At 65.0% G+C, this 115,343-nt stretch carries 96 protein-coding genes, 1 tRNA gene and 1 pseudogene (1 of these 98 running past the window's edge); 52 read left to right on the plus strand and 46 right to left on the minus strand.

The features are described from left to right. The 6 genes from I6F37_RS28395 to I6F37_RS28420 all read left to right on the plus strand — a co-directional run. On the plus strand, window positions 1-275 hold a 275-nt coding region (locus I6F37_RS28395), incomplete at its 5' end, for a response regulator (RefSeq protein WP_225153317.1). Window positions 276-307: 32 nt separating this feature from the next. Continuing rightward, a complete protein-coding gene (locus tag I6F37_RS28400; RefSeq protein WP_225153319.1) occupies window positions 308-781 on the plus strand; it encodes a chemotaxis protein CheW in 474 nt (157 codons plus the stop codon). 31 nt (window positions 782-812) lie between these two features. Then, entirely contained in the window at window positions 813-1,199 is a 387-nt protein-coding gene (locus tag I6F37_RS28405; RefSeq protein WP_036015905.1) for a response regulator, read from the plus strand. A gap of 61 nt (window positions 1,200-1,260) precedes the next feature. Further along, a complete protein-coding gene (locus tag I6F37_RS28410; protein ID WP_225153322.1) occupies window positions 1,261-2,139 on the plus strand; it encodes a protein-glutamate O-methyltransferase CheR in 879 nt (292 codons plus the stop codon). A 2-nt stretch (window positions 2,140-2,141) separates the two neighbouring features. Beyond that, window positions 2,142-2,459, plus strand: a complete 318-nt coding sequence (locus I6F37_RS28415) for a hypothetical protein (protein WP_036015908.1) — start codon at window positions 2,142-2,144, stop codon at window positions 2,457-2,459. A gap of 141 nt (window positions 2,460-2,600) precedes the next feature. Next, on the plus strand, window positions 2,601-3,104 hold the full coding sequence (locus tag I6F37_RS28420) for a response regulator (RefSeq protein ID WP_225153324.1): 504 nt from the start codon (window positions 2,601-2,603) through the stop codon (window positions 3,102-3,104). A gap of 21 nt (window positions 3,105-3,125) precedes the next feature. On the opposite strand, the gene I6F37_RS28425 is transcribed toward I6F37_RS28420, so the two are convergent. Next, window positions 3,126-3,428, minus strand: a complete 303-nt coding sequence (locus I6F37_RS28425) for a hypothetical protein (protein WP_036015912.1) — start codon at window positions 3,426-3,428, stop codon at window positions 3,126-3,128. Window positions 3,429-3,577: 149 nt separating this feature from the next. Between I6F37_RS28425 and I6F37_RS28430 the strand changes: the two genes are divergently transcribed. Beyond that, window positions 3,578-4,213 carry a response regulator transcription factor gene (locus I6F37_RS28430; protein ID WP_026202588.1) on the plus strand — a complete coding sequence of 212 codons (636 nt, stop codon included), beginning with the start codon at window positions 3,578-3,580 and terminating at the stop codon, window positions 4,211-4,213. A 175-nt stretch (window positions 4,214-4,388) separates the two neighbouring features. On the opposite strand, the gene I6F37_RS28435 is transcribed toward I6F37_RS28430, so the two are convergent. Together I6F37_RS28435 and I6F37_RS28440 are read right to left on the minus strand one after the other, a co-directional pair. Beyond that, window positions 4,389-7,994, minus strand: coding sequence for a PAS domain S-box protein (locus tag I6F37_RS28435; RefSeq protein ID WP_225153326.1), 3,606 nt, complete (start codon window positions 7,992-7,994; stop codon window positions 4,389-4,391). Next, on the minus strand, window positions 7,972-8,391 hold the full coding sequence (locus I6F37_RS28440) for a response regulator (protein ID WP_036015915.1): 420 nt from the start codon (window positions 8,389-8,391) through the stop codon (window positions 7,972-7,974). The genes I6F37_RS28435 and I6F37_RS28440 overlap by 23 nt, the downstream gene beginning before the upstream one ends. Before the next feature lie 384 nt (window positions 8,392-8,775). Between I6F37_RS28440 and I6F37_RS28445 the strand changes: the two genes are divergently transcribed. The 3 genes from I6F37_RS28445 (at window position 8,776) to I6F37_RS28455 (ending at window position 13,792) form a co-directional block, all read left to right on the plus strand. Then, entirely contained in the window at window positions 8,776-10,956 is a 2,181-nt protein-coding gene (locus I6F37_RS28445; RefSeq protein ID WP_225153328.1) for a methyl-accepting chemotaxis protein, read from the plus strand. A 260-nt stretch (window positions 10,957-11,216) separates the two neighbouring features. Then, window positions 11,217-12,950 (plus strand): L-arabinonate dehydratase, encoded by a 1,734-nt coding sequence (araD, locus tag I6F37_RS28450; RefSeq protein WP_225153465.1) that lies wholly within the window; start codon window positions 11,217-11,219, stop codon window positions 12,948-12,950. Between the two features lie 122 nt (window positions 12,951-13,072). Then, window positions 13,073-13,792 (plus strand): ribonuclease activity regulator RraA, encoded by a 720-nt coding sequence (locus I6F37_RS28455; protein ID WP_036044907.1) that lies wholly within the window; start codon window positions 13,073-13,075, stop codon window positions 13,790-13,792. Window positions 13,793-13,889: 97 nt separating this feature from the next. On the opposite strand, the gene I6F37_RS28460 is transcribed toward I6F37_RS28455, so the two are convergent. Beyond that, window positions 13,890-15,989, minus strand: coding sequence for a S9 family peptidase (locus tag I6F37_RS28460; protein ID WP_225153330.1), 2,100 nt, complete (start codon window positions 15,987-15,989; stop codon window positions 13,890-13,892). A gap of 312 nt (window positions 15,990-16,301) precedes the next feature. Here I6F37_RS28460 and I6F37_RS28465 point away from each other — a divergent pair, with 312 nt between their 5' ends. Together I6F37_RS28465 and I6F37_RS28470 are read left to right on the plus strand one after the other, a co-directional pair. Continuing rightward, window positions 16,302-17,738, plus strand: a complete 1,437-nt coding sequence (locus tag I6F37_RS28465; RefSeq protein WP_036015919.1) for an MBOAT family protein — start codon at window positions 16,302-16,304, stop codon at window positions 17,736-17,738. Next, a complete protein-coding gene (locus I6F37_RS28470; protein WP_036015922.1) occupies window positions 17,738-18,844 on the plus strand; it encodes a hypothetical protein in 1,107 nt (368 codons plus the stop codon). The genes I6F37_RS28465 and I6F37_RS28470 overlap by 1 nt, the downstream gene beginning before the upstream one ends. Window positions 18,845-19,012: 168 nt before the next feature. Here the strand turns inward: I6F37_RS28470 and I6F37_RS28475 are convergent, their stop codons facing one another. From I6F37_RS28475 to I6F37_RS28485, 3 genes are all read right to left on the minus strand, one after another. Next, window positions 19,013-20,200, minus strand: a complete 1,188-nt coding sequence (locus tag I6F37_RS28475) for an alanine--glyoxylate aminotransferase family protein (RefSeq protein WP_036015923.1) — start codon at window positions 20,198-20,200, stop codon at window positions 19,013-19,015. Between the two features lie 102 nt (window positions 20,201-20,302). Continuing rightward, window positions 20,303-21,028, minus strand: a complete 726-nt coding sequence (locus tag I6F37_RS28480; RefSeq protein ID WP_036015924.1) for a thermonuclease family protein — start codon at window positions 21,026-21,028, stop codon at window positions 20,303-20,305. A 216-nt stretch (window positions 21,029-21,244) separates the two neighbouring features. Then, window positions 21,245-22,972, minus strand: a complete 1,728-nt coding sequence (locus I6F37_RS28485) for a hypothetical protein (RefSeq protein WP_225153467.1) — start codon at window positions 22,970-22,972, stop codon at window positions 21,245-21,247. A gap of 420 nt (window positions 22,973-23,392) precedes the next feature. On the opposite strand from I6F37_RS28485, the gene I6F37_RS28490 reads away from it, so the two are divergent. Continuing rightward, window positions 23,393-24,241 (plus strand): caspase family protein, encoded by an 849-nt coding sequence (locus I6F37_RS28490; protein ID WP_036015927.1) that lies wholly within the window; start codon window positions 23,393-23,395, stop codon window positions 24,239-24,241. A 117-nt stretch (window positions 24,242-24,358) separates the two neighbouring features. On the opposite strand, the gene I6F37_RS28495 is transcribed toward I6F37_RS28490, so the two are convergent. From I6F37_RS28495 to I6F37_RS45590, 4 genes are all read right to left on the minus strand, one after another. After that, the gene (locus I6F37_RS28495; protein WP_036015950.1) at window positions 24,359-25,252 is read right to left on the minus strand and encodes an efflux RND transporter periplasmic adaptor subunit; all 894 of its coding nucleotides are present in this window, start codon (window positions 25,250-25,252) and stop codon (window positions 24,359-24,361) included. Window positions 25,253-25,465: 213 nt separating this feature from the next. Then, a complete protein-coding gene (locus tag I6F37_RS28500; protein ID WP_167361671.1) occupies window positions 25,466-25,636 on the minus strand; it encodes a hypothetical protein in 171 nt (56 codons plus the stop codon). 68 nt (window positions 25,637-25,704) lie between these two features. Continuing rightward, complete coding sequence (locus I6F37_RS28505) at window positions 25,705-26,730, minus strand: beta-propeller fold lactonase family protein (protein WP_225153332.1); 1,026 nt, start codon at window positions 26,728-26,730, stop codon at window positions 25,705-25,707. Between the two features lie 243 nt (window positions 26,731-26,973). Then, complete coding sequence (locus I6F37_RS45590; RefSeq protein ID WP_260345447.1) at window positions 26,974-27,105, minus strand: hypothetical protein; 132 nt, start codon at window positions 27,103-27,105, stop codon at window positions 26,974-26,976. A gap of 148 nt (window positions 27,106-27,253) precedes the next feature. Here I6F37_RS45590 and I6F37_RS28510 point away from each other — a divergent pair, with 148 nt between their 5' ends. From I6F37_RS28510 to I6F37_RS28520, 3 genes are all read left to right on the plus strand, one after another. Then, window positions 27,254-27,430: a hypothetical protein gene (locus I6F37_RS28510; RefSeq protein WP_156447317.1), complete on the plus strand. Its 177-nt coding sequence runs from the start codon at window positions 27,254-27,256 to the stop codon at window positions 27,428-27,430. 100 nt (window positions 27,431-27,530) lie between these two features. Further along, a complete protein-coding gene (locus tag I6F37_RS45595) occupies window positions 27,531-27,653 on the plus strand; it encodes a hypothetical protein (RefSeq protein ID WP_260345449.1) in 123 nt (40 codons plus the stop codon). Window positions 27,654-27,973: 320 nt separating this feature from the next. After that, entirely contained in the window at window positions 27,974-30,154 is a 2,181-nt protein-coding gene (locus I6F37_RS28520; RefSeq protein ID WP_036015932.1) for a PAS domain S-box protein, read from the plus strand. Here the strand turns inward: I6F37_RS28520 and I6F37_RS28525 are convergent. From I6F37_RS28525 to I6F37_RS28535, 3 genes are all read right to left on the minus strand, one after another. Then, window positions 30,129-33,593 (minus strand): AAA family ATPase, encoded by a 3,465-nt coding sequence (locus I6F37_RS28525; protein ID WP_225143606.1) that lies wholly within the window; start codon window positions 33,591-33,593, stop codon window positions 30,129-30,131. The genes I6F37_RS28520 and I6F37_RS28525 overlap by 26 nt on opposite strands. A gap of 314 nt (window positions 33,594-33,907) precedes the next feature. Then, window positions 33,908-36,571, minus strand: coding sequence for an EAL domain-containing protein (locus I6F37_RS28530; RefSeq protein WP_225143608.1), 2,664 nt, complete (start codon window positions 36,569-36,571; stop codon window positions 33,908-33,910). 138 nt (window positions 36,572-36,709) lie between these two features. After that, window positions 36,710-37,402 (minus strand): hypothetical protein, encoded by a 693-nt coding sequence (locus I6F37_RS28535; protein WP_225143610.1) that lies wholly within the window; start codon window positions 37,400-37,402, stop codon window positions 36,710-36,712. 180 nt (window positions 37,403-37,582) lie between these two features. Here I6F37_RS28535 and I6F37_RS28540 point away from each other — a divergent pair, with 180 nt between their 5' ends. From I6F37_RS28540 to I6F37_RS28550, 3 genes are all read left to right on the plus strand, one after another. After that, complete coding sequence (locus tag I6F37_RS28540) at window positions 37,583-38,656, plus strand: LysM peptidoglycan-binding domain-containing protein (protein WP_225143612.1); 1,074 nt, start codon at window positions 37,583-37,585, stop codon at window positions 38,654-38,656. A gap of 176 nt (window positions 38,657-38,832) precedes the next feature. After that, window positions 38,833-40,125: a Spy/CpxP family protein refolding chaperone gene (locus I6F37_RS28545; RefSeq protein ID WP_225114579.1), complete on the plus strand. Its 1,293-nt coding sequence runs from the start codon at window positions 38,833-38,835 to the stop codon at window positions 40,123-40,125. A 74-nt stretch (window positions 40,126-40,199) separates the two neighbouring features. Next, entirely contained in the window at window positions 40,200-40,436 is a 237-nt protein-coding gene (locus tag I6F37_RS28550; protein WP_036015962.1) for an AbrB/MazE/SpoVT family DNA-binding domain-containing protein, read from the plus strand. A gap of 143 nt (window positions 40,437-40,579) precedes the next feature. Here the strand turns inward: I6F37_RS28550 and I6F37_RS28555 are convergent, their stop codons facing one another. From I6F37_RS28555 to I6F37_RS28565, 3 genes are all read right to left on the minus strand, one after another. Further along, window positions 40,580-41,446 carry a hypothetical protein gene (locus I6F37_RS28555; protein WP_036015956.1) on the minus strand — a complete coding sequence of 289 codons (867 nt, stop codon included), beginning with the start codon at window positions 41,444-41,446 and terminating at the stop codon, window positions 40,580-40,582. 218 nt (window positions 41,447-41,664) lie between these two features. Next, window positions 41,665-44,112 carry an adenylate/guanylate cyclase domain-containing protein gene (locus tag I6F37_RS28560; protein WP_225132175.1) on the minus strand — a complete coding sequence of 816 codons (2,448 nt, stop codon included), beginning with the start codon at window positions 44,110-44,112 and terminating at the stop codon, window positions 41,665-41,667. Between the two features lie 192 nt (window positions 44,113-44,304). Next, complete coding sequence (locus tag I6F37_RS28565; protein WP_225143614.1) at window positions 44,305-46,365, minus strand: AsmA family protein; 2,061 nt, start codon at window positions 46,363-46,365, stop codon at window positions 44,305-44,307. A gap of 250 nt (window positions 46,366-46,615) precedes the next feature. Between I6F37_RS28565 and I6F37_RS28570 the strand changes: the two genes are divergently transcribed. Further along, entirely contained in the window at window positions 46,616-47,290 is a 675-nt protein-coding gene (locus I6F37_RS28570) for a Crp/Fnr family transcriptional regulator (protein WP_036044931.1), read from the plus strand. Window positions 47,291-47,301: 11 nt separating this feature from the next. On the opposite strand, the gene I6F37_RS28575 is transcribed toward I6F37_RS28570, so the two are convergent. From I6F37_RS28575 to I6F37_RS28595, 5 genes are all read right to left on the minus strand, one after another. Next, a complete protein-coding gene (locus I6F37_RS28575) occupies window positions 47,302-47,541 on the minus strand; it encodes a DUF433 domain-containing protein (RefSeq protein WP_225153334.1) in 240 nt (79 codons plus the stop codon). A gap of 61 nt (window positions 47,542-47,602) precedes the next feature. Continuing rightward, window positions 47,603-50,749, minus strand: a complete 3,147-nt coding sequence (locus I6F37_RS28580) for an efflux RND transporter permease subunit (protein WP_036015972.1) — start codon at window positions 50,747-50,749, stop codon at window positions 47,603-47,605. Further along, window positions 50,749-51,678: an efflux RND transporter periplasmic adaptor subunit gene (locus I6F37_RS28585; RefSeq protein ID WP_036015974.1), complete on the minus strand. Its 930-nt coding sequence runs from the start codon at window positions 51,676-51,678 to the stop codon at window positions 50,749-50,751. Before I6F37_RS28585 ends, I6F37_RS28580 begins: the two co-directional genes overlap by 1 nt. A 158-nt stretch (window positions 51,679-51,836) precedes the next feature. Further along, complete coding sequence (locus I6F37_RS28590) at window positions 51,837-52,508, minus strand: OmpA family protein (RefSeq protein ID WP_036015976.1); 672 nt, start codon at window positions 52,506-52,508, stop codon at window positions 51,837-51,839. Between the two features lie 147 nt (window positions 52,509-52,655). After that, window positions 52,656-54,224: a caspase family protein gene (locus I6F37_RS28595; RefSeq protein ID WP_225143616.1), complete on the minus strand. Its 1,569-nt coding sequence runs from the start codon at window positions 54,222-54,224 to the stop codon at window positions 52,656-52,658. Window positions 54,225-54,570: 346 nt separating this feature from the next. On the opposite strand from I6F37_RS28595, the gene I6F37_RS28600 reads away from it, so the two are divergent. Next, a complete protein-coding gene (locus I6F37_RS28600) occupies window positions 54,571-55,377 on the plus strand; it encodes an N-acyl homoserine lactonase family protein (RefSeq protein ID WP_036015983.1) in 807 nt (268 codons plus the stop codon). Between the two features lie 120 nt (window positions 55,378-55,497). Here the strand turns inward: I6F37_RS28600 and I6F37_RS28605 are convergent. The 3 genes and pseudogenes from I6F37_RS28605 to I6F37_RS28615 form a co-directional block, all read right to left on the minus strand. Continuing rightward, window positions 55,498-55,662 (minus strand): annotated as a pseudogene (locus I6F37_RS28605) (MarR family transcriptional regulator); the annotation flags it as partial. Between the two features lie 37 nt (window positions 55,663-55,699). Then, the gene (locus I6F37_RS28610) at window positions 55,700-56,419 is read right to left on the minus strand and encodes a class I SAM-dependent methyltransferase (protein WP_225153336.1); all 720 of its coding nucleotides are present in this window, start codon (window positions 56,417-56,419) and stop codon (window positions 55,700-55,702) included. A gap of 88 nt (window positions 56,420-56,507) precedes the next feature. Next, the gene (locus I6F37_RS28615; RefSeq protein ID WP_225113702.1) at window positions 56,508-57,050 is read right to left on the minus strand and encodes a MarR family winged helix-turn-helix transcriptional regulator; all 543 of its coding nucleotides are present in this window, start codon (window positions 57,048-57,050) and stop codon (window positions 56,508-56,510) included. Window positions 57,051-57,161: 111 nt separating this feature from the next. On the opposite strand from I6F37_RS28615, the gene I6F37_RS28620 reads away from it, so the two are divergent. The 5 genes from I6F37_RS28620 (at window position 57,162) to fahA (ending at window position 62,786) form a co-directional block, all read left to right on the plus strand. Further along, entirely contained in the window at window positions 57,162-58,820 is a 1,659-nt protein-coding gene (locus I6F37_RS28620; RefSeq protein ID WP_051057220.1) for an FAD-dependent oxidoreductase, read from the plus strand. A gap of 8 nt (window positions 58,821-58,828) precedes the next feature. Further along, a complete protein-coding gene (locus I6F37_RS28625) occupies window positions 58,829-59,053 on the plus strand; it encodes a DUF2783 domain-containing protein (RefSeq protein ID WP_018646238.1) in 225 nt (74 codons plus the stop codon). Window positions 59,054-59,071: 18 nt separating this feature from the next. Beyond that, window positions 59,072-60,028: an MBL fold metallo-hydrolase gene (locus tag I6F37_RS28630; protein ID WP_036016109.1), complete on the plus strand. Its 957-nt coding sequence runs from the start codon at window positions 59,072-59,074 to the stop codon at window positions 60,026-60,028. Between the two features lie 2 nt (window positions 60,029-60,030). Then, window positions 60,031-61,377 (plus strand): homogentisate 1,2-dioxygenase, encoded by a 1,347-nt coding sequence (gene hmgA / locus I6F37_RS28635; RefSeq protein ID WP_036016113.1) that lies wholly within the window; start codon window positions 60,031-60,033, stop codon window positions 61,375-61,377. Between the two features lie 140 nt (window positions 61,378-61,517). Beyond that, entirely contained in the window at window positions 61,518-62,786 is a 1,269-nt protein-coding gene (gene fahA, locus I6F37_RS28640; protein ID WP_225153338.1) for a fumarylacetoacetase, read from the plus strand. Between the two features lie 9 nt (window positions 62,787-62,795). Here the strand turns inward: fahA and I6F37_RS28645 are convergent, their stop codons facing one another. Both I6F37_RS28645 and I6F37_RS28650 read right to left on the minus strand, forming a co-directional pair. Further along, window positions 62,796-63,107 carry a DUF1272 domain-containing protein gene (locus I6F37_RS28645; RefSeq protein ID WP_225153339.1) on the minus strand — a complete coding sequence of 104 codons (312 nt, stop codon included), beginning with the start codon at window positions 63,105-63,107 and terminating at the stop codon, window positions 62,796-62,798. Between the two features lie 74 nt (window positions 63,108-63,181). Then, complete coding sequence (locus I6F37_RS28650) at window positions 63,182-63,661, minus strand: Lrp/AsnC family transcriptional regulator (protein WP_036016121.1); 480 nt, start codon at window positions 63,659-63,661, stop codon at window positions 63,182-63,184. A 121-nt stretch (window positions 63,662-63,782) separates the two neighbouring features. Between I6F37_RS28650 and hppD the strand changes: the two genes are divergently transcribed. Next, window positions 63,783-64,901 carry a 4-hydroxyphenylpyruvate dioxygenase gene (hppD, locus tag I6F37_RS28655; protein WP_225153342.1) on the plus strand — a complete coding sequence of 373 codons (1,119 nt, stop codon included), beginning with the start codon at window positions 63,783-63,785 and terminating at the stop codon, window positions 64,899-64,901. Between the two features lie 171 nt (window positions 64,902-65,072). Here the strand turns inward: hppD and I6F37_RS28660 are convergent, their stop codons facing one another. From I6F37_RS28660 to I6F37_RS28675, 4 genes are all read right to left on the minus strand, one after another. Next, the gene (locus I6F37_RS28660; protein WP_225143290.1) at window positions 65,073-66,185 is read right to left on the minus strand and encodes a CaiB/BaiF CoA-transferase family protein; all 1,113 of its coding nucleotides are present in this window, start codon (window positions 66,183-66,185) and stop codon (window positions 65,073-65,075) included. A 208-nt stretch (window positions 66,186-66,393) separates the two neighbouring features. Then, entirely contained in the window at window positions 66,394-67,194 is an 801-nt protein-coding gene (locus tag I6F37_RS28665; RefSeq protein WP_225153344.1) for a xanthine dehydrogenase family protein subunit M, read from the minus strand. Window positions 67,195-67,207: 13 nt separating this feature from the next. After that, window positions 67,208-69,550 carry a xanthine dehydrogenase family protein molybdopterin-binding subunit gene (locus I6F37_RS28670; RefSeq protein ID WP_225153346.1) on the minus strand — a complete coding sequence of 781 codons (2,343 nt, stop codon included), beginning with the start codon at window positions 69,548-69,550 and terminating at the stop codon, window positions 67,208-67,210. Window positions 69,551-69,632: 82 nt separating this feature from the next. Continuing rightward, window positions 69,633-70,118 carry a (2Fe-2S)-binding protein gene (locus I6F37_RS28675; RefSeq protein ID WP_036016131.1) on the minus strand — a complete coding sequence of 162 codons (486 nt, stop codon included), beginning with the start codon at window positions 70,116-70,118 and terminating at the stop codon, window positions 69,633-69,635. Between the two features lie 714 nt (window positions 70,119-70,832). Between I6F37_RS28675 and I6F37_RS28680 the strand changes: the two genes are divergently transcribed. From I6F37_RS28680 to I6F37_RS28700, 5 genes are all read left to right on the plus strand, one after another. After that, the gene (locus tag I6F37_RS28680; RefSeq protein WP_057030258.1) at window positions 70,833-71,282 is read left to right on the plus strand and encodes a carbon monoxide dehydrogenase subunit G; all 450 of its coding nucleotides are present in this window, start codon (window positions 70,833-70,835) and stop codon (window positions 71,280-71,282) included. A 249-nt stretch (window positions 71,283-71,531) separates the two neighbouring features. Further along, complete coding sequence (locus tag I6F37_RS28685; protein ID WP_063824126.1) at window positions 71,532-73,247, plus strand: PQQ-dependent methanol/ethanol family dehydrogenase; 1,716 nt, start codon at window positions 71,532-71,534, stop codon at window positions 73,245-73,247. A gap of 167 nt (window positions 73,248-73,414) precedes the next feature. Next, complete coding sequence (locus tag I6F37_RS28690; protein ID WP_225153348.1) at window positions 73,415-74,611, plus strand: transporter substrate-binding domain-containing protein; 1,197 nt, start codon at window positions 73,415-73,417, stop codon at window positions 74,609-74,611. A 153-nt stretch (window positions 74,612-74,764) separates the two neighbouring features. Then, window positions 74,765-75,457: a response regulator transcription factor gene (locus tag I6F37_RS28695; protein WP_225143332.1), complete on the plus strand. Its 693-nt coding sequence runs from the start codon at window positions 74,765-74,767 to the stop codon at window positions 75,455-75,457. A gap of 115 nt (window positions 75,458-75,572) precedes the next feature. Beyond that, the gene (locus tag I6F37_RS28700) at window positions 75,573-76,274 is read left to right on the plus strand and encodes a response regulator transcription factor (RefSeq protein WP_050996263.1); all 702 of its coding nucleotides are present in this window, start codon (window positions 75,573-75,575) and stop codon (window positions 76,272-76,274) included. 36 nt (window positions 76,275-76,310) lie between these two features. Here I6F37_RS28700 and I6F37_RS28705 read toward each other — a convergent pair whose 3' ends face one another. Further along, window positions 76,311-76,988 (minus strand): VOC family protein, encoded by a 678-nt coding sequence (locus I6F37_RS28705; protein ID WP_225153350.1) that lies wholly within the window; start codon window positions 76,986-76,988, stop codon window positions 76,311-76,313. Between the two features lie 149 nt (window positions 76,989-77,137). On the opposite strand from I6F37_RS28705, the gene I6F37_RS28710 reads away from it, so the two are divergent. Next, on the plus strand, window positions 77,138-77,653 hold the full coding sequence (locus I6F37_RS28710) for a MarR family winged helix-turn-helix transcriptional regulator (RefSeq protein ID WP_225153352.1): 516 nt from the start codon (window positions 77,138-77,140) through the stop codon (window positions 77,651-77,653). A gap of 102 nt (window positions 77,654-77,755) precedes the next feature. On the opposite strand, the gene I6F37_RS28715 is transcribed toward I6F37_RS28710, so the two are convergent. Both I6F37_RS28715 and I6F37_RS28720 read right to left on the minus strand, forming a co-directional pair. After that, window positions 77,756-79,111, minus strand: coding sequence for a hybrid sensor histidine kinase/response regulator (locus tag I6F37_RS28715; protein WP_225153468.1), 1,356 nt, complete (start codon window positions 79,109-79,111; stop codon window positions 77,756-77,758). Window positions 79,112-79,116: 5 nt separating this feature from the next. Beyond that, the gene (locus I6F37_RS28720; RefSeq protein ID WP_057030254.1) at window positions 79,117-80,283 is read right to left on the minus strand and encodes an FIST N-terminal domain-containing protein; all 1,167 of its coding nucleotides are present in this window, start codon (window positions 80,281-80,283) and stop codon (window positions 79,117-79,119) included. A 205-nt stretch (window positions 80,284-80,488) separates the two neighbouring features. Here I6F37_RS28720 and I6F37_RS28725 point away from each other — a divergent pair, with 205 nt between their 5' ends. Both I6F37_RS28725 and I6F37_RS28730 read left to right on the plus strand, forming a co-directional pair. Further along, entirely contained in the window at window positions 80,489-82,528 is a 2,040-nt protein-coding gene (locus I6F37_RS28725; protein WP_225153353.1) for a methyl-accepting chemotaxis protein, read from the plus strand. A 158-nt stretch (window positions 82,529-82,686) separates the two neighbouring features. After that, window positions 82,687-84,735 carry a methyl-accepting chemotaxis protein gene (locus I6F37_RS28730; protein ID WP_225153355.1) on the plus strand — a complete coding sequence of 683 codons (2,049 nt, stop codon included), beginning with the start codon at window positions 82,687-82,689 and terminating at the stop codon, window positions 84,733-84,735. 83 nt (window positions 84,736-84,818) lie between these two features. Here the strand turns inward: I6F37_RS28730 and I6F37_RS28735 are convergent, their stop codons facing one another. Beyond that, window positions 84,819-85,199: a DUF3175 domain-containing protein gene (locus tag I6F37_RS28735; RefSeq protein ID WP_225153357.1), complete on the minus strand. Its 381-nt coding sequence runs from the start codon at window positions 85,197-85,199 to the stop codon at window positions 84,819-84,821. Window positions 85,200-85,381: 182 nt separating this feature from the next. Here I6F37_RS28735 and I6F37_RS28740 point away from each other — a divergent pair, with 182 nt between their 5' ends. The 3 genes from I6F37_RS28740 to I6F37_RS28750 all read left to right on the plus strand — a co-directional run bounded on the left by I6F37_RS28740 (window position 85,382) and on the right by I6F37_RS28750 (window position 89,401). After that, window positions 85,382-86,869, plus strand: a complete 1,488-nt coding sequence (locus tag I6F37_RS28740; RefSeq protein ID WP_036016046.1) for an MFS transporter — start codon at window positions 85,382-85,384, stop codon at window positions 86,867-86,869. A 4-nt stretch (window positions 86,870-86,873) separates the two neighbouring features. Next, window positions 86,874-87,695, plus strand: a complete 822-nt coding sequence (otsB, locus tag I6F37_RS28745; RefSeq protein WP_036016048.1) for a trehalose-phosphatase — start codon at window positions 86,874-86,876, stop codon at window positions 87,693-87,695. A gap of 242 nt (window positions 87,696-87,937) precedes the next feature. Further along, the gene (locus I6F37_RS28750; protein WP_036016051.1) at window positions 87,938-89,401 is read left to right on the plus strand and encodes a trehalose-6-phosphate synthase; all 1,464 of its coding nucleotides are present in this window, start codon (window positions 87,938-87,940) and stop codon (window positions 89,399-89,401) included. A 237-nt stretch (window positions 89,402-89,638) separates the two neighbouring features. Here the strand turns inward: I6F37_RS28750 and I6F37_RS28755 are convergent, their stop codons facing one another. Next, entirely contained in the window at window positions 89,639-89,980 is a 342-nt protein-coding gene (locus I6F37_RS28755; protein ID WP_225153359.1) for a hypothetical protein, read from the minus strand. Window positions 89,981-90,173: 193 nt separating this feature from the next. Here I6F37_RS28755 and I6F37_RS28760 point away from each other — a divergent pair. Beyond that, a tRNA-Ser gene (locus tag I6F37_RS28760) sits at window positions 90,174-90,263 on the plus strand. Between the two features lie 24 nt (window positions 90,264-90,287). Here I6F37_RS28760 and I6F37_RS28765 read toward each other — a convergent pair. After that, window positions 90,288-91,334: an SMI1/KNR4 family protein gene (locus tag I6F37_RS28765; RefSeq protein WP_225153361.1), complete on the minus strand. Its 1,047-nt coding sequence runs from the start codon at window positions 91,332-91,334 to the stop codon at window positions 90,288-90,290. A gap of 245 nt (window positions 91,335-91,579) precedes the next feature. Between I6F37_RS28765 and atzF the strand changes: the two genes are divergently transcribed. Continuing rightward, on the plus strand, window positions 91,580-92,962 hold the full coding sequence (gene atzF, locus I6F37_RS28770) for an allophanate hydrolase (protein ID WP_225153363.1): 1,383 nt from the start codon (window positions 91,580-91,582) through the stop codon (window positions 92,960-92,962). On the opposite strand, the gene I6F37_RS28775 is transcribed toward atzF, so the two are convergent. From I6F37_RS28775 to I6F37_RS28800, 6 genes are all read right to left on the minus strand, one after another. After that, window positions 92,959-93,648 (minus strand): Crp/Fnr family transcriptional regulator, encoded by a 690-nt coding sequence (locus tag I6F37_RS28775; RefSeq protein ID WP_225153365.1) that lies wholly within the window; start codon window positions 93,646-93,648, stop codon window positions 92,959-92,961. The genes atzF and I6F37_RS28775 overlap by 4 nt on opposite strands. 104 nt (window positions 93,649-93,752) lie before the next feature. Then, window positions 93,753-94,628: an ABC transporter ATP-binding protein gene (locus I6F37_RS28780; RefSeq protein WP_225153367.1), complete on the minus strand. Its 876-nt coding sequence runs from the start codon at window positions 94,626-94,628 to the stop codon at window positions 93,753-93,755. After that, complete coding sequence (locus I6F37_RS28785) at window positions 94,616-95,278, minus strand: ABC transporter permease (protein WP_225131560.1); 663 nt, start codon at window positions 95,276-95,278, stop codon at window positions 94,616-94,618. Before I6F37_RS28785 ends, I6F37_RS28780 begins: the two co-directional genes overlap by 13 nt. A gap of 107 nt (window positions 95,279-95,385) precedes the next feature. Further along, window positions 95,386-96,384 carry an ABC transporter substrate-binding protein gene (locus I6F37_RS28790; RefSeq protein WP_225148647.1) on the minus strand — a complete coding sequence of 333 codons (999 nt, stop codon included), beginning with the start codon at window positions 96,382-96,384 and terminating at the stop codon, window positions 95,386-95,388. A 235-nt stretch (window positions 96,385-96,619) separates the two neighbouring features. Further along, window positions 96,620-97,579, minus strand: a complete 960-nt coding sequence (locus I6F37_RS28795; protein WP_225153369.1) for a fatty acid desaturase — start codon at window positions 97,577-97,579, stop codon at window positions 96,620-96,622. A 275-nt stretch (window positions 97,580-97,854) separates the two neighbouring features. Beyond that, window positions 97,855-98,808 carry a LysR family transcriptional regulator gene (locus tag I6F37_RS28800; RefSeq protein WP_109141763.1) on the minus strand — a complete coding sequence of 318 codons (954 nt, stop codon included), beginning with the start codon at window positions 98,806-98,808 and terminating at the stop codon, window positions 97,855-97,857. A gap of 98 nt (window positions 98,809-98,906) precedes the next feature. Here I6F37_RS28800 and I6F37_RS28805 point away from each other — a divergent pair, with 98 nt between their 5' ends. The 7 genes from I6F37_RS28805 (at window position 98,907) to recQ (ending at window position 108,333) form a co-directional block, all read left to right on the plus strand. Continuing rightward, window positions 98,907-100,088, plus strand: a complete 1,182-nt coding sequence (locus I6F37_RS28805; protein WP_225153371.1) for an MFS transporter — start codon at window positions 98,907-98,909, stop codon at window positions 100,086-100,088. Between the two features lie 10 nt (window positions 100,089-100,098). Beyond that, window positions 100,099-101,133: an aldo/keto reductase gene (locus I6F37_RS28810; protein ID WP_225153373.1), complete on the plus strand. Its 1,035-nt coding sequence runs from the start codon at window positions 100,099-100,101 to the stop codon at window positions 101,131-101,133. A gap of 123 nt (window positions 101,134-101,256) precedes the next feature. Further along, entirely contained in the window at window positions 101,257-102,816 is a 1,560-nt protein-coding gene (locus tag I6F37_RS28815; protein WP_225153375.1) for an amidase family protein, read from the plus strand. A 247-nt stretch (window positions 102,817-103,063) separates the two neighbouring features. Next, complete coding sequence (locus I6F37_RS28820; protein WP_036016088.1) at window positions 103,064-104,365, plus strand: O-acetylhomoserine aminocarboxypropyltransferase/cysteine synthase family protein; 1,302 nt, start codon at window positions 103,064-103,066, stop codon at window positions 104,363-104,365. A 12-nt stretch (window positions 104,366-104,377) separates the two neighbouring features. Further along, entirely contained in the window at window positions 104,378-105,376 is a 999-nt protein-coding gene (locus tag I6F37_RS28825) for a homoserine O-succinyltransferase (protein WP_225153377.1), read from the plus strand. Window positions 105,377-105,482: 106 nt separating this feature from the next. Continuing rightward, window positions 105,483-106,226 (plus strand): polysaccharide deacetylase family protein, encoded by a 744-nt coding sequence (locus tag I6F37_RS28830; RefSeq protein ID WP_036016102.1) that lies wholly within the window; start codon window positions 105,483-105,485, stop codon window positions 106,224-106,226. Between the two features lie 241 nt (window positions 106,227-106,467). After that, the gene (gene recQ, locus I6F37_RS28835) at window positions 106,468-108,333 is read left to right on the plus strand and encodes a DNA helicase RecQ (protein ID WP_036016105.1); all 1,866 of its coding nucleotides are present in this window, start codon (window positions 106,468-106,470) and stop codon (window positions 108,331-108,333) included. Between the two features lie 203 nt (window positions 108,334-108,536). Here the strand turns inward: recQ and I6F37_RS28840 are convergent, their stop codons facing one another. After that, entirely contained in the window at window positions 108,537-109,553 is a 1,017-nt protein-coding gene (locus I6F37_RS28840) for a 1-aminocyclopropane-1-carboxylate deaminase (RefSeq protein ID WP_036014767.1), read from the minus strand. A 158-nt stretch (window positions 109,554-109,711) separates the two neighbouring features. Here I6F37_RS28840 and I6F37_RS28845 point away from each other — a divergent pair, with 158 nt between their 5' ends. From I6F37_RS28845 to I6F37_RS28855, 3 genes are all read left to right on the plus strand, one after another. Then, window positions 109,712-110,176, plus strand: a complete 465-nt coding sequence (locus I6F37_RS28845) for an Lrp/AsnC family transcriptional regulator (protein ID WP_036014765.1) — start codon at window positions 109,712-109,714, stop codon at window positions 110,174-110,176. A 44-nt stretch (window positions 110,177-110,220) separates the two neighbouring features. After that, complete coding sequence (locus I6F37_RS28850; RefSeq protein ID WP_036014763.1) at window positions 110,221-111,384, plus strand: PLP-dependent cysteine synthase family protein; 1,164 nt, start codon at window positions 110,221-110,223, stop codon at window positions 111,382-111,384. Between the two features lie 109 nt (window positions 111,385-111,493). Further along, complete coding sequence (locus tag I6F37_RS28855) at window positions 111,494-112,054, plus strand: carboxymuconolactone decarboxylase family protein (protein WP_036014759.1); 561 nt, start codon at window positions 111,494-111,496, stop codon at window positions 112,052-112,054. On the opposite strand, the gene I6F37_RS28860 is transcribed toward I6F37_RS28855, so the two are convergent. Continuing rightward, window positions 112,051-112,914, minus strand: a complete 864-nt coding sequence (locus I6F37_RS28860; protein WP_249795376.1) for a hypothetical protein — start codon at window positions 112,912-112,914, stop codon at window positions 112,051-112,053. The two genes, I6F37_RS28855 and I6F37_RS28860, sit on opposite strands and share 4 nt — an antisense overlap. Before the next feature lie 210 nt (window positions 112,915-113,124). Between I6F37_RS28860 and I6F37_RS28865 the strand changes: the two genes are divergently transcribed. Further along, window positions 113,125-113,373, plus strand: a complete 249-nt coding sequence (locus tag I6F37_RS28865) for a hypothetical protein (RefSeq protein ID WP_036014770.1) — start codon at window positions 113,125-113,127, stop codon at window positions 113,371-113,373. Window positions 113,374-113,382: 9 nt separating this feature from the next. On the opposite strand, the gene I6F37_RS28870 is transcribed toward I6F37_RS28865, so the two are convergent. After that, entirely contained in the window at window positions 113,383-114,318 is a 936-nt protein-coding gene (locus tag I6F37_RS28870) for an alpha/beta hydrolase (protein ID WP_225153381.1), read from the minus strand. A gap of 220 nt (window positions 114,319-114,538) precedes the next feature. On the opposite strand from I6F37_RS28870, the gene I6F37_RS28875 reads away from it, so the two are divergent. Beyond that, window positions 114,539-115,343 carry the 5' portion of a branched-chain amino acid aminotransferase gene (locus tag I6F37_RS28875; RefSeq protein WP_036026190.1) on the plus strand. It continues 83 nt past the right edge of the window, so 805 of the gene's 888 nt are visible here — the first part of the coding sequence; it begins with the start codon at window positions 114,539-114,541; its stop codon lies off the right edge, out of view.

A 115,343-nucleotide genomic window follows, 5' to 3' on the forward strand; every position in this document is an offset into this window, starting at 1 on the left:
CCCAAAGCTTCGACGTGATCCTGACCGACATCGAGATGCCCGATATGAACGGGTTCGAGTTCGCGGAAGTCGTCCGCTCCGACAACAACCTCGCTGCGACGCCGATCATCGGCCTGTCGGCGCTGGTATCGCCGGCGGCGATCGAGCGCGGCCGTCAGGCCGGCTTCCACGATTACGTCGCCAAGTTCGACCGTCCCGGCCTGATTGCGGCGCTGAAGGAGCAGACCGCGGGCGCCGCCGGCGCCTCCGAGCTGAGCCGGGCGGCCGCGGCTTAAACCTTGAGCGGCATGGACCAGGAGACACTGAAATGAGCAAGAAGACCCAGTCCAGCGAAGGCGCCATGGTCGAGTACGTCACCGCGATGATCGGCGGCCAGCTGTTCGGCCTGCCGATCTCCCGCGTCCAGGACGTGTTCATGCCCGAGCGCGTCACCCGCGTGCCGCTGGCCTCGCGTGAGATCGCCGGCGTTTTGAACCTGCGCGGCCGCATCGTCACCGTGGTCGACATGCGCTCGCGCCTCGGCCTGCCCAAGGACGAGGACGGCAAGACCGCGATGGCGGTCGGCGTCGACCTGCGCGGCGAATCCTATGGCCTCCTGATCGACCAGATCGGCGAGGTGCTGCGCCTGCCCGAGGACGGTAAGGAAGAAAACCCCGTCAACCTCGACCCCCGCATGGCCAAGCTCGCCGGCGGCGTCCACCGCCTCGACGGACAGCTCATGGTCGTCCTCGACGTCGACCGCGTCCTCGAGCTCGAAACCAAGACGCAAATTGCCGCCTGAGCCAACGAAACATCGAAGCCGGAGAACAGAAATGAAGACGTGTTTGGTGGTCGATGATTCCAGCGTGGTGCGCAAGATCGCGCGCCGGATCCTGGAAGGTCTGGAGTTCGAGGTCACCGAGGCCGAGGACGGCTCGAAGGCGCTCGAGATCTGCCAGCGGCAGCTGCCCGACGCGGTGCTGCTCGACTGGAACATGCCGGTCATGGACGGCTTCGAGTTCATGGGCCACATGCGCCGCCTGCCAGGCGGCGACCAGCCGAAAGTGGTGTTCTGCACCACCGAGAACAACGTGGCTCACATCGCTCAGGCGCTCAGCGGCGGTGCCAACGAGTACATCATGAAGCCCTTCGACAAAGACATCATCGCCGACAAGTTCGCTGAAGTTGGTTTGATCCCGGTCGGACAAGTCATGGTCTGAGTGTGTCAGGCCCAAAGCGCTTGGGCCAGAGTGTTCCAGTACAGCTTTCGAGAGGCCATCCGTGACCCCGACCGAGTATGAGTATCTGCGTAAGTTTCTGAAGGATAATTCCGGTCTCGACCTGTCCACAGACAAGCAATATCTGATCGAAAGCCGCCTGCTGCCGCTCGCCCGCAAGGCGGGGCTGTCCGGCATCGCCGAGCTCGTGCAGAAGCTGCAAGGCGGTTCGCGCCAGCTGATCACCGACGTGGTCGAGGCCATGACCACCAACGAGACTTTCTTCTTCCGCGACAAGGTCCCGTTCGATCATTTCCGCGACCACATCATGCCGGAGGTCATCAAGGCGCGTGCGGCCAAGCGCAGCGTGCGCATCTGGTGTGCCGCGGGCTCGACCGGGCAGGAGCCCTATTCGCTGGCGATGTGCCTGAAGGAGATGGGCGCAGCCCTCACCGGCTGGCGCGTCGAGATCATCGCGACCGACCTGTCGCAAGAGGTGCTGGAGAAGGCCAAGGCCGGCGTCTACAGCCAGTTCGAGGTGCAGCGCGGCCTGCCGATCCAGATGCTGGTGAAATATTTCAAGCAGACCGGCGAGACCTGGCAGATCAATCCCGAATTGCGGGCGATGATCCAGCACCGCCAGCTCAACCTGCTGCACGATTTCGCCCAGCTCGGCACCTTCGACGTCATCTTCTGCCGCAACGTGCTGATCTATTTCGATCAGGATACCAAAATCAATATCTTCAACCGCCTGGCGCGCCAGATCGAGCCCGACGGCTTCCTGGTGCTCGGCGCCGCCGAGACCGTGGTTGGACTGACCGACACGTTCCGGCCGATTCCGGAGCGGCGCGGCCTCTACAAGCCGAATGATCCGCGCGCGGCCGCGGCCAAGCCGGTTCTCGCCGGTGCGGCGCCGCGCATGGCGGCGATGGCGGGACGATAATCATGGCCGAGGATGGCAAGGGCGCGGAGCGTGTGACCTTCAGCCGCGGCTATGATGTCTGCATCATGGCGATCGACGGCACATGGCGGCGCGACTGCAAGCTCAACGCGATCTCCGACACCGACGCGGTTCTCACGGTGGAGGGCTCGATCCAGGGCTTGAACCTGAAGGAGTTCTTCCTGCTGCTGTCGTCCACGGGTCTCGCCTATCGTCGCTGCGAGCTGGTCCGTGTCAACGGCGCCGAAATGGACATCCAGTTCCTGCGCGGCAAGAACCGGAAGAAGCGCGGTGCGGCCGGTGGCCACGACGCCGCGGCCTGATCTCGCCGCCGCCGTCGCTGCGCTTTCCCGCACTTTGCTTCACATTTGCTGAACGTTTCCGAGTCAATTGCTCGCGGCAGCTTTACGCGGCTTCAGCGCGAGCCGTGTATCCATTGACGCTCTCAATCCCAGGATACGGCAATGCCCAGAAGTTCTCTTTCCCCGATCTCGTCAAACCTGCCCGACGGCGCCGAGCGGCGTGCACTTCAGCTCCTGGTGGTCGATGACGACGCCACGCAGCGCCGCCTGATCACTGTCGCGGCCAGGCAGGCGGGCCACGAGGTCACTGTGGCGCCATCGGTGGCGGACGCGATCGAGAAGCTGCGCGCCGCGCGCTTCGACTGCGTGACGCTCGATCTCGTGCTCGAGGATGGCGACGGCGTCGACGTGCTGCGCGAGATGGCGAGCGCGAAGTTTGCAGGCTCCGTGATCGTCATCAGCGGCATGGACGGCAAGCGCCGCAGTGCCGCCCGCAGCTTCGCCCGTTCGGTCGGCATCGAGCTCCAGAGCCTGCCGAAGCCGCTGGATCTCGCGGCGCTGCGCATCAGCCTCGCCAATCTCGGCAAGACCGCGATGGGCCTGCCGGCGATTCACACCTGGGGTGGTGTCGCCACCGACGCGATCGTGGAACGGCACCGCGCCTGAGCTTGCGGAGCCGCCATACGGTCAGACGCGGCTTCCGGCCGCGTTGCCGGATTCCGATAGACATTGCAGGGCGTGGCCGAGGCCCGCCCGGCAGACATTGAGGGCCGCGCTCGCGCTAGCGTAGCGGGGCGTGACGTCGTCGAGCAAGACGACATCTGCGGAACCTTCCGGATCGCTGCCGTGTTCTTGATCCATGGCTGCGGCGATCCGGCGCATGCTGGTCTCGATCTGTGCGATCAGTAAACGAAGGTCCGCCGCAATCAGCTCACGGCTCTCGACTTCGGACGTTGCGACAGGAGGCGGCGTGTCGGCCAAATTTAGCATGGATATTCTCCGTCCAATGCAATTAGGCGCCATGCCGCTACTTGTGCGTTAAGTCCATGTCCCGTACAAATACGGGTGGGCCGAATCCGCGCCGAGCGCCATAACGAATGGCGCGGACGCGAGTCCTTCATGCCAACCGGATGTGGCACATGGCCGAACAAAGCTCTCGCGGTGAAATCTTCGTGGTCGATGACGACCCTGCCGTTCGCGACACCTTGTCGATGGTGTTGAAGGCGGCGGGCTATGAAGTGATCTGTTTTGCGGACGGTGCAGCGCTGCTCTCCGTCGCGCGAAACCGCACGCCGGCTGCAATCCTGCTCGACGTGAATATTCCCGGGAAGTCGGGTCTCGACATCCTGAAGGAGTTGCACGGCGAGGATTATCCTGCGCCGATCTTCATGATCTCCGGGCAGGGCGACATCGCGATGGCGGTGGGCGCGATCAAGAGCGGCGCGCTCGACTTCATCGAGAAGCCGTTCCGCGGCAGCGAGATCGTCGGCCGTCTCGACGAGGCGATCGGTGCCTATGCACGCAGGCAGGCGGAGAACGCGTCGCCGAAATTCGGCTCGCTGCATTTCCCCGGCCGCGAGCCGCTGACGCGCAGGGAGCGCGAGGTGTTGGAGCAGTTCGCCTCCGGCGCCTCCAACAAGGAGGCTGGCCGCACGCTCGGCATCAGTCCGCGCACCATCGAGGACCACCGTGCCAACATCATGAAGAAGCTCGGCGCGCGCAATGCCGCCGACCTGATCCGCATCGTGATGACCGCGGCCCAGCGCGCGTCGTAACATGGTCTCGTGCCACGGCTCAGCAGCGCATCATGCAATGATGCGTTGCTGAGCCGGGTCCATCTCTCCTCACCGACGGTTTCGTAGCCCGGATGGAGCGCAAGCGTAATCCGGGATTTCGCGCGCCGCACGATTGTTCCCGGATTGCGCTGCGCTCCATCCGGGCTACGGGCCTTCACCCGCTCAACGCCTTGCGGATGATCCGCGCCAGATCCGATTTGCGATAGGGCTTGGCCAACAACACCACGCCGGCATCCAGCCGGCCGTGATGGATGATCGCGTTCTCGGTATAGCCTGACGTGTAGACCACCTTGAGATCCGGGCGCGTCTTCATCAGCTCGTCCGCAAGCTGCCGTCCGTTCATCTTGCCTGGCATGATGACGTCGGTGAACAGAAGGTCGAACGGCTTGCCGGCCGCGACGATCGCGAGCGCCTCCGCGGCGTTCGCGGCCTGCAACGTGACGTAACCCAGCGAATGCAACTGCGCCAGGACGTAGTCGCGCACCAGCCGGTCGTCCTCGACCACCAGGATCGTCTCGTGTCCGCCCTCGATCGTCGCCGGCGTCACGCCCTCGCCGACCGCCGTCGGCGTCTTGCCGGGCGGCAGATACATCTTGATCGTGGTGCCGTGCCCCTCCTCGCTGTAGATCTTGATGTGACCTGCGGACTGCTTGATGAAGCCGTAGACCATCGAAAGCCCGAGTCCGGTGCCCTTGCCGGGTCCCTTCGAGGTGAAGAAGGGATCGAACACCCGGGGCAGCATGTGCGCAGGGATTCCGGTGCCGGTGTCGCTCACGGCGATCAGCACGTAGTGCCCCGGCGGTACGTCGTTGGCGCTGGCATAGACCTCGTCGAGATAGGCGGCGCCAGTCTCCACGATCAGCTTGCCGCCGCCGGGCATGGCGTCGCGCGCATTGAGCGCGAGGTTGAGGATCGCGGTGGTGAGCTGGTTGGGATCGACGATGGCGACGCAATTCTCGTCCTCGAACACCGATTCGATCTGGATCTGCTCGCCGAGCGTCGGACGCAATAACTTTGCGGTGTCGACGATCAGCGAGTTGATGTCGATCTCGCGCGGCTGGAGCGGCTGCTTGCGCGCGAAGGCGAGCAGGTGCTGGGTCAGGTCGGCGCCGCGCGCGGCGGCCTCGTCGATCATCTTGGTGATCGCCGCGAGCTGCGGCTCCTTGGCGACCGCCTCCGCCAGAATTTCGATCGTCCCGGTGATGACGGTGAGAATGTTGTTGAAGTCATGCGCCACGCCGCCGGTCAGCTGGCCGACGGCCTCCATCTTCTCGGCATGGCGGATGCGCTCCTCGGCGGCGATCTTGTCGGTGAGGTCGCGGTAGAAGACGTTGAACAGCAGGCCCTCGCGCCGCTTCAGCGCGGTGACGCTCAACTCGGCCTTGAATTCCTTGCCGTCGCGCCGGCAGCACATCAGCTCGCGGCGGCGGTTCAGCGTCCGGCCACCCTCGTCTTCGAGGAAGCGTTTAAGGCCGGCTCGGACCCGGCCACGTTCGCTCTCGGCGACAATGAGGTCGATCGTGCTCTTGCCGAGCACCTCGTCGCGGCGCCAGCCGAACAGCTGTTCCGCCTGCGAGTTCCAGTTCAGGATGCTTCCGGTCTCGTCGGTCTGGACGAAGGCGTCGAGCGAGGTCTCGACGATGTTGCGGGCGAGCCGCTCGCTCTCGAGCAGCGATTCCTGCGCGAGCCGCGCTTCCGTCATGTCGCGCCCGACGAAGAAGAAGCGCTTGGCGCGCTCGGACCAACTGCCGAGCCAGGACAGCCAGACCTCGTGCCCGTTCTTGTGGTAGCAGCGGGTGTCGGCCAGCCTGACGCGCTCGCCGTGTCGCATCGCCCGCATCTCGGCACGGGACTGCTCCAGGTGATCGGGATGGATGAAGTCGGCGCCGCTGCGGCCGATCATCTCGTCCGGCCGATAGCCGAGAATGGTCTCGCTGCTCGGGCTGATCTGCGCGACATGACCCCGCGCGTCCATGACCATGATCAGATCCTGCGACGTCTCGAAGATCTGACGCCGCTCCTCGAGTTGGTGCTGCAGCGCCCGCTCGGCGCGCCGCGCCTCGGTCAGGCTGCGCGCGCTTCCGGACGCGCCGATGATCTCGCCCGACGGTCCCTTGATCGGCGACAGGCCGAGCGAAATCTCGACCGGCGTGCCGTCCTTGCGCAGGCGGACCGTCTCGAAGCGTTCGATCGGCTCGCCCCGCGCGATCCGCCGCAGATAGTCCTTGCCCTGTTCGCGGCGGTCGGACGGGACGATGATCGAGGTGGGCTTGCCGATCGCCTCCTCCGCCGTATAGCCGTAAAGGCGTTCGGCGGCCGGATTCCAGCCGGTGATGATGGCATCGAGCGTCTGCATGACGATCGCATCGTCGGACGATTCCACCGCGGCACTGAACAGGTTCTCGCGCGCCGCGTGATGGCTCCGCGCGGCCTCGGTGCGGCGATGCTCCTCGATCTCGCGTTCGAGCGCGGCCGTTTTCGCGCGCATCTCCTCCACCATCCGCGCAAAGGCCCGGGCCAGCACGCCGGTCTCGCCGCTAGCATCGACGGGGATCTCCGCGGGACGTCCGCTGCCGATGGCCTGCACCGCCTCCGTCAGACGCCCGATCGGGCGGGTCAACGAGCGCGCCAGCAGCACCGCGAGCGCAGCCGCGGCGAGAACAGCCAGCACGCCGACGAGCAGGGACGTTTTTTGAATGGCGGCCGGCACGCGGCCGAACACGGACGGGGGAACAGTCGCGACGATGGCGACCCATTCCTTGCCCGCAAGCGATATCGGCACGAATGCCGCGCCGCTCGTCCGGCCCGCCTCGTCGGTCGTGACCCGCGTGGCCACGTCCGACGTGCCGGCCAGTTCTGACAAGAACGGAAGGTCTTTGCGCCAATCGGTCGGATGGCCCCGCGATGACCCGAACTCCCGCGTCCGGTCCGGATGGACGAGATAGTCGCCGCGCGCATTCACGACGTAGATATCTCCGCCCGAGGTTGTCGCCGCGCGGACCCGCTCGAGTGCCGGGCGCATGTCGATATTGGCCACGATGATGCCGAACGGCTTGTCGTCGGCCGTGAACAGCGGCATCGCCACGCGCAAAGTCGGCGCGTGAGGCGCCGTCGTTCCCCCCTGACGGGTCGCGAGCTCGATGGGAGACACATAGATCTCGCCGGGCCCGAGCCGTATGGTTTCCTGGAAGTAGGCGCGGCCACTCTTGCGCTCCAATTCGCTGTCCGGAGCGATCCGGGCTGCTCCGTTGGGACCCGAACGATCGACGTGGACCAGCTCGCGCTGGTCGTCGTCGACGCCGATGATCCTGAACTGCCCGTAGATGGGCTTGGCGTCGATCTCGGCCGCGAGCCGCGCCGCGATACGCTCGCGCCAGGTCTGCTGCGAGACGCCGTCCGCAGGATCGATCCCGCCGCCGGCATGAGCCCGGATCAGGCCGTTGATTGCCGCTGCGGCGCGATAGCCGACCAGATCGCCGCGTACGCCGGCAACGTAGGATTCAAGATTGGTTGCAAGCAGGCGGGATTGGGCTTCGACCCGCTCCAGCACCCGCGGAATGACGGCCTGTGTGGTGTTGCGATAGCCCAACCATCCGACTGCGGCCACGGTGACCGCAACCAGCAGGATCATCGCGAGGGCCAGCCGCGTGGCCAGCGTCGTTGCTGCTCGCATGGGGAGTTTCGCCGGACCTGCCGCAGCGCTGCGCCATTTTTGGCTTGCAGCAGAGGCGTTCTTGTCATCGGCGGCCGGAGCGGACATCGGACCCCTCTGGCGCGTCGGCCTTCAGGCAATCTGCGACCACGGCAAGCAGTGCATCGGGCCGGAACGGCTTTTGCAGGCTGGCCACGGCGCCGAGCTTGGTCGCCATCTTCAGGAAGTCCGGCTCCGCATAGGCATCCGGCGTGATCGAACGGCCGGAGATGACGACGATCGGAACGGCTGGGGCCAGCATCCGAATGTGACGCATCGTCTCCAGTCCGTCCATACCGGGCATGAAGATGTCGAGAAACAGCAGGTCGAACCGGCTGGCCTCGAACAGCGCCAGCCCCTTGCGGCCATCCTCGGCGACCGTCACGTGATGACCAGCCCGTTCCAGCAGCAGCCGGATGGTGAACTGGACGGCCGGATCGTCATCCACGATCAGGATGTTGGCCACGCCTAAAATCCTCCGGCCGCATTGGGCGTTCCAGCGGCCCCAAATCAAAGCAACAAATGCGAAATTGTTGCGCGGATTCTGGCCGCGCTGCAAGCACCTCGCGTTTGCCGCGAATGCCTTCCTGGCGTGGCGACAGACGAGGCGCTGTGGCCGGTACGCACGCTTGCGTGCATATGCGATCCGGTCCGAACGCAATAAGTCGTTTCAAAGACAGGAGATATTCTTCTCGCCGTAGTTGTACGGAACCCGATCTTCACCGCGAATTAAAGAGGGCGAACTACTATCTCCGCGAGTTCCATCTTGGTACCTCGCGTATTTCAATTTCGGCATTCCTTTACCCGACGAAGCCGGTTCCCCCAACCGGCCACCAGCTCGAGATCTCTCATGTTCAAATCGATCGCGAACACCGGAATTCGCACCCGGCTGCTCGGCGGCTTCGCGTTGATCTGCGGCCTGCTCGCAGCGACCGTCATCTACACCGTCGCCGCCGTGTCGGACATTTCGTCGCGGATCAGGACAGTCGTGGATCAACGCGCGCCGGTCGCGATCGCGAGCACGGAGCTCGTCGGCAATCTCTATTCCACGCTTTCGACGCTGCGCGGCTATCTGCTGACTGGCGATGCGCAGGGCAAGCGCGACCGGGCCGCGGTCTGGGCCGAGCTGGATCGCACGGCCGCTGCAGTCGACCGCATGGCAGAGGGCTTTTCCAGCCCCCAGAACAAGACCAATTGGAGCGAGGCCAGAACGTTGATGGCGGAATTCCGCAAGGCCCAGGACAAGGCCGAAGCGGCCGCCTTCACGCCTTCGGCCTATCCGGCGAGCGAATTGCTGGCGAAGGAAGCCGCGCCGCTGATCTCGGCCATGTTCGCCGAGATCACCGGCATGATCGACGAGGAAGAGGCGCTGGAGGCGACGCCGCCGCGCAAGCGCCTGCTCAAGACGTTTGCCGATGTGCGTGGCAATCTTGCCGCCGCGGGATCTCAATTGCGCCTGTACGTTGCCTCGGGCGAGGCGGCCGATCGTGACAAGTTCGAAAAGCCGCTGGCGACCTTCAGGGCCGCGCTTGCGTCGGTCGGTACCCAGACCGATCTGCTCACCGCACGGCAGGCGACCGCTTATCGGGCCATCGTCAAGGCGAACGAGGCTTTCACCCCGCTGCCGCAGAAGATATTCGCCATCCGCCAGACGCCGCAATGGAATATGCCCGTTTTCATCCTGTCGACCGAGGCCGCGCCGCGCGCCGCCCAGATCCTCGACCTGCTCGACGGTCGCAAGGACGCCGATGGCAAGCGCTCGGGCGGTCTCAAGAGCGATCAACAGTCGAAGCTCGCCGACGACGCCCGCAGCGTGGCCGACGCGGTCGAAAGATTGCTCCTGCTGCAATGGATCCTGCTCGCCGCGGCACTTGCTCTTGGAGCGACGATTGCGATCCTGGTTGCGCGCTCCATCACCCGGCCGATCATCGAGCTGGTGAGCGATTCCGCGCGCCTGTCCGGTGGCGACACCAGCGTCGAATTCAGGACGGCCGAGCGCGGCGACGAGATCGGCGTGGTGTCGCAGGCGGTGGCCAAATTCCGCGACAATGTGATTGCCCAGCAACGGGCGGCGGCGTCCCTCGCGCGCGAGGCGGAGGCACGCGAAGCGGCCAACCGCAACATGGAGGGAGCGGTCGAGGAATTTCGCGCGACCTCGCGCGACCTGCTCGCGCTGGTCGGCGAGAATGCGGGCACCATGCGGCAGACCGCAGAGAGCCTCAGCGGCATCGCCAATCATGCGACGAGCCAGGCCGCGTCCGCAGCGACCACCTCCGAACAGACCGCGGGCAACGTCCAGACCGTCGCCGCGGCGGCCGAGCAGCTCGCGGGCTCCATCGTCGAGATCGGCCGCCAGATCGAGCTGTCAAACACGACCGTGCGCTCCGCGGGCGAGGTGACCGCGCGTTCGGAGAGTGAGATCGAAGGGCTCGCGCACGCCGCACAGAGCATCAGCTCGGTGGTCGACCTGATCCAGGCGATCGCGGCCCAGACCAACCTCCTGGCGCTCAACGCCACCATCGAGGCCGCGCGCGCCGGCGAGGCCGGTCGCGGCTTTGCCGTGGTGGCGTCCGAGGTCAAGGCGCTGGCCGAACAGACCCGCAAGGCGACGCAGGAGATCGCGCAGCACATTGTCGCGATCCAGAACGCGACCGGCAGCGCAGTTGCCTCCGTCAAGGAGGTCGCAACCGCCATGCGCCGGATCGACGAGGTGACCGCGGCGATCGCAAGCGCCGTGGAAGAGCAGGGGGCCGCCACGCGCGAGATCTCGCAGAACGTTCAGATGGCGGCGTCGGGGACACAGACGTTGGCGACCAGCATCGGCACCGTTTCCGGCGCCATCGCGAAAACCAATCGCTCGGCCGACGAGGTGATGGGTGCCGCGAACCACGTCGCGGGGGCGGCCGAACGCCTCGCCGCCGAGGTCCAGGCCTTCTTCGTCAGGCTGCGCACCGGTCCGATCGACCGCCGCAAGAGCGGCGATGCCGATTACCACGGGCCGGAACGGTGCAGCGGCCGCAACGCGGCCTAAAACGGAATGGCTCCGGCTAATTCGATCGTCGCGGGAGCGGCGTAGGCCGCCTTCCGCACCCGGGTGAGGACAGATGTAGCCGGCGCAGCCGGTCGATCTACCCGCTGCGGCTGCACGCCAGCGCCCAAAGCTCCCCTTGCCCTCCTCGGCATACCTGCAGTCTTCACAGGCCTCTTGACCGAGATCATCATCCGGCTCTTTGTCGAGCCCTGATCTTCCGCGTGATCGAGCGGAATACCATCCAGAAATGGGGCCCCATCATGAAGAAGAAAACGCCCGACCAGCTCCGCAGCGCGCGTTGGTTCGCGCCCGACGATCTGCGCTCGTTCGGCCATCGCTCCCGCGCCATGCAGATGGGTTATGCGCCGGAGGAGTGGAAGGACCGCCCGATCATTGCGATCCTCAACACCTGGTCGGACGCGCAGCCCTGTCACATGCACTTCAAGTCGCGCGTCGAGGACGTCAAGCGCGGCATCCTGATGGCGGGGGGCCTGCCGCTGGAGCTGCCGGCGCTGTCGCTCTCGGAATCGCTGCTCAAGCCCACCACCATGCTCTACCGCAACCTGCTGGCGATGGACGCCGAGGAGCTGCTCCGCAGCCATCCCGTCGACGGCGTGGTGCTGATGGGCGGCTGCGACAAGACCACGCCGGCGCTGCTCCTGGGAGCAACCTCGATGAACATTCCGGCGATCTATCTGCCGGCAGGACCGATGCTGCGCGGCAATTGGAAGGGCAAGACGCTGGGTTCCGGCTCCGACGGCTGGAAATATTGGGACGAGCGCCGCGCCGGAAAGATCTCCGACAAGGACTGGCTCGACATCGAGGCCGGCATCGCCCGCAGCTACGGCACCTGCATGACCATGGGCACCGCCTCGACCATGACCGCCATTGCGGAAGCGATCGGCATGACGCTGCCGGGCGCTTCCTCGATTCCCGCTGCCGATGCCAACCATATCCGCATGGCCAGCGAATGCGGCCGCCGCATCGTCGAGATGGTGTGGGAGGATCTGACGCCGAAGGTGATCCAGACCCGCAAAGCGTTCGAGAATGCCATTGCGGTCGCGATGGCGATGGGCTGCTCCACCAACGCCATCATCCATCTGATCGCGCAGGCCCGCCGCGCCGGCCAGGACATCGGCCTCGACGATTTCGAGACGGCCAGCCGCAAGGTGCCCGTCATCGCCAACGTCCGCCCGAGCGGCGATGCGTACCTGATGGAGGACTTCTTCTACGCCGGCGGCCTGCCGGCGTTGATGTGCCAGATCAAGCCGCATCTGCATCTCGATTGCGTCACGGTCACAGGCAAGACGCTGGCTGAGAACATCGAGGGGGCCGAGGTCTACAATGCCGACGTGATTCGCGGCATCGACAATCCCATCTACAAGGAGGGCGCGCTCGCCGTGCTCAAGGGCAATCTCGCGCCGGACGGCTGCGTCATAAAACCCTCCGCCTGCGCGCCGCGCTTTCTCAAGCACACCGGCCCCGCGCTGGTATTCGACGATTATCCCTCGATGAAGAAGGCGGTCGACGATCCCGATCTCGACGTCACCGAGGATCACATCCTCATCCTGCGCAATGCGGGGCCGCAGGGCGGACCGGGCATGCCGGAATGGGGCATGCTGCCGATCCCGACAAAACTCGTGAAGCAGGGCGTGCGCGACATGGTGCGCATCTCGGATGCGCGCATGAGCGGCACCAGCTACGGCGCCTGCATCCTGCACGTCTCGCCGGAATCCTATATCGGTGGCCCGCTGGCGCTGGTGCAGAACGGCGACCGCATCACGCTCGATGTCGCTGCGCGCACCATCAATCTCGATGTGAGCGAGGCCGAGCTCGCAAAACGCCGCGCCGCCTGGAAGCAGCCCGCGCGGCGCTTCGAGCGCGGCTATGGCTGGATGTTCACCAAGCACATCAAGCAGGCCAATGACGGCTGCGACTTCGACTTCCTGGAGACCGATTTCGGCGCGCCGATCGGCGAGCCGTCCATCTACTAGCACCTGTCATTCCGGGACATCGCGAAGCGATGGGCCGGAATCCATAACCACGATAGGGAGTATGGATTCCGGGCTCGCGCCAAGTGGCGCGCCCCGGAATGACGAACGAGAGAGAGCACGACATGACCAAACTTTCCGAAGCCACCCGCACAAAACTCAAATCCGTCTCCACCGCCACCGTCGCGACCGCCTTGTTCAAGCGCGGCCTGCGCATCCAGATGATCCAGGACGTCCGCCCCTTGAGCCCGGACCAGCCGACCATGGTCGGCGAGGCCTTCACGCTGCGCTACATGCCGGCGCGCGAGGATCTCAACACTATCGACGTTTTCAGGGACCGCTCCCATCCGCAGCGCAAGGCGGTCGAGGATTGCCCGCCGGGCGCGGTGCTGGTGATGGACAGCCGCAAGGATGCGCGCGCGGCTTCGGCCGGCGCGATCCTGGTGACGCGGCTGATGAAGCGCGGCGTCGCCGGCGTCGTCACCGACGGCGGCTTTCGCGACTCCGCCGAGATCGCAAGGCTCGGCTTTCCCGCCTTCCACCACCGTCCCTCGGCGCCGACCAATTTGACGCTGCATCAGGCGATCGAGATCAACGTGCCGATCGGCTGCGGCGATGCGCCGGTGTTTCCCGGCGACGTCATCCTTGGCGACGCCGACGGCGTCATCGTGATCCCCGCGCATTTGGCAGACGAGATCGCCAACGAGACCTTCGAGATGACCGCGTTCGAGGATTTCGTCACCGAGGAAGTCGGCAAGGGCCGCGGCATCTTCGGTCTCTATCCCGCCACCGATCCGCGGACGCTCACCGATTTCGCGGAATGGCGCAAGAAGAACGGGAGGTAGCGCTCTCGTAGCCTGGATGGAGCGGAGCGTAATCCGGGAACAGTGTTGATCTCTGCGCGAATCCCGGATTGCGCTCCGCTCCATCCGGGGTACGACGTCACGCCTCCGCCATCCCCGCTGCCCACAGCGCGAACGCGTACACGATCGCGACTTCGTCGAGCCGGTCGAAGCGGCCCGAGGCGCCGCCGTGGCCGGCGCCCATGTTGGTGCGGAGCAGGACCGGGCCGCCCCCACGCATGGTGGCGCGCAGGCGCGCGATCCATTTGGCGGGCTCCCAGTAAGTGACCCGGGAATCAGTAAGCCCGCCCATCGCCAGGATCGCCGGATAGTCCTTTGCCGCGACGTTGTCGTAAGGCGAATACGACAGGATGGTGCGGAAATCCTTCTCGTTCTCGATCGGGTTGCCCCATTCCGGCCATTCCGGCGGCGTCAGCGGCAGCGTGTCATCGAGCATGGTGTTGAGCACGTCGACGAACGGCACCTCCGCGACGATGCCGGCGAACAATTCGCCGGCGCGGTTGGCGACCGCACCCATCAGCATGCCGCCGGCCGAGCCGCCATGGCCGACGATGCGCTTGGCGCTGGTGTATTTCGCATCGATCAGCGCGCGGGCGCTGGCGGCGAAATCGTCGAACGAGTTGGTCTTCTTCTCGCGCTTGCCGTCGAGATACCAGCCCCAGCCCTTGTCGGCGCCGCCGCGGATATGGGCGATCGCGTAAACAAAGCCGCGATCGACCAGCGACAGGCGGTTGGCGCTGAACGAGGCCGGCATGGCCATGCCGTAGGAGCCGTAGCCGTAGAGCAACAGCGGCGCTGCGCCGTCGAGCTTCAGTCCGCGGCGATAGAGGATCGAGACCGGCACCTCGGCGCCGTCATACGATTTCGCCATGATGCGGGTCGTGACGTAGTCGGCCGGGTCATGGCCTGACGGAATCTCCTGCCGCTTGCGCAAGACGCGCGTGCGCTTGACCATGTCGTAGTCGTAGACTTCCGACGGCGTCGTCATCGACGAATAGGAAAAGCGCAGTGTCGTCGTGTCGAATTCGTAGGAGCCCATCGTATCGAGCGAGTAGGCGGCCTCGTCGAAGGCGATGGCATGCTCCTCGTTTGATGCAAGATCGCGGATCACGACCGACGGCAGCGCATTGGCGCGCTCCAGCCGCACCAGATGGCCGGCATAGAGATCGAGGTCGATGATGTAGATGCCGGGCCGATACGGGATCAGGTCGCGCCAGTTCTTGCGCTCGGGCGCGTGAAGCGGTGCGGTGACGATCTTGAAGTCGACGGCATCGTCGGCATTGGTGAGGATGAAAAGTTCGTCGCCGCGGTCGGCGAGCGAATATTGCACGCCCTCCTCGCGCGTAGCGACCAGGCGCGGCGGCGCCTCGGGATTGGCGAGATCGATCAGCCGCTGCTCGCTAGTCTCGTGATCGCCGCCGGCGATGACGCAGAAGCGGCCGCTGGTGCTTTCATGCAGGTGGGTGAACCAGCCGGCATCCTGCTCCTCATAGACCAGCGTGTCGTCGGCTTGCTTGGTGCCGAGCTTGTGCCGCCAAACCTGCATCGGGCGGTGATTGTCGTCGAGCTTCACATAGAAGAAGCTCTTGCAGTCCGCAGACCAGACCACGCCGCCGTCGGTCTCCTCGACGAGATCGTCGAGGTCTTTTCCCGTCGTCCAGTCGCGGACACGGATCGAAAAATATTCCGAGCCCTTGGTGTCGGCGCTCCAGGCCTGCAGCTTGTGATCGTAGGAGTGGCGGCTGCCGCCGAACTTGAAATATTGGTGGTCCTTGGCGAGCGCGTCGCCATCGAGCACGATCTGGCCGTCGCCGCCGTCGCGCGGCATGCGGCCGAACAGCTCGTGCTGCCCGCCCTCGCGAAACCTGCGGAAATAGGCGAACGGCCCATCCGGTGACGGGACGCTGGAATCGTCCTCCTTGATCCGCCCGCGCATCTCGCGCACCAGCGTCTTCTGCAGGCCCGAGGTGTGGCCGAGCAGGCTCTCGGTGTAGGCGTTCTCCTCGTCGAGATATTTGCGGATGTCAGGATCGAGCACGGCGGGATCGCGCAGCACCTCCTGCCAGTTCGCGTCCTTCAGCCAGGCATAATCGTCAGTCACGGTAATGTCGTGCCGCGTGAAGGAATGCAGCCGGCGCGGGGCGACGGGGGGCTTCGAAGGCGTCTTGGCTTGGGTCACTCGGTCCTCGTTCAAATACGTGTCGCGGCCTCCTTCACCTCTCCCCGCCTGCGGGGAGAGGTCGGAATTTGCGACAGCAAATTCCGGGTGAGGGGGTACAGGTCTCGCTATGGTCTCATCTGTGGAGAGAGCCCCTCACCCCGACCCTCTCCCCGTGAGAACGGGGAGAGGGAGAAGAAAAAGCGGCTCGCCGTGTTCCACCTTATATCGTTCCGATTCCGCGGATTGCCAGCACGACCGCCCATGCTGCCGGGTTGTTGATCGGCCCCTTGTGTGCTTTGAGGGGCAATATCCCGCCGCCGGTCCAGCCCGATGCTGTTCAATTCCTATGCGTTCATCCTGCTGTTCCTGCCGGTCGTGCTCGCCGGCTATTTCCGGCTCGGCCGGCGCAGCAATCTGGCTCCGGTGGTCTGGCTGGCGCTGGCTTCGATCACCTTCTACGCGATCGGCAGCTGGCAGTTCGTCGCCCTTCTGCTGCTCTCGATCGCCTTCAACTACGGCGTCGGCCATCTTCTCATCGTGGCGGAGCTCACGCACTCGCAACGAAAGGCCGCACTCGCGCTCGGCGTCGTCGGCGATCTTCTCATGCTCGGCATCTTCAAATATGCCGGCTTCGTCGCGGAGAACGTCAACGCGCTGCTCGGCACGGATGTCGCGCTCCACATCCTGCTGCCGGTCGGCATCTCCTTCTACACCTTCACCCAGATCGCGTTTCTGGTCGACGCTTATCGCGGCCAGGTCGCGGCCTATGCGCTGCCGCATTACGCGCTGTTCGTGACGTACTTCCCGCATCTGATCGCGGGGCCCATCCTCCATCACAAGGACATGATCCCGCAATTCGAGCACGAGGAGACCAAGCGCCCGGACGGGCATCTCATGTTGTGCGGAATCATCATCTTCGCGATCGGCCTGTTCAAGAAGACCTGCCTCGCCGACGGCATCCAGCCGCTGGTCGCGCTCGCCTTCGAGGCGCGCTCGCCGAGCTTCGACCAGGCCTGGCTCGGCGCACTCGCCTACACCTTCCAGCTCTATTTCGACTTCTCCGGCTATTCCGACATGGCGATCGGCATCTCGCTGATGTTCGGCATCTTCCTGCCCGTCAATTTCAACTCGCCCTACAAGGCCACCAGCATCGTCGAGTTCTGGCGGCGCTGGCACATGACGCTGTCGCAATTCCTGCGCGACTATCTCTACATCCCGCTTGGCGGCAACCGCCGCGGCCGCGTGCTCCGTTACGTCAATCTGCTGATCACGATGCTGCTCGGCGGTCTCTGGCACGGCGCGGCCTGGACTTTTGTCATTTGGGGCGCGCTGCATGGCGCCTATCTCTGCGTCAATCATGCCTTCAATGCCTTGGTGCCGAACGGTCCGCCGCTGATTGCACGCCCAGCTCGCATCGCCGGCGCCGTGCTGACCTTCCTCGCTGTCGTCATCGCCTGGGTGTTCTTCCGTGCCGAGAGCGTCGCCTGGGCATTGCGGGTGCTCCACGCCATGGCTGCCCCTTCGAACCTCGTGCTCGGCCGCGAGGAGATCGCGGCCCTGGTGCAAGTCGCGATCTATGCGGCGCTGGTGTGGCTGGCGCCGAACACACAAGCGCTGATGGAATACGACCACGGCAACCGCGAGGTCGGCGAGGCCTTGCGGGCAGGGCGCATGCGGCCGCTGGTGCTCTATGCGGCCTCGCTGCTGCTCGCCTTCGGCTTCCTGGGCATCCAGAGCCACAGCGAATTCATCTATTTCCGGTTCTGATGCAGGGCGCGTTCACCCATCTCAGGCGTCTTCTGCTGGCGAGCGCGGCCTGCGTGCTTGGCGCCGCAGCGCTCACCTTCATCGTCGATCCCCTGCAGCTGTTCCGCCCCTCGCGCCTGGTCCCGGCCTTCTACTCGGAGGACACGCGCGTGCAGAATGTCGGGCTGATCAGCAGCCAGCCGTTCGACACCGCCTTCATGGGCACCTCACTCGCAATCCATTTTCGCCAGAGCGACATCGACCGCGCGCTTCGTGTCCGCTCGCTGAAGCTGGCGATGACCGGCTCCAACTCGCGTCAGCAGGCCTTCGTGCTGGAGCAGGCGATCGACCGCGGCGCAAGGCGCGTGATCTGGGAAATGGACGATTTCATCTTCATCGATGCCGCGGACATCGAGACCGACCCTTATTTGTCCGTCGATCTTTATCGCCGAACCGCCAAGGGCATCGCCTCCTATCTGTTCAGCGCGGCGATGGCGAAGGAATCGGTGTTCGCGCTGCTGCGATCCGTCCCGCTGCTGCGGGAGCCGCTGACCCGGGCGTCGCCTTATCTGCCGGTCAAGTTTGCGTTGTCAGACGTCGACGACATCTACGCCCTGCCGCGGGATTTCGACGTCGCGCGAGACTACAACGCCAGAAAGACGCTCGCCGCCTTCACCTACATCACTGATCCCGTGCGCCGTCGCTTCCTCGGCGAAGGCTACAGCTACGAAGCCATGGTCCGGCATTTCGAGCACGACGCCGTCGGCCTGATCGCGCGCCACCCCGACGTGACCTTCGACATCTACCTCCCGCCCTATTCGATCCTGCAATTCGTCGCGATGCGCGATGCCTCGCCCGAAACTCTGAAGATCGTCACCGATCTCACGGCACACATTGCGCGGCGATTGACGCAACTGCCCAACGTCCGCCTGCACGATTTCCGCGCGATCAAGGCCGTCACGCACGATCTTAACAATTACAGCGACGTCATCCACCATTCGCCGGTGATCGATGCGAAGGTGCTGAGATGGCTTGCGAGCGGGGAGCACCGCGTCGACCCGAAAGCGCCGCTCGCGTCGCTGAATGAGCTGAAGGCGCAGGTGGAGGCGTATCGGGTGGAGCGCTGATCTTCCCCTCTCCCCTTGTGGGAGAGGGTGGCTCGCCGCGCAGCGGCGAGACGGGTGAGGGGTTCTATCCGCGAGTCCTGGCAGTCGGGAATCGCGGATAGAACCCCTCATCCGGCGCTTCGCGCCACCTTCTCCCACAAGGGGAGAAGGAAGAGGCGCGCGCGCGACTTACACCGCCACCTCTTCCCCGAGATACGCGACCGCCGCCTCCAGCCCGCCCTTGCCGTGCGGGATCTTCAGCGCGTTCAGCCCGACCTCAATCACCCCGAGCGTGCCGAGCAGCATCGGCGCATTGACATGGCCCATATGGGCGATGCGGAAGGCTTGGCCGGAGAGATCGCCGATGCCGGTGCCGAGCACGACGCCGCACTTGTCTTTGCAATAGCGTTGCAGCACCGCCGGATCGTGGCCGTTGCTCATCGTCACCGTGGTCACGGTATTGGAGCGCTCGCTGGCTTCGGCCACGTTGAAGCCGAGCACCTGGCCCTCCGACCAGACCGAGACCGCACGGCGGGCGGCTTCGCCGAGCAGGCTGTGGCGGCGGAAGGCGTTCTCGAGCCCTTCCTCGTGCAGCATGTCGATCGCCTTGCGCAACGCGAACAGCAGATGCACCGGCGCGGTGCCGGCATATTTACGATAATTTTCGGTGCCCTCGCGCTCGCTCCAGCTCCAATAGGGCGTCGACATATTGGCCTTCTTGTGCACCTCGAGCGCGCGCGCATTGGCGGCGACGAAGCCGAGGCCGGGCGGCGTCATCAGGCCCTTCTGCGAGCCGGACATCGCGACGTCGATCCCCCATTTGTCCATCTCGAACGGCATGCAGCCGAGCGAGGCGACGGTATCGACCATGTAGAGTGCGGGATGGCCGCTCGCCTTGATCGCCTTGCCGATCGCCTCGATGTCGTTCTGCACGCCGGAGGCCGTGTCGACCTGGACCACGACGACGGCCTTGATGCTGTGCTCCTTGTCGCGGCGCAGGCGTTCCTCGACCTCGTGCGGCCGCACCGCGCGGCGCCAATCGCCCTTGAGCACCTCGACCTCGGCGCCCATCAGCGCCGCCGCGTTGCCCCACCCGATCGCAAAACGTCCGCTCTCCAGCACCAGCACCTTGTCACCGCGCGACAGGACGTTGCTCAGCGCCGCTTCCCAGGCGCCGTGACCGTTGGCGATGTAGATGTAGGACTTGCCCTTGGTCGCGAACAGCTTGGAGATGTCGCTGAGCAGGCTCTCGGTGAGATCCAGCATCTCCTGGGAGTAGATGTCGATCGCCGGACGGTGCATCGCCCGCAGCACCTCGTCGGGCATCGTGGTGGGCCCGGGGATGGCCAGAAACTCCCGGCCCGCGCGAACGGTCATTGCTGTCGGTCCTTATTGCCTGAGAACAGGATGGTGGGTCGCTGAATCATGCTTTTACGTGCCGGCGCGTCCCGAGAAAAGCGCGCAAAATGCAGGGCTGGGTTATCGCTTCGTCTCCCGGCAACCGGCCGCTTCGGCCTCCTCGACCGAGCAGAACCAGCGGGTGCCCTTGCTGATCTTCATCCTGATCTGCGTGTACCAGCGGCTGGTCGGCTGGTGAAAGATGCACTCCCCGGAGCTGTTGACGTTGCCCTTGATGGTGCAGTCCGGCGACGGCGCGACCGGCCCCGAGGCCGAAGCGAGCAGCACCGCGTGCGCGCCGTCAGGCGGCTTGGTCGCGCCGAGGATCGCGGTCTTCTTGTTGCGGACGCGCCAGTCCCACGGCGCGATGAAGGCGCCCTGCCACATCCCTGCCTTGGCCTCCCGCGCGGCCTTTTCATCGGCTTCATAGTCGCGGGACATGTGGGCGTAGGCCAGCGCCCAGCCGTTGCGCACCAGCCATTTCTGGATGTCCTCGCCGCCGACCTCGCAGCGCGCCACGGTGCGCCCGCGCCGGTCGACCGATCTCGGGCGGCAGACCCAAGTCTTGCCTTCGGCGTATCTGGCGAGCTCATCGCGGGCCGCGACGCCGCAAGTCCAGCGCTCGGACTTGGTGTTAAGGCAGAGCTGGTCGATTGCAGGCGCGTCGATGCCGCCGAGCCGGATCCGCGTGGTGCCGATCACCACCGCATCGCCAGCGCGGACCTTTGCCGTGCCGGTGATCTCGGCGGCATCCGCCAGCGAAGGGATGGCGAACAAAGACAGCGCAATCAGGACCTTTCGCAACATGCCCGTCCAGTTGTGATGAAAATCTCGATAGACGGCGCAATTGTGGTCGGCTTTTGGCCGCGCGGCCAGCGCATGCCGAACAGATAGGCTTTCAACTTCCTGTCATTTTGCGACGGTCTCGTAGGGTGGGTTAGCCGAAGGCGTAACCCACCACTGTTCGTATCCGCGGAGGTCAGATGGTGGATTACGCTTCGCTAATCCACCCTACGAGACCCCTCACCCTCGCGCCATCGCCCGCTTCGCCACCGCCAGCCCCATCAGCACGAACGCCGAGGTCACCTCCGGGCCACCGACCAGGATCCGCGTCGGCGTCTTCATCTTGTTCCATTCATAGGCGCGGAACGGGCCGCGGCGGCCGCCTTCACCGAGCCCGGCGACGATCACGTTCAGCGCCGGTGCGAAGGCGCGCGGGTCGGCGCCGAGATGGCCGAGCGCGATCAGTGCCAGCGCGGCGTCGAACACGTTCATCTCGGCCGCCATCAGCTCGCCCTTGACGTAGGACAGCACGCGATGGCGGATGAAATCGAAATCGCCGGCGGGATCGATCGCGGCCTGCGCCGCCAGCGGCAGCGCCAGGAAGGCGGCATAGCAGCGGCCGAAATAGGCGCTGTAGAGCTCCGGCAGATAATAGATGTGCGAGCGCGGATTGGCGAAGGCGCCGCTGCCGGCCAGCCGCTTCTGAAAGCCGATGATCCGGTGCAATGTTGCAAGCCGCGACGGCGTCTCCAGTACCTTCCAGCGCTCAAGGTTGCGGAAGCTTACCTCGAGAATGTCGAGATTGAGCGTCGGATCGAGATCGTTGCCGTAAGGGCGCTCGCCCTTGAGATTGTCGATCCAGGTCGCAACCCCGCCCTCATAGTCGATATTGTCGTTGAGCGGCACGGTCACGCGCGGTTCGTTGACGCCGGCGCGCACCTGATAGCCCGCATAGAAGTCCAGGAGCGGCTGGTCGATGATCGCGTCGGTACAGCCGGCCTGCGTCGCCGCGGAGATCGAGCAGGCCGTGGTGTCGCAATCCGGCACGTAGATGCCGAAACCGAGGTCCTGCTTGATCTGCGCGAAGTAACGGGAGAAGCGCGGATGCGGCGCCGGCGCCAGTGCGGTGACGACGTTGAAGCGCGCGCCGCCCAAGCCCTCGACCTCCTCGCGACTGATGTTGACGCAGAAATCGACCATGTCGGCGATCGCGCGCTCCGCCGCGACCTTGTCGGCCGGGGAGGCGAGCCCGGTCTCGACGAAGCCGAGCAGGGCCTCGATGAAGAACGCGTCGTAATAGGCCGAGCGGTGGCGGATCTGCACCGGCTCCCACATCGGCTCGGCAATGCCTTTCCAGGGCGGATTGACCACGGCGCGCGCGGGCGAGCGCGCGATGAAGACGCGGGCGAGGTTGAACAGCAGCGAGGAATTCTTGTAGCCGCGCGCGTTGAGGCCCGTGAGCGCCATGATCAGCTCGCGGCCGCGGACATCAGGATCGCCGATCAGGTTGAAGGCGGCGTAGGTCGGCAGGAAGCCGTTGCGGCGGTACGAGCCGAGCAGATGCTGCGCGCAATCGCGGATCACGCCGTCGATCTGCGCGTTCTGGGGCATGGCGGCGGTGAACGGCACCGGCGGCGGCTTGGGGTGGTCGAGCGCGATGCTGTCGACGAGATCGGCGATCGGCTGCCCGACCGCCGCCCAGTCGGGCTCGGCCTCGTCGCGGGCCCGGGTGAGTGCCGCGCGCAGCCGCGTCAGCATCCCCTCGTCGCGCAGCTCGGGCAGGCCGGCGCGGCGGAGCAGGATCCGCAGCGCGGGATTGCCGAGCGCGGTCCTGTAGAATTTGGCGAGATGCGGATCGCCGCTGGCCGTATCCGACAATACGGGATCGCAGACGTCGTAAAGCGAGGGGCCGTCCTTCGGCGCCGTCAGCGCCCGGCAGGCGGCGCCGGCAAAATAATGAAAGCTCATGAAATACCTGGTCGCGGGGGCCTTGGTCGGGGACATCAGGCACGCTGCCATCTGCGCGCCACCCCCTGCAAGTCGTTGAAAAAGCTACCCGGATTCGCGGGAAAAACAAATGTGATGGACGTCACGGAAAAGCCGGCACGAAGGCTGCATGATCGCTCTCCGGAAGGCTACGGGGAAGCCGCAAATGCGGCAATTTGGATCGGAGAATTATCAAGTATATTCAGACACTTAGTTCAAATTTTGAGCAATCTATTGCCCCAGGGCCTATATCCGGTTAAGGGTTTGTTTGGTGCGGCGCCGCAAATTGCGCGCAATTCGGGGTCACATCCCCGGCCAATCCCTCAAACCTAAAGCCGCTATCGCGCTACTCAAACAGTGTGCGCGCGCTTGGTAGGTCTTTGGCACAGGAAACGAAGCGAGATGAATCTAAAGCAGCTCGACCTTTCCAGACGTACGATCGCCCTCGCCGCGGCCCTCATCGGCACGGTGTCGCTGGTGATCGGCGCCCATGCTGCTCTCAACATGCGTGCGATCGATGCCGCCAAGGCGGTCTCGACCGATCAGATCACCGGTTCGATCGGCCAGAGCTCGCGCCTGGCGCTCGTCATCGGCAATGGACATTACCCCGACGCCAGCGCGCCGCTGACGCAGTCGATCAACGACGCCCGTGCGCTGTCCTCGTCCCTGCGCAAGAACGGCTTCGACGTCGACATGGTGGAAGATGCGACCCGCGACGACATGGTCCGCGCCGTGAGCCGCCTGAAGTCGCGGATCACCCGCGACAGCGTCGTCATGCTGTTCTTCGGCGGCTACGGCGTGCAGGCCGGCCGCGAGAGCTACATGCTGCCGGTCGATGCCGTGATCTGGAAGGAAAAGGACGTCCGCCGCCAAGGCGTGTCGATCGAGGGCGTGCTCGAGATGATGAAGGAGCAGGGCGCCAAGGCGAAGCTCGTCGTGGTCGACGCCTCCCGCCGCAATCCCTACGAGCGCCGCTTCCGCTCCTACAGCCACGGTCTCGCGCCGATCAGCGCGTCCGACAATGCGCTCATCCTCACCTCCGCCTCGCCCGGCAAGGTCGTCGACGACGGCAAGGGCGAGCACAGCGTGCTGGTCAGCGAGTTCCTCAACAACCTCAGCAAGCCCGGCAGCGCCGAGAGCGTCTTCAACAAGACCCGCCTCGCCATCTCCCGCGCCAGCGAAGGCGACCAGGTCCCGACCGTATCGTCGTCGCTGCTCGAAGACGTCCGTTTCGGCGAAGCCGGCGGTTAGTTCGCGGCTCTTGTAGGGTGGATTAGCCGAAGGCGTAATCCACCGCTTCTCTCGCGTCAGCTTGGAAAGCAAAGAGGTGGGTTACGCCTTCGGCTAACCCACCCTACGACGTTGCTCCTACTTCGCCGCTTCCGCGCTCGCCATCACGGGACGCACCGGATCGCCTTCGCGCAGCAAGGCACCGGCGCGGGCGACGACGACGTCGCCCTCGCTGAGGCCGTCGCGGACCTCGATATTGCCGCCGGACATCAAGCCGACCTCGACACGCTTGGTCTCGACGCGGTTGCGGCGGATCACCTGCACCACGGTGCCGGCGGACGAATATTGCACGGCGGTCAGCGGCACCGCCACGTTGCAGCTCTGCCCGGTCTTGATCAGCGCGCGCCCGCTCCCATTCAGCAGCAGCCGCTTCTGCGAGGAGATGCCGATGTAGACCATGCCCTGCTGGATGTTCGGCTCGACGGTCGGTCCGATGCGGCGCACCTTGCCGCTGATGTCGCCGCCACCTGGGATCCGCACGGTGGCCTGCTGATTGACCGCGAGCTTGCGCACATCGGTGGTGGCCACGAGGCCGACGAGGTCGTACTCGCTGCGCGCCACGATCGTGAACAGCGCCTCGCCCTTGGCCGAGGCGAAGTTGCCGATCTGCGCGGTCGAGGTCGCGATCACCCCCGCCACGGGCGCGGTGACCTGAAGCGTGCCGCCTTCGGGCAGCGCCAGCCGGGCCAGCACCTGGCCGGCGGTGGTGGTGTCGCCGGCTTCCGCCAGCACGTCCGTGACCTTCAGGCCGGGCCGCTCGGGCCGCACCGAGGTTTCCTCACGCGCGATGATCGTGCCGGTGGCTTCGACGACGTCGGAGAAGCAGGATTTCGCGACCTTCAGCACCGTGACCGCCGGCCCCTTCGGCGCGTCGTCATCGGCGGCACCGGCCGGATGGGGGCTGAGGACGAGCAGGCCGGCGACGGCTGCGGGGCACAGGTTTCGAACAACGGCGCGGGGCAAATGACGCATCGGAAATTCCAATTGGGTAAATTCCACTTGGGCTATGCCTCCAATTGATAGCAGATGGCCGCCGCCCGCACTACGGCCGCGTCGTCCCGAAACAGGACGCCGTGCCGCCGCCGGCAGTCGCGGCAAGCAAGTCTTTGACAAGCAAGTCTTTGATGAGTCGCGGGATTGGAGAACAGGTTCGCTCCGAAGAGCTCGAGTCGCGCGCGGCGGGCGTCAGCGGCGCCGCTCACCCACCGGCTTGCCGCTGGCCCGCTCGATCAGATGCAGCCGCGTGCAGGCCGGACACGACACCGACACGTGCGTGCGATCGCTCGGCTCGTCGGTAAGCCGATGCTGCACGTTCAGGCCCGTCTGGGGGCATTTGAAGACAATCTGCCGGTCCATGACCGAGATATGACGCCAAGCCGGGCCTCGCGAAATTACGGATGTTTACGTAGGTCGGCGATGGCTCCTCACGGCAGTTTCAGGAACTCGACCCAGTTCGGTTTCTTGCCGGTGGGGTAGGATTTCAGCTTGGTCAGCGCGCCGCTGCCCTGGTCGATGGCATGAACCGTCATGCTGTCGGAGAGCTCGCCGACCGCGGCGAGATAGCGGCCGCTTGGATCGACCTGAAAGCCGCGCGGTTGCTTCTCGGTCGGCACGCTGCCGATCGTGGTCAGCTTGCCGCTCGAGCCATCGACCCTGTAGGCGGTGAGCGTGCTGGTGGTGCGCTCGGAAGCGTAGAGGAAGCGGCCGTCCGGCGTGATGTGGATGTCGGCCGCCCAAGGTTTTCCCGAAAACCCTTCCGGCAGCGCGGTGGTGCGCTGGATCTCGTCCCACGCGCCGCTCCTGGCTTCATAAGTGAAGGCCGCGACATCGCCGTTCAGCTCGTGGAGGAGATAGACGAACTTGCCGCCGGGGTGAAACACGAAGTGCCGCGGCCCCGATTTCTCCGGCACCTTGTGCACCGGCGGATCGCTCGGCGTCAGGGTGCCGGTCGTGGCATCGAATGCGAAGGCCAGCACCTGATCGGAGCCGAGATTGGTCGCGAATGCGAAGCGGTTGTCGGGCGATGGCAGGAAGGCGTGGGCGTTCAGCCCGGTCGGGATCACCTGCTTGGGCTCGCCGGCAACGCCGTTGCCAAGCAGCGGATTCAGCGCGACCTTGTTGCCGCCATAGGAGGCGCTGAACAGGTACTTGCCGCTGCGGTCGATGGCGATATGGGCCATGCTGTCCGCGAGCGGTCCGTTGCCGAGATGGCTGAGCTCGCCCCTCCTGGGATCGATCGCAAAGCTCACCGCGAGAGTGGGCTGCGAGCGGATGCCGGCGATCAGCGTACGGTGGTCGGGCGTGATCGCGAGCGGTGTCGAGGAGCCCGGCTTTTCGACGCCCTTGAAGGCGGCCGTCTGCACGAGCGTCATCTCGCCGCTCTCGCTCATCTTGAACACGCTGATGTCGTTGCTGTCGGCATTGCCGACATAGGCGAAGGTTTCGGCCATACCGGCACGGACTCCAGAAATGAGGGCAAGCGAAGCGAACAGGGCGGCGGCGATCGCAGCGCGTGGCGCGCGCGATGCGATGCGTCGGATCGGTCTCGACATCGGTCTCGACATGGGCTCCTCCTGAAAGCTGGCTCGCGGTATTATCGTTTTTGCCGCGAGCATAGCGGGCGGAGCGACGCCGCACCAAAATCCAATGGGGATCGATCGATGCCGAAATCGCATCGGTCGCGGGATGCCGGGTCAGCGCGCCGCTGCGGTTCGGGAGGGCAGACGCAACCCGGACGGCTGGTCCGGCGGCCCGAGCATAGTCCACACGGTGATCGCGACCAGGGCGGAGGTCATGAGGGTCCAGAGGATGAGTCGTTTTCGCATCAGGCCAATCCATCGGTGCAAGCCGCGAGGCCAAGGGCCGCGTCAGCGATCCTGCACTGCAAAGAGCGGCGGTTCTATGAGGCCGTTCACAGGGCGAAAACGGCCGATGCTGTCGCGAACCAATGCGCTGCGAACGCATTGAACCGACATGTCCCGCGCAAACGATCTCGAAGGCAAGCCCGACATGGGCGGCAAGCATGGCGGTCAAGCCGGCCAGCCCAAGCTTCCGCCGCGCCCGCACGAGGGCGAGCGCGATGCGGATGTCGTGGCAAAGCGCCACACCGGCCAAACCGATCGGGCGGCGCCGCCGACCAAACCAAAATAGTACCTTGCCGCCGCCCTCGCGGCAGGCCCCCGCGCCGGGAACGGCGGCATCGCTCTGCCGTTAGCTCGGGGCGTGAGAGAGGGAAAAGGGAGGCTGGCTCGTGTTTTGGATCTGTTGGAACACCGCGTGGTCGCTGATCATCAGCGGCATCATGGTCGCCACCATCGTCAGCCACCCCGACGCCGAATTCGCCGAAGTGCGGGCGGCCCGACAATCGATGTGAGCTTCTCTTACCGTTTCATGCACGCGCGCGTCACAGCGCCGGCGAAAAGCCGACCGAGGGGCGCGTGATGCAATGTCGACTAGGGCCCGTCGGCCGGAGTTCCCGACCGTCTCAGCGAGGCGATAACCGCGAGCTCCGAGGCTTGATCCCTATCTTCCCCTCGGGGGAGGCCCGACTGTCGAAGCGCCGCTCGCGGACGCTTTAACCGCACTCGGCGCCGCCAGGTCTCAACCAGCGGTTGGCGACCTTGGAACGCTCCAGGCTTCCATGCGTTCAAGCTCATTGCGTAGGCGCCCGCCTGCGGCACGTCGGGGCTATGTATGTCGAATGTCGAGGAATTTCCGCTCTCTGCCCGCAAGCTGACCGAGTTCGAGGCCCTGGTAGCGGCGGCTCCGGGTGCGCTCGAGGCCATTCCGGGCGCGGTCTATGTCTGCGATAGCGAAGGCGGGCTCGTGACCTACAACCGCGAAGCCGCGGAATTGTGGGGCAGAACTCCAGAGCTTGGTTCCGTCGAGAAGTTCTGCGGGTCGCATCGTCTCTACAGGATGGACGGCACCGTGCTTCCGCATTCGGAGTGCCCCATGGCCAATGCGGTCCGGCTCGGTCTTCCCACGCGCAACACGGAGGTCACCATCGAACAGCCGAACGGCTCGCGGATCACAGCGCTCGTCAACATCCGTCCCCTGCGCGATCATGCCGGCCGCATCCAGGGCGCAATCAATTGCTTTCAGGACGTTTCAGATCGCAAGAAGATCGAGGAAGAGGTTCGTGCAAAGACCAAGGATCTCGAGGACTTCTTCGAGAACAGTGCGGTCGGGCTCCATATCGTGGGTGGCGACGGCATCATTCGCAGGGCCAATCAGGCCGAGCTCGATCTGCTGGGCTACAGCGCCGAAGAGTATATCGGTCACCATGTGGCCGAATTTCACGCGGACGCCCCCGTCATCGGCGACATTCTCCACCGACTGTCCTGCGGCGAAAGGCTGGACCGTTATCCTGCCCGCCTGCGCGCGAAGGACGGCTCGATCAAGCACGTACTGATCACCTCCAACAGTCGTGTCGAGGACGGCAAGTTCGTCAGCACGCGCTGCTTTACAGCTGATGTCACCGGGCTGCGCGTGGCCGAGCTGGCGCGCGAGGCGAGCGAGACTCGCCTCGCTGCAACCTACCAAGCGGCCAAGGTCGGCATCGCCGAGGCCGATGAACATGGGCGGCTGCTCCGGGTCAACGATTATCTGAGCGAGATCACCGGGAGATCCCGTGAGGAGCTGCTGGGGATGAGCTTTTCCGACTATACTCATCCCGACGATTGCGCCGCGGATCTTGCCCTCTATGAGCAACAGGTCCGTGGCGAGATTCCAAGCTACACCTGCCGCAAGCGCGCCCTGCGCCCCGACGGCAGCGTGCGTTATCTCGAGATCTTCAGCTCTTCGGTCACGGACAGCGCGGGACGCTTCCGCTACGGCGTTCGCGTCAGTCACGACGTCACGGAAGCCAAGCGATTGCAGGATCGGATTCGCGAGAGCGAGCAGCATATGCGCGATCTGCTCGAGGCGCTGCCCGCCGCACTCTACACCACCGACGCAAACGGCCGCATCACCTTCTACAACAAGACCGCCGTCGAGATGGCCGGGCGCACGCCGCTGCCCGGCGACGAATGGTGCGTGACCTGGAAGCTCTATTGGCCCGACGGCACGCCTCTGCCGCACGACCAATGTCCGATGGCGATCGCGCTCCGGGAGGGTCGGCCCGTGCGTGGAGTGGAGGCTGTCGCGGAGCGACCGGACGGCACGCGCGTGCCGTTCATTCCCTATCCGACGCCGCTATTCGATTCGGGGGGCAGGCTGATCGGTGCAGTCAACATGCTGGTCGACATCACCGAACGCAAGCGCGCGGAAATGGCGCAAACCCTCCTGATTGATGAGCTCAATCATCGCGTCAAGAATACCCTGGCGATGGTGCAATCGCTCGCCGGCCAGACCGCGCGCCATACCAGCAGTCTGGACGACTTCAATCGAACCTTCGAGGGCCGGTTGCTGGCGCTCTCTCGTGCGCATGATCTCTTGACCGAGCGCAAGTGGCAGGACGCTCCGCTCCAGCGGCTCGTCGAGGACATCACGGCGGCTGTTGCGGAGGATGGCCGGATCAGGATGGAAGGTCCACCCGTCGCGCTCAATGCGCGCTCGGCGCTCAGCTTTACGATGGTTCTCAACGAGCTCCTGACCAACGCGACGAAGTACGGTGCCTTGTCGGCGCCGGATGGGACGCTCTTGATGCGATGGAGCCTGCGGAATGCCGGGCACGGCACCATTCTCGATTATGAATGGGTGGAATCCGGCGGCCCGAAAGTCACGCCGCCCATGCGCCGCGGCTTCGGCACGCGGCTGATGGAGCGCTGTGTCGAGGCGGACCTCGGCGGCGAGTTCGATCTCGCCTTCGAACCGGGCGGCGTGCGCTGTCGCATGTCGATGCCGGTCACGGGCACTGTCGGATCGAATTGATTCGCGCGATCCATGGCTGATCTCTGGATGACAGCATATCGAGCTCGTTTGCGAGCGCGATGGCTTCTTTCACGTCCGGCGTGACGAGCCCTTCACGGAGCCTGCCGACAACAGGCACAAGCAGGTCCATCGCCTGCTCAAGCTTGTCGGAATCTCGCCAGAGGCGGGCCAGGCTGACGGCTGTCCGCAGCTCCCACGAGCGGGCATTCTGTCCGCGCGCGACTTCCAGCGACTGCACGAACAATTCCTCGGAGTCGGCCGCTGGTCCGGCATGGGCCCGGATGAACTCCCCTTGCAGGCGGTAGATCTCCGCCAGATAGAAGTGATCGCCCGTCCTCTTCGCGACCGTCAAGGCACCATCGAGCGCGCGCAAGGCCGCTTCCGACAGACCGGCCCTCGCATAGCCTTGCGCGAGGAGGCATCTGAACCAGCAACTGGCGAGCCAGGAATTCTGCGCCTCGTAACCCTCGACGCCCGTGCGCATTTCGCTCAGACCTGCATCCATGTCCCCGAGCTCGGTCAGCGCCCATCCATGCAGAATGGTGGCCTGTTGCTTCCAATGCAGAAAGCCGTGTTGCGATGAAATGGTCATCGCGCGGCTGGCATAATCTCTGGTGCCCGTGACGTCGCGCAGATGCTGACAAAGGTATGCGCCAAACACTTGCGCGAATGCCAGCGTAAAAGGATGGCGCATTTGCTCGGCATCGGAAATCGCCTGCTCGCTGTGCTGCCGCGCGGTGTCGGGCTGCCCCAGGAACCATAGCAGGTATCCGAGGTACGACATCGACATGACGCCTGGATTGAGGAGCCTTTCCGCCGAACCGCGATGCAGAACCGGATCATCGAGTTCGATGGAGCGACGAAGATGATGTTGCGCCGCCAGAAACCGCCCGCGGTAAAGCATGGTCGCCGCGATCGACCTGTGGGCCTCCACGAGGTACAGGGTCTGCTTCGACAGCAACTCGCTCGGACGTTCCCGTTTGGCGAATTTCAGGAGTGCGGCACTCAGACCGTGCGCCTTGGTCAGGTCAGCCCGAATGAAGTGGTGCATCCAAAGGCCTCTTATCGCCGCTAGCACCTTGTCTTCATCATCGAGCTGCCGTCCGAGCTCGAGGCCTCGGGCAAAATTGTCTTCCACCTCCTGTGTGCCGTAACCTTTGGCAGCGATCAGCGCGTTACCCAGCGCAATGCGAAGCTCCAGCTCCATTTCATCGCGGTCGGGCATCTCGGGACTGCCGAGGACGACCGCTAGGCCACGGCGCAGGTGGCCGATCGCTTCCAAATAGGCTCCCAACCTTGCGGCGTGCCTGCCGGCCTTGATCCAGGAAGCTGCAGCCGGCTGGCTTTGATCGGATTCGGTCAGATGATAGGCGAGAAGCTCCGGCTCGCGCTCGGTCTTTTCCGGATAGTTCTGACTCAGCACCGACGCGATCCGCGCGTGGAGCCGTCTCCTCTCGCTGCGCAACAGGCTCGCATGCGCTGCATCCTGGATCATCACGTGCTTGAACGAGTAGAGCGCATCCGGCGGATGGCCCAGCCGGACGATCAGCCCTGCCTCCTCCAGGCGATCGAGCGCCGCCTCGATCTGGTCGGCTGGTACGGAGGCGACAGCGTTCAGCATCTCGTAGGAGAACTGCCGGCCGATGGTGGCTCCGATCTGTGCGACCCTCTTGAACGGGCCCAGCCGATCCAGACGCGCCATCAGCGAATCCATCAGAGTCGCCGGGATTGCCAGCGGTCGCCACGAACCGGAGAGCACATAATTTCCCCGTTCCTCGGTCAGAAGGTCGCTTTCGAGAACGGCTTTGGTCAGCTCCTCGACGAACAGCGGCACGCCATCGGTCTTGACGATGATGTCCTCGACGACTTCCTTCGGCATTTTGCGGCTGCCGGCAACCCGCTCGACCAAGGTCGTCCGCTGCTGCCGGCTCAGCCTGTTCAGCACCAGCGTCGTGATGTGAGAGTGAGCGCTCCAGCTCGGCTTGAATTCGGAACGGCAAGTGATGACGACGAGAATGGGCGTGTACTGGACCCGCTCCACCAGCAGATCGATGACCTCCCGGGATGTCGGATCGATCCAATGGGCGTCCTCGAAGGCGATCACCAGCGGCTGATCGTGCGCGAGGCCCAGGAGATGATTGATGAGGGCGGAGACGATGGCGTCCTTTTGCTGCTGCGGCGACAGATCGAGCGGAGGATAGCGACCTCCGGTCGGGATCGACAGCAGCGCCGCAAAGAGCGGCGTCATCTGCTCGATGTCGCCATGCGCGGCCGCAACGGTCCGCTCGAGACTCGACAGAGACGAGGCCGAAGCATCGTCGCGGTCGAGGCCCAGGGCAAATTTGAGCTGCTCGATGAAGGGATGGAACGCCGTCGAGCTGTAGTAGGGCGAACACTGGAACGAGACATGCCCGTGCCGATCCCCCGCAATCCGCACGAAGATTTCCTGGACGATGCGCGACTTGCCAATGCCCGGCTCCCCGAACAGCACCACGACTTGGCCGTCGCCCGCCTTGGCCTGCTCCCAGCGGCCGAGCAGAACCGTGATCTCGTCGTCGCGATTGACGAGTGGCGTCAGCCGGGAGCCGATGGCTGCGGCAAAGCGGGTCTCCACGCGCGACGGCCGCACCACATGCCACGCCTGTGTTCTTCCGGCTATGCCCTTGAGTGCATGGACCCCGAGATTGCGATAGTCGAACTTTCCCTTCAACAGCGACTGCGTCGACGACGAGATGACCACCCCGTTCGGCGGCGCCAGGCCCTGCAATCGCGCCGCCAGATTGACGGTCTCGCCGACCGCGGAATCGCGCTCCTCGGTCCCCTGGCCGACCAAGTCGCCCACGACCACCAGTCCCGTCGCGATGCCGATCCGGACGGCGGGCGCTTGGTTGAGCGCACTCAGCGGCTCGATCGCAGGCGCGGTCGACAATGTCCGCACGATCTCGAGACCAGCCCGCACCGCTCGCTCGGCATCGTCCTCATGCGCCTTCGGGTAGCCGAAATAGACCAGGATGCCGTCGCCGACGAAGCGGGCGGCAAATCCTTCATAGTGTTTGACCACACCCACGCAGGTTTCGCGAAAGCTCGCGATCATGTCACGCACGTCCTCGGGATCGAACTGTGCGGAGAGCGCGGTGGAATCGACCATGTCGCAGAACATCGTGGTGAGCTGGCGACGTTCCGCAACGATTGCCGTAGCGGGCAATGTGTGGCCCGCGGCTGGCGCGGCCATTCCGGAAAGGGACGCCGTTGCACGCTGAAGCCGCTTGCGGTCTCCGAGCGGCAGTCCAATCTGTGCCAGATCCGGTTCGGTCAGGTGGGGCAGGATGTCGAGATCGATGCGATGGCGGACGAAGAGGTCCGTGTATTGGCTGAGCCCAACGCTTTCAAGCCAGTGTCTCAGACGCTCCGTCCCCGTCCTCGACTCATCATTCGGCATGCGGAAATCCCTGGTTCAAATTGCGCTGAGCGGCTCCAAAATGCCTGTGGTTTGCGCTTGGATGGGGACTCGATGCGGCTCTTCGTTGCGGCGGCCAATGGAGGCAAACCATCGGTATTTTGAGCGTTTCTTGCCCGCGTCTCGAAAATGAGGCGGATCGGCGGCTCACCATTTCGACGAGCCAGGTGCGCAGAATTCAATGAATTGATAGCTGTCGGTCGCTGATTGTCAAATCGCCGCACGACTTCGAACCGAACACTCAGCGGCGCCGCTTTCCTCGCAGCGGACATCCGGGCCAGACGTGGCGTCGCCGGCTAGGCCGCGACCGCCTGCGCCGCCAGCAGCTGCTTCAGCTTCGTCGCCGGTACCGCCGGGCTGAACAGCCAGCCCTGCATCTGGCTGCAGCCGAGCTGGCGCAGCACCTCGGCTTGCGCTTCGGTCTCGACGCCTTCGGCGGTGGTCGCCATATGGCGCGCGGCGGCCATGCGCACCACGGCCTGCACGATCGGCGAGGAGTCCTCGGACTGACCGATGTCGCTGATGAAGCTGCGGTCGATCTTGATCTTGTCGAACGGGAAGCGGTGCAGATAGCTGAGCGAGGAATAGCCGGTGCCGAAATCGTCGAGCGCGATGCGCACGCCGAGCTCGCGCAGCTGCTGCAGGATCGCCAGCGCCTCCTCGTCGTCGCGGATCAGCACCGTCTCGGTGATCTCGAGCTCGAGCCGGCCCGGCGCGAGCCCGGACTCCGCGAGGGCGGCGGCGACCTTGAGCGCCAGCGTGCGCGAGCGGAACTGGACCGGCGACACGTTGACCGCGATGTGAATCCGTCCCGGCCACGAGGCAGCCTCGACGCAGGCCTGCTTCAGCACCCATTCGCCGATCTCGCCGATCAGGCCGGTGTCTTCGGCGACCGGGATGAACTCCGCCGGCGAAACCATGCCGCGCTCGGGATGGCGCCAGCGCAGCAAGGCCTCGCAGCCGGTGACGACATTGGCGGTGAGGTCGACCAGCGGCTGGTAGTGCACCTCGAATTCGCCGCGCGCGAGCGCCTGGCGCAGATCGAGTTCGAGCTGGCGGCGCTGGCGCGCCTTGGCGTCGTATTCGGGCACGAACAGGCGGAAGGTGCGGCGGCCTTCCGACTTCGCCGCATACATCGCCAGATCGGCGCGCTTGAGCAGATCGTCGAGATTGTCGCCGTGATCGGGCGCGACGGCGATGCCGATGCTGGCATCGGTCGGAACCTCGTGCCCCCTGCAATCCACCGGTGCGCGCAACGCCTTGAGGATGGTTTCCGCCAGTGCCGTCAGCTCGGCCGGATCGGAGGTGCCGGCCTTGACGATGGCGAATTCGTCGCCGCCCAGCCGCGCGACCATGTCGTTGCCGCTGACGCAGGCGCGCAGGCGGTTCGCCACCTGGCGCAGCAGTTCGTCGCCGACCTCGTGTCCGAGCGAATCGTTGACGCCCTTGAACTCGTCGACGTCGATATAGAGGATCGCGAATGGCTTGCCTTGCGCGAGCTCGGCGACGCGGCGTTCCAGATGCCCGCGCAGCAGCACGCGGTTGGGCAGATCGGTGAGGGCGTCGTAATGCGCCAGATGGGCGATGCGCTCGTCGGCGCGGATACGCTCGGTGACGTCGTCATGGGTGGCGAGCCAGCCGCCGGCAGCGGCCGGCTGGTTCTTGATCTCGATCAGGCGGCCGTCGGCGGTTTCGACGATCGCGCTCTTGGTGCGGCCGACATTGCTCAGGATGTCGTCGCAATAGGCATCGATGTCGCCCTCGAACGAGCCGGTGTCCCGGCGGTGCCGGATCACGTCGCGGAAGTGGACGCCGGGCTTCACCACGGCGACCGAGAGCCCATACATCTCGATGTAGCGGCGGTTGCAGACGATCAGCCGCTCGTCCTGATCGAACATCAACAGGCCCTGCGTCATCGTGTTCATCGCGATGTCGAGCCGCTGCTTCTCGAGCGACAGGCGGTGCGTCACCTGGCGGAAGATCAGAAACAGCGTGAGCACCAACAGGCCGATCGACAGCGCGGCAATGGTGACGAAGAATTTCGTCTGCGTGCGCCAGGTCGCCAGCGTCGCATCGAGCGACTTGGTCGCGACCACGACCAGCGGCTCGCCGGTGAGCAGGCGCGAGGCGACGATGCGGTCCTTGCCGTCGATCGGGCTTGCGAGCTGGGTGGTGACGAAGGTGCGCTCGAACACCGCCATTTGCTCCGGCGTGCCGGTGCGGAAGTTCTGCCCGATCATCGCTTCGACGTGTGGAATGCGGGCGAGCAGCTGGCCGTTCTGGTGGTGCATCGCGATCGAGGAATCCTCGCCGAGCCCGGTCGAGGCGAAGAAGGATTCGAGCTGCTCGGGCGTGATCGCGCGCGAGACCAGCCCGAGGAATTCGCCGTGCGGGCCGGAGATGCGCCGCGCGAACACGATCGCCGGTCCGTTGCCGAACCGGCCGGGCACGACCTCCACCTCCTCCTGTGCGGCCGGATCGTCCTTGAGACGGTTGAAATAGCCGCGATCGGCGATCGAGATATCGGCGACCGGCCATTGCCGCGACGAGTTGATCAGCACGCCCCTGGAATCGAACACATTGGCGCCGGCGACGTCGGACCAGCCGCTGGCTTTCGCGCGCAGCACCTCATGCACGGCGAGCGTGCCCATCTCGCTGCGGAAGATTTCGGCGGACTGGATGCCGTGGCTCTCGAGCTCGGCGATGATGCTCTTCTGCAGCACCGCAAAGTCCTCGAACTGCCGGTCGAAATGCCGGGCGAGCATGCGGACGGCGTTTTCAAGGCTGTCGCGACCGCTCTCGATGGCATTCTGCCGGAAACGGTCGACCGTGAGCGCGGTGCCGATGGCGGTCGCAAGCATCAGCACGAAGCCGCCGGCGATCAGCCACGTCAGCGGCGCTCCGCGCCAACGGCGGAGCAACGCGCGCGTTCGCGCGGTCCATCGGATCGATGCGCCCATCCAGCCCTCCCGTGGGACGCAAGATGCAGCAAAACCGACAAGACCCGGTTACCATTGACGGTTAGGAAAATATGAATCGGAATGGAATCAGAGGGTTGGTTCCATCGTACAGGAGACCGCGGCGAGACCGCAGGACCTTCAGCGCCTGATTTTCCACTTCAAGGCTTCCGCGTTGCCCTTGGCGAACATCTTCGGCACATCGAATTTGCCGGTCGCGAGGTCATAGCGGCATTTCCAATCCGCAAGGCCCTTCACCGCGACGTTCTTCGGATGCTTGTCCGTCTCGCCCGACAGCGAGATCAGGAGATAGCGGTTGTTGGTCCAGTCGACGCCGAGCCAGCGATACGCATCTTCGGTGCCCTTCACCAGATTCGCCGTGATGTGATAGTCGAGCTTCATGCTCTTGGTGTCGGGCCGGCTGCGGAAGTAGGCCCAGGCCAGATCGCCGAGCGACGTCTTGGTCGCGTTGACGAAGCTGCCGTTCTCGAAATGATAGAGGAAGAGGTCCTGCTCGCCCGAGCCGGTCTTCTGCATCCGCACCAGCCATTGCGAGTCGGCCGTGAAACGGAAGCCGGCCGGATAGCCTTGCTCGGGCTTCAACTCGCGCATCTCCCCGCCGCGTCGCGCCCAGACCTGCCACTTGATGTCGAAATCCTCGTCCTCCTTCATATACTGCTCGAGCCTGGTGGCGCCGTCGGGCGAGGTGAAGGCGAGATCGGCATCGTCGGAAAGCGTGAAGCCGGGCGGCGGGCCGGAGGCGGCCAAAGCGGGTGCAGCGGCCAGCGTCAGAGCAACCGCTAGGGATCCCGCGGCACGGGAGAATACGGTCACGGGAGGAATTCCCTTGAAGAATGCCGCCAGGCGGCCTTGATACTTGGACACCCGCGTGGTCGCGCCGGTTCATCCCGCGCGCCTGGACGGAAGCATAATCCTATCGACAGTCTTGCTGCGGCAGCCAAATCGGCGCACCTTGCCGGCCTCGGCTGATTTGCCACCCAAGGTCCTTTTCAAATGATCACCGCCTCCAAGGCCTTCATTGCCTTCTGTCTGCTCGCGCTGGTCGGCACCGCGCTGGTGATCGGCCCGACCGAGCTGCGCCGCCTGCTGCCTGATGGGACGAAGGTCACCGTCGCCGCCAAGCCGGAGGCCAAGGTCGAACCCCAGGTCGGAGCCAAGGTCGAGCCCAAGCTTGAAGCCAAGGTCGAGCCCAAGGTGGAGTTCAAGCCTGAGTCCAAGCCTGAATCCAAGCCAGAGCTGAAGCCGGAACAGCCGAAGCTCGTCGACAGCGCGCCGCCTGCACCCGAGCCGAAGGCGGGCGCGCTGGCCGAGACCCAGAAGCAGGTGGCCGCGCTCGGTGACCTCGTGCCGGTCAAGCCGCCGGCGCCGGCTGCAGATGCCGGCCCCCGTTTCGACGTCGCCCGCATCGACGATCACGGCGAGGCGGCGGTGATTGCCGGCCGCGCCACGCCGGGTGCGCGGGTCGAGCTGCTGCGCGACGGCAAGCCGCTCGACAGCGTGGTCGCCGACGCCTCGGGCCAATTCGTGATGACCCCGCCGCAGCTGCCGGCCGGCTCATATGACCTGACGCTCCGCGCCAGGGCGCCGGACGGCACGGTCACCGAATCCGGCCGGACCATGCCGGTCACAATCGCCGCGGCGGCGCCGACGCCCGTGCGCATGCCGCCGGTTGCGAAGCAGGAGGCCAAGCCGGCCGAGAAGCCCGACGACAAATCGGATGTCGTCGCCGCGCTGCCGTCGGCCTCGCCGCGGCTGGCGTCGGTGCCCGACAGGCAAGCGGCCCGGCCGAAACTGATCGGAGCACCGAAACCCAAGGCCTTCGCGCAGGCGCCGAGGGCCACCGTGGTTGCATCGGCCTCGCCGGCGGAGGCGCTCACCGCCGCGCCGGCCGAGGCCGGCGGCAGCCGGATCATCGCCCGCGGCGACAGCCTGTGGGCGCTCAGCCGGCTCGCTTACGGCGACGGTTCCCGCTACGCCGTGATCTTCAACGCCAACCGCGACAAGATCCAAAACCCCAATCTAATCTATCCCGGCCAGACCTTCGTGATGCCGCAAAAGGCGGAGTGACACGGCACAGCCGGCGCGTTGCGACGCATTGTCCTGTGTCTCTCTGGAACATTCGGTTCCCTCGCGCGTCTTCGTGATGCGACGCATTGCGCACTTGGCGCGGGAGGGAGGGCCAAGACGTGGCCGAACAAGACGTGGCCAAACCAGTCGTCAGGTCAAAAATCCTCTCGGGGCGCATGGGACTGGCGCTGGCTGGCGCGGTCCTGGTGGTTGCAACAGTGCTGCTGCCTGACAGAGCCGAGGCGCAGTTCGGCTTGCGCGGCGGTCCGGTCGGGGTTGCGCGCTTCGCCGTCGGCCACGTGATCGGCCTGTCGCGCCTGCGCCATTCCCGCATGGCGGTGCGCGGCGGCCGCTACCGGTCAGCTGCGCTGAGGTCGCAGGACCCGCGCGGGGCCGACCGCAGCCAGCTGTCGAACCCTTACGTGATGCGTGCGGCCCTCACGGCGCAGGCTGCGCTGGCGGGCTGGCAAGGCGGCCGCCGCCCGCAGGGCTGGTGGCGTCATCCCGATGGCAGCTATGGCTGGGTCGGCCCGGTGTTCTGGCCGTTCGCCCATGACGATCTCACCAATGCGATCGTCTTCGGCGATACCACCAGCCTCTCGCTCTACGGCTACGGCGATATCTATGCCGCGCTGTTCACGCCCTATGCCGCCACCGAGCTTGCCGCCTACACCGTGCCGCAAGGCCGTCGCGCGCGAAAAGTCCCGACCGCGGAGACGCTGTGCGAGGCCAGCGACACCGGCGGCCTGCCGGTCGAGCGCATCGCGAGCGCCGTTGCACCGAACGAAGCTCAGCGCACCGCGCTCGACGAGCTCTCATCCGCCTGGAATGCGGCGCGCGACACCATCCGCACCGCCTGCCCGGCGCAAACCCCTGCGAATGCGGCGGAGCGCCTCGGCCTGATGCGCGAGCGTGTCGAGGCCATGATCAAGGCCATCGACACCATGGAAGCGCCGTTGTCGAAATTCGTCGGCCTGCTCAATGACGACCAGAAAGCCCGGCTCAACGCCTTAGCCAATGAGCGTCGCGCCGCGCTGGCGTCCTACCAGTCCAAAAACGCTGACAAGAACGCGGGCAAGGACGCATCCAAGGACGCACAGGCGGCCAAGGCCTGCCAGGCGGACTACGATCCTATTTCCGACGAGAACGCGCAGCGCCAATACGAGCAACTGCTCCAGCAGCAATGGCCCGCCGCCGAAATCGCGGCCACGCTCCACCTCGACGAGGTCGCCCGCGCCCGCTTCGAGGTGCTGCAGGACACCACGCTCCGCACCATGCAGACGCTCAGCGCCTGTCCGACAGAACCCGCTGCAACGGCGCAGGCCCGCCTCGCCGCCGTGAAGGCGCGGCTGCAGACCATGCTGCAAGCCGTCGGCGCCATCGCCGACGCGCTCGACGATTTCCAGGCCGATCTCAGCGACGAGCAAAAGGCCGGATTCGAGGCGATCGGGCCAAAGCGAGGGGCGTGAGGGGACGCCAGCTTGGAATGCCATCATATCTCCCTATGATATGCAGATAGGGATGCACATCACGGAGGGTGCTGGTGCTGGTTTCCAAATGGGGCAACAGCCTCGCAGTGCGCCTGCCCAAAGCGCTAGTTGATGAACTCGGCCTCAAGGAGGGCGACGAAATCGATATCGTGGCCACTCGCAAAGGCGCGATCGAAATCGAGACCAAGGCGGAGCAGCGTCGGCGTGCGATCGAGAACATGGAGGCGCGCAATTGGGCGGCCTTGCCCGCCGGCTACAAATTCGATCGGGACGAGGCGAACGAGCGGTGATCGCGTTCTTTGACAGCGGTGATTCTGGGACCTTCAGCGCGGCCGCAGCATCGGCGGGCTCACCATCGTCAATCCGTTCCTCGGCATGGCTCCGTGAACGCTCGCATCATCGCAAAGTCCGGATCCTTGCGCGGCTTCCATGATCACCCGCACGCCCAGTCGAACTTCATGTCCTTGAAGTCGAGCTGCGCGTTGCCGCCGCCGAAATTGTAGCCGCCGAAATATTCCTCGAACTCGATATAGAACGGGCTCATCTCCGGCACGGCCTGGCAGGGCCGCATGGTGCCGCCTAGGTGGTTGTGGGCGTGATCCTTGGCCCAGTCGTGCAGGCGGAAATTGTCGCGGCCCGGCTTGCCGCCGACATAGTAGTAATATGGCTGATAGCCGGTCGGCGGATTTTCGCGCACGTGCTCATCCTGCGGGCCCTTGCCGGCGTTGGGATCATCAGCGCGCGGCGACAGCGCGATCGCGCGCGTCTCGCTGAGATCGGCACGCGGCGGGGCTGCAAACATCTTCTTGGCGTAGCTAGGTGCGGCCTCGAAGAAGGCGCTGGCACCGCCGACATCGAGCCAGCGCGGCCGCTCCACCGTTGCCAGCGCAAGCGGCGCCGGCGGCGCGGCGAACGCGCCGTCATATTCGGCCTTCGTCAAGAGCAGCGCGGCATAGGCGTAGTCGAGAATGTCGGTCATGCGCGACAGGCGCGGATGCGACGGCCGCGCCAGCACCGCCTCGCGAATCTCGGGATCGTCGGGCGCGCCGCCGTCATTGTGATCGGGCGCCGTGGCGAAGAACGACAACGCGACGATGTCCGCGCCATGCACCCGGTAATCCTCCGGCAGCTTTAGCGTGAAGCCGTGCATCAAGGGATAGCCGGTGACGGGATCGAGCGGCCATTGCTCGGATGCAATGCCCGGCGGCAGCCCAAACACCCAGCCCTGATCACGCGCGCGATCCGCGGGCCGGTCCAGCATCTGCAAATCATAGGCACGCGAAGGCAGGGCAAGCGTCACGAATCGTCTCCCACGAAGTCCGCCTCGCCGTTGAGGCGATGGTTGGTCGCGGGGAGGAGGGATGTGGTTCGTGAGAGGGAGCTGGGATGCTGCCAATCTGCCGGTGTTTTGCCCGACGTGTCAAATTGCGCGGCACGCGGCCGAGGCCTGCCGTAAGTCATTGATCCCAAAGCCCCTGCCTACTGTGCATGGGGTTGTTTTCGCAGTTTTGTTTGCGGCTACCCCCTTCGCCGCACCGCCGCCGCATCCACCACGTTCTCCACCTCCTCGCGCCAGCTCAGGATCTCCATCGCCAGCACGGGGTGATTGAAGCCCTTGAGCTGGAGATCGTCGAGGGCGCGGGCTTCGACGAAAGGCTCGACCATGCCGTAGACGCGGCGGCTGACCACGATCTGGTTGGGCTTGGCTTCGCTGCAGAGGCGGGAGGCGAGGTTGGTGACGCTGCCGATCGCGGCATATTCCAGCCGCTGCTCGAAGCCGACCTGGCCGAGCGTGGCATAGCCGAGCGCGACGCCGATGCCGAAGCCGAGGCTATGACCGCGGTTGCGCCAGCGCTCGGTCAGGGGGCCGATCGTGTCGCGCATCTCCACCGCCATCTTCACAGCGCGCTTGGTGTGGTCCTCGAACTGGATGGGGGCATTGAACAGGATCATCACGCCGTCGCCGGCATATTTGTCCAGCGTGCCCTCGTACTTGAAGATCAGCTGGCCGAGTGCGGCGTGATATTCGCGCAGCACGTTCATCGCCTCTTCCGGCTCGGTCGCTTCCGTGAACGCGGTGAAGCCGCGCAGGTCGCAGAACACCACCGTGACCTCGCGGCGCTGGCTGGTCAGCAGCCCCTCGGGGCTGTCGGAGGAGGCGATCAGCTGCGCCACCTGCGGCGCCAGGAAACGCTCGAGCTTGCGGATGCGCTCGATCTCGCCGAGCTGGGTCCGGACGCGCTCCTCCAGCGACTTGTTCCAGTCCTTGAGCTGCTCGGTCTGCTCGCGGAGCTTGTCGGCTTGCGCGCGCACGGTCGTGTTCGCCGCCTCCAGCGCGTGGCTCTTGTGGTCGACCTCGGTAAACAGCTGCGCATTGCGCATCGCCAGCACGGCCTGGTTGGCGAAGGTGCGCATCAGGCCGATGATGCTGGGCGCGAACGCCCCGGTGGCGCGGCGCAGCACCACGAGCGAGCCCAGCGTGCCCTGCTGGTCGATCAGCGGCACCACCAGCACCGAGTTGAAGCCGGCCGCGAGCGCGGCCTCGCGCAGCGGCTGCTCGGCGGCATCGCCAAGCTCGGCCAGCGCGATCGGCGCGCCGCTGTCGGCGGCATCGCTCAGGATGTTGCCGCCTTGGGCGATGGTGACATGCGCGCCCTCGGCGGATTTGTCGATGCCGTTGGCCTCGACCAGGTTGAAGCGGCGCGCTTCGGCGTCGAAGCCGTAGATCAGCACCGCGTCGGCACGGGTGATCTCGATGGCGCGGGCGGCGATGGTTGCAAGCACCGCGTTGAGATCGAGCGAGGAGGCCACCGCGCGGCCGACCTCCTCCAGCACCTTGAGCTCGTGGATCGACTGCGCGAGATCGCGGGTGCGCTCCTCGACCTTGCTCTCCAGGTTCGAATAGGTCTCCTGGATCTGGTCGGCCATGCGGTTGAACTGCCCGGCGAGGTCTTCCAGCTCGTCGGAGGTGTGCACGTCGATGCGGTGGCTGAAATCGCCTTCGCCGAGCTTATGCGCACCGTCGCGCAGCGCCGTGATCGGGATGATCATGCGGCGGGCGAGCAGCGTGCCGGCGAGGATCGCGACCATCAGGCCCATGCCGATCAGAAGCGCGATGCGCACCAGCTGGTCGCGGATCGGCATCAGGGCCTGCGTGGTCGGCTGCTCGAACAGCACGCTCCAGCCGAGCTTCGGCACGATGCTCGCGGCGCTCATCACCGCATGGCCGTTGAAGTCGGTGCCCGACGTCTCGGCTTCGTGGCCGGGCGCGATCGCGGCCGCCACCTGCGGCAGTTTGGAGAGGTCCTTGCCGATCTCGGGCCCTTTCGATGACGTCGCCAGCACCCGGCCGCGCGGATCGACGACATAGGCGAAGGCGGCCTTGCCTACTTGCGCGTCGGACAGGAAGTCGGAGAGGAAACCGAGGTCGATCTCGGCCACGGTGACGCCGGCATTGAAGCCGGAATGCGCCACCGAGATCGACATCAACGGCGTCCGGTCGGCGAACCAGGCCGGCGCGTAGGTGACGCCGCGGGCGACGGCGTCGGTGAAGCGCACGTCGCGGGAGAGGTCGGCATTGCCGCCGGTCGTGGTCGATTGCCTGGAGACGCGCAGCACCTCGCGGCCGTCGCCGTTGAGCTGGAACAGCTGGTTGACGACGGAAACCTGATGCAGCAGCGACGCATAGTCGGCGCGGCGCTTCTCCAGCGTGTCCTGGCTCGCGCGCGTCACCCAGCTGATCTGGCGGTCGAGCTCCGAAATCGCCTGCTCGATGCGCCGGGCGGCCGCCTGCGCCTTGTCCTCCAGGCCGTCGGTCAGCTGTGTCCGCGTCGCGCGGTAGGAGATCCAGGTCTCCATCGCCCCGTTGACGGCGAGGACGAACACGACGAGGCCGACGAGAGAGACGACGTATTTGGCGAACAGGCCCTCGCGCAGAGATCGTGTCTTGTCGTTCGCTCCTGCCATCCCGATCCTCTCGCGCCGCCACGGACGCTGCGCGCTATGGGCCGTACAGGCCCTTCCAAGCCGTTCTAGCACAATTTGGACCGAAGGGCCGTCGCGCGGCCGGGGACCGGCCGGTGTGGTTACCCCCTGTGGCCTCCTGGGCAGGTGGACGGGCGGCGATGGTCGCAGCCCGATCTGTTCGAAGGAGGGAGCTTAGCGGTTGAAGAGCTGCCGCAGCACGTCGTTCATTGGCTGACTGTCCTGCTGCGCGGCCGGCGGATCCTCCAGGGCGGGGGCCGCAGGGGAGGCCTGCGGCGCCGGCGTCGAGGGCGTTGCCGGCAGGCTGCGGTTGCGCCCGGTGCCGGTGCCAGTGCCGCTCCCCGCGCCGCTGGAGAGACCATGCTGGATCAGATTGCCGATCGCCTCCCCGAGCGGGCCGCCAAGCAGATTGTTCTGCCCCGGTTGCTGGCCTTGCGGATTGGCATTGCCGCCCGGCGCGACGGTGCCACCAAGGCCGAGGCTGCCCAGGATGTTGCCGAGCCCGGCGCCGTCAGGGCCGAACAGGCCCTTGCCCATCTCGCGCAGCTTGGCATAGGCGGCGTCGGGATTGTCCAGCATGCCGGCCATGTCGGGATAGATCCGCGGCTGCGACCAGGAGCCCTGGATCATCACGGGAATGCCGAAGCCGACCGGCTCGGAGGTGCGGCCCTGGCCTTCGGTCGTCATCACGAGCTTCGGCTCGACGCGAAAGCCCATCATCTTGGTGTCGAGCGCGATGGTGCCGGCGCCGGTGACGCGCACCAGCGGCCCGATCAGGTTGAGATCGGTCGTCACCGCCTGACCCTTGTCGATGCGGAAGGAGGCCGAGAGCTGCGACAGATCCGTGCTCTGCTCCTGGCTCGGGTCCTGGTTTCCGTTTTGGTTTCCATTCTGGTTTCCTTGCCAGCCGGAGAGCGTGCTCGTCGTCAGCGAGCGGATCATCTGCGCGACATTGATGCCGCGGATCGCGCCGTCCTGGAAATTGACGAAGGCCGTCCCTTGCATGTTCGCCATCAGCGCGCGCTGGCTGTTGCCGGCGCTGCGCAGGGCGAGTTTGGCCTGCAGCTTGCCGTCGATGCGATCGAACTCGGCAAGGCTCTGGAGCAGCGGCAGCGCGCGCACGCCGACGAGGTCGGAATGCATGGCAAAGCTCGGCGCGCCGGTCGTCGCGTCCAGGATCACCTCGCCCGAGACCTGGCCGCCATAGGCGCCGAGATTGGCCGTGCCGGCCTTCAGCACGCCGCCGGCGAGCTTGGCGTCGAGCGCCAGCGGCGCGATGCGCGCATCGCCGATCACCGCCTCGTTGGCGGAGATCCGCACTTGCGCATCGACATAGTTGAGCCCCGAGACGTCGATCGGCGCATTGCTCCAGGGCTGCCCGGACACGCCTTCCGGCGATTTCGCCAGCGGCATGGCGAGCCGATGGAAGTCGAGATCGACCTTGACCAGCGGCTTGCTCGCGATGTCGACGGAAGCCCAGCCATTGAAGGCGCCATCGCCGAGCCTGCCGTTCACGCCGTTGATCATCACGACATTGCCGCTCAGCCGCATCTCGGCCTGGCCGGTGAGCTGGGACTTCAGCACGCTGGGCATATCGATAGCGAAATCCACATGAAACGCCGGCCGTTCGGCCGGCGAGGCCGCCTTGATGTCGAACTTGGTCGGGTGATCGCCGACGCGCGCGGTGCCGGTGATGTTGACCTTGCGGTCGCGGTCCAGGGTCGCGTCGGCGTTGATGGCGCTGATGCGGCCCTCGACACGGTCGCGCAGGCGCGAGAATGCCACCTCGCCGTCGGTGATCTTGATGCGGTCGATGGTGGCGCCTTTGGTGTCTAGCGCGAGCGGCTTCGCAGGCGCGGCCGCATTCGGCAGGCGTTCGCGCAGCAGCGGCTGGTAGAGCACGGGACGGGTGACGACGAGCTCGCTGATCTCGGGCCTGCCGGACCACACGCTCGCGAGCGACATGTCGGCCTGCACGCGATCGATCGTCAGGCGCGTGATGCCGCTGCGGTCCTTGGGGTCGGCCAGCGTGAGGTCGTTCAGCGTGACGTTCAGCGTCGGCCATAGGCTGATCTTGGTGGTGCCGTCGATCGACAGCCGATAGCCGGTCGCACTCTCGAGGCGCGAGGCGATCGTCGAGGTCAGGAAGCCCGAGGGGATCCCGACCACGAGCAGAAGTGCGATCACGACGATGACGGCGGCCAAAGCCCCGCCGACGAATTTCAATGCTCTCATGTCGACTTTCCAGCAACGGACAATCCGCGCCGAACCCGGCCGATCACCCGTCCTTTGCGCCCGGAGTTTATCCCCGGACGGGAAGCGGCTCCAAGCGCGCAAAAATAGTCAGGGGGTGCTGCAAAGTTATGTGACTTATGACACACTTCTCTGGCGCTGTTTTACGCGATCCTGAGGTTGATGGTTTCAAGCGATTTGCCAAGACGATTTGCCAAGAGACGATGACCAGCACGTTCACAAGGACATTGACATGAGCAAGCAGGCCGAATTTGCGGTCATCCTGAAGATGAACCCGATGTTCGCCGATCTCGGCGCAGACGAGCTCCAGCGGCTGTCCAATCTCTGCCACACCCAGCATTTGGCCAGCGGCGAGGTGCTGTTCCAGAAGGGCGATCCCGGCAATGCGCTGTTCGGCGTGCGCCGCGGCCAGGTCCGCATCGAGACCGGCGCCGCCGACGGCAGCCGGCTGACGCTGAACTTCATGGGGCCGGGCGACCTGTTCGGCGAGGTCGCGGTGCTGGACGGCCAGAACCGGACGGCGGACGCGACCGCGGGCGAGGCCAGCGAATTGTTCGTGCTGCGGCGCGAAGACTTCCTCGGCTTCCTCGAGCGCGAGCCCAAGGTCGCGATCAAAATCATCGCGCTGCTGTGCCAGCGCATCCGCTGGCAGAGCGAGCGCATGGAAGAATCCATGCTGCAGCCGCTGCCGGTGCGGCTGGCGCGGCGGCTCTGCGCGCTCGCCGCCGATTTCGGTTCCGAGGTCCACATCTCGCAGGAGCAACTCGGCGTCTTCGTCGGCGCCGCCCGCGAAAGCGTAAACCGCCAGCTCCAGGCCTGGCGCAAGGAAGCGATCCTCGATCTCCAGCGCGGCCGGATCCTGCTGCGGAACATGACCAAGCTGACCGCGATCGCGCGGAACGAGTAGGGCGAGCAGTTTCACTCTTGCTCGGCGGGTGGAGACAGATCGACGGCTAGATCCTCGGCGAGGAACGCCGCGTATCGCAGTGCCTCATCGATGTCCTCGCGCTCGAGATACCGATATTCATTGAGGACCGATTCGCGCGTCTCGCCGGCCGCCAGCAGGCTGAGCAGCCGCGCAACCGGAAAACGCAGCCCGCGAATGCAAGCTTTGCCAGTGCAGACGGCAGGGTCCATCGTGATGCGCGCGAAGGCCATGCCATAGGCTAGCGGGCGCAAACGACTTGCGCCACCGTGGGCTTCCAAGCTGGCGTGGACCCTACTCCGCCGCGGGTCGTGCGATGCTCGTCGCCGCCGGCCTGGCTTCCGCCGGCGCAGCCCCATGATGGTCCGTCTCCGCATCCTCGCTGTGCACGATCAGCCGCTTGGCGAAGCGCCAGATCAGGGCGCCGAAATCGTCCATCACCATGAACATCGCGGGCACGAACACCAGCGACAGGAGGGTCGAGAAGATCAGGCCGCCGATCACCGCGAGCGCCATCGGCGAGCGGAATTCGCCGCCGGCACCGACGGCCAGGGCGCTCGGCATCATGCCCGCGGCCATGGCGATCGTGGTCATCACGATCGGACGGGCGCGCTTCATGCCGGCATCGATCATGGCCTCCTCGCGCGGCGTGCCGGCCTTGATGGACTCGATGGCGAATTCCACCAGCATGATCGCGTTCTTGGTGACGATGCCCATCAGCATCAGGATGCCGATCCACACCGGCGTGGTGAGCTGCTTGCCGGTGACGAGCAGGGCCGCGATCGCGCCGCCGATCGAGAGCGGCAGCGAGAACAGGATGGTGATCGGCTGCAGGAAGGTGCCGAACAGCAGCACCAGCACCGCATAGACCATCATCAGCCCCGCCGTGATGGCGGTCGCAAAACCCTCGGACAATTCGTTCAGGCTTTCGGCGTCACCCGAGGGCGAGACCTTCACGCCCTTCGGCAGGGTCTTCATGACCGGCAGGTCGTAGATCTTCTTGGTGGCATCGCCGAGCGCGGCGGAGCCGACGAGGTCGGCGGCAACGGTCGCCTGCCGTTCGCGATCGTAGCGGCCGATGCTGGTCGGACCCTGGTCGAGCTTGACGTCGGCGATGACCGAAAGCGGCACGCCGCCCTTCTCGCCGCGCTCGCCGAGCGGCACGCGGAGCTGCTCCAGCGTCTTCAGATCGCCGCGGGCGGCGTCCTCGAGCTGCACGCGGATCGGCACGAGGCGGTCGCCCACGTCGAACTTGGCGAGTGCCGGTCCGACGTCGCCGATGGTGGCGACACGGATGGTCTGCGACAGGCTTTCGGTGGAGACGCCGAGCCGTGCGGCGAGATCGGCGCGCGGCTCGATGCGCAGTTCGGGGCGCTCCAGCGAAGTTTCCGAGATGACGTTGGCGATGGTGGGAATGCGCTTCATCTGCGTCGCAAGCTCGCTCGCGACGTTGTTGACGATGTTGGGGTCGACGCCGGTCACCACCAGCGAGATCGCGCGCAGGCCGTTCTCGTCCAGGAACCAGAAGCGGATATCGGGAACGTTCTCCAGCTCCTGGCTGATGGAGAATTCGAGCTCGCGCTGGGTGATGTCGCGGCTGTCCTTGGGCGTGTAATTGATGATCAGGGCGGCGCGGCGCACCTCCTGGGTGCCCGGCGGGACGCGGCCGCCGTCGACGAAGATGCTCTTGACCTCGGGCCGCTTGCGTAGGCGCGCGACGATGTCCTCGGTGACCTTCTCGGTGTAGGCGAGCTGGGTACCCGGCGGCAGCTCGAGCGCAAGCAGCGAGCGCGCGCTGTCCTGGGCCGGCAGGAAGCCCTGCGGCAGCAGCGTGATGCTCCAGATCGAGGCGGCGAAGACGCCGAGCCCGATCAGCACCGTGATGAAATAGTGCTTCACCGACCAGGCCACGATGCGATGATAGGAGCGCAGGATGGGACCGGGCGGCGGCTCCTCGTGCGTACTGTGCTTGAGGAAATAGGCGGCCAGCACCGGCGTGACGAAGCGCGCGGCGAGCAGCGAGAAGAACACCTGCACCGAGACGGTGATGCCGAACTGCTTGAAGAACTGTCCGGCAATGCCGGACATGAAGCTCGCAGGCGCGAAGATGGCGATGATGGTCAGCGAGATCGCGATGACGGCGAGGCCGATCTCGTCGGCGGCCTCGAGCGCGGCCCGGTAGGGCGACTTGCCCATGTTCATGTGCCGGACGATATTCTCGATCTCGACGATGGCATCGTCGACAAGAATGCCGGTCGAGAGCGTGATGGCGAGGAAGCTGACGAGGTTCAGCGAGAAGCCGAGCAGGTCCATCGCCCAGAACGCCGGGAAGATCGACAGCGGCAGCGAGATCGCGGCGATGATGGTGGCGCGCAGGTCGCGCAGGAACAAGAGCACGATGATCACGGCGAGGATCGCGCCTTCGAACAGGGTCGAGATCGCCGCGTGGTAATTGCCGTTGGTGTATTCGACCGAGGTGTCGATCACCTTCAGGTCGACGTCGGGATAGGCGGCTTTCAGCGCGTCGATGCGCTTCTGCACGGCCTCGGCGACCTTCACGTCGCTGGCGCCCTTGGAGCGCTTGATGCCGAGCGCGACCACCGGCTCGCCGTTGAAGCGGGCGAAGGTGCGGCGGTCGGCGATGGTGTCGGTGACGGTGCCGAGATCGTCGAGCCGGACCTCGCCGCCGCCGAACAGCGGGATCATGGTGCCGGCGAGATCGCCAAGCGTCTTGGCGCCGGCGAGCGTGCGGATCGCCTGGTCGTTCTTGCCGATCTCGGCGCGGCCGCCGGCGACGTCGACATTGGTGCCGCGCAGGCTCTGGCTGACATTGACCGCGGTCAGGCCCATCGCCTGCAGGCGATCGGGATCCAGCGAGACCAGGATCTCGCGCTCGACGCCGCCGATGCGCTCGACCTGGGCGACGCCGCGCACGCCCTGCAGCGCGCGCTTGACCACGTCGTCGACGAAATAGGAGAGCTGCTCCGGCGTCTTGCCGGGCGAGATCGCGGCATAGGTCACGATCGGCAGGCCGATGACGTCGACGCGCTGGATCAGCGGCTCGGTGACGTTCTGCGGCAGGTTGGAGCGCACGCGCGTCACCGCGTCCTTGACGTCGTTGAGCGCGCGGTCGGTGTTGGTCTCGAGCGCGAACTGGATCGTGGTGACCGACAGGCCGTCGGTGATCGACGAGGTGATGTGCCTGACGCCCTCGACGCCGGAGACCGCGTCTTCAACCGTCTTGGTGACCTGAGATTCGAGCTCGGCCGGCGCTGCGCCGAACTGCGATACCGCCACCGAGATCACGGGGATGTCGGCCGAGGGCAGCCGTGTGATCGCGAGCTTGGTGAAGGACACCCAGCCGAGGACCAGCAGGATGATCGAGAAGACGACCGACGGGAGCGGATTGCGGATCGACCATGCCGAGATATTGAGAGCCATCAGCGTACCCGCGTGCGATCGAGTTCATCGGCGAACATGGTCTTGATCTGGTCGCCGTCATGGAGCGAAGAGCCGGCGTCGGCCACGACGATTTCGCCGACCTGCAGCCCTTCCAGGATTTCCGTCGCGCTGTCGGACGACAATCCGACCCGCACCTTGCGTGTCTCGACGACATTGCCCTTGACGACCTGCACCGTGAGGTGATCGATCGCGGTCTTCGGGATCGAGACGCCGCAGCTTCGCTTGGCGTCGATCGAGGCGCGAGCGAACACGCCGACCTTGAGCGAGGGGTTGTTGGCGACGCTGATGCGGACCCGCCCGAGTTGCGTGGCGCGGTCGATCTCGGGTGCAACCAGCCGGACCCGCCCGATCAGGTCGGGCGCATCGTCGCGGCTGATCCGCACGGTGGCGCCGGAGGTGAGCTTGGACATGTGCACCGCCGGGACCTGGGCGTCGAGCTCGATCTCGTTGTTGACGGCGATGCGGAACATCGGACCGGCCTGCGGCGAGGCCGGCGCGCCGACGATGGTGCGGACTTCGGTGACAAGGCCCGGCGCGGGGGCTTTCAGCGAGATCGGGCCTTGCGGGCCGGGCCGCTGCGGCTGGCCCGGAATCTGCGGCGGTGCGGTCAGGCGCGCTAGCTCCTGATTGTCGGCGACGATCGTGCCCTCGGTGACCAGGAGGTCGGTGACCCTGGAGCCTTCCTGATCGGCAACGACCACCGCCTCGCGGCGCGGTACGAAGAAGCCGGTCACCCGCACCAGATCGGAGAAGCAGGCATTGGTTGACTTCGTCACGATGACGAGCGCTTCGCTTTGCGTCTCCTTCGGCTCGGGACGCTTGCGATGCTCGAACAGATAATAGCCGATGCCGAGCGCGGCGACGAACAGCACGGTTCCGGCCGGCTTGAGGTATTCAGTCAAATTCATCGCCGGATCATCCTGACCTGGCTCACGGCCATCCGCGCGAGGCCCAAACGGAGCGCTTTTCTGACATGAAGCGGCGTCCCGCAAGGCTGCGGGACGCGCTTTGGAAACGAGACCTTACACGACATCACGACTTGTCACTGGCAATGGATTCGTCGTGCTCACTTCGATGCGGTGGTCTTGTTTTCCATGTTGACGACCTGCACGCGCCGGTTGGCCTCCGCCAGCGGCTGGTTCGGGTCCTTGAGCTTGCTCTTGCCGTAGCCGACGGTGACGAGATCGGTCGCGGAGATGCTGTACTTCTCGACCAGGTAGCGCTTGATCGAATCGGCGCGACGCTCCGAGAGGTCCTGGTTGTAGGCTTCGCCGCCGGCGGCGTCGGTATGACCGGCGACCACGAAGGTCGAGCCCTTCAGGTCCGGGCTGGTCAAGGCGCGGCCGAGCGCCTGCACCGAGGGCAGCGACTTGGCGCTGATATTGGCGGAGTTGTAGTCGAACGTGATCTCGAGATCGATGTTCGGCTTGTCCTTGGCGGCCAAGGCGATTTCCTCGCGCTCGGTCGACGACAGCGAACGCGTCGAGCGGCCGCGCACCGACTGGATCAGCTTGGAGTCGGTCGCGCTCGGTGCAGGGGCGGTCTGCGGGCCGATCGAGAGGCCGCGCGTCAAGGGCTTCTTCGGCGCCGGCGCCAGCGCGCGGACGATCTCGTCCTCGGTGACGTTCTTGCTGTTGCCGTCATCGCCCGCATATGCAGCCGAGGTCGGCAGTGACAGCGCGGCGCCGACGGTGATGATGGACAGAATCGCGGTAAGCCAATTTGCAGCCGATCTCATTCCCAGTCCCTCCTGCGCAGCCAGCTCACGTGCTCTCAAAATTCAAGCAACACGCCCCCGAAAAGGCCTGTTGCGGCATCCGCCCATTGGTCTTCCCAGGGCTGTTCAAGGTTCGAGCCTTGGACGGGGGCCCAACTCAAACAAATACTAGCGCACTCCGTAGCTTGCGAATTCCTGAACGATGTTCGGATCCATCGCCTTGGCATTGGCGATGTCCAGCGCCCCCTCCTGGGCCGAGCCGTTGCGTTGCTTGGCAAGGCCGCGTCCGTAGAGCGAGGACGTCAGGCGCGGGTTGATCTTCAGGGCCGCGTCGAAATCGGCGATCGCATTCTTCACCGCGCCTGACTTCAGATTGACGAGCCCGCGGCTGTCCAGTGCATCGACGAAGTTCGGCCGCAGCCGCAGCGCCTCGTTGCAATCCTTCAGCGCGGCCTGGAGGTCGCCGACCACGGTGCGGGTCCAGCAGCGGTTGTTGAGGGCCTCGACGTCCTTCGAATTGATCCGGAGGGTGTCGTCGAAATCCTTGATGGCGAGGCTGTAGGCGCCCTTGCTGGCATAAACCTGGCCGCGGCGGTACAGCGCGTTCACGTCGTCAGGGTTGGCGGCAATCTTGGCAGTCAGGCTCTTGATCGTGGGATCGTCAGCCAGGGCGGCAGCGCTCGGCCCACCGTCCGTGCTCGGCGCAGGAACGGGATCAACCGGCTTCACCGGCGGTGGCGGCGGCGGCAGGGCGGCCTCGATCTGCGGCCTCGGGGTGGGAGCAGGCGCGGGCGCCGGTGCCGGCGCCGCGACTGGAGCCGCAGGTGGCGGAGGCGCAGGAGCGGGAGCCGCAGCCGCGCTGTCGGCCGGCTTCGGCGGCGGTGGTGGTGTCGGCGGTGCGGGAGGGGCGGCCGGCGGGTTGTTGGCGACGACGGCCGGCGCAGCGGGAGGCGCGGGCGGCGGCGTTGCCGGACGCGATCCGCCGGCGCCCGGAATGAACGAGAAATCTTCGGCCAATGACGAGGAAATCCACGGCACCTGCTCGCCGCGCGAGGCGCGGGTGACGCCCATCTTGGTGCGGTTCAGCGTCTCCTCGGCCATCAGGTCGGGAACGCGGATTTCCTTCAGCAGCTCCTGGACGAACAGGCTGCGGTCGCCGCCGGCGTCCGAGACCACCGAGGCCAGCGCCGCCGAGTACATCACCAGCGTGCCGTTCGGGGCGATCACCGGGGTCAGGCCCGCTGAGAAGCTGCGGAACCGGCGCTCGAACGGGTTGCGCCTGGACGCATCGACCAGCGCGATCTTGACGCCGGCGCCGCGGGTGTTGAGCTCGCCGAGGACCGTCTCGAGGCTGAAACCATCGCGGCGCACGTCGGACTCGGTCCAGATCTGCGCATCCACCGGCAGCAGGTAGCTCTGGCGCGCGGACTGGATGCCGAAACCCGAGAAGAACACCAGCGCGACCGAGCCCGGCTTGATCTTGCCGTAGAGCTTGTCGAAGGCGCGGCGCATGGCGTCGCCGGTCAGATTCTCGCCGAGTTCGACCGAAAAGCCGTCGCGCTTGAGCTCGTCGGCGACGGCGCGCGCATCGTTGATCGGTTCCTTCAGCGGGGCATCCGCATCCGGATATTTGGCGTTGCCGATGACCAGCGCAAAACGGTCGCCGGCCGCAAGCGAGGGGGCCGTCGGGACGAGCGAGATCAGCAAGGGCAGAAGAAAAAAGAAGCGAATTTTCATAATCAGCGCGGTCCAGCCAAAAGGCGCCGTTCCAGCTTGCGCCGCGGCGACCTTAACTTACGCTTACCTCATTATCAAACCGGGGACGGAGGGCGTCAACCGCTTGGAGATTCGACCTTATCCCGATGATGGACCGCAGCGGATGGGCATGCCGCGAGAGGAATGGATGGTGTTGTCATGACGGTCCTCGGTACCTCGATGCTGTCGGCGGACCTTAGCGCAGCCAGGGCGGGTGAAGACGTGATCGATCTCACATTGCAGCCTCGCCTCCGGGTTTGACCTTTCCTGCCGGTGGTGGCTTGGTGTGCGCGATCGTCCAAGATCCAACTCTAAAAAAAGCGAGCCCATGGGAAACGTCTACGAGATCTACGCCCTGCGCTATGCGACGATGTCGCCGCGCACCCCCCACATGAACTTCCTCCTGCCCGACCCGCATGACAGCGCGGCGCAGGACCTCGATTATTTCGTCTGGCTGATTCGAGGGCACGGCCGCGACATTCTGGTCGATACCGGCTTCAACGCCGAGGAGGCGAGCGCGCGGGCGCGCAAGCTCACGCTCAATCCCGTCGATGCGCTAGAGCGTTTCGGCGTCGCGGCGTCAGCCATTCGTGACGTCATCGTGACACATCTGCATTACGACCATGCCGGCAATCTCGACCGCTTTCCCAACGCGCGCTTCCATCTGCAGGAGCGCGAGATGGCCTACGCGACCGGACGCTGCATGTGCAACGGCCTGCTGCGCCACCCGTTCTCGGTCGAGCATGTCACGCTGATGGTGCGCCACGTCTATGGCGAGCGCGTCACCTTCTATTCCGGCGATGGCGAGGTTGCTCCCGGCGTGACCGTGCACCGCGTCGGCGGCCATTCCGACGGCTTGCAGGTGGTGAAGGTCGAGACCGCGCGCGGCGCCGTGGTGCTGGCCTCAGATGCCGCGCATTATTACGCCAATCTGCAGCGCAAGAGCCCGTTCCCGATCGTTTATAATGTCGGCGACATGGCGCAAGGCTGGGACACGATCGAGCGCCTCGCCGGTCATCCCGACAGGTTCATCCCCGGCCACGATCCGATCGTGACGGAGATCTATCCGCGCGCCAGCGATGAGGTCGATGCCTGGGCGCTGCATCTGCCGCCGTCGCGGTCGTTTGTAAAGTGACACCGTAGCGTCATTCCGGGGCGCGCGAAGCGCGAACCCGGAATCCATCTGTCGACGCAGCTGATGTCGCGATGGATTCCGGGCTCACCGCTGCGCGGCGCCCCGGAATGACAGCGGTGGCTAATACGCCTGCTTCGCATCCGCCTCTTTGCTGGTCTGGATCAGATCGAGACTCTGCTCGATCTTGCCGAGCAGGGCCGAGAGCTGCTTGCGCTCCTGCGCCGAGAGGCAGGCGAGGATCTCGTCCTCTCGCCGCAGCAATTGCGGGAACAGCTCCTCGTAGAGTTCGTCGGATGGGTTGAGACGGGAGGCGGGCGCGATGTCAACGAGCACCGGCAGGATCCCCGCAAGCAACGATATCGTGGGGAGATTTTCGAGCCGCTAGCTCCGGAGGAGAGAATACCGCCAGGTATCCTCCGCCCCCTGCGAGCTTATATGTGGCGATCTCGCGATAGTCGACGGCGGTCAACTCGCAGCGCAAGAGCTCAATTGGCGTGCCATGCTTCGACGTCGGAAGCTCAAGATCGACAATTCCGACCCGCGCACCTTGCTTCAAGGCGGACGCAAGATTGTAGAGAAAGGCATAGGGTTGGGCTATCTCGTGATACATATGCACAAGGATTGCGGCGTCCAGCGAGGAAGCGGGCAGACGCGGGTCGTGTGGTTCGCCGAGCGCGAATTGCACGTTTGTCAACTTAAGAAGTTTTGTTCGCCTGGCGAGTTCGACGAGGTAATTCCGCGTGACGTCCTGGGCAACGACAGAGCCGGCGGATCCGACGAGGTGCGAGAGCCTGACCGTGTGGTAGCCACTGCCTGCTCCAATGTCGCCGACAGTCATCCCTGGTTTCAGTTCAAGAGCGCGTGCGATTTGACCGGCCTCATTCAGGGCGTCGCGGCGCTCTTCGGCGGAGCGGCGCGGGCTGACGATCCGTGCGACAGGACGCTGCGGTGAGGGAAACTCGTTTGCCGCGACTCCAGGGGGAGCCAGATAACCTATGTCAGCGGCGTATGCGCGAGTTGCGGCAAACGCCACAAGGAGCATCGCTATATACCTCGCTGCCGTCACGGTCCTACCAAGCTTTCTCAACCGGGCTCCCAAAAGCTGACGTCTGCGCCTTATGGGGGGCGCCCTAATACGCCTGCTTCGCATCCGCCTCTTCGCTGGTCTGGATCAGATCGAGGCTCTGCTCGATCTTGCCGAGCAGGGCCGAGAGCTGCTTGCGCTCCTGCGCCGAGAGGCAGGCGAGGATCTCGTCCTCTCGCCGCAGCAATTGCGGGAACAGCTCCTCGTAGAGCGCGCGGCCCTTTTTCGTCAGTTGCAGGCGGAATTCGCGGCGGTCGGCTTCGTTCTCGACCCGCTCGATCAGGCCGTCGCTGAGCAGCGCCGTCACTGCGCGGCTGATGGTGGATTTGTGCGTGCGGGTGCATTGCGAAATGTATTGCGCGCTGCAGGCATCATTGCGGAAGCCGAGCGTGGCGATGACGCGCCAGGCCGGAATGTCGAGGCCGTTGCGTTCCTGATACTCGACCGACAGCGCGGAACTGACCTCCGCTGCGAGCCGGTTGAGGCGGAACGGCACGAACTTGAACAGATCGAGCCGCAGCTTTGGCCGCGCCGACGCCTCGTCGGCCGCGCGCGCTTTGAGCGCGATGTCGCTGGATGTCCTCGCCAAGGAGAGCGCCTCCGAATTCCAGTTGACGGCCGGCCGGCTCCGGTCCAAAATAGTTGCACGTGAGACTATCTAACAGATCGATCCTGTCCTGACCAGAGCCGAGGTTCGTGTATGGCGCCGGCCAATACCCCTCACGCCAAAACCCTGAACGCCAAGACCGCTCAAGCCAAGACCCAGTTCGGCTACCGCCGTCACCCCGATCAGGACCGCCCCGGCTCGAGCCCCGCGGCGCATCCGGTCGTGATCGTCGGCGCGGGCCCGGTCGGGTTGTCGCTGGCGATCGATCTTGCCCAGCGCGGCCAGCGCGTCGTGCTGCTCGATGACGCCGACCGCATCGGCGAGGGCTCGCGCGCGATCTGCTTCTCGAAACGCTCGCTGGAATATTGGGACCGGCTCGGCGTCGGCGACCGCATGGTCGAGAAGGGCGTGGTGTGGAGTGTGGGGCGGATCTTCCATGGCGAGTCGCAGCTCTACCAGTTCAATCTCCTGCCCGAAGACGGTCACAAGCGGCCGGCCTTCATCAATCTCCAGCAATATTACGCCGAGGCCTATCTGGTTGATCGCATCAACGAGCTGCCAGAGATCGACCTGCGCTGGCGCAACAAGGTGACAGCGCTCGAGCAGCGCAACGAATCCGCGCTGCTGACGATCGAGACGCCCGAGGGCGCCTACCGCCTGAATGCGCGCTATGTCGTCGCCTGCGACGGCGCGCGCTCCTCGCTGCGGCAGATGGTCGGGGCGGAATTCGCCGGCCAGGTCTTCGAGGATCAATTCCTGATCGCCGACGTCAAGATGACCGCGGAATTTCCGACCGAGCGCTGGTTCTGGTTCGATCCGCCGTTCCATGCCGGGCGTTCGGCGCTGCTGCACCGGCAGCCCGACGATGTCTGGCGCATCGATCTCCAGCTCAATCGCTATGCCGATCCGGTCCTCGAGAAGAAGCCGGAAAACGTGCGGCCGCGGATCGCGCGCATGCTCGGCCATGACAAGTTCGAGTTCGAGTGGATTTCGCTCTACAAATTCCAGTGCCGGCGGATGGACCGCTTCATCCATGGCCGCGTCATTTTTGCCGGCGATTCCGCGCACCAGGTCTCGCCCTTCGGTGCGCGTGGCGCGAACTCGGGACTCGAAGACGCGGAGAATCTGTCTTGGAAGCTCGACCGCGTGCTGCGCGGCAAATCGCCTGCGAGCCTGCTGGAGAGCTACCATCTCGAGCGCAGCATGGCGGCCGACGAGAACATCCGCGAATCCACCCGCTCGACCGACTTCATGGCACCGAACTCGCATCAGGAGGCGCGGTTGCGCAAGGCGGTGCTGTCGCTGGCCAAGGAGACCGAATTCGGCAAGCGCATGGTCAATGGCGGTCGGCTGTCGGTGCCGTGCAGCTACGATACGCCGCTGTCCTCGCTTGACGCGGATACGTGGCGCGGTGGACCCCCGCCCGGCGGTTCGATGCTCGACGCGCCCGCCGCAACGTCCGCCGGCGAGCCGATCTATCTGACGGATGCCTTCCGCAAGGGTGGAACGGATTTCACTTTGCTGTCGTTCAGCAATGGCGCGCCGATCGATGCGCCTGATGGTATCAAGGGCATCCGCATTGGCGCCGACGGTGAATTTACCGATCCCTCGGGCCTAGTCGCAAAGCGCTACGGCGCCGTGCCGGGTGCCGCCTATCTGCTGAGGCCCGACGGTTATGTCGCGGCGCGCTTCCGTCATCCGACGCGTTCGGCGATCGCGGCGGCGCTGGCGCGAGCCGAAGGTTTGTATTGAGGTTCCGCATGCCGCTCTCCACCAGTTCGAACTTCGCACGCCCCGACGATGCCTTCCGCGCCATCGTCGAGGCGCATCGCGGCCTGACCGAGGAGCAGAGCGCCGATTTCGACGCGGCGCTGGTTCTGATCCTCGCCAACCATATCGGCGACATCGACGTGCTGCGCGAGGCGATCGGACTGGCCAGGCGCCGCATGATCGACGGCCAGCAGCAACAACAGCAGCAACAATAACCTGGTAAGGACGAATTGATGGCGAAAAACTTCGCATCCACCGGCGATCTCGCCGAGAAGAAGATCACCTTCTCCGAGATCGGCACCGATCTCTATGCCTTCACCGCCGAGGGCGATCCCAACACCGGCGTGATCGTCGGCGACGATGGCTGCCTCGTGTTCGACGCGCAGGCGACGCCGGCCATGGCGAACAAGGTGATCGAGCGGGTCCGCACGGTGACCGACAAGCCGATCAAATATGTCGTGCTGTCGCATTATCACGCCGTGCGCGTGCTGGGCGCCTCCGCCTATCACGCCCAAGGTATCGTCGCCTCGCAGGAGACTCATCGGCTGATTGCGGAGCGCGGCCAGCAGGATTGGGATTCCGAGTACGGCCGCTTTCCGCGCCTGTTCCAGGATGCGCAGAGCATTCCCGGCCTGACCTGGCCGACGCTGACCTTCGAAGGCGAGATGACGATCTATCTCGGCAAGCGCGAGGTGCGCCTGATGCAGCTCGGCGCCGGCCACACCTCGGGCGACATCGTCGGCTGGGTGCCGGATGCGGAGGTGATGTTCTCGGGCGACCTCATCGAGTATCACTCGGCCTGCTATTGCGGCGATGCGCATTTGCGAGAATGGCCGATGACGCTGAACGAGATCCGCAACTTCAATCCGAAGGCGATCGCGCCGGGCCGCGGCGATGCGCTGAAGGGCACCGCCACGGTGCGCGAGGCCATCGCGATGACGCGCGACTTCGTCACCTCGCTCTATGGCGCGGCCGAAATCTCGGTCGCCAGGGGCCGCAGCTTAAAGGAATCGATGGCGGCGACGCGCGAGGTGATGGATCCGAAATTCTCGAGCTTTGCCATTTACGAGCACTGCCTGCCGTTCAACGTCTCGCGCGCCTACGACGAAGCATCCGGTATCGACGACCCCGTGATCTGGACCGACAAGCGCGACCAGGAAATGTGGGCCGCTTTGCAAGGAGGAGGATAGTCATGAACATCAATACCTCGCCTGATCAGATCATCCGCAGCTCGGCCCAGGTGACGCCGGGCTACATGTCCGGCTTCGGCAACTCTTTCGAGACCGAGGCGCTGCCGGGCGCGCTGCCGATCGGGCGCAACTCGCCGCAGCGCTGCGCCTACGGACTCTATGCCGAGCAGCTCTCGGGCTCGCCCTTCACCGCGCCGCGCGGCAGCAATGAGCGCTCCTGGCTCTACCGCATCCGCCCCTCAGTGAAGCATTCCGGCCGCTTCGAGAAGGTCGACGCCGGGCTGTGGCGTTCGGCGCCGTGCCATGAATACGACCTGCCGATCGCGCAGCTGCGCTGGGATCCGACGCCGCTGCCGAAGGAGGAGGTCACCTTCATTCAGGGCGTGCAGACCATGACGACGGCGGGGGATGTGAATACGCAGGCCGGCATGGCCGCGCATGTCTACCTCATCACCAAGTCGATGGTGGATCAGCATTTCTACGATGCCGACGGCGAGCTGATGTTCGTGCTGCAGCAGGGCAATCTGCGCCTTGTCACCGAGTTCGGCCGTATCGATGCCGAGCCTGGCGAGATCGTGGTGATCCCGCGCGGCGTCAAGTTCCGCGTCGAGATTCCGAACGGCCCGGCGCGCGGCTATCTCTGCGAAAATTATGGCGGCGCCTTCACGCTGCCGGAGCGCGGGCCGATTGGCGCCAATTGCCTCGCCAATGCGCGTGACTTCCTGACGCCGGTGGCAAACTACGAGGACAAGGACACGCCGACCGAGCTCTACGTGAAATGGGGCGGCTCGCTGTTCAAGACCACGTTGCCGCATTCGCCGATCGACGTCGTGGCCTGGCACGGCAATTACGCGCCGTACAAGTATGATCTGCGTACCTTCTCTCCCGTCGGCGCGATCGGCTTCGACCATCCCGATCCCTCGATCTTCACGGTGTTGACCTCGCCGTCGGAGACGGCGGGCACCGCGAATATCGACTTCGTGATCTTCCCGGAGCGCTGGATGGTCGCGGAAAATACCTTCCGGCCGCCCTGGTATCACATGAACATCATGAGCGAGTTCATGGGCCTGATCTACGGCGTCTACGACGCCAAGCCGCAGGGCTTCGTCCCCGGCGGCATCTCGCTGCACAATTGCATGCTGCCGCACGGCCCCGACCGCGACGCCTTCGAGCACGCCAGCAACGGCGAATTGAAGCCGGTGAAGCTGACCGGCACCATGGCCTTCATGTTCGAGACCCGCTACCCGCAGCGCGTCACCGCGCATGCGGCGAACGCCGCCACGCTCCAGGCCGATTACGCGGATTGTTGGAAGGGGTTGGAGAAGCGGTTCGATCCGGGCAAGCCGTAGTTACTTGGTCATTCCGGGATGCGCCGAAGGCGCAGGCCCGGAATCCATAACCACGATTGTGAATATGGATTCCGGGCTCGCGCTCCGCGCGCCCCGGAATGACGGCGGAGAAACTGTGAATAAACATTCGGCAGGAACCAATGCCCCACCCCAACGACCCCAGCCTCCGCTCCTTCATCGCCGTCGATCCGGGCTCGGACTTCCCGATCCAAAATCTGCCCTATGGCGTGTTCTCGACCAAGGATGGCCGTGCCCCGCGCCTCGGCGTAGCGATCGGCGACTACGTGCTCGATCTCTGGGAGCTCGAGCAAGATGGCCTGATCAGTGCGGGCGATCCGGGCACATTTGCAGGAGGACTGAACGCCCTGATGCATCTGGGTCCAAAGGTTTGGTCGAAAACCCGCGCGCGCATCAGCGAGCTCTTGCGGCACGACAATCCGGAGCTGCGCGATAACGAGCAGTTGCGCTCGCGCGCTTTCGTTCTCATGCGCGACGCGAAGCTCCACCTGCCCTTCGCCGTCTCCGGCTACACCGATTTCTATTCCTCGAAAGAGCACGCCACCAATGTCGGCGTGATGTTCCGCGGCAAGGACAATGCGCTGCAGCCGAACTGGCTGCACATGCCGATCGCCTATAACGGCCGCGCCTCCACAGTGGTCGTCTCCGGCACCAGGGTGAAGCGGCCGCGCGGGCAGCTGAAGCCGCCGAATGTGGAGCTGCCGAGCTTTGCGCCGTGCAAGCGGCTCGATTTCGAGCTGGAGATGGGTGTCGTGATCGGCCAGCCGTCGCCGATGGGCGGGATGATCACCGAGAGCCAGGCCGAGGAGATGATCTTTGGCTTCGTGCTGCTCAACGACTGGAGCGCGCGCGACATCCAGCAATGGGAGTATGTGCCGCTCGGTCCGTTCCTGGCCAAGGCGTTTGCGACCTCGATCAGCCCCTGGGTGGTGACGCGCGAGGCGCTGGAGCCGTTCCGCCTGAACGGGCCCGAGCAGCAGCCGGTCCCGCTCGATTATCTCAAGCAGACCAAGCCGCAGAATTACGATGTCGCGCTCGACGTCTCCTTGCACGCCGCCGGCGCCAATGCGCCCGCCAGCATCAGCCGCACCAACTTCAAATACATGTATTGGTCCTCGGTGCAGCAATTGATGCACCACGCCTCCTCGGGCTGCGCCATGAATGTCGGCGATCTCTTAGGCTCCGGCACCATCTCCGGTCCTGAGAAGAACCAGCGCGGCAGCCTGCTCGAGATCAGCTGGAACGGCACCGAGCCGGTCGAGCTGCCCGGCGGCGCCAGGCGCTCGTTCCTGGAGGACGGCGACAGCCTCGTGATGCGCGGCTGGTGCCAGGGCAACGGCTACCGCGTCGGCTTCGGCGAGGTCGAGGGAACGATCGTGGCGGCGGAGTAGCGGGCCAAATCACCGGCTCTCCGGCGGCACGTCGCGCACCCGCGCACAATGCGCCGCGACGTCCTCGACGCTGTACTTCAGATGCACCCGCTTGTCGGACGGCGCCTGCCTGGCCGTGCATACGCCCGGCCGCCATTCCTGCGCCGGCCTGATCGGGCGCGGGGCGAAGCCGCCGCCGCAGTTCGGGCAGACATTGAACAGCTTGGTCTCGACGCAGTCCGCGCAGAACGTGCATTCATAGGAGCAGATCCGCGCATTGGTCGCGTCGGGCGGCAGGTCGCAATCGCAATATTCGCAATTCGGTCGCAGCTGGAGCGCCATGTTGAACCTCCGCAACTAGAGCTGCGATCATCGCAGATCGCGTTGCCAGCGCGAATGCCATAGTTCCCTCGATTTCAGCCGGGCTTGATCTCCTTCAGCGGCAGCTTCGAGCTCTCCTTCAGCCTATCAAGCACGATCGAGGAGCGCACATGCGCCACGCTCTGGTGCGGCATCAGCACGTCGTTGACGAGGTTGGACAGGCCCTTGAGATCGCGCAGCACGGCTTTGAGCACATAGTCGGCATCGCCCGTCAGCGAATACGCCTCTTGGATCTCGTCGATCCGGTTCACCAGCGCGCGAAAACGCTTGGAATTGTCCGGCGAATGCGTCGCGAGCCCGACCTGGATGAAGGCGATCACGCCGAAGCCGAGCGCCTCGCTGGAGAGGTCGGCGTGGTAGCCCGCGATCACCTTCTCCTCCTCCAGCCGCATCCGCCGCCGCGAGCATTGCGAGGCTGACAGGCCCGCGAGCTCGGCGAGCTCCTGGTTGGTGAGGCGGCCATCGTCCTGGAGCGCGCCGAGAATCCTGAGGTCGAAGGCATCCACCGAAATCATGCGCATTCTGCCCATTTGATGCACGGATCGTGCATATAATAGCCAATCAGCGGCCCGTTTGCACGCTCCTTGCGCGCCCCATGAAGGATAGTTCCTGGCAGCAGCCATTCGGGAGAACACCATGGGACCGTTTCCGCACGATGCACCACCGGCCACGATCACTGCCGACAATCCGATGGGCACCGACGGCTTCGAGTTCGTCGAATACGCGCATCCCAATCCGCAAGAGCTGCACGCTTTGTTCAAGCTGATGGGCTACGCCCCGGTCGCGCGCCACAGAACCAAGAAGATCACGGTCTATCGCCAGGGCGATATCAACTATCTCGTCAACGAGGAGCACGGCACTCACGGTTATGAGTTCGTCGCCGCCCACGGCCCCTGTGCGCCATCGATGGCGTTCCGCGTCGTCGACGCCAAGGCAGCCTATGACCGCGCGATTGCGCTCGGCGCCGAGCCGGCCGATGTGTCATCGGCGCAGAAGACGCTCGACGTGCCCGCGATCAAGGGCATCGGCGGCAGTCTGCTTTATCTCGTCGATCGCTATGGTGCCCAAGGCTCGGCCTACGATGCCGAGTTCGAATGGCTGGGCGCGCGCGATCCCAAGCCGCATGGCGCCGGCCTGTTCTATCTCGACCATCTCACCCACAACGTCCATCGCGGCCGCATGAATGTCTGGGCCGGGTTCTACGAGAAGCTGTTCAACTTCCGCCAGATCCGCTTCTTCGACATCGAGGGCCGCGCCTCCGGCCTGTTCTCGCGCGCGCTGACCAGCCCCGACGGCAAGATCCGCATTCCGATCAACGAGGACGCCGGCGAGTCCGGCCAGATCGAGGAATATCTGCAGACCTATCGCGGCGAAGGCATCCAGCACATCGCCTGCGGCTGCCGCGACATCTACCGCACCATCGAAGGCCTGCGTGAGGCCGGCCTGCCCTTCATGCCGTCGCCGCCCGACACCTATTTCGAGAAGATCGATACGCGTCTGCCCAAGCACGGCGAGGACGTCGCGCGGCTCAAGAAGAACGGTATCCTGATCGACGGCGAGGGCGTGGTCGATGGCGGCCAGACCAAGGTGCTGCTGCAGATATTCTCGGCCAACGCGATCGGCCCGATTTTCTTCGAGTTCATCCAGCGCAAGGGCGACGACGGCTTTGGCGAGGGCAATTTCAAGGCCCTGTTCGAATCGATCGAGGAGGATCAGATCCGCCGCGGCGTGTTGAAGGTGGGGGACGCGGCGTAGGCTGCGGCCGTCACGCACACTGCTGTAGGGTGGGCAAAGCGAAGCGTGCCCACGTCCTGCCCAATTGATGCGAAGAGGTGGGCACGGCGCTTCGCGCCTTTGCCCACCCTACGCGACTGTGGTTATGGATCCCGGGCTCGCGCTCCGCGCGCCCCGGAGTGACCGCGGAAATTACTTCGGCGCCTGCCACGCCTTCATCACCGCCCCGATCTCCGCCGCCTCCGGCTCGCGCGCGGCCGAGGGCGTGCGCGAGAACCGCGGCGCCGGGGCCGGCTGTTTCACGCCGTGACGCTCGATGAAGACGTTGCGGGCGACCATGTGCGGATGCTGTGTCGCCTCAGACATGGTCAGCACGGGCGCGAAGCAAATGTCAGTGCCTTCCATGATCTTGCACCAGTCCTCGCGCGTCTTGCTCTTGAACACGGCCTTCAGCTTCTCCTTCAGCGCTGGCCAGGCCTTGCGGTCCATCTGCGCGTCGAAATCGGCGTCGGTGAGGCCGGCGTGCTCGCGCAGCAGCGCGTAGAATTGCGGCTCGATCGAGCCGATCGAGACGAAGTGCCCGCAGGCGCATTCGTAGACGCCGTAGAAATGCGCGCCGCCGTCGAGGAAGTTCTGGTTGCGCTCCTCGGTCCAGCGTCCCATCGTGGTCATGTCGAAGAAGAACGACATCAGCGAGGCCGCGCCGTCGCACATCGCCGCGTCCACCACTTGGCCTTTGCCCGACTTCTGCGCTTCCAGAAGTGCTGCGAGCACGCCGACGACGAGATAGAGTGCACCGCCGCCGAAATCGCCGACCAAATTGAGGGGCGGCACCGGCGCTTCCTCAGTGCCGATCGCGGCGAGCGCGCCGGTGATGGAGATGTAATTGATGTCGTGGCCGGCGGCGTTGGCGAGCGGGCCTTCCTGGCCCCAACCGGTCATGCGGCCATAGACCAGCTTCGGGTTGCGTGCGAGCACGACGTCCGGCCCGAGGCCGAGCCGCTCCATCACACCGGGGCGAAAACCCTCGACCAGCGCGTCCGCGCTCGCGAGCAGATCCAATACTTGCGCGATCGCCGCCTTGTCCTTGAGGTCGAGCTCGATCACCTTGCGGCCGCGCCCGGCCACCGACTTCATGCTCTTCTTCGCGCCGACGCGGTCGAGCGTGACGACGTCGGCGCCCATGTCGGCCAGCATCATGCAGGCGAACGGACCGGGCCCGATGCCGGCGAATTCGACGATGCGGAAGCCCGAGAGCGGGCCGGAAGCGCGGACGGAGGAGGTGGGGGCGGGTTTGTCGAGCACGTTGTTGTTTCCTCGGGTCGCGGACGGATGCCGGCGATCGGCAATCGCCTCTGACGTTTCTTCTGTTGAGCGAGTTAATCGGCCGATTAACTTTTCTCGCCTTCACGCCAGCGAGGCAAGCGGTTTTGATGCCGCATGGCCAAAATAAAACGGCGCGCACCGAAGTGCGCGCCGCGGAAAATTTGCGTGCAGACGCTAAGTCGAACTGTCAGCGCGCAGCAGCGACCGCGCGTTGTGCCATCACCTTGATCAGATTGGCGCGATATTCCGCCGTGCCGTGGATGTCGGCCAGCAATCCGTTCGCCGAGATGCTGACGCTGTCGATCGCCGATGGCGACCAGTTCGCCTTCAGCGCCGCCTCGATCGGGCCCACCCGCATCACGCCGGTTTGCGAGGCGCCGGTGGCGGCGACCCGAACCTCGCCCGACTTGGCCTGCGCCACGAACACGCCGGTCAGCGCGAAGCGCGAGGCCGGATGCCGCATCTTCTCGTAGCCCGCCTTTGCCGGCACCGGGAATGACACGGCGGTGATGATCTCGCCGTCTTCGAGCGCCGTCGTGAACAGGCCCTGGAAGAAATCATCCGCCGCAATCGACCGCTTGTTGGTCTTCACGGTGGCGCCGAGCGCGAGCAGCGCCGCCGGGAAATCCGCGGCCGGATCGTTGTTGGCGATCGAGCCGCCGATCGTGCCGCGGTAGCGCACGGCGGGGTCGCCGAGCACGGAGGTGAGGTAGGCGATTGCAGGAATCGCCTGCTTCACGTCGGCATTCGTCATGATGTCGTAATAGGTCGTCGCAGCCTTGATGGTCAGCGTGTCGCCTGACAGCTCGACGCCCTGCAGCTCCTTGATCCTGCCGAGGTCGATGACGTCGGAGGGACCTGCGAGGCGCTGCTTCATGACCGGCAGCAGCGTCTGACCGCCGGCGAGGAACTTCGACTCGCTACCCTTGGCGAACAGGCTGGCGGCCTCGTCGACCGAGGAGGCGCGATGATAGGTGGTCTGGTACATCTTCGGTCCTCCCTTAAGCCGCGTGGATCGTGCGCCACACCCTGTCAGGGGTTGCGGGCATTTCCAGGTTGTTCTTGCCGATCGCATCCGTGATCGCGTTGATCACGGCCGCCGATGCGCCGATCGCGCCGGCCTCACCGCAGCCCTTGATGCCCAAGGGATTGCCCGGGCACAGCGTCGTGGTGTGGGACAGGTTGAACGACGGCACGTCGTCGGCGCGCGGCATGGCGTAATCCATGAACGAGGCCGTGACCGGCTGGCCGTTGGCATCATAGATCGCATGCTCGAGCAAGGCCTGCCCGATGCCCTGCACGAGGCCACCATGGACCTGGCCCTCGACGATCATCGGGTTGATCAGCCGGCCGAAATCGTCCGCCGCGACGAAGTTGACGAAGGAGGTCTTGCCGGTGCCGGGATCGACCTCGAGCTCGCAGATATAGGCGCCGGCCGGGAAGGTGAAGTTGGTCGGGTCGTAGAAGGCGCTCTCCTTCAGGCCCGGCTCCATCCCGTCAGGCAGATTGTGCGCCGTATAGGCCGCGAGCGCGACCATCGGCAGGGCGATCGCCTTGTCGGTGCCCGTCACCTTGAACTCGCCGTTCTCGATGACGATGTCGGCCTCCGACGCCTCCAGCGCATGCGCGGCGATCTTCTTGGCCTTGGATTCCATCTTCTCCATCGCCTTCAGGATCGCGGTGAGGCCGACGGCCGCCGAGCGCGAGCCGTAGGTGCCCATGCCGAACTGCACCTTGTCGGTGTCGCCATGGACGATCGAGACCTGGCTGATCGGAACGCCCAGGCGCTCAGCGACGAGCTGGCAGAACGTGGTCTCGTGACCCTGGCCGTGGCTGTGCGAACCGGTGAGGATCTCGATGGTGCCGACCGGATTGACGCGCACCTCGGCCGATTCCCAGAGGCCGACGCCGGCGCCCAGGCTGCCGACCGCCTTCGACGGCGCGATGCCGCAGGCCTCGATGTAGCAGGACACGCCGATGCCGCGCAGCTTGCCGTCGGCCTTCGCCTTGGCCTTGCGGGCATGGAAGCCGGCATAGTCGATCGCCTTCATCGCCGCATCGAGGGATGCGTTGAAGTCGCCGGTGTCGTAGGCCATGATCACGGGCGTCTGGTGCGGGAACCGGGTGATGAAGTTGGTCCGCCGCAGCTGGGCCGGATCGACGTTCAGCTGCCGCGCCGCCGTCTCCATCAACCGTTCGATCAGATAGCTCGCCTCCGGCCGGCCCGCGCCGCGATAGGCGTCGACCGGCGTGGTGTTGGTGTAGACCCCGATCACCTCGGCATGGATCGCCGGGATGTTGTACTGGCCCGACAGCAGCGTCGCATAGAGATAGGTCGGCACCGAGGACGAGAACAGCGACATGTAGGCGCCGAAATTGGCGTAGGTCTTCACCTTGAGGCCGATGATCTTGTTGTTGGCGTCGAAGGCCATCTCGGCATGGGTGATGTGATCGCGGCCATGCGCGTCGGTGAGGAAGGCTTCGGTGCGGTCGCCGGTCCACTTGACGGGACGGCCGACTTTCTTCGAGGCCCACAGCGCCACCATCTCCTCGGGATAGATGAAGATCTTGGAGCCGAAGCCGCCGCCGACGTCGGGCGCGATCACGCGCAGCTTGTGCTCGGGGGCGATGTTGTAGAACGCCGAGAGCACGAGACGGGCGACGTGCGGGTTCTGCGACGTCGTATAGAGGGTGAAGTGCTCCTCCGCGGTGTCGTAATCGGCGATCGCCGCGCGCGGCTCCATCGCATTCGGCGCGAGGCGGTTGTTGGTGACGTCGAGCTTCACCACATTGGCGGCTTTCGAGAAGGCGGCATTCACCGCGCCCTCGTCGCCGATCACCCAATCATAGACCTGGTTGCCGGGCGCCTCAGGATGAAGCTGCGGCGCGCCGGGCTTGATGGCGGCGTGCATGTCGGCGACCGCGGGGAGCTCCTCGTAGTCGACCACGACGGCTTCCGCCGCGTCGCGCGCGAGATTCTTGCTGTCGGCGATCACGACGGCAATTGCCTGTCCGACGAAGCGCACCGTCTCCGGCGCCATCGCCGGCCATGCGCCCATCTTCATCGGGCTGCCGTCCTTGGAGGTGATGGCCCATCCGCAGATCAGGTTGCCGACCTTATCGTCGACCAGCTCCTGTCCGGTGAGCACCGCGACCACGCCCGGCATCTTCAGCGCCGCGGACGAGTCGATCTTCTTGACCTTGGCGTGCGCGTGCGGGCTGCGGATGAAATAGGCATGGGTCATACCCGTCAATTTGATGTCGTCGACGTAACGGCCCTTGCCGGTAATGAAACGCTTGTCTTCCTTGCGCACGACGCGTGCGCCGATGCCTTCAACACCCATCTGGTCCTCCCGACCGGAAATTTCCTTGATCGCGCCGTCCATCGACGGCTGCGACGGTTGTTCTTGTTTCGAGGCGCGCCGCTTACTCGGCCGCCTGCGAGACCTTCATGCGGCCGGCGGCGTCCAGCACCGCCTTGACGATGTTGTGATAGCCGGTGCAGCGACAGATATTGCCTTCGAGCTCGGTGCGGACGGTCGCCTCGTCGAGCTGTCCACCATGGCGGTGCACGATGTCGATCGCCGACATGATCATGCCCGGCGTGCAATAGCCGCACTGCAGGCCATGATTGTCGCGGAAGGCGGCCTGCATCGGGTGCAGTTCGTCGCCCTTGGCGATGCCCTCGATCGTGGTGACGCTGGCGCCATCGGCCTGCCCCGCCAGCATGGTGCAGGATTTCACCGCGCGGCCGTCCATGTGCACGACGCAGGCGCCGCACTGGCTGGTGTCGCAGCCGACATGGGTCCCGGTCAGGTTGAGGTGATCGCGCAGGAGCTGGACCAGCAGCGTGCGGTCCTCGACATCGACAGCAACGGCCTTGCCGTTGACCGTCAGTTTGACTGTAGACACTTGAAGTCCTCCCAAAGTTATTTTGATTGGTTCTAATTAGAGACAGCGCAAACGAAACTTTGCAACTGGGTTTTTGCTGACCGCGGTCATGGAAGGGTCATCGTGATGACGGTCGCCGATCTGCGATTCGGCCACGACGTCTCGTGCCGCCGCCATAACGTGCTGCGACATTGTGGGAGACACACGGAAAGTCGCAGCTAGCATCTGCGATGGCGTGCTCGCTGCCGCCGCAATAGGCGCGTGAGCTGGTCGCGCGTGCCGTGGTCATCTCGCCGCTTGCCCTGGACCTAGGCCCGGTCGTGCGTCGCTCCTCCCTTTAATGCCGTGCTCGTTGCGCGAATAGGAGCATGCGCCCCCGCCTTTGTAATCGCGATCTTGGTAGTAGGACGAGACGACTTAAGCCATTGATTTTGCTTACGGCAATGCAGCGAAGTGCCGCCGTCGAGCCGCGTGGGTTAGGACGCCCCGCGTGTTGCGCTTCCAACAACCCACTGCGTCATTCCGGGGCCCGAGCGGAGCGAGGGAGCCCGGAATCCATCGGGCCGCAGAGTCCGCGGGGAAGTGGATTCCGGGTTCGCGCCAACAGGCGCGCCCCGGAATGACATCGCGTGAATGAGAGGTCCGGAAAGCAGGACTACTACTTCCTGGCGATAGATCGCAGCCGCCCGTCCCCCTAGTCGAGCTGTACAGGCAGCGGCAACAAGGGTGGAAGCGATGCAGATGAACGACAGTCAGCGGATCCCGGCGTCGAAGGCAAAGGTCTGGGCCGCGCTCAACGATCCCGAAATTCTCAGGCGCTGCATTCCCGGCTGCCAATCGCTCGAGATGGCATCGCCGACCGAGATGACGGCGACCGTGGTGCTGAAGGTGGGGCCGGTGAAGGCGACGTTCAGCGGCAAGGTGACGCTGACCGATATCGATGCGCCCAACGGCTATCGCATCGTCGGCGAGGGCGCCGGCGGCGTCGCCGGCTTTGCCAAGGGCGGCGCGAAGGTCAGGCTGGAAGAAGAAGCCCCTGACGTCACCATCCTGCACTACGAGGCCGATGCGCAGATCGGCGGCAAGCTCGCACAGCTCGGCTCGCGATTGATCGACTCGACGTCGCGAAAACTCGCCGCGAGCTTCTTCGAAAATCTCGCCGGCGTGGTAGCGCCATCATCGTGATTGATGCGCGATGCCGCCTTCATTCGAACGCGCATTTCAAGCTGCAAAACAAGGGCAGGACGCAAGGCGCGACAACAAGATGAGCGGCGAAAGCCGCCGATGATTTGCACTACTACCTTCCGCCTATACTAAGCGCGAAACGGCGATGCTGTAATTTCGAACGATGGCTCGCAGGCGAACTGCGCATCACGAGCGCAGTGCGCTCAGGCGCCCAACGAGGCGTGCACAACAACATCGCGGAGGGAATACATGACCTTTGGAACGAAGGGCTTCTTGGCCGGCATCTCCATGATTGCGATGCTCGCCGCCGTTACACCGGGCGTTCGCGCCAACGACTCGGTGCTCAACGCGCAATCCGATTCGAATCAATGGGCCGTTGCCGGCCACGATTACGGCAACACGCGCTTCAGCCCGCTCAAGCAGATCAACACCGAGAACGCCGGGAAGCTGACGCTCGCTTACTCCTTCTCGCTGGCGTCGTTGCGTTCGAACGAATCCTCGCCGATCGTCATCGGCAACACGCTGTACGTTTCGAGCTCGTGGGGTCCGAAATACGTCTATGCGCTCGATGCGGCGACGGGGCAGCGCAAATGGACCTGGGAGCCCGATATTCCCGAGGACGTGCTGCAATACGCCTGCTGCGACGTGAACAGCCGCGGCGTCTCCTACGCCGACGGCAAGATCTTCGTCGGCCGCCTCGACGGCAAGCTGACCGCGCTCGATGCCGCGACCGGCAAGTCGCTGTGGACGGCGAAGGTGGTCGACTACAAGCAGGGCTCGGTCATCACCTCGCCGCCGCTCGTCGTGCGCGACAAGGTCATCACCGGTTTCGGCGGCGGCGAATACGGCGTGCGCGGCGCGCTGCTGGCCTTCGACATCAACACCGGCAAGCAGGTGTGGCAGACCTACACCGTTCCTTCGCCGGACGAGCCCGGCGGCGATTCCTGGAAGGGCGACTCCGCCCAGCATGGCGGCGGCGCGGCCTGGCTGGTCGGCTCCTACGATCCGAAGACCGACACGGTCTATTGGGGCACCAGCAATCCCGCCCCGTGGAACACGGCGGTGCGTTCGACCGGCGACGGCAATTTCGGCAAGCTAACCAACCTCTACACGGCCTCGACGCTCGCGCTCGATCCCAACACCGGCAAGATCAAGTGGCACATCCAGACCACGCCGGCCGACGCCTGGGACTATGACGGCGTCAACGAAGCCGTGCTCGCGGATCTCAAGATCGGCGGCAGCACCGTTCCGACGCTGATGAAGGCCGACCGCAACGGCTTCTTCTTCGTCGCCAACCGCGAGACCGGCAAGGTGCTGTCGGCGGAGAAATACGTGTTCTCCAACTGGGCCAAGAAGTGGGACGTCGCCACGATGCGCGCGGTCGAGGATCCCGACAAGCGTCCGGGGCCGGGCCATCCCGCCAAGGACATCTGCCCGAACCTGATCGGCGGCAAGAACTGGCAGCCGATGTCGTTCAACCCGCAGACCGGCCTGGTCTACATCCCGTCCAACAACGTCTGCATGGACTGGTCGGTCAGCGACGTCACTTACAAGCGCGGCGTGTTCTATCTCGGCGCCGAATTCCCGACCAAGGAAGGCCCCGGCGGCTTCCTCGGCGAGCTCGTCGCCTGGGATCCGGTCGCGCAGAAGAAGGTCTGGTCGATCAAGGAAGACCTGCCCTTCAACGGCGGCACGCTGACCACCGGCGGCGGCCTCGTGTTTGCCGGCAACATCCATGGCGACTTCCGTGCCATCGATGCGAAGTCCGGCAAGGTGCTGTGGAGCAAGAATCTCGGCTCCGGCATCGGCGCAGGTCCGGTGACCTATCAGGTCGACGGCAAGCAATATGTCGCCATCGTCGTCGGCCGCACCGCTGCGCTGCCTGCGTTCCTGGGCGAGGTAGGAAAGAAGATGACGGCCGCAGCCCCCGAGGGCGGCTCGCTCTTCGTGTTCTCCGTCCAGTGACAACTCGCGCGCGTATCCTCGAGGTGACGGGATACGCGCGCGCTTTCTCCGGACTTTAGCTGCGGCATCGGGCGGTGCCTGGTGCCGCCGCGCCTGGCTCAACAAGCTCCGGCGCAACAACGGCAACGCCAAGAGAAACGTCAAGCGAAACGCCAAGGGAGACGAGGATGCGTCCGAATCACTCCGCCACCGGTGCGAGCCGACATCGCGCCATCGCAGGCCTGCTCGCATGTGCCGCCGCGGCGCTGATCGTTCCGGCCTCGCCGCTGCAGGCCAACGAGGCGCAACCGTTCCGTCTCTGCGCCGATCCGACCAACCTTCCATTCTCCAGCGACAGTTCGTCGAAGCCGGGCTTCTATGTCGAGATCGGGCAGGCCCTGGCGCAGGCGCTCGGCCGGCCGATCGCCTATGACTGGTACAAATCCTATTTCGGCAAGCGCACCGTGCGGGTCACGCTGCTCGGCAAGCAATGCGACGCCATGATCGGGCTGCCCAGGTCCGCAGATTTCATGGGCCCGGCCGTGATCTTCTCCGACGCCATCGCCAAAGAGGGCTATGCCCTCGTCGCCACCAAGGAATCTGCGAAGGGCGCGGCGGTCGGCGGCATCGACGGCCTCAAGGGCAAGCGTGTCGCCGTGCAGTTCGCCAGCACGCCGCAAAACCTGCTCGCCAGCCGCGACGACATCCAGAAAGTGACGGTGCTGTCGCCCGAGGAGGGCATGCAGGCGCTCGACCAGGGCAAGGCCGACGTCGCCTTCATCTGGGGACCGGTCGCCGGCTGGCTGAACAAGACCAGCTACGACGGCCGCTACCAGATCGAGCTCACCGAGGGCGAGGGCCTGTCATGGGATGCCGCCATCGGCTTTGCCAAGGCCTCGACCGAGTTGCGCGACCGCGTCAATGCCGTGTTGCCGCAGCTTCAGGGCAAGATCGGCGAGCTCGCCGTGAAATACGGTTTGCCGGGCGGCGCGCCGGCTCGCTTCGGCGCAGCGCCGACGCCAGCGCCGGTGACGACGGGTACGGGAAGTGGAGCCGGCGTCGCCCAGGTCGCCAATGTCGTGGCGACCGAGACCAAGGGCGATGCGGTCGCGCCGGGCCTTGAGGCCGTCGGCGCGGGCAAGGAGATCTTCAACGGAACCTGCGCCCACTGCCACGGTCCCGATGCGATCCAGAGCGAGCGCAAGATCGATCTGCGGCTGCTGCGTCACCGCTACGGCGACGAGATGCGCGAGAAATATTTGACCACCGTGCAGGAGGGACGGCCGAACAAGGGCATGCCGGCCTGGAAGGAGGTCTATACCGAAGACCAGTTCAACAGCATCTATTCCTTCCTGCTGACGGTCCAGGTCGAATCGAACGATTGAACGGTCTTGACCGAACCCAATCGGGAGGATGTGGTAGCGTTCATCCGGCGCCATCCCGGTGCCGGATTGATGCCGGATGGTTCCGCCTCTTTCGCTACGGCGGCGGATGCCCGTACGGTGCAGCATTCGGCGGTGCAGTCCCGTGAAGGCGCCATGACCAGCTTCCTGATCATCGACGATCATCCGCTGTTTCGCGAGGCCCTCGGTAATGCGGTGCGGCTGGCCTTGCCGGAGGCGCGGATTGTCGAAGCGATGTCGATCGAGGACGCCCTTCACATCCTGACGGCCGAGCAGGGCGAGGGCATCGACCTCGCGCTGCTCGACCTCCTGCTGCCCGATGCGACCGGCTTCTCCGGCTTTCTGCGCTTGCGCGAGGCCCATCCACGCCTGCCCGTCGCCATCGTGTCGAGCGAGGAGGACCAGCGCGTCGTTCGCGAGGCGCTGGAGCTTGGGGCCGCGGGTTTTCTGCCGAAGTCGCTGTCGAAGCGCGAGCTGGCGCAGTCGATCGAGGGCGTGCTGAACGGATCGGTGTCGGTGCCGAAGGATTTCGTGGTAACGTCGCAGCGGCGTCGGGCCGAGGCCAGCAAGGCGCTCGAGGTCAAGCTGCGCGAGCTCACGCCGCAGCAGCTTCGCGTGCTCGATCTGCTGCGGCGCGGCTATCCGAACCGGCAGATCGGCCAGGAGCTTCAGCTCGCCGAATCCACGGTGAAGGCGCATATCACCGAAATTCTGCGCAAGCTCGGCCTGTTCAGCCGCAACAAGGCGATCATCGAGATCGGCAAGGTGGACCTGCCGGATCCCAAGGCCCGGCCTTATGCGCGGGCCGACCGCGGGCGGCCGCAATGACGCGCAATATCCTGCTTGATCTGGATCAAACCGGTCTGGTCCGGCTGCGACATTCTCGTTTCGGCGTCGAACCCTTCGATCATCTGGCCAATCAACCGAGAATGGCTCACGCGTGATGCGATTTCTGATCGTCGAAGACCATCCGTTGTTTCGAGAAGCCTTGGAGGGCGCGCTCCAGATGGCGGCGCCGGCGGCCGAGATCCTTCAGGCGACGTCGATCGACGGTGCGCTCGAGCAGGCCGCGGCGGCTGCCGAGCTCGACCTCATCCTGCTCGATCTGTCGATGCCGGGCACCACGGGCCTTTCCGGCATCATCCGCATCCGCAAGGCCTTTCCCAGGATTCCCGTCGTCATCGTATCAGGGCATCAGGATCCGCAGATCATAGCCGGCGCCTTGTCGCTCGGCGTCTCCGGCTACATCCTCAAATCGTCCTCCAAGCAGGAGCTGGCGCAGTCGATCGGCGAGGTGCTGCGCGGTGCGGTCTGTGTCCCAGCCGCCTATCGCGGGCTCGTCCGCCCGCAACGCGCCGCCGGCCCGGCGCAGGATCTGCTGAAACGCCTGCACGAGCTGACGCCGCAGCAATTGCGCGTGCTCGAAATGCTCAAACGCGGCCTGCAGAACAAGCAGATCGCCTTCGAGCTGAACATCTCCGAGACCACGGTGAAGGTCCACGTCTCCGACATCCTGCGCAAGCTCAACGTGCTCAGCCGCACCAAGGCCATCGTCGAAATGTCCCGGATCGATTTCGCGACCCTGGCCGGCGAAGGCGCCGGCCTGAAGGGGGAGCGTTCGCAGGCCGATCCGCCCTCAGGATAATCCGGTGTCATTCGTCGGAACGAGGCGAGCCGCGGTTCAAGCCGGTAGCGGCTGGCCGGCTTGCTCGCGAGCGATGTAGTCGGCGTACCAGTCCGGCCAGTTCGCATCGTACTGACCGCCGTTCCGCTTCTCGTGCTCACCGTGTGCCTTAGCCGCACGTCGGAGCGCGCTCGCGAGCTCGGACGAGGAGGTGAATGTTGTTCCTGCTGCCTCTACGCGTCCCGGCAATCGCGTGGTGATCTCCTGGAACAGCCAGCCGTTGCCATCGGGATCGTTGAACGAGACGTACGAGCGATAGCTGGCGCGTGCGGGATCCAGACCAGCAATCCGACGGCGCCCGAACAGATAAGGCTCGTCGGGTCCGGTGTGGACGTCGCCTTCAGCGTGGAAGACTTCGCTGACCTCGACGCCGCGACCGCGCAGATCGTCTCGCGCGGCTTCAATGTCGGAGACGATCAGGTACAGACCCTGGGCGGAGCCGGGCTCCGCCGCGGTCACGTTCTTGCCGAAAATGACCGAGGAGGGGGAGCCGGGAGGTGTGAACTGGATGACGCGGTAGTCGTCAGGCCCGGCGAAATCGGCATCGAGCCGCCATCCGAGGTTCGCATAGAACTTCTTGGCGCGATCGACGTCCGAAACAGGGATGACGACGACTTCGAGCTTCATGTCGATCGTTGGCGCTTGGGTGGTTTCATTTGCATCGGGGGCAGGCATTGCTTCTCTCCTGAATTATAGCGTTTACGATATAATCGTGTACGAGATATAAAGTACCTTGGAGCCTCAATGTCAACCTTCCGATTTAATCGGACACGATATATATGCACGCGGAGTTTCACATGTCCGTGTTGGAAAGGGCACCCCCCATGAGCCTGCAGAACGGTCCCAGAGCCGAATTCAGAGACGATTCCAGAGATGATTCAACGACCAATCAGCCGAAACGGGCCGAGGGCGACCGGCGCCTCGACGATTTCCTGTGCTTCGCGATCTATTCGGCCAACCTCGCCTACGGACGAGCCTACAAGCCGGGCCTCGATGAGCTCGGCCTAACCTACCCCCAGTGGATCGCGATCGTGGCGCTGTGGGAGCAGGACGACCAAACCGTCAGCGAACTCGGCGACAAGATGTTCCTGGAATCTAACACCCTGACGCCGATCCTCAAAAAGCTCGAGGCGGCGGGCTATTTGCGCCGCCAGCGCGATCCCGCCGACGAGCGGCAGGTGCGCGTCAGTCTCACCGACGCCGGCCGACGCCTCCGCGAGAAAGGCATGCACATGAATCTCGTGAAGTCGAGCGGACTAAAGCCCGATGAGTTCGCGCGGCTGCAGAAAAGCGTCGTCAAGCTCCGCGACAATCTAATCAAGGCGATGGAGGAGGAGTGACAGGCCCCTGTCTACTTTGCATGGGGTTGTTTTCGACATTTTTGTCTTGGCTACGTCCGATAGCCCCGCCGCAAGGAAGACGAGGCGAAGATCATCCGCGCTTCAGCTCAGCAGGAACGACAGCAGCGCCCGCATCTCGGCCGGCTTGATCGGCTTCTTCAGCACTTCGAGGCCCTGCAGGCTCGCCTGCTTCGCCGCCTGTTCGGAATAGTCGGCGGTGATGATCATGGCGGGCGTGTCGAGCTTCAAATGCTCCCGCACGTCGGTGATGGCCGACAGGCCGCTTTCGCCGTGGTCGAGATGGAGGTCCGCGATCACGACATCGGGCGCGCCGCCGAGCTCGCTGAGGCGCACGAGCGCGTCCGCACCCGATCGCGTGGTCGCGACGTCGCAGCCCCATCCCTCCAGCAGCGCGGCCATCGCCTCCGAGCCGTTCGGATCGTTCTCGATCAGCAGGATCTTGGCGCCTTCGAGCCCGCTGTAATCGTAGTGCCGCGCGGCGGGCGCGACCTCCTGCACCTCGTCGGCGACTTCAGTGAGGTCGGCCGGCTCCAGCTCCAGGGTGAAGGTCGATCCCTTGCCGAGCTGTGACGACAGCCGCACCTCGTGCCCGAGCTCGCTGGCGAAGCGGCGGACGATGGAGAGGCCGAGCCCGAAGCCGGCTTGGTCGGCCGCGTTGGCATCGCCGCGCTGGAATTCGCGGAAGATCGCCTCCTGCTGCGCCTGCGCGATCCCGGGTCCGGTGTCGGAGACCTGGACGCAGATCTGCCCGCTGCGCGGCCGGCATCCGATCACGACGCCGCCGCTGCGGGTATAGCGAATGGCATTGGCGAGCAGGTTCTGCAGGATCCGCCGCAGCATCATCGCGTCCGACATCACCGCGAGCTGAGAGGGGCGGATGCGCAAGGACAGGCCTTGCCGCGCGGCGATCGGCTCGAACTCGTTGCGGAGCTGCTCGAACAGGGGGGCCAGCGCGATCGCGCGCACGTCGGGCTTGAGCGCGCCGGAATCGAGCTTGGCGATCTCCAGCAGCGAGCGCAGCAGGTCCTCCAGCATCACCAGCGAGCGGCTCGCCTGGTCGATCAGCACGCCCGCTTCCTGCGACTCCATCATCTCCGTCAGTGCGGACAGGGTCAGGCGCGCCGCGTTGAGCGGCTGCAACAGATCGTGGGTGACCGAGATCAGCACGGAGGATTTCAGCGAGCTTGCCGCCTCTGCCTGCTGCTTGGCGCGGTAGAGTCCCTCATTGGCGCGCTCGACCGAATGCAGCGCCTCGCGCAATTGGTGCGTCCGGTCCCGAACCTTGTTGTCGAGCGCGATGGCGGTTTCGAACAATGAAAAGGCGTTGAGCTGCTGGTCCATCGAGCGCTCGACGCGCGACATCAGCGCGGCATTGATCTTCCTCAACTTGGCGGCCTCGCGCCTAAGCTGGTCGACCGCATCGGGGCCCTGCCACATGTCCGTCACGACGGGCGTCTTCCGATCGCAACTCCCGTGAAGGTCTGGTTCACATGCATGGAGCCGAACTGCTCGCCGTAAGTGTGAAAGCCGACCACACGGTTCTGCCGGTACAGTTCTGACATGTCGCGGGCGAGCTGATGCTGCTCGGCATCGAGCCGGCGGAGCAGGCATTCGAAGCCGATATAGAGCGAGACGTCTCCGATCTGGTCGCGGATGTCGGCGAACGTCTCGCGGGCCGCGCCGACCAGGCTTCGCGAGGTCGCGGCGGTCAGCACCATGCCCTCGTCGATGGCGCAGAAGAAATGCAAGGAGCCGTCCGGCTCGACGCGCTGGATCGAGCGTGCGTAATAGGCGCCGCCGACGCGCACGAGGACCGGATGCGAGGCGAAGGAGAACGGATCGAGCTTGGCATCCATGATGCCGACCACGCGCGAATATTCTTGCGCGGCAGGCTCTGCGTTCAACTCCCGGACCATGCGGTTTTCGATGTCGGCCTCGGTCACCACCATCTTCTGCGCCTGCGGCTCGAAATTGTCGCACTTGAAGACGCGGAACGGCAACGAGGTGTTCAGCAGGATCAACAGGGCAGCATTGCTGTGTGCCTTGCCGTCGAAAAACACGAACGTCTTCTCGAAGCGCAGCCCGTCGCCTGCCGACCCGCCGACGACCGGAATGTCGTCCAGCGATGCATAGATCGCGGACATCACCGCTTCTTCGCGGCGGCACAGGCCGTCGATCAGGACTAGGCCGAAGGGACTGCCGCGCTCGACCTGCGGCGTGGCCCGCAACAGCTCGTGCCGGAGCTCGCCGCCGATCCTGCGGCCGTCCTCGACGCGGAAGCTGTCGAGATTGAAGATCGGCCGCACCACCGCGGAAAAGTCCGCGCGGCTGAACGCCAGCGCCACGACGCTGTTCTCGTCCCAGCCGTCAGGAGCAAGCTCGCCCGCGGTGGTACAGCCGCAGACTTGTGTGTCGTCGAATTGGCGGCTGATCTCCGCGATGAAGCGATCGGGGTCGTAGCTGGGGGAGACGAACACCAGGATCAGCGCCAGCCCGTCGGACGGGAGCTGGGCCGCCAGCTCGGCCACGGCGTCATCGACGCTCGCGGCCTTCGACTTGGCCACGGCAACGCCAGACGCACCGCCAAACCGAAAATCGGTTTGCCCCACTCCGTTTCTCCCTTAAGGCTCGGTCTGATGCCAAGTGCCTGATAATTATCGAGAGTAGGGCGTTTTCCGGTGAGCCGCAACACGGCAGCCGCTCCCCGCAAGCCCGGTCGGATTTACCACCCCTTGAGGATTCTGCCCTAATTTTCTGCAACGTTCGGAAAGGGCTGCTTCCGGGCCGCAGAATCACATGAGCTGGGGGTTGGGAATGTCCGGGCGTACCGCGTCGCCGTCGAAGCGTGCACTATTTCCGACCCTCAAGTTCCGCGCAAAGATCATACTCGGCTTCGCCGCCGTCCTGGTGATCTCCGCCGGCAGCATGGCGTTTTCCTATTTCGGCTTCGAGCGGGTCGCCGACGGGGTCGGATCGTACCGCAGCAGCGTGTCGGAGGCCGATCTCGCCCGTAACATCGATCGCGAGCTGCTCGCCTATCGTTCGGCCGTCAAATATTTCGTCGTCACCGGCAAGGAAGACGACGCCAAGGCGGTGCTCGATGCCGAGGCCAGCCTGAAGAATGCCATCGACCAGGCCGTCAAGGCCGCCACCAAGCCGCCGCGGCAGGAAAGCCTCGGCAAGCTCGCCAAGGAGTTCTCCAACTTCTCCGCCACCTTCGCCAAGGTGCTCCAGGCCAAGCGCGACAGCGCGCTGCTGGTGCAGAACCAGCTCCAGCGCCAAGCCAATCTCCTGAAGTACAAGCTCGACGACATCGGCAACAACGCCTCCGACGCCGAAGCGCAGGCGATCGAGTTCGGCACCAAGCAGGTCAACGCCCAATTCCAGACCGCAAGCGCTGCAGCCACCCAGTTCGTGCTGACGTCCGATCAGGCGATCGCGAACAGCGCCCTCGCGCGGCTGAAATTCGTCGAGAACTCGCTGGGTGCGGTCTATTCCATGGACGACAAGATTGTCGCTGGCCTCAAGGAGGCCAAGTCCATCCTCGGCGCCTATCGCGAGGCGTTGGAGAAGTTGATCGCCAACGCCAAGCTGGTCGATGGCCTCGTCACGGAGATGAGCGGCTCGGCCGGCGCGATCCAGCAAGGCGCCACCGCCATGAAGGCGGACCTCGTCGCCGAGCAGCAGCGGCTGGATTCGGAGTCGGCGGCGACCATCGGGCAGACCGAGCAGCTGGTGCTGATGCTGGCCGTCGGCGGCACGCTGTTAGGCGCGGTCCTCGCCTTCCTGCTCGGCACCGGCATCTCGCGGCCGATGATTGCGATGTGCAAGGCGATGCGCGAGCTCGCCTCGGGCAATTTCGACGTCGTGCTGCCGGGTCTTGGCCGCAAGGACGAGATCGGCGAGATGGCCGGCGCGGTCGAGGAGTTCAAGATCCAGGCCGTCGCGAAGGCCGAGCGCGACGCCGCCGCCAGCGAAGTGCAGAACCGCGAGCAGGCCGCAAGCCGCCGCGCCGAGCTGATCCGCTTTGCCGACGATTTCGAGAGCGCGGTCGGCGCCATCGTCTCCAACGTCTCGGCCTCGGCCGTGCAGCTGGAATCGGCCGCCTCGACGCTGACCCGCACCGCCGAGACCACGCAGAGCCTGTCGAGCCAGGTCGCCGGCGTCTCCGAGCAGGCCTCCTCCAACATGCAGTCGGTCGCGACCGCGACCGAAGAGCTCTCGGCCTCGGTCGAGGAGATCGGCCGCCAGGTGCGCGATTCCAGCCGCATCGCAGAGGCTGCCGTCATGCAGGCCAAGGAGACCAACGGCCGCATCGGCAAGCTGTCGCACGCGGCACAGCAGATCGGCGAGGTGGTCAAGCTGATCACCGCCATCGCCGAGCAGACCAATCTGCTCGCGCTCAACGCCACCATCGAGGCCGCCCGCGCCGGTGAAGCCGGCCGCGGCTTCGCCGTGGTTGCGAGCGAGGTGAAATCGCTGGCAAGCCAGACCGCGAAGGCGACCGACGAGATCTCCTCGCACATCACGGGCATGCAGGGCGCCACCGCCGAATCGGTCGCCGCGATCAAGGAGATCGGCGCGACGATCGGCCAGATCTCGTCGATCTCGACCTCGATCGCGAGCGCGGTGGAGCAGCAGGGCGCCGCCACCCAGGAGATCGCCCGCAGCGTCCAGACCGTCGCGCAGGGCACCCAGACCGCGGCCACCGATATCGGCGAGGTCAACCGCGGCGCCGCCGAGACCGGCTCGGCCTCGGAAGAGGTGCTGAACTCGGCCAAGACGCTGTCGAGCGAAAGCACCCGTCTTCGCGCCGAGCTCGACCGCTTCATGGCGAACATCAGGGCGGCGTAGTAAAGCGCACCTTAACAAATCCCTACGTCACCTAACCGCCAGTTGCGGCGCCACAAGTTTACCGCAGCTTATCCTTTGCCGGTTACCGTGCACACGAGTCGGAAGCGGGCTGCTTCCCGGCTGCGCCTGGTTTTCCGCGAATGGAATGGGGTGGGGGAATGTCGGTCACGTCCAAATCGAGCCAATCGAAGTCGCGCCAATCGAAGCTGCCAACGCTGCGTTTTCGCGCAAAAATCATCCTCGGCTTCGTGGCGGTGCTCGCCATCCTCGCCGTCAGCATGGCGTTCGCCTATTTCGGCTTCGAGCGGATCGCAGGCGCTGTGGCCTCCTACCGCACCAGCGTAGCGGAAGCCGATCTGGCGCGGACGGTCGATCGCGAGCTGATCTCCTATCAGGGGCTGGCACGGGCCTATACCCTGACCGGCGCGGCTGATGACGAGACCGCGGCCAAGGCCGCTGAAGGAAATCTGAAGAGCGCGATCGCCAAATCGATGGCCGCCACCACGGGCGCGGCTCGCCGCGAGCAGGTCGGCAAGCTCGAGGCCGAGTTCCAGAGCTTTACAAAAGTCTTCAGCGAGATCATCACGCTGACGCGCGAGAACAACAAGATCGCGGCCGACGAGCTCAACAGTGTCGGCAACAAGATCCGCTTCAAATTCGACGATCTCGCCGACACCGCGGCGCTGGCGGGTCTCTCCTCGGTGCAGACCACGGCCAAGGACATCACCTCGCAATATCTGGCGGTCTCGACCTCGGTCAGCGCTTTCGTCGCCAAGCCGGAGCCGAAGACCGCCGACGGCGTGATCGCCCGCATCAAGTTCCTCGAGACGCTGCTGGTCTCTGTCTACGCGAACGACCAGAAGATCACCGATCGCGTCAAGGAGATCGGCGATCTCTTGAAGCAGTACCGCACCTCGTTCGCAAAGCTGACCGAGAACGTGAAGGTCATCGTCAAGCTGAACGGCGAGATGACCAAGACAGCGGCGACCATCCTCAAGCTCTCGGCCGAGCTGCGTTCGGATCTCACCGCGGACCAGCAACGCATCGAGGCGAGCGCCAATGCGACGATCGTAGAGACCCAGCAGCTGATGCTGATGATGGCGCTCGGCGGGCTGGCCATCGGCATCGTGCTGGCCTTGTGGCTCGGCAACGGCATCTCGCGGCCGATGATCGCGATGTGCAAGGCGATGCGGGAGCTCGCCTCGGGCAATTTCGATGTCGTGTTGCCGGGCCTGGGGCGCACGGACGAGATCGGCGAGATGGCCGGCGCGGTCGAGGAGTTCAAGATCCAGGCCGTTGCAAAGGCCGAGCGCGACGCCGCCGCCAGCGAAGTGCAGAACCGCGAGCAGGCCGCAAGCCGCCGCGCCGAACTGATCCGCTTTGCCGACGATTTCGAGAGCGCGGTGGGTGCCATCGTCTCCAACGTCTCGGCCTCCGCCGTGCAGCTGGAATCGGCCGCCTCGACGCTGACCCGCACCGCCGAGACCACGCAGAGCCTGTCGAGCCAGGTCGCCGGCGTCTCCGAGCAAGCCTCCTCCAACATGCAGTCGGTCGCGACCGCGACCGAAGAGCTCTCGGCTTCGGTCGAGGAGATCGGCCGCCAGGTGCGCGATTCCAGCCGCATCGCAGAGGCTGCCGTCATGCAGGCCAAGGAGACCGACGGCCGCATCGGCAAGCTGTCGCACGCGGCACAGCAGATCGGCGAGGTGGTCAAGCTGATCACCGCCATCGCCGAGCAGACCAATCTGCTCGCGCTCAACGCCACCATCGAGGCCGCCCGCGCCGGTGAAGCCGGCCGCGGCTTCGCCGTGGTTGCGAGCGAGGTGAAGTCGCTGGCAAGCCAGACCGCGAAGGCGACCGACGAGATCTCCTCGCACATCACGGGCATGCAGGGCGCCACCGCCGAATCGGTCGCCGCGATCAAGGAGATCGGCGCGACGATCGGCCAGATCTCGTCGATCTCGACCTCGATCGCGAGCGCGGTGGAGCAGCAGGGCGCCGCCACCCAGGAGATCGCCCGCAGCGTCCAGACCGTGGCGCAGGGCACCCAGACCGCGGCCACCGATATCGGCGAGGTCAACCGCGGCGCTGCCGAGACCGGCTCGGCCTCCGAAGAGGTGCTGAACTCGGCCAAGACACTATCGAGCGAAAGCACCCGCCTTCGCGCCGAGCTCGACCGCTTCATGGAGAATATCCGCGCGGCGTAGGTTCGCTGCTCCTGTAGCTCGCGGTCCCGAAGGGCCGCGCTATCGCCTTACACTCCGCTGTCCGGAACGACAGCGGAGTGAGTTCATTCCCTTCCGAACGCCCGCTTCAGCTCGACCTTCGCGCGCTCCAGTCGCGTGCGCTGCGTCTTGGGCAGCGTCTTGCCGGCGCGGTTGATGTAGAAGGTCAGCATCGACAGCGCCGACCGATAGGCGCCGGTCTTGCGTCGCGAGCTGCGCTCGGCCGAGCGCTTCAGCGAGGCCGCAATCCTCTTCGCGCTGGTCAGCTTGAACACCCCTTGCTTGAGGTCGAGCGCATCGCTCTCCTCCGTCACGCGCTGCGACCAGCGCCTTGTGGCGCGTTTGGTGCTCTTGTGCGCGGTCCCGCTCCGCCGGGTGTTTGCCTTGCGTGCCGTCTTGCGCGGGCTGCTGTTTCGAGAATGTGTCGTCTTTCTGACCTGAGCCATGCGCCAACTCCTTGCGGGTCCAGCGGAAACGAGCGGTGCTCGCTGGCGTTCCCGCGGGAACCCGGCCCCCTCGCAAACGTTGTCGCAGGTGGCAGGCAGAATGCCGCACCCCGATGATCGGATCGACCCCGTCCACGTCATGTGAGCCGGGGCCGCTTCCATTGATCAGACGCAACAATCCGATGGAACTGCAGCAGAGCCCAGCGCTGAACTATGCACCCGTAGTCTCGGCGGCGGCCGTGACCGACCGCATCGTCGAGACCAGCATTCCCTCGCGGCTCGATGCGCTGCCGTGGAGCGGTTTTCACACCCGCGTCGTGCTCGCGCTGGGCATCACCTGGATTCTCGACGGCCTCGAGGTGACGCTTGCGGGTGCGCTCTCCGGTGCGCTGAAGCAAAGCCCATCGATGCAGTTCTCCAATCTCGATCTCGGCATCGCCAACTCCGCCTATCTCGCGGGCGCCGTGCTCGGTGCGCTCGGCTTCGGCTGGCTGACCGACCGTATCGGCCGCAAGAAGCTGTTCTTCATCACGCTGGCGCTCTACCTCTCGGCAACGGCCGCAACCGCGCTGTCATGGGATGTCGCGAGCTATGCGCTGTTCCGCTTTCTCACCGGCGCCGGCATCGGCGGCGAGTACACAGCGATCAACTCGACGATCCAGGAGTTGGTGCCCGCACGCTATCGCGGCTGGACCGATCTTGTGATCAACGGCAGCTTCTGGATCGGGGCTGCGATGGGCGCAGTGGCGGCCATCGTGCTGCTCGATCCCGCAGTATTCGCTCCCGATCTCGGCTGGCGCCTGGCCTATCTGATCGGCGCCGCCCTCGGCCTCGTCGTGCTCTTGATGCGGATGTGGATCCCGGAAAGTCCGCGCTGGCTGATGATTCATGGTCGTCCCGACGAGGCCCATGCCATCGTCGACGGGATCGAGCGGTCGGTGATCGGGCACGACCAGGATACGAGCGACGGACGCTTCACCAAGATCCGCCTGAAGATGCGCGATCACACGCCGATCCCCGAGGTGGTCCACACCTTGTTTTCGGTCTATCGCCGGCGCGCATTGGTCGGCCTCGTTCTGATGAGCGCGCAGGCATTCTTCTACAACGCCATCTTCTTCACCTTCGCGCTGGTGCTGACCGATTTCTACGGCATCAAGGCCGACCACGTCGGCTGGTACTTGCTGCCGTTCGCGGCCGGCAATTTCCTCGGGCCGCTGCTGCTCGGCCGCTTGTTCGATACGCTGGGACGCCGCACCATGATCACGTTCACCTATGGCGCATCGGGCCTGTTGCTGGCGCTATCAGGCTATCTGTTCTCGATCGGTGTCCTGAGCGCGCAGGGGCAGACCATCGCCTGGATGGTGATCTTCTTCTTCGCCTCGCCCGCCGCGAGCGCGGCCTATCTCACCGTCAGCGAGACCTTTCCCCTCGAGGTTCGCGCGCTGGCGATCGCGGTGTTCTATGCGGTCGGCACCGGCATCGGCGGCGTGATCGGGCCGGCGTTTTTCGGCGCGCTGATCGACACGGGATCGCGCACCAGCGTATTCGCCGGCTATCTGCTGGGGGCCGTCCTGATGATCGCGGCTGCGATCGTGGCGTGGCGCTATGCCGTCGCCGCCGAGCGCAAATCGCTCGAACACATCGCGCGGCCGCTCGCCTTTATGGAGTAGACTGATGAAATCGGAACTTGCGGAAATGGCGTTGGACCAGAAGCTCACCATACCTGATGACGACGAGACGCCGGAAACGGTGCCGGTGCCGCATGCGTTGGTGCCGCATCTCGATGAAATCGCCATTCTGCTCGACATCGATGGCACGCTGCTTGAGCTGATGCCGACGCCGCGCGAGGTGTGGGTGCCGCCGGGCCTGTCGGAAACGCTGAAAGCTTTGACCGAGCGCACCTCGGGGGCGCTGGCGCTAGTCAGCGGCCGCTCGCTCAACGACATCGACCTGATCTTCGCGCCCGACGTGTTCCGCGCCGTCGCCGGTCATGGCGCGGAGATGCGGCTGGCGGTGGACAGTGAAGCGGATGCCCTGCACGCGCCGCCGCTCGACAAGGAGCTGAAGCGGCGCCTCGCCGCCATCGCCAAGCTCAGCCCTGGAATCCTGCTCGAGGACAAGGGCTATTCGCTCGCGCTGCATTACCGCCTGGCGCCGCATGCGGAGAAGGCGATCTACGAATCCGTCTCACTGATCCGCGCCGATCTGCCCAATGCGCCGATCGAGGTGCTGCCGGGCAAGTTCGTCTGCGAGATCAAGCATTCCGGATTCACCAAGGCGAGCGGCGTGCGCGAGTTGATGAAGCGCGCGCCGTTCAAAGGACGTCGTCCGCTGTTCATCGGTGACGACGTCACCGATGAGACCGTGTTCGCGATCATGCCCGACATGGACGGGCTGGCGTTCTCGGTCGGCCGCCGCGCCATGGGCGTGAATGGCCACTTCGATGCGCCGGCGGATGTGCGTGCGTTCCTTGCGCACCTGCTCGATCCCAGGTGAAACCAAGGCAGCGTCATCTCGCAGACACAAAGGCTTGCATCGCAGCGCCATTGCGCGGTGCGATGCATGCTGCGCAACAGGACCGGAAACGCTGTCTTTGCAGCGAAATGACTGGGTTCCACGAGCGAAACCAGTTCCAACGCGCACGCCCGATTTTGGTTTCAATTGGTTGAAACGATGATCAGGAACCATATTGATGAACGGCAGTTAAATGGGGCGGAATGAACAGGAGGGGACGACCTGTGAACTTGATCGTCGTTTCAAATCGCGTCGCCCGCGGCAAACCCAACGAGCCCATGACGGGCGGCCTTGCGGCGGCATTGCTTCCCGTTGTGGAACATTCTGGTGCGATCTGGGTCGGTTCCTCCGGCCGGGTGCGTGATGGCCACCAGAAGGAGCCGTTCGCCGAGATCGAGGCGCTCGGGACAGGCGCGATTGCGACGTTGGATCTGCCGGCGGCCCATTACGGCGGATACTACGAAGGCTTTGCCAATTCGGCGCTGTGGCCGGCGCTGCATTCGCGCAGCGACCTGATCCGCGTCTCGCGCGAGGACTATGTCAGCTATCGCGAGGTCAACGCCTTCATGGCGCGCGCCTTGATGCGTTTCCGCAAAGCCCGGACTGCGTTCTGGGTTCAGGACTATCATTTCCTCGCGCTTGGTGCCGAGCTGCGCGAGCTCGGCGTCGATGATCCCATCGGCTTCTTCCTGCATACGCCGTGGCCCGTCACTGCTGTGATGCAGGGCGTACCCAACCATCGCGAGCTGATCACCGCGATGCTGGCCTATGATCTGCTCGGCTTCCAGACCGAGGAAGATCGGCAGAACTTCCTCGGCTATGTCGGCGCCGAGCTCGGCCTCACCATCGAGGACGGGGTCGTGGTCTCGCAGCATGGGCGCACGCGCTGTGAAGTTTTCCCGATCGGCATCGATGCGGAGAAGTTCGCCGCCTATGCCGCGAAGTCGGCCGCGCATCCGGATGTGTCGCGCCTGCGCCGCAGCCTCAACGGCGAGCGCCTCGCGATCGGCGTCGACCGGCTCGACTATTCCAAGGGTCTCGTCAACCGAATCAGCGCATTCGACCGGCTCTGGACCGAGCAGCCGCAGTTTGCGCGCAGCATCTCGCTGCTCCAGATCGCCAATCCCTCGCGCGGCGGCATCGAGGCCTATGGCAATCTCCAGAACGAGGTCGCGCGCCTCGTCACCGACGTCAACGGCCGCCACGGCGAGGTCGACTGGACGCCGATCCGCTATTTGAACAAAGGCTTCAGCCAGGCCGTGCTCGCCGGTCTCTACCGCACCGCGCAGGTCGGCGTGGTGACGCCCCTGCACGACGGCATGAACCTCGTCGCCAAGGAATACGTCGCCGCGCAAAATCCCGCCGATCCCGGCGTGCTGGTGCTGTCGAAGTTCGCCGGCGCCGCCAACGAGCTCGACGCTGCGCTGCTGGTCAATCCGCACGATATCGACGGCATGGCCCGCGCGGTCGCGGTCGCGGCATCCATGCCGCTCACCGAGCGCAAGATGCGCTGGGATGCGATGATGAAGAAGCTGCGCGGCCACACCATCCAGCAATGGTCCGCCGATTTCGTCGCCGAGCTCGAGAAGTGCCGCACCGAGAAGGCCGCCGTGGCGCCGCTCGCGGCCCAGCCGCCGCAGGCGCTGCGCTGGTTGAAGTCGGCGATCTCAGGCGTGCGGTTGATCTAATCTCAGCTTGGCTCGATCTCACCCTCTCCCCTTGTTGTGGGAGAGGGTGGCATAGGGGGCCTCTGGCCGCCGTTCTTAAGAACGCCGATGCTTTGCATCTGCTATGGCGACAGCGGCGAGACGGGTGAGGGGTGTCTCTCCACGCGTGAACGTCTCGCAGCAAGATTCGTGGATGCAACCCCTCATCCGGCGCTTCGCGCCACCTTCTCCCGCAAGGGGAGAAGGCAAGAGCGCCCCTCAATAGCAATACGACACGCCGTCCAGGATCGCGCATTGCCGCTTGTTCGGCGCGTTCGGATTATCCAGCGGCACCACGCCCTTGCCCTGGCCGACGAACACGCCGGTCCCGACACGCACCGAGCTCTTGTTGCCGATGATCACGCTCTGATGCGGCGTCGAGCTGGAGCGGGTTCCGTCCGGCCAGAGGATGGTATCGCCTGAAAGCACCCCGCGCCGGCCGTCGTCGCAGCTGACGTCGACCCCCTGCCGGGTGCAGACCTGTGCCAGGGCCGGCGCGGCAAGGGCGGAGCCGAGGGTCGAAATCAGGCTCAGGGCGGCGATGGTCTTGCGGATGGTCATGGCGTCCCGGTCGTGTGTGGCGGCTTGCCGTGAATCGTCGCGCCAGGGCCGCCCGCGGTTCAGCCCCGCGGCCGCTTCGGGTGCCCGCGGAGCCGGATATTGTGCTGCAAATACAGTAAGTTGCGGAAAAATCGCCCGATATCTCCGCGATCCCTTGCAAAATCGTCGGCGCCCCTTCAAGAGAGGGCGCTCCGGAGAGATGGCCGAGTGGCTTAAGGCGCACGCTTGGAAAGCGTGTGTGCGGGAAACCGTACCGTGGGTTCGAATCCCACTCTCTCCGCCATCCGCTCAAATCAATCGCGCCGGCTTATTTGCCTTCGGGGCCAGCAATCGTCGCCAAGCGTCCGAGCAGGGCCGCCTCGGCCCTGGAAGTCAGACGGTAGCCTTCCGCCATCTCGGCCATGTCGCCGCGGGCGACGCACGCGTCCCACCAGTCCCTCACAAAGCCCTCGGCGTACCCGCGCGTGTTGAAGCCGTAAGGTTCGGTGACTAGGTCGAAAGCGATCATCAGCTCGTAACAAGGCGAGTCGTAGGAGGTGCCGGTCTCGGACCGGCCCAAGAAAGCTTCGAAGGATCTGGCCGTACGAAGGCTCGAATAAAGCCAGAACATCAGTCCATACATCAGATGTGAGCGCTCCTCGTCGTGCAGGGCAAAGAAGCCTTTCTCGTCCACGATCTGCCGGGCCAAGGTGCGCAACATTCGCTCGCCGTGCGGCAGACGGTCGCCGACGGCGGCCAAGGCTCGCACCACGATTGGCGATAACGTTCCCCGCTCGACGGTCGCGATCGCAGCGGCCCGATCCTCCTCAGCAGTGTCGTACTCGGACTCCTCGACCAAGCCGCGAATGAAGGTCTCGAAGTCCGGCGCGACGACGACGATACGGCAGTCATCCTCCTGGTCGACGTACACGACCTGCGGCTCGCCCCGCTTTCCGCAGCTCCGGTAGTCCAGCATGATCAGTTCGTGGCCGCCGGCCGGCGTGTCAGCGATTCCGACGCCAATCGGCGGGTAGCCCCATTCCTCGATCATGAACTTGGCGCCAAACTTCCCGGCGAGTGAATAGGTGGACGTACGGCCAAGAGCGAAGAGCCCCTCGATAGCCACGTGGTCCTCCGCCCAGCCTGTACGCTCCTTCATTGGATGGCAGTTGCGCTTGACCATTCCGCCATTGTGGCGCCGTGCGAGGTCGACATAGGCCGCCGGCAGTCGATACCCTCCGATTTCATGCTCAATGGAGGCGATCAGCTCGTCGGTCGGCGGAGGCTCGACATAGTTCTCCAGGGAATACGGACAGTCATTCCAGAAGCCTTCGAAGTCAAAGTCGTCAAAGAGCCGTTTCGTCGCCATCTTCATTACCTCGTCATGTTACGAGGCGTGTCTAAGCGCCCAGTAGCCAGGACCGTTGATTGCCGCCCTTCGGAATGAAAACAGCTTATACGTCAATCTGGATTGACTGACACTCTCTCCGCCATTTGCTGCCGCTCATAACGGTTTGGTTGCAGGCTCGAGTCCCGCCGGTGCGGTTGAGGCGCTTAGTTGCTTTCATTGCTGGGCAGCGGCTTCATATTCGTGGGGTCATGCCCTCAGGAGCTTATTCCGTGCCGCAAGCGATCCTATCCGCGCAGAGCCGACCCCTCCGTTCCCCTGCCGAGTTCGCCTCCATCATCATAAGCGCCTATGAGCGCATCGAGCGGGACCGGCACCGCAATTGCTGGATCTATGTGCGGCCCATGGAAGAAGCGCTGGCTGAGGTTGATGCCCTTGTGCAACGAGCGGAAGAGGGTGAAGTCCTGCCGCTCCTTGGCGTGCCATTCGGCGTCAAGGACAATATTGACGTTGAGGCCATGCCAACGACAGCAGCCTGCCCGTCATTCGAATATAGGGCTGCGCAATCGGCTAGATGCGTCGAGAAATTGGCGGCCGCGGGTGCGATCTGTCTTGGCAAAACCAACCTGGATCAGTTCGCAACCGGACTGTCCGGCGCCCGCTCCCCCTACGGCGCCTGTTCCAGTGCGGCGGACGATCTGTATGTCTCCGGCGGTTCGAGCTCCGGCTCGGCTGCTGCCGTAGCATCCGGCCATGTTGCCTTCGCTCTCGGCACAGATACCGGCGGCTCAGGCCGGATTCCCGCAGGTTTCAACGGAATCATCGGGATCAAGCCAACCGTCGGCCTCGTCTCGTCCCGGGGACTTGTGCCGAACTGTCCGACGCTCGATTGTCCCTCGATCTTCTGCAATTCCATTGCCGAAGGTCGAATTCTGCTCGGGTTGATCGAAGGATTCGACGACAGTGATCCCTTTAGCCGCCAACGGATTGCCACGTCCTTCCCACCTCCTCGCAAATTCCGGTTCGGCCAGGTCCCTGTCGGTCATCTCAATTCATTCGGCATGCCGGAATGCGATGACCTCTACAGGCAGGCCTGCACGAGGCTTTCGGGATTGGGAGGTCAAGCCAGGAACATTGACTTCGCGCCTTTCGCCGAAGCCGGTGAAATGCTCTTTTCAGGGCCTTGGATTGCCGAACGTCATGCGGCGATCAGCAAGCTCATGAACATCGATCATGGAGACCTGCTTGACGTCATCCGCAACGTGCTGAGCGGAGCTGCCCGGTTTTCCGCAACAGATGCATTCGCCGCGCAACATCGACTTTGGAAGCTGCGACGCCAGATCCAAACGCTTTTCGAGGAGATCGATGTTCTGGTGGTACCGACCGCGCCACGCCCCTTCACGATTGCGGAGATGATGGAAGATCCCATCACGCTCAACAACCGCCTCGGTTACTACTCCTATTTTGCCAATCTCGTGGACTTGTGCGCGGTGTCGGTTCCCAATGCAACGCTCGGCAACGGCATGCCGATGGGTATCACTTTGCTGGCACCTGCGTGGCGCGACCATGTTGTTCTCGACCTTGCCGAACGATGGCTGCCCGATGCGAAGGCCAGACTGTTCGATCTAAAGGAATATCCGAAGGCCGCCTCCTAGACCACTTCGAGATCGAGGGCGCGCAGATTGAGGATCACAATCAGGCCCCGGTGATAACGGATGACGCCTCTTGCCTGCATGCGGGAAAGCTGCACCGTCACCCATTGGCGGGTTGAGCCGATCAGATTGGCGAGATCACCATGCGTGAACGGGATCCCGATCACGATCTCGCGGCCCTGCTGCGAACCGTAGATCTTCGAGAGGAAGACCAACAGACGATGCAGCCGCTCGGTCACCGAGCGGGTCCCCAGCATTTGCGCCATGGCCGAGTAGCACCGTGCCTTGAAGGCGAGCGCATCCAGCAGCGCGACTGCGATACTTGCCGATTGAAGCGCCAGCGCACGCAGGGCTGGGCCGGGCAAGAACGTCACTCGGCTTCGTTCCACTGCAACCGAAGACCATACGTGGGCACCAGCACCGAACAGATCGGGGCCGCCGACGAAGTTGCCGGCAAACCAGTAGGCCAGCGTCACCTCGCGTCCGGAAGGCGCCGCGTAGTAGCTGCGAATACGCCCCTCTTCGATCAGATATATGCCGTTCTGCAGATCGCCCTGACGCCAGACATGGATGCCTGCCTGCAGAACCTCCTCGCGTCCGATGGCGAGGACACGGCGCCGGTCAGCCTCACACAACGGATCCAACAAGCTCGGCAGGGACCCGACCAGAGCATCCGATCCCGCCAGCATGATGCCGGTCGCATTCCTGAGACTTGCCGCTGACATCTGCTCGCTCCCCTGCCGCCGCAGGGGAAAGCTATTCAAGAGCCGTGCCAGAACATATCGTCAGGCGCCTACGTCTTGATTTCCATCTGCTCGAAGGCCCTGCGGCCTTCCGAGCGGATCAGGTCAAGGCAATCCCGCTTGAGGGCGAGATAGGCGGCCTCCGCGACGATGGCGCTGGAGCGCGGCCGCGGCAGGCTCACCTGAAGATCCCTGAGGATGCGGCCAGGCCCGGCGCTCATGATCAGCACACGGTCAGAGAGAAGGATCGCTTCATCGATGTCGTGTGTGACGAAGACGATTGTTGCATTGATCCGCTCGCGGAGCTCGAGCAGATTGTCCTGCATGACCGCCCGGGTCTGCGCATCCAGCGCTCCGAACGGCTCGTCCATCAACAGGACACGCGGTTGATTGGCGAGGGCACGGGCAATCGCAACCCGCTGCTGCATGCCCCCGGATAGCGTGTGCGGATATGCCGACGCAAATCTGGTCAGGCCGATCATCTCGATGAGGCCGTCGGCAATCCGCAGCGCCTCCGCTTTCGGCTTGCCGAGAGCGCGGGGCCCGTGCGCGATATTCCGGCGCACCGATTTCCACGGAAACAGATGTGGCTGCTGGAAGACCATTCCGATCTCGGGTCGTGGCTTGCGCATTGCTTCGCCGGCCATGAGCACCTGGCCTCCGAACGGCCGCTCGAGGCCGGCCATTGCATTCAGCAGCGTGGACTTGCCGCAGCCGGATGGACCGACGATCGAGACGAATTCCCCCTGGGCTACTGCCAGGGATACGCGGTCGACTGCGATGACCTGCCCGCTCGGCGCATCGAAGACGATGCTCAAATCCTCGACCCGGATGATCGCCTGACACGCCGCGGCGGACGGCGGGTACGTATCCACGAGCCTGAGCGGCTGGTCTGGACGAAGCAGGCTAGGGGTCATCGCCACCACACGGCACGTTCGGCAAGAATCGCGAAGGAACGGTCGGCGACGAAGGAAAGCAGTCCGAGAGCCGCCAGCCCGCCCATGACCTGACCCGTTTGCATGTTCTGTTGCGCAATTTCGATACGATAAACGATACCGGCGAACGCTCCTGCCAACTCGGCGGCGACCAGCGTGTAGAAGGAGATGCTCACCGCGGTTCGAAGACCGACCGTGATATAGGGCAGCGCGCCAAGAAGGACGATCTCCCACAGCATCTGCGGTTGCGGCGTGCCGAGCATCTGGGCGGCTCGGATAAGTCCGTGGTCGACTTTCTGCACCCCGATGTGGGTCGCGAGCCATACCGTGAAGAACACGCCCCAAACGACCAGGAAAAGCTTGCCTGTTTCCGAGAGGCCAAACCAAAGGATGACGATCGGCACGAAGGCGATGGGAGGAATTGGACGAAGGATGTGAAACAAGGGCGAAAGCAGGCTGGACACCAGTCGAAATCGGCCGGTCAGGATGCCGAGCACGATTCCGCCCGCGGCCCCGATGGCAAATCCCGCGGCCACGCGCGCGAGGCTCGCCATCAGGTCGGCGAAGAATTGTCCGCTGCGAATCCATTCGAGAACGGCAACGGCGACGGTCGATGGCGGCGGAAACAGCACGGTGTTCACGATGCCGGAGCGCGCAACCAGTTCCCACATGCCTGTGAAGGCGGGCACGGAGAGGACGGCGACCAGTACGCTCAGCCGTTCGGTCGCGCTGCTGCGTCTGCCGACGCTCACGGGCGTGCCCCCAGCGTGACGCGAGCTGAATCGAGCGCCTTCAGCGGCGCCGTCACCAGGACTTTCGTGAAATCGGGCATGCTCGCTCCAGGGGGATGATTGCCGGTCTCGAGCCGCCAGGCGGCATGGGTTTTCAGAGTCGTGAGAATCCTGTCGTCGAGGCGCACATGGTAGACGTAGTCCGTCCAGATCGACGCCAATTCATCGCGTTTCATCCCCGTCGCCGCTGCGATGACGTCGATTGCTTCACCCGGATTCGCCTTGAGCCAGCCCTCGGCTTCGATGAGGGACGCCAGGAACTTGCTGACGATCGCCGGGTTGGCGGCGAGGTAAGACTGCGTCACGACGATATTGAAGGTCTCCGAGTAGAGACCTTTGGTATCAAGCGGAATCGCGCCTTCGCCGAGAGCCTTCTTCGCATTCGCGACGTGCGGCTCCCAGGTGTCGAATGCGTCGATGCTGCCGGCCGCCATGGCAGGGAGCATCTCCTGCGGTCGCAGGTTGACGAGCGTCACGTCCTTCGAGGTCAGGCCCGCCGCTTTCAACAGAACCGAGGTGTAGACTTCGCTGCCAGTTCCTGCCGTGAAGGCGATTCGCTTTCCACGCAGATCGGCCTTCGTCTTGATCCCGGCAGAAGCTGCGGTCATTGTCTTCAGATCCGAATATTCCATCCCCGCCACGAAGGCGATCGGCTGTTGCGCCATCGCGGCCGCCGTGACCGGCGCCTCGGCTGTTGTCGCGAAATCCGCCCCTCCCCCAAGCACCGTATCGAGGCACTGCTTCCCGCTGGTGAAGTTGGAGACCGAGATGTCGAGCCCGTGCTTGGCGAAAAGGCCCTTCGCATTGGCAACGATCGCCAGTCCCGAGATCGGCCCAAGATTCTGGGCGAGCCGCGCCTTCAGCAATTCCTCGGCCGTCGCGCGCTCGGACGGCGCAAACAGGAAGGACGCAGATAGCACGAACACGGCGAAGCGAAGAGCAGTTGTTGATCGCATGCCAAACCCCTGTGATGCCGGCGATCGGAGGTGATCGGCCTTGACGACAGGATCGTCTGAAGATCGAAGATCATGAAGCAATTAATCGACAAGGCCCTGCTGTCCACTTTTTGCGCAAGCAAAACAGCTTCCGACCGTGATCGGGGCAATAAATTCATCAAGCTGCTCACACCTTGGGCGCAGCATGGCCTGCGGCAGCGGCGCTCTGCTGGCTTTCGCCAAGCCCGACGCCGATTCAATCAGAACCGATCGGGATTTCGGTACCGTTGCGTGCGCGGCGAAACCAGGCCCACGTCTGCCGCGTCACTGCGATGTAGCCCGGGCCCCGATAGACGATCCGATCGGCGACGATCCGGTTCAGTTTCGGCAGCGCATGGAAAGGAATCGAAGGATAGGCATGGTGTTCGACATGATAGGGCATGTTCCATGCGAACCAGCGCACGAACCTGGCGGTATAGGTGGTGCGGGTGTTCTGGAAGGCGCTGCGCGTGCGATCGCAGCCGGTGTGTTCGGCAAGCAGATACGGACGCAGAAACAATTGACCGACGATCACGGGGACGACCCAGACCCACAACAGGATCAAGGTGTGCAACGCGATCGATGCCAGCAACAGCGCGACGTAGCCTGCCAGATGGAGACGCGCCTCTGTCACGACGATGTGGCGTTTATTTTCAGGAATCCATGGTGACGTGGCGTTGCCGGTCAACGCATGGCGAAGCATCAGCCCCACCCGGAAGGCAACCTGCCGCAAGCCGCTGTAGACGATCACCAATTGCGCGTCCGAGGTCGGGATCGGAACCGACAGCAGTTCCGGATCCCTCTTTGGATCCTGCGTATACCGATGATGATCCCAGTGGAATAAACAGTAATATTCGTAGGGCAAGCCGACCGCGAACGAGGAGAGATGACCGAAGACGAGATTAAGCGCCCGGCTGCGAAATGCCGTCTTGTGGGCGGTCTCGTGGACCACCATGAACAGGAATGCGACAAAGTAGCCTTGGACGACCACCAGCGGCAACGCCCAGACGATTCCGTATTGCGATGAGACCAGCCAGATCAGCGCGCCGACAACGACGATCACGCCGTAGTGGCTGGCCGCGCGGATCAGACCCTGCCAATCGGACCGCACCGACAATTCGCGCAGCATGGCTGGAGTCAGCGGCTTCTCTCCGGTGGCAGTGATGGCATTGCTCATGATCGTGGTCGCCTCTTTTTCGGAATCGCACACTTGACCGTGCTCGTGAGGACGCTGGAATTGGCCAAGCACAGGCCGATCCTAGGAAGCGCGGCCGCAATGCAGAAGCAATTTATTTCGCCGGCGTTGGCTCGCCCGGCATCCCTGGACTGACACTCTCCTCGCCAGCCTTCGCAAACGACGTTTGCGCAAGGCTGGCGCGCCGGAGCCCGCAGGGCGAAGGTGGACTCGGCAAGCCTGCCGGGGGGCAAGCTTCTCCTGCGCTCGCCGCCGCTTCACCCCACCAGCTTCCACTTCCCATCCCCGGTCCGCTTCAACGCGGGGTCGCTCACCCGCACGTGCTCGGCGAGGAAATCGATGAACGCGCGCACGCGTGCCGGGAGTGGGGCGGTGTGGCCGACATAGACGGCGTGGATGTCTTCGCGGTCGCCGGGATTGTATCCTTGCAGCACCGGGACGAGGCGGCCGGATTCGATGTCGGGGCCGATGTGGAAGAGCGCGAGGCGCGCGAGACCGACACTGCCGAGGCAGAGGCGGCGGGCGGCTTCGCCGTCGCTGGCGCGCGCGACCGGCGGGGGCAGGGCCTCCTCGGCGTGGTCGCCACGCCTGAACGGCCAGCCGCGGATGCTGCGTGGAAAGGTCCAGCCGATGCCGCGGTGGTCGGCGAGATCGGCCGGAATCTTCGGCATGCCGCAACGGGCGAGATAATCCGGCGCGCCGACCACGACCATGCGGCTGGTGCCGAGCTTTCGCGCGACCAGCCGCGAGGCGCGCAGCGGACCGACGCGGATGGCGACGTCCGCGCGCTCCTGCATCAGGTCGATCACCGTATCGGTCAGCACGAGATCGAGCGTGACGTCGGGATGCTGCGCCAGAAACCGCGGGATCAAAGGCATCACATGCAGCATGCCGAAGGGGATGTTGCAGTTGACCGTGAGGCGGCCGCGCGGCGCCGCGCCCGAGGCCGCCTCGCGCTCGGCCTCCTCCATCTCGGCGAGGATGCGCAACGATCGCTCGTAGAAGGCCTGGCCTTCCGCTGTCAGCGTCAGCTTGCGCGTGGTGCGGTTGACGAGCCGCGCGCCGAGGCGCGCCTCCAGACGCGAGATCAGCTTACTGACGCCCGATGGCGTCAGACGCAGCTTTCGCGCGGCCTGGGTGAAGCCGCCGAGGTCCACGACGCGGACGAAGACCTCCATCTCGGCCGAGCGGTTGGTATCGAAACGGGCCATGTTGAATTCACGTCACAAATGATTGGATTGCGGACATTCTAATGGTTTGGCGGCAGCGCCGCTATCTGCGTGGCTCGTCTCATCCCTTGGAGCAACGCATGCCTCCTGCCGTCCTCGCGCTCACCGCCGGTGCCTTCGGCATCGGCACCACCGAATTCATCATCATGGGCTTGCTGCTGCAGGTCGCCGCCGACATGCACGTCTCGGTGCCGGTCGCGGGCCTGCTGATATCAGGCTATGCGCTCGGCGTGTTCGTCGGCGCGCCGGTGCTGACGCTGGCGACGCGGCGGATGCCGCGGAAAACCGTGCTGCTGGCGCTGATGGCGATCTTCACGCTCGGCAATGCGGCTTGCGCGCTCGCACCCACTTACGAATTGCTGATGGCCGCGCGGGTGCTGACCTCCCTCGCCCACGGCACGTTCTTCGGCGTCGGCTCGGTGGTGGCCACCAGCCTCGTCGCCGAGGACAAGCGTGCGTCTGCGATCGCCACCATGTTCATCGGCCTGACGGTCGCGACGCTCCTGGGCGTGCCCTTCGGTGCCTGGCTCGGCCTGATGCTCGGCTGGCGCGCGGCGTTCTGGGCGGTGACTGTCATCGGCGTGATCGCGTTTGCGGTCGTCGCCGCGCTCGTCCCCGGCCATGTCGGCGATGGCGACAAGCCGATCTCGCTTGCCGAGGAAGTGGCCGTGCTCGGCCGTCCGCAGGTGCTGCTCGGTCTTGCCATGACCGTGTTCGGCTTCGCCGGACTGTTCGTCGTCTTCACCTATATCCAGCCGATCCTGACGCGCTTCACCGGCTTTTCGGAGGCTGCCGTCTCGCCGATCCTGCTGGTGTTCGGCGTCGGCCTTGGGATCGGCAATATCGCCGGCGGCAAGCTTGCGGACCGCGGCCTCGCACGGGCCTTGACCGGCACGCTTGCCGCGCTTGCGATCGTGCTGCTCGGCCTGGCGGCCGTGCTGTCGATCAAGATCCTGTCCGTCGCGCTGATCCTGCTACTCGGCACCGCCGCCTTCGCGACCGTCGCGCCGCTTCAGCTTCGCGTGCTGGAAGCCGCAGGTCCCAGCGGCCGGACGCTCGCCTCCAGCCTCAACATCGCCGCGTTCAATCTCGGCAACGCGCTCGGCGCCTGGGTAGGCGGCGTCACCATCGACCGCGGGCTCGGCCTTTCGGCGCTGCCGCTGGTCGCGGCCGGCATCACCGTCATTGGCCTCGTTCTGGCGCTGTGGAGTCTCCGGCTCGATCCCGCGCCGGCAACCGTCGCGGCGTGCCCGGCGGAATAGGAGAGCGATCATGGAATACCGCAATCTCGGCGCTTCCGGGCTCAAAGTCCCCGTCCTCAGCTTCGGCACCGGCACGTTCGGCGGCCAGGGTCCGTTGTTTTCCGCCTGGGGCCGCAGCGGCACTGATGAAGCCCGCAGGCTGGTCGATATCTGCCTCGATGCCGGCGTCAATCTGTTCGACAGCGCCGATGTCTATTCGAACGGCGCCTCCGAGGAGATCCTCGGTGCCGCGATCAAGGGGCGCCGCGACAAGGTGCTGATCTCGACCAAGATGAGCCTGCCGATGGGCGACGGTCCGCTCGATGCCGGCTCGTCGCGGCAGCGGCTGCTTGCCTCGGTCGATGCGGCGCTAGGACGGCTCGGCACTGACCATATCGATCTGCTTCAGCTCCACGCCTTCGACGCGTTCACGTCGATCGAGGAGGTGCTGTCCACGCTCGATATGCTCGTGCGCGCCGGTAAGCTGCGCTATGTCGGCGTCTCGAATTTCGCCGGCTGGCAGCTGATGAAGTCGCTCGCGATCGCGGACCGGCATGGCTGGCCGCGCTATGTCGCGCACCAGGTCTATTACTCCCTGCTGGGGCGCGACTATGAATGGGAACTGATGCCGCTCGCGCGCGATCAGGGCGTCGGCGCTCTGGTCTGGAGCCCACTGGGCTGGGGCAGGCTCACCGGAAAGATCCGGCGCGGCCAGCCGCTGCCGCAAGGAAGCCGCCTGCATGCCACCGCACAGTTCGGTCCGCCCGTGGACGATGCGCGCCTCTACGCCGTCGTTGACGTGCTCGATGCGATTGCTGTGGAGGCCGCTCGGACCGTGCCGCAGGTCGCGATTGCCTGGCTGCTGTCGCGTCCCACGGTCTCCTCCGTGATCATCGGGGCGCGCGACGAAGCGCAGCTGCGCGACAATCTCGGTGCCGTCGGCTGGTCGCTGAGCGCGGACCAGATCAAGCGGCTCGATGAGGTCAGCGCGGTGATGCCGCCTTATCCGTACTATCCCTATCGCATCCAGGAGGGCTTTGCGCGGCTCAATTCACCCTTGGTGTAGGAGCTCGCTCATAGAAGGCTGCGATTGCGACAGAGCGTCGCGACAATGCGCCATGCAGAATCGCACCTGTACAGGGTCCCGCGTCGTCCCTAACCTCCGCCGCGCAATTTTAGGAGATGCGGCGTGGCGAAGAAGACGGCGACCAAGAAGAAAAGTGTGTTGAAGAAGACGGCGAAGGCTTCGAAGAAGGGCTCCGGCCGCAAGAGCGCCGTGGCCAAGCCGGCCGGAAAGGCCGCTGCCGGCAAATCGGCGAAGCCGCGGCGCCCGAAGGGCCCGGCCTGGCAATGGTCGGCGGTTGAGACCGCGGCTGCGATCCGCTCCGGCGCCATCTCCGCGGTGGAGGCGGTGGAAGCGCATCTCGAACGAATGCGCACCGTCAATCCGAAGCTGAATGCGGTCGTCGTCGATCTCTCGGAGGAAGCACTCAAAGCGGCGCACGCGGCCGACAAGCAGCGCGCCAAAGGCGGCGAGCTCGGTCTCCTGCACGGCGTGCCGATTACGATCAAGGAAAATGTCGACTACGAGGGCCGGCCGAATTTCAACGGCGTGCCCGCCAACAAGGACCTCATTGCACCCTCCGACTCGCCCGTGGTGCGCAACCTGAAGAAATCAGGCGCGATCGTCATCGGTCTCACCAACACGCCCGAATTCTCCTTTCGCGGCTTCACCGACAATCCCCTGCACGGGCTGACGCTCAACCCCTGGGATCCCGACATCACCTGCGGCGGCTCCTCCGGGGGCGCGGGCTCGGCGGTCGCTGCGGGCATCGGCACTATCGCCCACGGCAACGACATCGGCGGCTCGCTGCGCTGGCCGGCGCATTGCAACGGCGTTGCCACCATCAAGCCGACGCAGGGCCGCATCCCCGCCTTCAACGGAAGCGCAACGTCGGAGCGGCCTATGCTGGCGCATCTGATGTCGGCGCAGGGACCGCTCGCGCGCCATGTCGCCGACGTGCGCCTCGCTTTGGAGGTGATGAGCCAGGGCGATCCGCGCGATCCCTGGTGGGTGCCCGCGCCGCTGGTCGGCGAGCGGCCGAAGCGGCCGATCAAGGTTGCACTGGCAAAGATCCCCGAGGACATGGACGTCGATCCCTCTGTCGCCGCGGCGCTGCGCCAGGCTGCCGATCATCTCGAGCGGTCCGGCTATCGCGTCAGCGAGGTCGAGGTACCCGACATCAACGGGGTCTGGCAGACCTGGTGCGACATCATCACCAACGAGACCGTGATGATGCAGGAGGCCGCCATGCTGAAGGTCACATCCGAGGATTTTCACAAGTCCTGGGGCGGCATGAAGGCCAAGGCCAACGTGCTCGATCTCAAGGGCTGGATGCAGGCGACCGCCGCGCGCAACGGCCACATCCGCGCCTGGCAATTGTTCTTCGAGGAGTATCCGGTGGTGCTGGCGCCGACCACGGTGAAGCCGACGCCGGGCCCGCGCGAGGACACCATCAGCTCCGAGCGCGTGCGCGAGATCTTCTGGGGCGAGATCCGCTTCATCTCCGCCATCAACGTGCTGGGCCTGCCCGGCGCGGTGGTGCCGGTGGCGCTGCATGACGGCAAGCCGATCGGCGTGCAATTGATTGCCGGCCGCTATCGCGAGGATCTCGCCCTCGATGCCGCAGCCGCCATCGAGAAACGCGTCGGCGTGCTCACGCACCGGCTGTGGGAGCAGATGGGCTGAGGCTACGAGCTATTGCAGCGTTGACGGAGCCACCCTCGCCCTTGTGGGCGAGGGTGGCTCCGTGTTTCGTTAATCGGCCTTAACCCGGATTTCAGCCATTTTGCGAACAAGCATTAGGGTTACTTCCTCGATCTCTAAGCGAATTATTGTCCGCTTTACCACCCGCCTCTAACAGAGGAGCGGCGGACAACGCACATGCCTCATTCTAGGCCGATAAGTGCGGCCCGCTCCACGCGGAGGTGGCACGATGCGCAACGAGACGATCGCTATTCACGCCGGCTACGAGCCTGAAGCCACCACGCACGCGGTGGCCGTGCCGATCTACCAGACCGCGGCCTACGCCTTCGACAGCGCCGATCATGGCGCCGCCCTGTTCAATCTGGAGACCGAAGGCTTTCGCTACAGCCGCATTGCCAATCCGACCAGCGCAGTCCTGGAGAAGCGCATCGCACAGCTCGAAGGCGGCGTCGGCGCACTCGCGGTCGCGACGGGGCAGGCGGCGCTGCATTTCGCCTTCATCAACGTCGCCGATCACGGCGGCAACATCGTCTCCGTGCCGCAGCTCTACGGCACGACGCACACGCTGCTCTCCCACATCCTGCCGCGCCAGGGAATCATCGGCCGTTTCGCCGGGAGCGACAAGCCCGAGGCGGTCGAGAAGCTGATCGACGAGAACACCCGCGCCGTGTTCGCCGAGACCATCGGCAATCCCGCCGGCAATGTCTGCGACATCGAGGCGCTGGCGAAGGTCGCGCACGCGCATGGCGTGCCGCTGATCGTCGACAACACCGTCGCAACCCCGATCCTCTTCAAGCCGTTCGACTATGGGGCCGATATCGCGGTGCATTCGCTGACCAAGTTCCTGGGCGGTCACGGCACCACGCTCGGCGGCGCCATCGTCGATTCCGGAAACTTTCCCTGGGCCGAGCACGCCGAACGTTTCCCGGCCTACAACAAGCCCGACGCCTCCTATCACGGCCTCGTCTATGCCGAGCGCTTCGGCAAGACCGCCTATATCGAGCGCGCGCGCAGCGTCTATCAGCGCACCATGGGCTCGGTGCTGTCGCCGTTCAACGCCTTCCTGCTGCTCCAGGGCATCGAGACCGTGGCGCTGCGCATGGAGCGCCATGTCGAGAACGCCCGCAAGGTCGCCGAATTCCTGCGCGGCGATCCGCGCGTGGCTTGGGTCAATTACACCGGCTTCCCGGACAACCCCTATTATCCCCTGGTGCAGAAGTACCTGAACGGCAACGCCTCCTCGCTATTCACCTTCGGCATCAAGGGCGGCATGGAGGCCGGCAAGGCGTTTTACGATGCGCTGAAGCTGATCACGCGCCTCGTCAATATCGGCGATGCCAAGTCGCTCGCCTGCCATCCGGCATCGACCACCCATCGCCAGATGTCGGCGGAGCAGCAGCGCGCCGCCGGCGTGCTGCCGGAGACGATCCGTCTGTCGATCGGCATCGAGCATGTCTCTGATATCATCGAGGACATCGACCAGGCGCTGGAAAAGGCCTGCCCGTCGGCGCGCCGCGAGGCTGCGGAGTAGGCGGCGCCGGCCATGACGATCTTGATCGACAAGGATCAGGTCATCGCGGGCCCGACGCTGGTGCCGGCCGCGCACGATCTCGCGCGCGATGCCGGCGCCGAACTCACCATCGGCCTCGTCAACAACATGCCGGATGCCGCGTTGAAGGCGACCGAGCGGCAGTTCATGAAGCTGCTTCTGGCCGCGGCGGGCTCGCGCCGTATCCGCTTCCACTGCTTCTCGCTTCCCAGCGTGAAGCGGTCGCCGGAAGCCAAGTGGCACGTCGAGAGCGAGTATTCCAACCTTTCCGATCTCGAGCACGGCAAATTCGATGGGTTGATCGTGACGGGCGCAGAGCCGATCGCGCCCGAGCTCGACGGGGAGCCGTACTGGCGCGACCTCACGAACCTGATCGACTGGGCCAAGATCAACACGCGTTCGACGATCTGGTCGTGCCTTGCCGCGCATGCCGCGGTGCTGCACCTCGACAATATTGAACGGCGGCGGCTGCCGGCCAAATGTCACGGCATTTTCGATTGCGGCGTCGTGACGGACGATTTGCTGACCCGCTCTGCGCCCGCACCGCTCAAGGTCTCGCATTCACGTTTGAACGAGATCGCCGAGAGCGATCTCGTGCACGCCGGTTATCAGGTGCTGACACGCTCACAGGAGGCTGGCGTCGACGTCTTCGTTCGCCAATATGCCAGCCGCTTCGTGTTCTTCCAGGGTCACCCCGAATATGACGCGCTGTCGCTGCAGCGCGAATATCTGCGTGACATCGGCCGCTATCTCGCGCGGGAGCGGGAGACCTATCCGCGCCTGCCGGTGAGTTATTTTGACGCAGCGACTGAAGAGAAGCTGGCTCGGTTCGAGAAGAAGGCGGCGCACCAGCGCCATCCGGCGCTCAGCAACGAGCTGCCCGCGCTGAACCTGCGCGCCGATATCGGCGCTGGCGACGCGGCGGCGGTGCTCTTCCGCAATTGGTTGCGTTATCTCGGCGCGGACGCCGACGCGTCGATGTCGGTGCGCTAGCCGAAGCGCTCTTGGTTCGGCGTTAGGATTACCCGGGCGTTAGGCTTGCCTCGACCTGCGCACGAATGTTTCAGTAGAGCAAGAAGGCATCACAGGAAACGCAGTCGTGTGGTCGGCACTCCAGGGACGCGTGAGCAATCGGTTGGCCCGGCATTTCCGCGCCGCGCCGCACCGGCTGGCCGCGCATGCGGCGATGGTGAGCTTCACGTTCGACGATGCCCCCGATAGCGCCGCGGGCGAGGGCGCCGAGCTACTGGAGCGGCATGGCGGCCGCGGCACCTATTACCTCGCCGGCAGCCTGATCGGTCAGCCGTCGGAGCATTGGCATGGCTTGTCGGATGACGCGATCGTCCGGCTTCACCGCGCCGGGCACGAAATCGCCTGCCACACCTTCTCGCACCAGAGCTCGGCCACGCTCGATGAAGCCGCGATGGCGCGCGAGATCGAACGAAACCGCAGCCATCTCCGTGGCATTGATGCCTCGATCACGCTGGAGAATTTCGCCTATCCCTATGGCATCGCCTCGGTGTGGCGCAAGCCGCAGCTGGCAAAAGCCTTCCGTTCCGCGCGCGGCATTCTTCCCGGCGTCAATAGCGGCGTCATCGACCTTCAATTCCTGCGCGCCTCGCCCTTGGTCGATTGCGAGATCGACGAGGCCGGGGTCGATCGCTATTTCGACGAGGCGGTCGCGAGTGGCGGCTGGCTGATCTTCTACGGCCACGACGTCAGCGACAGGCCGAGCCCCTATGGCTGCACGCCGCATTTGATGCGTCATGCGCTCCAAGCCGCCGCCAAGCGCAACATGCCGATCGTGACCGTCGCAGAAGCGCTGCGACGGATCGGGGCGTAGCCTCTTCTTCCCTTCTCCCCTTGTGGGAGAAGGTGGCGCGAAGCGCCGGATGAGGGGTATGTCTCCACAAGCTCATATCTGCGTTCGCGGGTAGAACCCCTCACCCACCTCGCTTCGCGAGGCACCCTCTCCCACAAGGGGAGAGGGAAGAGTCGTGCCTCGCCTCCAAACAGTCTTGCCACAGCCACACCAGCATGCGACTGGCCTTGTGACGAATCCCACGGCCTGATCTGCTCCGCCCATGTCCGCTCCCTCCAACGCCCCACTGCCTGCGCCAGCCAACGGCCGCGACGCGCTGTCGGTGCTGCATTCGGTGTTCGGCCTGCCGGGATTCCGCGGCGCGCAGGGCGAGATCGTCCGCCATGTCACCGACGGCGGCAATTGCCTGGTCTTGATGCCGACCGGCGGCGGCAAGTCGCTGTGCTATCAGCTTCCATCCTTGCTGCGCGAAGGCTGCGGCATCGTGGTCTCGCCGTTGATCGCCCTGATGCGCGACCAGGTCGCCGGCCTGATCGAGGCCGGCGTCAATGCCGCCGCGCTGAACTCGTCGCTGACGCCGCAGGAGGCCTCCGACATCGAACGCCGCCTGCTCGCCGGCGATCTCGACCTGCTCTATGTCGCGCCGGAACGGCTGGTCACGCCGCGCTGCCTGTCGCTGCTGGCGCAGGCGAAGGTGGCGCTGTTCGCGATCGACGAGGCGCATTGCGTCTCGCAATGGGGTCACGATTTCCGGCCCGAATATGTCGGCCTTTCCGTCATCGCCGAGCGCTTTCCCGACGTGCCGCGCATCGCGCTGACCGCGACCGCCGACGAGCTGACGCGCAAGGAGATCGTCGAGCGGCTGCAGCTGACGGGCGCGCCGCAGTTCGTCTCCAGCTTCGACCGGCCCAACATCCGCTATGAGATCGTCGACAAGCGCAATGCGGTGTCGCAGCTGAAGGAATTCATCCGCGAGCGCCACATGGGCGATGCCGGCGTGGTCTATTGCCTGTCGCGCAACCGCGTCGAGGAGGTCGCCGCAGCGCTTGCCGAGGCCGGCATTGCGGCGCTGCCCTACCACGCCGGGCTCGACGGGGCGGTGCGCTCGCGCAACCAGGATCGCTTCCTCAACGAGGACGGCATCGTCATCGTCGCGACCATCGCCTTCGGCATGGGCATCGACAAGCCCGACGTGCGCTTCGTCGCCCATCTCGACCTGCCCAAGAGCATCGAGGCCTATTACCAGGAGACCGGACGCGCCGGTCGTGACGGCAAGCCGTCGGCGGCGTGGATGACCTACGGCCTCTCCGACATCGTGCAGCAGCGCCGCATGATCGACGAATCGGCCGGATCGGAGGATTTCAAGCGGGTCTCGATCGGCAAGCTCGACGCGCTGGTCGGCCTCGCCGAGACGCCGCATTGCCGACGCCGGCGCCTGCTCGCCTATTTCGGCGAGATCGTGATGGGCGAGAGCTGCGGCAATTGCGACAATTGCCTGACGCCGCCGAAGATGCGCGACGGCAAGGTGCTGGCGCAGAAGCTGCTGTCCTGCGTCTATCGCACCGGGCAGCGTTTCGGCGCCATGCATTTGATCGACGTGCTGGTCGGACGCCTGACCGAGAAGGTCACACAGTTCGGTCACGACAAGCTGTCGGTGTTCGGCATTGGCCGCGAGCTCAACGAGAAGCAGTGGCGCACGGTGCTGCGGCAATTGGTGGCGACGGGCCATTTGCGCAGCGACAGCGAAGCCTACGGCGCGCTCAAGCTGACGGAGTCTTCGCGCGGCGTGCTGCGCGGCGAGACCGAGGTCTGGCTGCGCGAGGAGGCGCCCGGCACGCGGGTTCGCGCCAGCCGGGCCACGTCACGCCGCGGTGACCTCGCGCCCGCGGCGAGCGCGCCGCAAGGCGACGTCGATCCCGAATTGCGCGCGCGCCTGCGCGCCTGGCGGTCAGAGGTCGCGCGCGAACGCGGCGTGCCGGCCTATGTGGTGTTGCACGATGCCACCATCGACGGCATCGTCCGGGCCTGGCCGACCACGCTGGACGAGCTGCGCAACGTGCCGGGGATCGGCGACAAGAAGCTCGAGCACTACGGCGACGAGCTGCTGCAGATCGTGAGGACGAGGTAGGGCGAGCCAAAAACTCCCCTGTCATCCCGGACAAGCGAAGCGCAGATCCGGGATCCATAACCACAGGCCGGTGTGATGACGGCAGGCTGGCAACTGCCAGTCCTCGCAAAACGATTGCTGCGGCGTATGGGTCCCGGGCTCGCGACTTCGTCGCGCCCCGGGACGACAGCAGTGTATGACGTGCGAGTGCGCTACGCTCTCACTCACCCATTCCTGAACGCATACGCATATCCGTTCAGCGCCGGCGCGCCGCCAAGATGGGCATAGAGGATCTTCGCGCCCTTCTCGAAATAGCCCTTCTTGGCGAGATCGATCAGGCCCTGCATCGACTTGCCCTCATAGACGGGGTCGGTGATCATGCCTTCGAGGCGCGCGGTGAGGCGGATCGCCTCCTTGGTCTCCTCCGATGGCACACCATAGGCGGGATAGGCGTAGTCCTCGATCAGCACGACGTCGTCAGTGACGAGGTCCTTGCCGAGCTCGACGAGCTTTGCCGTGTTCTGCGCGATCTCGAGCACCTGGGCCTTGGTCTGTGCCGGCGTGAACGACGCATCAATACCGATGACTTTTCGCGCACGGCCGTCCGCCGCAAACCCGACCAGCATGCCGGCATGGGTGGAGCCGGTGACGGTGCAGACGACGATGTAGTCGAACTTGAAGCCGAGCTCGGCTTCCTGCTTGCGCACCTCCTCGGCAAAGCCGACATAGCCGAGGCCGCCGAACTTATGCACGGAGGCACCGGCGGGAATGGCGTAAGGCTTGCCGCCCGCGGCCTTCACTTCCTCGATCGCCTGCTCCCAGCTCTTGCGGATGCCGATATCGAAGCCGTCGTCGACCAGGCGCACGTCGGCGCCCATGATGCGCGAGAGCATGATGTTGCCGACGCGATCATAGACTGCGTCCTCGTGCGGCACCCAGGCTTCCTGCACCAGCCGGCATTTCATGCCGAGCTTGGCCGCGACGGCCGCGATCATGCGGGTGTGGTTGGATTGCACGCCGCCGATCGAGACCAGCGTATCGGCATTGGAGGCGATCGCATCGGGGATAATGTATTCGAGCTTGCGCAGCTTGTTGCCGCCATAGGCGAGGCCGGAATTGCAGTCCTCGCGCTTGGCATAAACCTCGACTTGGCCGCCGAGATGTTTTGACAAGCGCTCCAGCTTCTCGATGGGCGTCGGGCCGAAGGTCAAAGGATAGCGCGGAAATTTGTCCAGCTTCATGGGTCATCTCGATTGGCGTTGGTGTTGGCGGCTCCCTAGCATCACGTCGGGAAAATGTGCTCTCGAATATTGCGGCCATGTTGCACGGCTTCTTGCGAAAGTTGTGATAACTGCTAACATTCCTTCCAGAATAGCACCTATTTTCGGAAGTTTCTTTCATGGCTGCCCGACTCGACCGCACCGACCTCAAGATATTGAGATTGCTCCAGAATAACGGTCGGCTCAGCAACGCCGAGCTGGCCGAAACGGTCGCGATCAGCCCCGCCACCTGCCACCGTCGCACCCAGCGCCTGTTCGAGGACGGCTTCATCGCCACTGTCCGCGCCATGGTCGCGCCGAAGAAGGTGGCCAAGGGCACGCTGGTGATGGTCGGGGTCGTGCTCGACCGCTCGACGCCGGAAAGCTTTGCCACCTTCGAGCAGGCCGTTGCAAAGCTGAAATTCGTGCTCGACTGCCATCTCGTCGCCGGCGATTTCGATTACTTCCTCAAGATCCGCGTCGGCGACATGGAGGATTTCAACCGCATCCACGGCGAGCAGCTGATCGCGCTCCCCGGCGTGCGCCAGACCCGGACCTTCTTCGTGATGAAGGAAGTCGTCGATAACGCGCCGCTGGAATTTTAGGCGCAGCTATTGATGCGCTATCCGCATCATGAGAGATTCGCCCGATGCAGACATTCCCCTTCCGCCAGCACAATCCGGCCGGGCCGGCCTATCGGCGCGGCTGGGTCGACGAGGCCGTGGCCGCGATCGAGGCCGACCAGTGCCGCACCGCCGACACGCATCTGATCCGGCTGATCGTGCCGGCGCTATCGGGCATCGACATCTATCTGAAGGATGAGTCCACGCATCCGACCGGCAGCCTGAAGCATCGCCTCGCGCGCTCGCTGTTCCTCTATGCGCTCTGCAACGGCCACATCCGCGAAGGCACGCCCGTGGTCGAGGCCTCGTCGGGATCGACCGCGGTGTCGGAGGCTTATTTCGCAGAGATGATCGGCGTGCCCTTCTACGCCGTGATGCCGCGCACGACCTCGGCGGAGAAGATCGCCGCGATCGAGCATTATGGCGGCCATTGCCATTTGATCGACGACGGCCGCGCGCTCTATGCGGAAGCCGCCGCGCTCGCCGGCCGCCTGAACGGCCATTACATAGACCAGTTCACCTTCGCCGAGCGCGCCACCGATTGGCGCGGCAACAACAACATTGCCGAATCGATCTTCACGCAATTGGGAGGCGAGCCGCGGCCGATTCCGGACTGGATCGTGATGGGCGCCGGCACCGGCGGCACGTCGGCCACCATCGGACGTTATCTGCGGTATCGGCAATATCCGACCCGGCTGTGCGTCGCCGATGTCGAGCATTCCGCGTTCTTCGATTGCTTCCGCACGCTGGACCGCTCCCGTGTTTGCGACCGCCCGTCGCTGATCGAGGGCGTCGGTCGCCCCCGCTGCGAGCCGTCCTTCGTGCCCGGCGTGGTCGATCGCATGATGAAGATCCCGGATGCGGCAACGGTCGCGGCGATGAACGTGCTGTCGCGACGGCTGCGCCGTGCGGTCGGCGGCTCCACCGGCACCAACTTCCTGGCGCTGTGCCGGCTCGCCTCGGAGATGCGCCAGGCGAGCGTCACGGGATCGCTGGTGACGCTGATCTGCGATTCCGGCGAGCGCTACCGGCAGACCTATTACGAGCCGGGCTGGCTGAAAGCGCGCGGCATAGATCCGACGCCGTTCGAGGCGGCGCTGTCGTCGTTCCTCGCCACAGGTGAGCCACTGACGCTGGACGTCGACGACGTCGTCAATCCCCAAAGCGTGCCAAGCCCCACGGCGTCATAGCCGAGATCTGCCTGGCATTTGCGAAATCGCACGGTCGTCACGGCAACTTCACTTGCCTTGCGCAGGCACGCAGGTGACGGTTGCGTCTTCTCAACGAGGAGACCCTACCGTGCGCCTTCCCATTCTCGATCCGAAAGAGCTAACCGACGAACAGAAGCCGCTCTATGACGACATGCGGGCCGGCATGAAGGACCACTTCAAGGGTTTTGTGAACATGCGCGAGGACGGCGCGCTGCTCGGGCCCTGGAATCCCTGGATCCGCGAGCCGCGCTTCGGCAAGCCGGTGTGGGAGCTGGTCAAGGCGATTGCGTCGAACCCGCTGCTGCCCGCGGCCGTACGCGAGGTCGCGATCCTCGTCACCGGCTCGCATTTCCGCTCCGGTTACGAGCTCTACGCTCATGTGCTGGTGGCCGAGCAGCGTGGCCTCTCCGACGAGAAGCTCGCGACCATCGTTGCCGGCCAGCGGCCGGTGGACCTCACCAAGCAGGAAGCCGTCGCCTACGACATGGCTTCGGCACTGGTCAGCGGCGGCGTGCTGCCGGAGCTGACTTGGCGTGCGGCGGTGAAGGAATTCGGCGAGCACGGCGCGGCCGAGCTGTCCTATCTCGTCGGCGTCTACTGCATGGTCTCGGTCACGCTCAACACCTTCGACGTGCCGGTGCCTGACTAGTTGCGCACGGCGTAGAGCGGTGTGCGCAACGTGACCTGATAGGACGGCTTCGGCATCCAGGCGATCTGCGCGGTAATGCCGAAAAGTCGGTTGTCGTTGTCGTCCATGCGATCGAGGTCGAGCCGCAGGACCGGCTGGGTGAAGGATTCCGCGAGCGTCCGGCCCGCGAGCAGCGCGCCGCCGAACGACTGCATGCCGAGGCGCCCGGTGAACTTCCAGTTGCTCGGCCATTGATAGTAGCCGCCGGCATAGAGGATCGTGTTCGGCCGGATCGTGGCGAACGGGCTGGCGATGGTGACGGTGGTGTATTGCAGGCCGGCGAGCCAGCCCCGTGTCTCGTCCTTGTCGACCGCGTAGTCGAATTCCACGATGTTGTTGAAGGAGTTCGTCATGCCCTGCTCGTTGGGCACCGACTGCGTCAGGGTTGATTGCAGCGTGATGGTCGGGATCTTCCCGCCATTCTGCTGGTAGAGATCGGCCTGCACGCCGATGTTCCAGCTCGTGATGTCGAAAGACGACCAGCCGCCGCCGATATCCGTCGTCGTGCCGGATACGCCGCCGTAGAGCGAAACGCGGTCGCTGACGTCGACGGTCAGCGGCAGGTCGATCGCAATCGATTTCGCGGCCGGCAGTCCATTCCGCAGCGACGTGCCTCGTTGCGCCGCCAGGGCTTGGAATGCGGCTGACAGCGAGGTGTTGCCGAAGCCGAGCGCGAGCGTGCCAGCGGGGATCGTCGCATAGATGGTGCGGAGATCGAGATAGATGTTCGGGACCGTCGGCTTTTCCTCCTCATCGTCGGCAGCGAAGGCGCCGCCGGCGGGGACCGCCAGACACAGGAGTCCCGCTGCGGCAGCGCGCAACGCACGACGGGATTGGCTGCGAAAAGGCACGTGACGATCCGACGCGTGGCGATCTGAAGGTGGAACCGTTGTTAGATGGAACGTGATCGCGCGCTTGGTCAAGCGCTATCCGCAAGCGATGGACGGCGCGGATGTGCGCGGTTACCCTGGCGTGATCGCACTGACACACTCGCCCGCCACAGTGCAGGCCGAAGAATGGAGGAGACAGCCATGAACACGTCACGCCGCATCCTGCTCACCGGTCTGGCGGGGCTTGCCGTTACTCCCGGTGCTGCGGTGGCTGCTGCACCCATAGCCGAGCCCGGCAAGGCGACTGTTGCGGAGGAACGTTTCGCGCGCACGATTGCGGCGGCGCATGCGCCCGACCGCACCTGCGCATGGCAGGCGGAGCATTATGCGGAAGCGCACTGGCCGGAATATGTCGCGGCGGCGCGCGCGGTGATCGGCGCGCGCGTATGATTGACGCTGTCAGGTCTTCACCGCGCGCCGCACCTGTTCGCCGATTTGCGACAGCACGAGCTGTGCCTGCGGCAGGATTGCGCCCATGGCGTGGAAATTGTGAACCATGCCATCGTGGCAGACATGCTCGACCGCGACCCCCGCGGCGAGCAGCTTGCGGGCATAGGCGTTGCCCTCGTCACGCATCGGGTCATATTCGGCGGTGTGGATGATTGCGGTCGGCAGGCCCGTGAGGCGTGTTGCGCGCAAGGGAGAGACGCGGGGATCGGCGGTATCGATGCCGTCAGGCAGATAATCGGAAAGATCGGCTTCGATCGTGGCGCGATCGATCAGATGGCCCTCGGCAAAGGCTTCGCGCGAAGGCGAGGTTTCCTCGAAATCCAGCACCGGGCAGATCAGGCACTGCGCGGCGATGGAGAGGCCAGCGGTCTGCGCCGCATTCTGGCACACGATCGCCGCGAGTGTGGCGCCGGCGGAATCGCCGCCGACCACAAGGTGGTCCGCGTCGATGCCGAGCGATGCCGCCTCGCGCGCCACCCATTCGGTGGCGGCGATCGCGTCGTCGACCGCGGCGGGGAATCTGTGCTCCGGCGCGAGCCGGTAATCGACCGACACGAGGCGGCAGCCGGTGGCATGCGCCAGCGCCGCGGCGATGCGCTCGTGCGTGGCAATGCTGCCGGCGACGAGCCCGCCGCCATGAAAGAACACGAAGCCCGGTGCGGGCGCTTCAGTGCCTGCCGGCGCGTACAGGCGATAGGGCAGCTCGCCGCCGGGACCGGGCAGCCTGCCGTCGGAGGTCGTCACATCCGGCGCCTCGGCCCGGGCGAACTGCATCAGCTTTGCCAGCGATTGCCGCCGCACCTCCACACTCGGGCGGCTCCGCGCCTGCGGCGCAGCCGCAGCCATCATGGTCAACAAACGCTTTGCGAGCGGATCCAGCGGCATGGATTCTTCCTTCTCCCCTTGTGGGAGAAGGTGGCGCGCAGCGCCGGATGAGGGGTTTTCTCCGCAGGTGAGTTCGCGGATGGATACCCCTCACCCGTCTCGCCGCTACGCGGCGAGCCACCCTCTCCCACAAGGGGAGAGGGTAACTCACCATTTCCTCGCAGCAAATCGTTTAGAAATTGGGACAATAGTGCCGGATCGTTCGAAAAGGAGGCCGGTCATGGCCGAGATCAAGAAGCCCATCGACTACTCGCCGAGCTGGACCTTCTTCGAGGGCAAATGGCACGAGGGCAACGTGCCGATCATGGGGCCGCGCACGCATGCGGCCTGGCTCGGCTCGATCGTGTTCGACGGCGCTCGCGCTTTCGAGGGCGTCGCACCGGATCTCGATCGTCACGTCGCCCGCGCCAATCAATCCGCGATCAGTTTCGGCCTGAAGCCGGTGGTCGATACCGACACCTGGCTGACGCTCGCGAACGAAGGCATCGCGCGCTTTGCCGGAAATGCCGAGCTCTATATCCGTCCGATGTACTGGGCGCAGAACGGAAGCGGCGGCGGCGTGCTGTTCGACCCCGAGACCACCAATTGGTGCCTGTGCATCTACGAAGCGCCGATGCCAAAGCCCGTCGGCAACGCCATCACCCTGTCGCCGTTCCGCAGGCCGACGGCCGAATGCGCGCCGGTCGAAGCCAAGGCCGCCTGCCTCTACCCGAACAATTCGCGCGCGCTCGCCGAAGCTGCCTCGCGCGGCTTCCAGAACGCGCTGATGCTCGACATGCTCGGCAACGTCGCCGAGTTCGGCAATTCCAACGTGTTCATGGCCAGGGACGGCGTGGTGTTCACGCCGGTGCCGAACGGCACCTTCCTCAACGGCATCACGCGCCAGCGCGTCATCAGCCTGCTTCGCGCCGACGGCGTCACCGTGGTCGAGAAGACGCTGCGCTACGCCGATTTCCTGACCGCCGACGAGATCTTTTCGACCGGCAATTTCGCCAAGGTCGCGCCCGTGATCCGCATCGACGAGC

The organism is Bradyrhizobium sp. NBAIM08, from assembly GCF_020193935.1.
Lineage (GTDB): Bacteria > Pseudomonadota > Alphaproteobacteria > Rhizobiales > Xanthobacteraceae > Bradyrhizobium > Bradyrhizobium yuanmingense.

Bases quoted from the DNA above. Each gene is read 5' to 3' on its own strand.
- I6F37_RS28730 (WP_225153355.1), top strand. From the start codon at position 82,687: ATGTCGGTCACGTCCAAATCGAGCCAATCGAAGTCGCGCCAATCGAAG.
- I6F37_RS28415 (WP_036015908.1), top strand. From the start codon at position 2,142: ATGGCCGAGGATGGCAAGGGCGCGGAGCGTGTGACCTTCAGCCGCGGC.
- I6F37_RS28495 (WP_036015950.1), bottom strand. From the start codon at position 25,252: ATGCGTCATTTGCCCCGCGCCGTTGTTCGAAACCTGTGCCCCGCAGCC.
- I6F37_RS28610 (WP_225153336.1), bottom strand. From the start codon at position 56,419: ATGCTCCTTGTGGCGTTTGCCGCAACTCGCGCATACGCCGCTGACATA.
- I6F37_RS28800 (WP_109141763.1), bottom strand. From the start codon at position 98,808: ATGGCCCGTTTCGATACCAACCGCTCGGCCGAGATGGAGGTCTTCGTC.
- I6F37_RS28710 (WP_225153352.1), top strand. From the start codon at position 77,138: ATGAGCCTGCAGAACGGTCCCAGAGCCGAATTCAGAGACGATTCCAGA.
- I6F37_RS28725 (WP_225153353.1), top strand. From the start codon at position 80,489: ATGTCCGGGCGTACCGCGTCGCCGTCGAAGCGTGCACTATTTCCGACC.
- I6F37_RS28620 (WP_051057220.1), top strand. From the start codon at position 57,162: ATGGCGCCGGCCAATACCCCTCACGCCAAAACCCTGAACGCCAAGACC.
- I6F37_RS28600 (WP_036015983.1), top strand. From the start codon at position 54,571: ATGGGAAACGTCTACGAGATCTACGCCCTGCGCTATGCGACGATGTCG.
- I6F37_RS28740 (WP_036016046.1), top strand. From the start codon at position 85,382: ATGGAACTGCAGCAGAGCCCAGCGCTGAACTATGCACCCGTAGTCTCG.
- I6F37_RS28820 (WP_036016088.1), top strand. From the start codon at position 103,064: ATGCGCAACGAGACGATCGCTATTCACGCCGGCTACGAGCCTGAAGCC.
- I6F37_RS28690 (WP_225153348.1), top strand. From the start codon at position 73,415: ATGCGTCCGAATCACTCCGCCACCGGTGCGAGCCGACATCGCGCCATC.
- I6F37_RS28430 (WP_026202588.1), top strand. From the start codon at position 3,578: ATGGCCGAACAAAGCTCTCGCGGTGAAATCTTCGTGGTCGATGACGAC.
- I6F37_RS28565 (WP_225143614.1), bottom strand. From the start codon at position 46,365: ATGAGAGCATTGAAATTCGTCGGCGGGGCTTTGGCCGCCGTCATCGTC.
- I6F37_RS28530 (WP_225143608.1), bottom strand. From the start codon at position 36,571: ATGGGCGCATCGATCCGATGGACCGCGCGAACGCGCGCGTTGCTCCGC.
- I6F37_RS28865 (WP_036014770.1), top strand. From the start codon at position 113,125: ATGAACACGTCACGCCGCATCCTGCTCACCGGTCTGGCGGGGCTTGCC.
- I6F37_RS28540 (WP_225143612.1), top strand. From the start codon at position 37,583: ATGATCACCGCCTCCAAGGCCTTCATTGCCTTCTGTCTGCTCGCGCTG.
- I6F37_RS28630 (WP_036016109.1), top strand. From the start codon at position 59,072: ATGGCGAAAAACTTCGCATCCACCGGCGATCTCGCCGAGAAGAAGATC.
- I6F37_RS28650 (WP_036016121.1), bottom strand. From the start codon at position 63,661: ATGATTTCGGTGGATGCCTTCGACCTCAGGATTCTCGGCGCGCTCCAG.
- I6F37_RS28570 (WP_036044931.1), top strand. From the start codon at position 46,616: ATGAGCAAGCAGGCCGAATTTGCGGTCATCCTGAAGATGAACCCGATG.
- I6F37_RS28490 (WP_036015927.1), top strand. From the start codon at position 23,393: ATGAATCTAAAGCAGCTCGACCTTTCCAGACGTACGATCGCCCTCGCC.
- I6F37_RS28455 (WP_036044907.1), top strand. From the start codon at position 13,073: ATGACCAAACTTTCCGAAGCCACCCGCACAAAACTCAAATCCGTCTCC.
- I6F37_RS28560 (WP_225132175.1), bottom strand. From the start codon at position 44,112: ATGGCAGGAGCGAACGACAAGACACGATCTCTGCGCGAGGGCCTGTTC.
- I6F37_RS28400 (WP_225153319.1), top strand. From the start codon at position 308: ATGAGCAAGAAGACCCAGTCCAGCGAAGGCGCCATGGTCGAGTACGTC.
- I6F37_RS28775 (WP_225153365.1), bottom strand. From the start codon at position 93,648: ATGCTGGCGGGATCGGATGCTCTGGTCGGGTCCCTGCCGAGCTTGTTG.
- hmgA (WP_036016113.1), top strand. From the start codon at position 60,031: ATGAACATCAATACCTCGCCTGATCAGATCATCCGCAGCTCGGCCCAG.
- I6F37_RS28590 (WP_036015976.1), bottom strand. From the start codon at position 52,508: ATGAGATCGGCTGCAAATTGGCTTACCGCGATTCTGTCCATCATCACC.
- I6F37_RS28810 (WP_225153373.1), top strand. From the start codon at position 100,099: ATGGAATACCGCAATCTCGGCGCTTCCGGGCTCAAAGTCCCCGTCCTC.
- I6F37_RS28670 (WP_225153346.1), bottom strand. From the start codon at position 69,550: ATGGGTGTTGAAGGCATCGGCGCACGCGTCGTGCGCAAGGAAGACAAG.
- I6F37_RS28505 (WP_225153332.1), bottom strand. From the start codon at position 26,730: ATGGCCGAAACCTTCGCCTATGTCGGCAATGCCGACAGCAACGACATC.
- I6F37_RS28465 (WP_036015919.1), top strand. From the start codon at position 16,302: ATGCTGTTCAATTCCTATGCGTTCATCCTGCTGTTCCTGCCGGTCGTG.
- I6F37_RS28480 (WP_036015924.1), bottom strand. From the start codon at position 21,028: ATGTTGCGAAAGGTCCTGATTGCGCTGTCTTTGTTCGCCATCCCTTCG.
- I6F37_RS28475 (WP_036015923.1), bottom strand. From the start codon at position 20,200: ATGACCGTTCGCGCGGGCCGGGAGTTTCTGGCCATCCCCGGGCCCACC.
- I6F37_RS28525 (WP_225143606.1), bottom strand. From the start codon at position 33,593: ATGCCGAATGATGAGTCGAGGACGGGGACGGAGCGTCTGAGACACTGG.
- hppD (WP_225153342.1), top strand. From the start codon at position 63,783: ATGGGACCGTTTCCGCACGATGCACCACCGGCCACGATCACTGCCGAC.
- I6F37_RS28470 (WP_036015922.1), top strand. From the start codon at position 17,738: ATGCAGGGCGCGTTCACCCATCTCAGGCGTCTTCTGCTGGCGAGCGCG.
- I6F37_RS28850 (WP_036014763.1), top strand. From the start codon at position 110,221: ATGCAGACATTCCCCTTCCGCCAGCACAATCCGGCCGGGCCGGCCTAT.
- I6F37_RS28405 (WP_036015905.1), top strand. From the start codon at position 813: ATGAAGACGTGTTTGGTGGTCGATGATTCCAGCGTGGTGCGCAAGATC.
- I6F37_RS28435 (WP_225153326.1), bottom strand. From the start codon at position 7,994: ATGTCCGCTCCGGCCGCCGATGACAAGAACGCCTCTGCTGCAAGCCAA.
- I6F37_RS28755 (WP_225153359.1), bottom strand. From the start codon at position 89,980: ATGACCATCCGCAAGACCATCGCCGCCCTGAGCCTGATTTCGACCCTC.
- I6F37_RS28680 (WP_057030258.1), top strand. From the start codon at position 70,833: ATGCAGATGAACGACAGTCAGCGGATCCCGGCGTCGAAGGCAAAGGTC.
- I6F37_RS28520 (WP_036015932.1), top strand. From the start codon at position 27,974: ATGTCGAATGTCGAGGAATTTCCGCTCTCTGCCCGCAAGCTGACCGAG.
- I6F37_RS28575 (WP_225153334.1), bottom strand. From the start codon at position 47,541: ATGGCCTTCGCGCGCATCACGATGGACCCTGCCGTCTGCACTGGCAAA.
- otsB (WP_036016048.1), top strand. From the start codon at position 86,874: ATGAAATCGGAACTTGCGGAAATGGCGTTGGACCAGAAGCTCACCATA.
- I6F37_RS28795 (WP_225153369.1), bottom strand. From the start codon at position 97,579: ATGAGCAATGCCATCACTGCCACCGGAGAGAAGCCGCTGACTCCAGCC.
- I6F37_RS45590 (WP_260345447.1), bottom strand. From the start codon at position 27,105: ATGCGAAAACGACTCATCCTCTGGACCCTCATGACCTCCGCCCTGGTC.
- I6F37_RS28790 (WP_225148647.1), bottom strand. From the start codon at position 96,384: ATGCGATCAACAACTGCTCTTCGCTTCGCCGTGTTCGTGCTATCTGCG.
- I6F37_RS28700 (WP_050996263.1), top strand. From the start codon at position 75,573: ATGCGATTTCTGATCGTCGAAGACCATCCGTTGTTTCGAGAAGCCTTG.
- I6F37_RS28625 (WP_018646238.1), top strand. From the start codon at position 58,829: ATGCCGCTCTCCACCAGTTCGAACTTCGCACGCCCCGACGATGCCTTC.
- I6F37_RS28645 (WP_225153339.1), bottom strand. From the start codon at position 63,107: ATGGCGCTCCAGCTGCGACCGAATTGCGAATATTGCGATTGCGACCTG.
- I6F37_RS28500 (WP_167361671.1), bottom strand. From the start codon at position 25,636: ATGGACCGGCAGATTGTCTTCAAATGCCCCCAGACGGGCCTGAACGTG.
- I6F37_RS28735 (WP_225153357.1), bottom strand. From the start codon at position 85,199: ATGGCTCAGGTCAGAAAGACGACACATTCTCGAAACAGCAGCCCGCGC.
- I6F37_RS28715 (WP_225153468.1), bottom strand. From the start codon at position 79,111: ATGTGGCAGGGCCCCGATGCGGTCGACCAGCTTAGGCGCGAGGCCGCC.
- I6F37_RS28685 (WP_063824126.1), top strand. From the start codon at position 71,532: ATGACCTTTGGAACGAAGGGCTTCTTGGCCGGCATCTCCATGATTGCG.
- I6F37_RS28695 (WP_225143332.1), top strand. From the start codon at position 74,765: ATGACCAGCTTCCTGATCATCGACGATCATCCGCTGTTTCGCGAGGCC.
- I6F37_RS28580 (WP_036015972.1), bottom strand. From the start codon at position 50,749: ATGGCTCTCAATATCTCGGCATGGTCGATCCGCAATCCGCTCCCGTCG.
- I6F37_RS28425 (WP_036015912.1), bottom strand. From the start codon at position 3,428: ATGCTAAATTTGGCCGACACGCCGCCTCCTGTCGCAACGTCCGAAGTC.
- I6F37_RS28825 (WP_225153377.1), top strand. From the start codon at position 104,378: ATGACGATCTTGATCGACAAGGATCAGGTCATCGCGGGCCCGACGCTG.
- I6F37_RS28585 (WP_036015974.1), bottom strand. From the start codon at position 51,678: ATGAATTTGACTGAATACCTCAAGCCGGCCGGAACCGTGCTGTTCGTC.
- I6F37_RS28665 (WP_225153344.1), bottom strand. From the start codon at position 67,194: ATGTACCAGACCACCTATCATCGCGCCTCCTCGGTCGACGAGGCCGCC.
- I6F37_RS28595 (WP_225143616.1), bottom strand. From the start codon at position 54,224: ATGAAAATTCGCTTCTTTTTTCTTCTGCCCTTGCTGATCTCGCTCGTC.
- araD (WP_225153465.1), top strand. From the start codon at position 11,217: ATGAAGAAGAAAACGCCCGACCAGCTCCGCAGCGCGCGTTGGTTCGCG.
- I6F37_RS28765 (WP_225153361.1), bottom strand. From the start codon at position 91,334: ATGAAGATGGCGACGAAACGGCTCTTTGACGACTTTGACTTCGAAGGC.
- I6F37_RS28485 (WP_225153467.1), bottom strand. From the start codon at position 22,972: ATGAGCTTTCATTATTTTGCCGGCGCCGCCTGCCGGGCGCTGACGGCG.
- I6F37_RS28805 (WP_225153371.1), top strand. From the start codon at position 98,907: ATGCCTCCTGCCGTCCTCGCGCTCACCGCCGGTGCCTTCGGCATCGGC.
- fahA (WP_225153338.1), top strand. From the start codon at position 61,518: ATGCCCCACCCCAACGACCCCAGCCTCCGCTCCTTCATCGCCGTCGAT.
- I6F37_RS28870 (WP_225153381.1), bottom strand. From the start codon at position 114,318: ATGCCGCTGGATCCGCTCGCAAAGCGTTTGTTGACCATGATGGCTGCG.
- I6F37_RS28420 (WP_225153324.1), top strand. From the start codon at position 2,601: ATGCCCAGAAGTTCTCTTTCCCCGATCTCGTCAAACCTGCCCGACGGC.
- I6F37_RS28445 (WP_225153328.1), top strand. From the start codon at position 8,776: ATGTTCAAATCGATCGCGAACACCGGAATTCGCACCCGGCTGCTCGGC.
- I6F37_RS28510 (WP_156447317.1), top strand. From the start codon at position 27,254: ATGTCCCGCGCAAACGATCTCGAAGGCAAGCCCGACATGGGCGGCAAG.
- I6F37_RS28545 (WP_225114579.1), top strand. From the start codon at position 38,833: ATGGGACTGGCGCTGGCTGGCGCGGTCCTGGTGGTTGCAACAGTGCTG.
- recQ (WP_036016105.1), top strand. From the start codon at position 106,468: ATGTCCGCTCCCTCCAACGCCCCACTGCCTGCGCCAGCCAACGGCCGC.
- I6F37_RS28840 (WP_036014767.1), bottom strand. From the start codon at position 109,553: ATGAAGCTGGACAAATTTCCGCGCTATCCTTTGACCTTCGGCCCGACG.
- I6F37_RS28845 (WP_036014765.1), top strand. From the start codon at position 109,712: ATGGCTGCCCGACTCGACCGCACCGACCTCAAGATATTGAGATTGCTC.
- I6F37_RS28705 (WP_225153350.1), bottom strand. From the start codon at position 76,988: ATGCCTGCCCCCGATGCAAATGAAACCACCCAAGCGCCAACGATCGAC.